This window comes from Streptomyces sp. NPDC093085, assembly GCF_040683935.1.
Taxonomy (GTDB): Bacteria; Actinomycetota; Actinomycetes; order Streptomycetales; family Streptomycetaceae; genus Streptomyces.
Genome location: NZ_JBFBFB010000012.1, coordinates 1 through 115,343 on the forward strand (window position 1 = coordinate 1; position 115,343 = coordinate 115,343).

Sequence of the window (115,343 nt, forward strand, 5' to 3'; positions counted from 1 at the left end):
GTGGGGGAGCGGCGGCGGGGGCGGCGGCCGCCGCCCCCGCCGCCGCTCCCCCACCCGCCCGCGACAGCACCAGCAGCAGCCCCCAGGTGATCAGCAGGCTCAGCAGCGACACCGCCACCGACATCCGCGCCTCGGCGCCCGAGACGAAGACGATCCAGACCGCGAAAGGCCGGAAGCCGAGCAGCGCGGCGATGGTGTACTCCCCCAGCACCAGCGCCAGGGTCAGAAAAGACGCGCCGGCCAGCGACGAGCGCAGGTTGGGCAGGATGACATGCCAGAGCACGTACGGCCGGCTCGCACCGCAGTTCCGCGCGGCCTCCACCAGCGTGGTGACATCGACGGCGCGCAGCCCCGCGTCGAGCGAGCGGTAGACGAACGGCAGCGCCAGCACGGTGTACGCGAGGACGAGCACCAGCGGGAACGACTCGTTCTGCACCGCCAGGAACGTCTGGTACAGCGGGGTACGGGAGAGATGGTCCGGCCCCCAGCGCAGCACCGTCGTGACCCCGGTGACCAGCGCGATCGGCGGCACCACCAGCGGCAGCATGCAGACCGTCTCGACGACCGGACGGAGCCGGGGCGCCCCGAGCCGTACCGCCACCAGCGCGGGCACCACCAGCAGCAGGGCCAGCGCGATGGTCGCGGCGGCGAGCCCGAGCGAGAGCAGCAGGCTCTGGACGAAGCCGTCGGCGGCGAGGATCCCGGTGTACGCGGCGAAGGTGACGCCGTGCCCGGGGACCTGGACGGTGAAGACGAACGAGGAGAGCAGCGGGACGAGGAAGTAGCAGCCGGCCAGGGCGAGGACGGCGCCCCGCCACACCCGCGGGCGGCGCCGTCGGTCCCGTACCGCGCCACCGTCCCGGCGGGGGTGCGGCGCGGCCGGCTCCCGGGCGGGGGTGGCCGTGGGGGTCAGTGCAGCCATCGGGTGCTCCGTCGCTGGAGGGGCAGGTAGACCGCCATCACCGCACCGGCGATCACGATCATGTCGAGGCTCAGCGCCAGCGCCACGTTCTCCTGGCCGACCAGCACGTTCCCGGAGAGCGCGTCCGCGATCTTCAGGGTGACCAGCGGTACGGAGCCGCCGACCAGGGCGGCGGCGGTGGCGTGCGCGGCGAAGGCGCTGCCGAAGAGCAGCACGAACCCGCCGAGCAGCGAGGGCGCCAGCACCGGCACCCCGACATGGCGCCAGAACTGCCAGGTGGTGGCGCCCGCGTTCTGCGCGGCCTCGCGCCACTGCGGGCGCAGCCCGTCGAGCGCGGGGACGATGACGAGCACCATCAGCGGGACGAGGAAGTAGAGGTAGATGACGGCGAGTCCGGTGAAGGAGTAGAGGTTCCAGCCGAGCCGGTCGAGCGAGCCGGCCCGGGTCACCACGCCGGACATGCCGAGCGTGGCGACGAAGGCGAAGGCGAGCGGGATGCCGCCGAAGTTGGCGAGCACCCCGGACGCGGTGAGGACGGCGCTCCGCAGGGCGCCGCCGCGCGAGGTGACCACGGCCTGCGCTACCAGGACCCCGAGGAGGGTGCCGATCAGGGCGGTCAGCGCGGAGAGTTCGACGCTGCCGGTGAGCGAGGTGAGGTACGGGCCCTGGAGCGAGCGCTGAAGGTGCTCGCCGGTCAGGGCGGTGGCGCCGGTCTCCGCTTCGGTGCGCGTGACGGCCCCGTACAGGAGGGCGCCGACGGGCAGTCCGAAGGCGAGCGCGGCGAAGACGAGGAGCGGGAGCGCCCCGAGCCAGGCGCGCGACCTGACACGCGATCCGGCGCGCGATCCGGCGCGCGAGGCACCCCGCGGTGCGGCGGCTGTCATCAGGAGACAGCCTTGTCCCAGTTCTCGGCGAGGGTGCTGTTGGCCTTGTCCAGCTCTTCGGAGCTGGGGAAGGCCGGGACACCCGCGACCTGGGGCAGCTTGGTGACGAAGGTCTTGTCGACGGTGCCTTCGGTGGTCATCGTGGGCAGCAGTACGGGACGGGCGTACCCCTTGAGCCAGAGGTTCTGCCCCTCGGCGCTGTACAGGAACTCCATCCACAGCCGGGCGGCGGCCGGGTGCGGCGCGTCCTTGTTGATCGCCTGCGAGTAGTACTGCGCGTAGACGCCGTCGCTCGGCACGGCGACCTTCCAGTCGACGCCCTTGCCCTTGAACTGGTCGGCGTAACCGGCGTTGAGATAGTCCCAGTCGATGCTGATCGGGGTCTCGCCCTTCTCGACCGTGGCCGGGGTGGACTCGACGGGGATGAAGTTGCCGTTCTTCTTCAGCTTGCCGAAGAAGTCGATCCCGGGCTGGATGTCGCCGAAGGACCCCTTGTTGGCGAGGGCCGCGGCGAAGACCCCGCCGAACGCGGCGCCGGCCTTGGTGGGGTTGCCGTTGAGGGCGACCTTCCCCTTGTACTCGGGCTTGAGGAGATCGGCGAAGGTGGTGGGGCAGTTCTTGATCCGGGCGGCGTCGCAGCCGATGGAGACATACCCGCCGTAGTCGTTGAACCAGTGGCCGTCCTTCTCCTTCTGCGCGTCGGGGATCTTCTCCCACGCCTCGACCTTGTACGGCGCGAAGAGCTTCTCGGCGGCGCCGCTGCGGGCGAAGGAGATACCGAGGTCGACGACGTCGGGGGCGCGCTTCTGGCCCTTGCGCGACTTGACGGCGGAGATCTCGTCGGAGCTGGAGGCGTCCGGGTTCTCGTTGTTGATCTTGATCTTGTACTTGGCTTCGAACGCCTTGATGACCTCGCCGTAGTTGGCCCAGTCCGGCGGCAGCGCGATGGTGTTGAGTGCGCCTTCCTTCTCCGCGGCGGCGACGAGCTCCTTCATGGAGCCGAAGTCGGCGACGGAGGTGGCGGTGGCCGCCTGGTCGGAGGCGCCGTTGTCCGGCGCGGCGCCACAGGCGGAGAGCGCGGTGAGGGCCGCGGTGGTGAGGGCCAGGGCAGAGACGAGCCGGCGGGTGGGGACGCGGAGGTCGGATCTGGTCACGCGGGTCTCCCGGGGGTGGAGGCGACGGAACGACTTGTTCATACAAGCTGGCATCAGTTCGCCCGGCCCAAGTATCCGGGGAGTGAACGTGCGGTGTCCATGAGCACACAACGGGAGGAAGACGAAAGCCCTGACAAAACGAGGGGAGTTGACGGGACCGCCTGCGGAGCGGGGTCCGGCCGGGCCGCTCCCGCGGATGGTTAGAGTGAGAGGGCGGGCGCCGCCAAGTGGCGCACCTGTACACAGCGGGGCTCGGATGAAGGGGGCCGGAATGGGCGGTTCACGCGCGGGCGGTTCACGGTACGCGGAGATCGCGGAGGCGCTGCGCCAGTCGATCCTGAGCGGCGCGTACCCGGTCGGCGCGCACCTTCCCTCGGAGAGCGATCTGGCGGCCCGGTGGTCGGTCTCGCGCGGCACCGTACGGCAGGCGGTGGGCCTGCTCGCCTCCGAGGGGCTGATCGGCTCCCGGCAGGGGGCGCGCCGGGTCGTGCTGCGCCAGGAGCGCCGGCACAGCTTCGCGCAGCTCAACAGCTTCGCGCAGTGGGCGCGGGCGATGGGCGTCGAGGTCTCCAGCACCATCCTCAGCCGCACGGAGCGCCCCGGCACGGCGGAGGAGACGGCCCGGCTCGGCGCGGAACCGGGCACTCCGGTGGTGTACGTGGTCCGGCTGCGGCGGATCGACGGCGAGCCGGCGATGCTGGAGCGCACGGCGTACGCGCGCTGGGTCGCCCCGGTGGTGCTGGCGCTCCCCGTCGACTGTGTGTCGATCATGGACAGCCTCGCGGAGCGGGCGGGCGTGGTGGCGCACTACGGCGACCACCTCATCGACGCGGTCGCCGCGGGCAGCGAGGACGCGCGGGTGCTCCAGGTACGGCGCGGCAGCCCGCTGCTGCGCCAGCGCCATCTGACGAACACGGCGGCGGGCCGGGCCATCGAGTGGACCGACGACCGCTATCTGCCGGGCAGCGTGGCGTTCAGCGTCAGCAACTCGGCGGCGGCGACCCCCCTGGAACGCCACGCGGGCCCGGATGTCGCGGACCGCCCGGGACGCGCCTGACCGGGGCGGACCGCACGGAGGGGGCCCGGGGCACCTCGTACGCCCGTACGGGTACGAGCGCGCCCCCGCGCCGCGCCGCGCCCCCACCCCGCGCACCCCGGACGCCTCACCCCCCGGACGTGTCCAGCTCCGCGTCCGCGCCGAGCCCCGCGCAGTCGTACGGGTCCTTCAGCCAGCCGTCCGGGAGCACCACCCGGTTGTTCCCCGAGGTGCGCCCGCGCGGCCCGTCCGCGCCCTCCGGCCAGGGCTGGTCCAGGTCGAGCCCGGCCATCAGCTCGTCCAGCTCGGCGAGGGAGGAGGTGACGGCGAGGGACTTGCGGAGCTGCGAGCCGACCGAGAAGCCCTTCAGGTACCAGGCCACATGCTTGCGGAAGTCGATCACCCCGCGCGCCTCGTCGCCGATCCACTCCCCCAGCAGCTCGGCGTGGCGCCGCATCACCGCGCCCACCTCGCGCAGGGTCGGCGCGGCGACCTCCCCGGTCCCCTCGAACGCGGCCACCAGGTCGCCGAAGAGCCAGGGCCGCCCCAGGCAGCCGCGCCCCACGACCACCCCGTCGCAGCCGGTCTCGCGGACCATGCGGAGCGCGTCCCCGGCGGACCAGATGTCGCCGTTGCCGAGCACCGGTATCTCCGGGACATGCTCCTTGAGCCGGGCGATCGCCTCCCAGTCGGCGGTGCCTCCGTAGTGCTGCGCCGCCGTCCTGCCGTGCAGCGCGATCGCCGTCACGCCCTCCTGCACCGCGATCCGCCCGGCGTCCAGATAGGTGATGTGGTCGTCGTCGATGCCCTTGCGCATCTTCATGGTGACCGGAAGCGCGCCCGCGTTGGTGACGGCCTCATGGAGGATCGCACGGAGCAGGGGCCGCTTGTACGGGAGCGCGGAGCCGCCGCCCCTGCGGGTCACCTTGGGCACCGGGCAGCCGAAGTTGAGGTCGATGTGGTCGGCGAGGTCCTCGTCCACGATCATGCGGACGGCCTTGCCGACGGTGACCGGGTCCACCCCGTAGAGCTGGATCGAGCGCGGTGTCTCGGTCGCGTCGAAGTGGATGAGCTGCATGGTCTTCTCGTTGCGCTCGACCAGGGCGCGGGTGGTGATCATCTCACTGACGAAGAGCCCTTTCCCTCCGCTGAACTCCCTGCAGAGCGTGCGGAAGGGGGCGTTGGTGATCCCGGCCATGGGAGCGAGGACGACCGGCGGGGTCACGGTGTGCGGGCCGACGGTGAGGGGAGCGGTCATCCGGCCATTGTCGCGCATGTACGGCACTCGGAGGCATTCATTAGTTAGCCACACTAGGCAGTCGTACCATCAGAGATATGCCCGATGTGAGCCCCCGGCGAAAAGCGCTGATCCTGGCGATCTGCTGCCTCAGTCTGTTGATCGTCAGCCTGGACAACACGATCCTGAATGTCGCCCTGCCGTCCATGCAGCGCGATCTGCACGCCACGGTCTCCGGGATGCAGTGGACGATCGACGCGTACACCCTGGTCCTCGCCTCGCTGCTGATGCTCGCCGGCTCGACCGCCGACCGGATCGGCCGCCGCCGCGTCTTCCAGACCGGCCTGGTGCTCTTCACGGTCGGCTCGGCCCTCTGCTCCGTCGCGCCGAACCTCACCTCGCTCGTGGCGTTCCGCATGATTCAGGCCATCGGCGGCTCCATGCTCAACCCCGTCGCGATGTCGATCATCACCAATACGTTTACCGGACCGCGCGAGCGCGCCCGCGCCATCGGCGTCTGGGGCGCAGTGGTGGGCATCTCCATGGCGGCGGGCCCGCTGGTCGGCGGCCTCCTGGTGGACTCGGTCGGCTGGCGGTCGATCTTCTGGATCAACCTGCCGATCGGGGTGGGGGCGTATCTGCTCACCCGGCGGTACGTCCCGGAGTCCCGCGCGCCCCGGCCGCGCCGCCCCGACCCGGTGGGGCAGCTCCTGGTGATCGGGGTGCTCGGGGCGCTGACGTACGCGATCATCGAGGCGCCCGCCGAGGGCATCACCTCGCCGCTGATCCTGTCGTTCGCCGGATTCTCCGCGCTCTGCCTGGCGGGGCTGCTGCTGTACGAGCCGAGGCGCGCCGAACCCCTGATCGACCTGCGGTTCTTCCGGAGCGCGCCGTTCAGCGGGGCGACCGTGGTCGCGGTGTCCGCCTTCGCCGCGCTGGGCGGCTTCCTCTTCCTGAACACGCTCTACCTCCAGAACGTGCTCGGCTACTCCGCGCTCCACGCCGGCCTGTACATGCTGCCCATGGCGGCCCTGACCTTCCTCTGCGCCCCGCTCTCGGGCCGGCTGGTCGGCAGCCGGGGCCCGCGCCTCTCGCTGCTGATCGCGGGGACGGCGATGACGGCGAGCGGGGTGCTCTTCGCGGCGCTGGACGCGCAGGGGACGACGGTGCTGCTCTTCACCGGGTACGTGCTCTTCGGGATCGGCTTCGGCGTGGTGAACGCCCCCATCACCAATACCGCCGTCGCCGGGATGCCGCGCGCCCAGGCGGGCGTGGCGGCGGCCGTCGCCTCCACCAGCCGCCAGATCGGCCAGACGCTGGGCGTCGCGGTGATCGGCGCGGTGCTGGCCGGCGGGCTGGCCACCGGGGCGGGCGCCGGGCCGGGGACGGCCGCGTACCGCGCCGGGTTCGACGCGGTGAGCGGCGCCGCCTGGTGGATCATCACGGCGTGCGGGCTCTCGGTGCTGGTGGTGGGGGCGCTGACGAGCGGGAAGTGGGCGCGGCGCACGGCGTCCCGGACGGCGGAGCTGCTGGCGGCGGAACCGCCCGTACCGGCCGCCGGGAGCGCCATGGCCGCCACGCGGGCGACTCCGGCGGCGCGAGCGCCCCAGGGGCCTCAGGCGTCCCACGCGCCCCAGGGGCCTCACGGGTCCCGGAGGGGGAGTCAGACGCCGGAGGGCACCCCGGTGGAGGCGCGTTCGGAGGCCCGCTCGGAGGCCCGTTCCGAGACCTGGGCGGACACCCGGTCGGAGTGGCCCGACTCCTGATCCTTCCGCTCCCTGAGCCGCCGCAGCTTCTCCAGCTTGCGCCGGGACTCCTCGTCCAGGGGGACGTAGGTGACGAGCCGGGGCCCCGAGGAGGGGCCGAGCCAGAGATCGGTGTGGACCAGGTCGAGATGGCCGACGCAGCCGTTCACGAAGTGCTTGGTGCGGCTGCCGGTCGGGGCCACCACCTCGTGGCGCTCCCAGATCTCCCGGAACTCGGGCGACGCCGCGCGCAGCCGCGCCAGCAGCGTCTTCCACGGCGGCTCCGCGAGATGCTCGGCCATGGCCGCCCGGAGCTTGCCCGCCAGGATCCGGCGGGTCTCCCCGGCGTCGCCGAGCGCGGCGCTCCACTCCTCGTTGGTGAAGGCGAGCAGCACGCAGTTGCGGTCCTCGGGCGGCACGGCGTCCAGGTCGCACATGAGCCCGCTGTAGGCGCGGTTGTACGCGAGGATGTCGTACCGGCTGTTCTGCACACACGCCGGAAACGGGTCGAGCCGCGCCAGCATGTCGCGCAGCGCCGGGGTGACGGTGGCGCACGGCGTCCCGGGCGCCGGGTCGGCCACGCCGGCCAGCGCGAAGAGATGGCTCCGCTCGCTCGGGTCGAGGAGCAGGGCGCGGGCGAGGGCGTCGAGGACCTGTGCGGAGACCTGGATGGGCCTGGCCTGTTCGAGCCACGTGTACCACGTGACGCCGACAGCGGAGAGCTGGGCGACCTCCTCACGGCGGAGTCCGGGGGTACGGCGCCGGGCGCCCCGGTCGAGTCCGACCTGCTCGGGCGTGATGCGCTCGCGGCGGCTGCGCAGGAACCCGGCGAGTTCATGGCGCCGGATCCCGTCCGCCCTGCCGTCGGCTCCGACAGCCTCCACCGCTTGCGCGGTCCGCACCGTGATAGTCATATGTCCAGAATGCCGCAGCGCCGAAACGGTTGCCAGGTACTGTCGGTACCAGGATAAAGAGACTCTGGTACCAGGCTCGGATGCGGTGCAACCTCGATGGAGTGAACAGAACCTCCGCGTCACCCCTCCACCGGTCCACACCCCGCGGAACCGATCCCTCCGGGCCCACGGCCCCCGCCCCCACCGGGGCGCGCGGCCTCGTCGTACACGACCACGGCCCGGTCCTCGGCGCCCTCGGGCTGTTCACCGTGCTGCTGGGCGCGGCGCTTCCCCTGATCGATTTCTTCATCGTCAACGTGGCCCTGCCGACCATCGACCGCGACCTGTCGGCGGGCCCCGCGCTGCTGGAGCTGGTCGTCGCCGGGTACGGGCTCTCGTACGCCGTCCTCCTGGTCCTCGGCGGCCGGCTCGGCGACATGTTCGGCAGACGCAGACTCTTCCTGGCCGGCATGGCCGCCTTCGGCGTCGCCTCGCTGGCCTGCGGACTCGCGCCGACGGCCTGGGCCCTGGTCGGGGCGCGGGTGGTGCAGGGCGCGGCGGCGGCGCTGATGCTGCCGCAGGTGCTCGCCACGATCCAGGCGGCGACCGGCGGGCAGCGCCGCGCCCGGGCGCTCAGCCTGTACGGGGCGACGGCCGGCCTCTCGATGGTCGTGGGCCAGATCCTCGGCGGCGTTCTCGTCGCCGCCGACCTGGCGGGCACCGGCTGGCGGGCGATCTTCCTGGTGAATGTGCCGGTCGCGCTGGTGGGCCTGGTGCTGGCGTTCCGTACGGTGCCGGAGACCCGCTCGCAGCGGCCCGCGCCCGTGGACGTGCCGGGGACGGTCCTGCTGGCGGCCTCCCTGCTCTCGCTGCTGGCCCCGCTCACGGAGGGCAGGGCGGCCGGCTGGCCGCTCTGGACCTGGGTGTCGCTGGCCGCGTTCCCGGTGCTGGGCTATGTCTTCCTCCGGGTGGAGCGGCGGGCGGACCGGCTGGGGCGCATGCCCCTGGTGCCGCCGAGCCTCTTCGCTCTGGTGTCGCTGCGGCGCGGGCTGGCGCTGGTCCTGCCGTTCTCGATCGGCTTCGGCGGCTTCATGTTCGTGATCGCCATCGCGCTCCAGCAGGGGCTGGGGATGGGGGCGGTGGCGGCCGGGGTGGCGCTGGTGCCGATGGCGGTGGCGTTCTTCGCGGCGTCGCTGGCGGGGCCCCGGCTGATCACCCGGTACGGCAGCCTCGTCGTCACGGCCGGCGCGGTGCTCCAGGGGCTCGGTGTGGCGCTGCTGGTGCTGACGGTGTGGCACGACTGGCCGGGCGTCACCACGCTCGACCTGCTGCCGGGCGTCGCGCTCGCCGGTCTGGGCCAGGGGCTCCAGCTCCCGGTGCTCATCCGGATCGTGCTCTCGGACGTGCCGGGCGAGCGCGCGGGGGTGGGCAGCGGGGTGCTGGTGACGACGCAGCAGTCGGCGCTGGCGCTGGGCGTGGCGACGCTGGGCTCGCTCTTCCTGACGCTGGCGTCCCCGCTGGGGATGCGGGACGCGCTGGCCGTGACGCTGCTGGTGCAGCTCGGCGCGGTGGTCCTGACGGCGCTGCTGAGCCTGCGGCTGCCGCGCGCGATCGGCTGAGGCGCCGAGCTGCCGGGCGCTCCGCCCGTACGGCAGGGACGCAGGTGGGCCCGGATCAGCTCCTGATCCGGGCCCGCAGCACACTCACGCGCTGCACGCTCTGCGCCTTGCTCCCGCCTGCACCTTGCCCCCTCCTGCCCGCTTTCGCCGTTACGCGTCGCCGGAGCGGCCCTCGGCGGCCTCGGTCGCCTCCGCTCCCTCCGCCGCCTCCGCGCCGTCCGCGGCCCCGGCGGCCTTGGTCTCGGCGCGCTCGCGCATCTTGCGCAGCAGTTCCTGCTTCTGGTCGGCGGCGGCCTTGCGGTTGGCGTTACGGGCCGGGCCGCCGGAGTGCGGGTCCGTGCGGTGGGGCTTGGAGCGCTGTCCGCCCACGCCGAGAAGGTTGTTGCGGCTTTTTGCCACGGGGTTCTCCCGAAGGTGATGAGAAGTGATCTGCGGAATCGTCGATGGAGAGGCGGGGCCGTGCCCGCCGCGCTCTCACTCGTAGATCTGGAAGAACATGCCGGTGACGCTACCACCGGCCACGATCCGTACGCACCGCGTTTTCCCGCGCCGCCGCCCCCGCGCTCCCTGACATTTCCGACACCCGAACGGATGACAGATATTGAATTCTGTCATCTGCCGTGCCACCGTTGATGGTGTCCGGATCCCCGGACGTCCGCACGGCCCGGCCTCCGCATCCCGGAGCACCGTCTTCAGAGGAGCACCACCATGACCACGCCTGCCTTCCCCACCCACCGCCTCGGCACCACGGGCCCCGAGGTCTCCGCCCTCGGCCTCGGCTGCATGGGCATGTCCGGGGCGTACGGGGAGTCGGACCGCGCCGAGTCCATCGCCACCGTGCACGCCGCGCTCGACGCGGGGGTCACCCTGCTCGACACGGGCGACTTCTACGGGATGGGCCACAACGAGCTGCTGATCGCCGAGGCGCTGCGCACCGCGTCCCTGGCGGCCCGCGAACGGGCCCTCACCAGCGTCAAGTTCGGGGCCCTGCGCGGCCCGGCCAACGAGTGGGGCGGGGTGGACGGACGCCCGGCCGCCGTGAAGAACTTCGCGGCGTACTCGCTCCAGCGTCTGGGCACCGGCCATATCGACGTCTACCGGATCGCCCGGCTCGACCCGAACGTGCCGATCGAGGAGACGGTCGGCGCCATCGCCGAGCTGGTCGAGGCGGGGTACGTACGCCGCATCGGCCTCTCGGAGGTCGGCAGCGAGACCATCCGGCGGGCCGCGTCCGTCGCCCCGATCGTGGACCTCCAGATCGAGTACTCGCTGGTCTCGCGCTCCGTCGAGGCCGACATCCTGCCGACCCTCCGTGAGCTGGGCATCGGTGTCACGGCGTACGGGGTGCTCTCGCGCGGCCTGATCGGCGGGCACCTCGACCGGGACCAGCGGTTCGGCCCGGGCGACTTCCGGGCGGCGAGCCCACGCTTCCAGAGCGGGAACCTGGACCGGAACCTGGCGCTGGTGGACACCCTGCGCGAGATCGCCGGGCGGAAGGGGGCCACGGTCGCGCAGACCGCCTTCGCCTGGGTGCTCGCCCAGGGCCGGGACATCGTCCCGCTGGTCGGCGCCCGCACCCGGGAGCGGCTGGCCGAGGCGCTCGGCTCACTGGAGGTCACGCTCGACGCTGCCGACCTGGACGCGCTCGGAAAGGCGTTCCCTCCGGGGGTCGCCGCGGGCGAGCGGTACCCGACCGCGATGATGGCCCACCTGGACAGCGAACGCTGAGCACGGCGCGGCAGGACCGCGCCCAGGACGCCCGGGAACCGGGCCCGGCCGCCGGCCCACCCGGCTCCCGCCGGGGACCCGTTCCTGCCAGGTACTGTCGTCTGTCGGGCCGGACCGCCTCCTCCGCCGCACCGTACGAGTCCTGAAAGGCCGGGTCCCCATGACCGCCGAGACGCTGACCGCCGAACGCATCCTCGAAGCCACCGAGGAGGTGCTGCGCCGTTACGGTCCGGCGAAGGCGACCGTGGTGGACGTGGCGCGGCTGCTCGGGGTCAGCCATGGCAGCGTCTACCGGCACTTCCGGACCAAGACGGCGCTGCGCGAGGCGGTCACGACGCGCTGGCTGACCCGCACGGAGCGGGCGCTCCAGGAGATCGTCGAGGGGGCCGACGAGCCGGGCCCGGAGAAGCTGCGGGGGTGGCTGGCGACCCTGTTCGAGGCCAAGCGGCAGAAGGCGGGGGGCGATCCGGAGCTGTTCGCCACGTACTCGGTGCTGCTCGACGGCAGCAGCGATGTGGTGGACGCGCATCTGACGGAGCTGACCGGGCAGCTCCGGCGGATTGTCGAAGAGGGCGTCCGGGCGGGCGAGTTCGTCGCCCCGGACCCGGCCTCCACCGCCGGCGCCCTCTTCGCGGCGACCGCCCGCTTCCACGACCCGGGGTATGCCGCGGAGTGGCGGAAGCCCACGATCGACACCGAGTTCAACGCCGTGACCAACCTCCTCCTGCGCGGCCTGGAACCCTGACAGGCCCCCGGCTCCGCGGGGGAGTCGGGGGCCTGTCGGTGGCTCGGGGAGGGGCGGCCTCCGGCCGAGCGGGCGGCAGCCGGGAAAGGGTCAGCAGCCGAGGAGGTGCTCGCCCAGGTAGCTCTGGATGCGGTCCAGGGAGACGCGCTCCTGCTTCATGGTGTCGCGCTCGCGCACGGTCACCGCGTTGTCGTCCAGGGTGTCGAAGTCGACGGTGACACAGAACGGCGTGCCGATCTCGTCCTGGCGGCGGTAGCGGCGACCGATGGCGCCCGCGTCGTCGAACTCGATGTTCCAGTTGCGCCGCAGGTCCGTCGCGAGGCCCTTCGCCTTCGGCGAGAGCTGCGGGTTGCGGGAGAGCGGCAGCACCGCGACCTTGACCGGCGCGAGGCGCGGGTCGAGGCGCATCACGGCGCGCTTCTCCATGACGCCCTTCGCGTTGGGCGCCTCGTCCTCGCTGTACGCGTCGAGGAGGAAGGCGAGCATCGCGCGGCCGACACCGGCGGCGGGCTCGATGACATACGGGGTCCAGCGCTCGCCGGCCTCCTGGTCGAAGTACGACAGGTCGTGGCCGGACGCCTTGGAGTGGGCGGAGAGGTCGTAGTCCGTACGGTTGGCGACGCCCTCCAGCTCGCCCCACTCGCTGCCGCCGAACTGGAAGCGGTACTCGATGTCGGCGGTGCGCTTGGAGTAGTGCGAGAGCTTCTCGGCCGGGTGCTCGTACCAGCGCATGTTCTCCTCACGGAGACCCAGGTCGCGGTACCAGTTCCAGCGCTGCTCCATCCAGTACTCCTGCCACTCCTCGTCCTCGCCCGGCTTGACGAAGAACTCCATCTCCATCTGCTCGAACTCGCGCGTGCGGAAGATGAAGTTGCCCGGAGTGATCTCGTTCCGGAAGGACTTGCCCATCTGCGCGATGCCGAACGGCGGCTTCTTGCGCGAGGTCTGCTGCACCTGGGCGAAGTTGGTGAAGATGCCCTGCGCGGTCTCGGGGCGCAGGTACGCGACCGAGCCGGAGTCCTGCGTCGGGCCGAGGTGGGTGGAGAGCAGGCCGGAGAACTGCTTGGGCTCGGTGAAGGTGCCCTTGTTGCCGCAGTTCGGGCAGTTCAGGTCGGAGAGGCCGTTCTCGGGCGCCTTGCCGTGCTTCGCCTCGTACGCCTCCTCCAGGTGGTCGGCGCGGAAACGCTTGTGACAGGAGGTGCACTCGGTGAGCGGGTCGGTGAAGGTCGCGACGTGGCCGGACGCCTCCCAGACCTCCGTGGCGAGGATCACCGAGGAGTCGATCCCGACAACGTCCTCGCGCGAGGTGACCATGTAACGCCACCACTGGCGCTTGAGGTTTTCCTTCAGCTCGACTCCGAGCGGCCCGTAGTCCCAGGCGGCCCGCTGACCACCGTAGATCTCACTGCACGGGTAGACGAAGCCACGGCGCTTGCTCAGGTTGACGATGCTGTCGATCTTGTCGGCGGCCACGGGTCTCTCTTCATTACGACGACGACGAACGGCGAATGCTTCAGATTAGCGGCGGGCGCACCCCTTCGATCAAATCGGTGCGCGAGAAGCGGCATTCCAGGCCGTTACCCAACGCTTGTTGACAATCGTTTCCACTTTTGTTGAAAATGACTGTCATGAACGTACGACGACGCCTCATACCCACCGCCTTCCTCGCCGGAGCGGTCTCGCTCGGACTGGTCGGCCTCTCCGCCTGCTCCTCATCCTCCGCCTCCGACGGCGACCGCGGGAAGAGCGACGGCAAGCTCGCGGTGACCGCGTCGTTCTACCCCATGCAGTACCTGGCGCTGATGATCGGCGGCGACCACGTCGACATCACCACCCTCACCAAGCCCGGCGTGGAGCCGCACGACCTGGAGCTGAAGCCCCGGGAGGCCGCCCAGCTCGGCGAGTCCGACGTCATCGTCTACCTCAAGGGCATCCAGCCCGCCGTGGACAAGGCGATCGAGCAGTCCGGAGCGAAGACGATCGTCGACGCCGCGACCCTCACCACCCTGGAGAAGCACGGCACCGAGGCCGGCGCCGGGCACGCGCACGGCGACGGCGACGGCGACGACCACGACGACGCGGAGCACGAGCACGAGGAGACCACCGCGGACGGCAGCGACCCGCACATCTGGCTCGACCCGGTCCGTTACGCCGAGGTCGCCCGAGGCGTCGGCAAGGCCCTGGAGAAGGCCGACCCGGCACACGCCGCCGACTACAAGGAGAACACCGGCAAGCTGGTCGAGAAGCTGAACGGCTTGAACACGGATTTCGAGAAGGGCCTCAAGGACACCCCCACCAAGACCTTCATCACCACCCACGCCGCCTTCGGCTACCTCGCGGAACGGTACGGTCTGAAGCAGGAGGCCATCTCCGGCATCGACCCCGAGTCGGAGCCGAGCCCCGCCCGGGTCAAGGAACTGGCGGCCATCGCGAAGCGGGACAAGGTCACCACCGTATTCTTCGAGACGCTCGCCAGCGACAAGACCGCCAAGACGGTGGCCGGGGACTCCGGACTCAAGACGGATGTCCTCGACCCGATCGAGGGCATCACGGACGCGACCAAGGGCCGTGACTACATCGAGGTCATGCACTCCAACCTGGACGCCCTGCGGAAGGCGCTCGGGGCGGAATAGGGCACGGAACGAACAACGGAACGAGCACGGCACGGAACACGGCAACGTACCGCGAAGCGGGCGAAACGATTCGCCCGGCTCGTCCCCGGCTCCACCGGCTCCCCCGGCGGCGCCGGGGAGAGCGACAGCGGTACGGCGGCCGTGGCGGCGACGCGGCGACAGCGACGAGACGACGAAGAGTGACGGAGGCACCCGACATGGCGACGGTGGAGAGCGACCACGCCGAGGCGGCGGAGCGTGCCGCCACCGCCCCGGAGCCGGGCCCCGGCGGCGGCCCGCCCCCCGGCCCGCCCGGGTCCCCCGCGCCCACCCCGCCCCCCGTCATCACCGTGCGCGGCGCCACCGCCACCCTCGGCTCCCGGCCCGTGCTCCGCGGTATCGACCTCACCGTGCGCCCCGGTGAGGTCGTCGCCCTGCTCGGCGCCAACGGCTCCGGCAAGTCCACCGCCGTACGGTCGGTGATCGGCCAGATACCCCTCGGCGACGGCGAGATAACCCTCTTCGGCACCCCCCTGCGGCGCTTCCGCGACTGGCGGCGCGTCGGCTACGTACCGCAGCGCACCACCGCCGCGAGCGGCGTCCCCGCGACCGTCCGCGAGGTGGTCGCATCGGGGCGGCTCTCCCGTACCAGCAGGGCGCGGCTGGGATGGCCCACCAAGGCCGACCGGGCGGCCGTTCAGCGGGCCATCGAGCTGGTGGGCCTCGGGGACCGTGCCAAGGACTCCGTGGGCGCTCTCTCCGGCGGCCAGCACCAGCGCGTCCTGATCGCCCGCGCGCTCGTCTCCGAGCCCGAACTGCTGATCATGGACGAGCCGATGGCCGGCGTCGACCTCGCCAGCCAGGAGATCCTCGCGGCGACCCTCCGCGAGCAGGTGGCGGCCGGCACCACCGTCCTGCTCGTCCTCCACGAACTCGGCCCGCTGGAGCCGCTGATCGACCGCGCCGTGGTGCTCCGCGACGGCCGTGTCCTGCGCGACGGGCCGCCGCCGGGGAACGCCGAAGGACACCGCAGACCGGGCCACGAACCCGCCCCCGACGCCCTGGACCACCCGAGCTGCCACCCCCATACGGCCGGCGAGCCGCTCCCCACAGGACTGCTGACCTGACCATGGAAATCCTTGAGACCGCCTTCATGCAGCGGGCGCTGATCGCCGCCGTCCTGGTCGGCGTCACCGCGCCCGCCGTCGGCATCTACCTGGTCCAGCGCCGCCAGGCGCTGATGGGCGACGGCATCGGCCATGTGGCGATGACCGGCGTCGGACTGGGCTTCCTGCTCTCCACCAGCCCGGTGTGGATGGCCACGCTCGTCGCGGTGCTCGGCGCCGTCACGATGGAGCTGATCCGGGCGTACGGCCGCACCCGGGGCGACATCGCGCTCGCGATGCTCTTCTACGGCGGGATGGCGGGCGGGGTGCTGCTGATCAACCTGGCCCCCAACGGCTCCAACGCCAACCTCAGTTCGTACCTCTTCGGCTCCCTCTCGACCGTCTCCCCCGCCGACGTCACCACCATCTCGCTGCTCGCCGGATTCGTGGTGCTGGTCACGGTCGGGCTGCGGCGTCAGCTCTTCGCCGTCAGCCAGGACGAGGAGTTCGCCCGGGTCACCGGGCTGCCCGTACGCGCCCTCAATCTGCTGATCGCGGTCACCGCCGCGGTGACGGTGACCGTCGCCATGCGCGTGGTGGGACTGCTGCTCGTCAGCGCGTTGATGGTGGTGCCGGTGGCGGCGGCGCAGCAGGTGACGCGCTCGTTCGTGGTCACGTTCGTGCTCTCCGTGGTGATCGGCACGTCGGTGACCCTGGCGGGCACGGTCGCCTCGTACTACCAGGACGTTCCGCCCGGCGCGACGATCGTGCTGATCGCGATCGGCGTCTTCGTCCTGCTCACCGCGGTCGCCACGCCGCTGGCCCGGGCCCGCGCGCGGGCCTCGCGGGAGGCCGGGGAGGCCCCCGTACCGGCGGCCGGAAGCGTTCCGGAGCCGGCGGCCGGCGGGGAGGTCCCGGGCGCGCGGCGGCCCCGCGAGGACGCGACGGCGTGACCGGCGGCCCTCCCCGGACTGGCAGAATGGGACCGTAGGGAAGCGGGCAGATGCCCGAGGGACACGGGCAGAGGGCAGCGAAGGCAAGGAGGCACCTGTGACGACTGCGTCCAGCGGTGGACCGGGCGCGGCCCCGGTGCGTGGCCGGTCGACCCGTCAGCGTGCCGCGGTGGCGGCCGCGCTCGACGAGGTCGACGAGTTCCGCAGCGCCCAGGATCTCCACGACATGCTGAAGCACCGCGGCGACTCGGTCGGGCTGACCACGGTGTACCGCACGCTCCAGTCGCTCGCCGACGCCGGCGAGGTCGACGTGTTGCGGACGACCGACGGCGAGTCGGTCTACCGGCGCTGCTCGACCGGCGACCACCACCACCATCTCGTCTGCCGGGTCTGCGGCAAGGCGGTCGAGGTCGAGGGACCGGCCGTCGAGCAGTGGGCGGAGACGGTGGCCGCGCAGCACGGATTCGTGAGCGTGGCCCACACGGTGGAGATCTTCGGGACGTGCGCCGCGTGCGCGGAGGCGGCCACGAAGAACTGACGAGGGGCGGCGACGGCCCGGCGCCGCATCGGCCGGGCCCGCGCCTCCTGAGTCCTCCGCTACGCTCCGCTCCCGCTCCCCCCGGCCGCCTTCTCCGCGTCCTGCGCGACCTGGTTGGGCAGGGCGCCGCCGAACCGGCGGTCCCGGGCCGCGTACTCCAGGCAGGCCCGCCACAGGTCGCGGCGGTCGAAGTCCGGCCACAGCACGTCCTGGAAGACCATCTCGGCGTAACTGCTCTGCCAGATCAGGTAGTTGGACGTACGCATCTCACCGCTCGGCCGCAGGAAGAGATCGACGTCCGGCATGTCGGGGTAGTAGAGGTACTTGGCGAAGGTCTTCTCGTTCACCTTGGCCGGGTCCAGCTTGCCGGCCGCCACGTCCCGCGCGAGCGCCTGCGCCGCGTCCGCGACCTCGGCGCGCCCGCCGTAGTTGACGCAGAAGTAGAGCGTCATGGCGTCGTTGTCCTTGGTCTGCTCCTGGGCGACCTGGAGCTCCTGGACGACCGACTTCCACATCTTGGGCATCCGGCCGACCCAACGGATCCGGATGCCCAGCTCGTCCATCTCGTCGCGGCGGCGCCGGATGACATCGCGGTTGAAGTTCATCAGGAAGCGCACCTCGTCGGGGGTGCGCTTCCAGTTCTCGGTCGAGAAGGCGTACAGGGAGAGGTTCTTGACGCCCATCTCCAGGCATCCCTTGAGCACGTCGAGCACGACGCCCTCGCCCACCTTGTGGCCCTCGGTGCGCGGCAGCCCGCGCTCCTTGGCCCAGCGGCCGTTGCCGTCCATGACACAGGCCACGTGCTTGGGCACCAGCTCACCGGGGATCTTCGGCGGCACCGCGCCCGAGGGGTGCGGCTCCGGTGTCCGGTACTCGCGGCGGGAGCGTCCCAGGATTCCGCGTCGTGCCATGCGCTTATCGTCTCCTAGTTCTTTTCTACATACCTGAGTGAGCGCAGGCCGCGCTCCAAATGCCAGTGCAGATAAGCGGAGACCAGCCCGCTGCCCTCCCTGACATGACGTGCCTCGCACGCGTCGGCCGTCGCCCAGTCCCCCGTCAGCAGCGCGCTGAGCAGGCCGACGGCCTCAGCAGAGGGTACGACGCTGCCGGGCACCCGGCAGTCGCCGCAGATGATGCCGCCGGCGGCGACGGAGAAGAACCGGTTGGGCCCGGGCAGCCCGCACCGCGCGCAGTCGTCGAAGCTCGGCGCGTACCCGTTGACGGCGAGGGAGCGGAGCAGGAACGCGTCGAGCACGAGATGGGGCGCGTGCTCCCCCCTGGCCAGGGTCCGCAGCCCGCCGACGAGCAGCAGATACTGCTGGACGGCGGGCTCGCCCTCGTGGTCGGTGAAGCGCTCGGCCGTCTCCAGCATGGCCGTCCCCGCGGTGTACCGCGCGTAGTCGGCGACGATCCCGCCCCCGTACGGCGCGATGGTCTCGCTCTGGGTGCAGAGCGGCAGCCCGCGCCCGATCAGCTCGCTGCCGCGCGCGAAGAACTGCACGTCGACATGGGAGAACGGCTCCAGCCGCGCCCCGAACTTCGACTTGGTCCGCCGCACCCCTCGCGCGACGGCACGGACCCGGCCGTGCCCACGGGTCAGCAGCGTGATGATCCGGTCGGCCTCGCCGAGTTTCTGGGTGCGCAGCACGACGCCGTCGTCCCGGAACAGACTCATGCCGCCCATTCTCCCGCATGCGCGGAGGCCGGGACGCCCCCCTGTGCGCCCCCTGTGCGGCTCCTACGGCAGGGTCGCCGAGGCGGCCAGGAGAAGGCGGGCGGTGTCGTCGGGGCAGAGCTGGAGGGCGCCGCCCACGATGCTGAGGACTTCGCGCTCGGCGGGGCTGTAGGCGCCGTCGGCGAGGGCGATACGGGCGCCCTGGAGGAGGATCGACTCGCGGCCCGCGGGGGCGAGATGGGGGGCGAGGGGTTCCAGGGACTCGTGGAGTTCGATGGCGAGGGCGGCGCCGAAGGGGCCCGCGTCGATGAGGAAGCGGCCGGTGTCGGCGGCGAGCGCCTCGACCAGGTCTGTCAGCCGTTCCTCGGTGCACTCCTCGAAGCCGGCCGCGCGGACCGTGTGGACGGCGGTCTCCCGGACCGTACGGGAGGAGGTGCCGCCCGCGGCGAGGACCGCGAGGGCCACCGTGTGGACGGCGTCGCGGAGCATCGCGGAGAAGCGGATGGTGGTGGGGTGGTCCAGGATGTCCGTACCGAAGTGGGCGTGGCAGGCGGCGCACTCGACGACGGGTCCCGCGGTGCCCCGGGCGAGGAGCGGGATGCCGAGGACGGTGAAGCGGCGGCGCCCGGTGCGGCGCCGGTAGTTGCGGTCGCCCCCGCAGTCGGGGCAGAAGAACTCGCCGTCGCCGACCGTGGTCCAGGACGTACGCACGCCGCAGAGGCGCGGTTTTCGGCCGCGTGGTCCTTGGGCTGGCAGCACGTCGCGCACCTCCGTCACGCTCCGGCGACGCTTCTTTGCGCCGCACGCCGCAGCTCCGCCGTGTCCCTCCCCGTCCCTGGGATTCCGGACCCGGCGCAGCCGCGTTGACGTGATGTTAGCCACATCCGTGAGGCGGCGTCAGCACCGCGTAAACGATTCGCCGTGACATGGCCGAACCCCGCCGGTCACGTACGGTGGCGGGGTTCGGAAAAGCTCAGGTCAGCGCCGGGGGCCCGGCGGCGGGGCGGTGACTCAGCGGCTCGCGCGGTTCACGGCGGAAATGACCGCCTTGAGTGAAGCGCGGGTGGTGTTGGCGTCGATGCCGATGCCCCAGAGGACCTTTCCGTCCATGGCGCACTCGATGTACGAGGCGGCCTTGGCGCTCGCGCCCTCGCTCATGGTGTGCTCCTGGTAGTCCAGCAGCCGGGCGTCCACCCCGATCTGGGCCAGGGCCTCGAAGAAGGCGGAGATCGGACCGTTCCCGGTGCCGGTCAGGACCGTCTCCGTACCGTCCACGACGGCCTGGACGGTGAGGGTGTCCCGGCCGTCCGTGTCGATGGTGGACTGGCCGGAGCGGAGCTGGATACGGCCCCACGGGTTCTCCGGGTTGGGCAGGTACTCGTCGCGGAAGACCGACCAGATCTGGCCGGGGGTGACCTCGCCGCCCTCGGCGTCGGTCTTGGCCTGGATGATCCGGGAGAACTCGATCTGCATCCGGCGCGGCAGGTCCAGCTTGTGGTCGTTGTTCAGGACGTACGCGATACCGCCCTTGCCGGACTGCGAGTTGACGCGGATGACCGCCTCGTAGGAGCGGCCCACGTCCTTCGGGTCGACCGGCAGGTACGGGACGGCCCACTCGATCTCGTCGACCGGCCTGCCCTGCGCGGCGGCGTCGGCCTCGCGGGCGTCGAAGCCCTTCTTGATGGCGTCCTGGTGGGAGCCGGAGAAGGCGGTGTAGACGAGGTCGCCCGCGTACGGGTGGCGCGGGTGGATCTCCATCTGGTTGCAGTACTCGCTGGTACGGCGGATCTCGTCGATGCGGGAGAAGTCGATCTGCGGGTCGACACCCTGCGAGAACAGGTTCATGCCCAGCGTCACCAGGTCGACGTTGCCGGTCCGCTCGCCCTGTCCGAAGAGGCATCCCTCGATCCGGTCGGCGCCGGCCATCAGCGCCAGCTCGGCGGCGGCGACGGCGGTGCCCCGGTCGTTGTGCGGGTGCACGGAGAGGCAGATGTGCTCGCGGCGGGAGAGGTTGCGGGACATCCACTCGAAGCGGTCCGCGTGGGTGGAGGGCGTGGAGCGCTCGACGGTGGCGGGCAGATTGAGGATGATCTCGCGGCCGGCCTCGGGCTGCCAGACGTCCATGACGCCCTCGCAGACCTCCAGCGCGAAGTCCAGCTCGGTGTCGGTGAAGATCTCGGGGCTGTACTGGTAGCCGAAGACGGTCTCGGGGCCGAGGATCTTCTCCGCGTACTCCCGTACCAGCCGGGTGCCGTCCACGGCGATCTGCTTGACCTGCTCCTTCGTGCCGCGGAAGACGACACGGCGGAAGGTGGGGGCGGTGGCGTTGTAGAGGTGCACGGTGGCGTGGTGGGCGCCGCGCAGCGACTCGACGGTGCGCTCGATCAGCTCCTCGCGCGCCTGGGTCAGGACGGAGATCGTCACGTCCTCGGGGATCGCGTCCTCTTCGATGATCGACCGTACGAACGCGAAGTCGGTCTCGCCGGAGGAGGGGAAGCCGACCTCGATCTCCTTGTAACCCATGCGGACCAGCAGGTCGAACATCTCGCGCTTGCGCGCCGGGGACATCGGGTCGATCAGGGCCTGGTTGCCGTCGCGCAGGTCGGTGGAGAGCCAGCGGGGGGCGACGGTGATCCGGTTGTCGGGCCAGGTGCGGTCGGGGATGTCGACGGCGTCGTACGGGCGGTACTTGTGGACCGGCATGCCGGAAGCGCGCTGGGTGTGGGTCGCGGTGGTGATCGGCGTCGGACGGCCGACAGGGGATGCGGTCATGGCGAGGGCTCCTGGCTCCTGGAGTATCTGGAGTGTCCTGTGGGACTGAGGGACGGCCGACGGGACGTGGTCACCGCAACGCCAGACTCCGCGGGGAGGGGGTCGGCCTGTCGACTACAGACCCTCGCCGCGGCAGCTAAGGAGAAGCAGCCCGAAACGCATGATGCTCAGCACCTTAACCGAGGCGGGGTGCGCGTGCCGTTCCGTATCACTATGCGGAATCGGAAGGCGGAACCAGCGGGATCAGATGATGACCTTACCGGCAGGGATCACTCTTTTTCAGTAAAGACTGTCACAACCAGCGACAGAGTCATAACGGGCTGCCACATTGCTGCCATGGACCCCAACGCATCCGCCGCCACCTCCGCCGGAACCCCCGCGCGACCCCCTGCCGGACCCCTCACCGCCGCCCCGGTCTTCTGCGCCATCGTGCCGCCGCACATCCTCGACAAGCTCGCGCAGTCCGAGGACCTCGCGCTCTCCGGCCCCGCGCGCCGCACCCTGGAGGCCGACTCCACGCAGCGCACCCGCCGCCGGCTGACCGCCCTGGCGCCGCGCCTCACCCCCACCACGCGGGAGGCGACGGGCACACCGCACCGCACCATCCACGACTGCCGGCACGGCACGGCGCTGCCGGGCACGAAGGTACGGGAGGAGGGCTCCGAGCCGAGCGGGGACGCCACCGTCAACCGCGCGTACAGCGGCCTCGGCGCCACGTTCGAGCTGCTGCTCTCGGCGTACGGCAGGGACTCGCTGGACGGCGCCGGGCTGCCGCTGGCCGCCAGCGTGCACTACGACCGGGAGTACGCGAACGCCTTCTGGGACGGCGAGCAGATGGTCTTCGGGGACGGTGACGGGGAGGTCTTCCTCGACTTCACCCTCCCGGTGGATGTGATCGGCCACGAGCTGACGCACGGCCTCACCCAGTACACGGCGAACCTCGCGTACTACGGCCAGTCGGGCGCCCTCAACGAGTCCCTCTCGGACGTCTTCGGCACGCTGGTCAAGCAGCACGCCCTCGACCGGACGGCCGACCAGGCGGACTGGCTGATCGGCGAGGGACTGCTCGGGCCGCGCGTCCACGGGGTGGCCCTGCGCTCCATGAAGGCCCCGGGCACGGCGTACGACGACCCGGCCCTCGGCAAGGACCCGCAGCCGGCCACCATGGACGACTACGTACGGACCAGCAAGGACAACGGCGGGGTGCACATCAACTCGGGCATCCCGAACCACGCGTTCTACCTGCTGGCCACGGAGCTCGGCGGCAAGGCGTGGGAGCGGGCCGGGCAGATCTGGTTCGACGTGCTGACCGGCGGGGAGCTGGAGGTGGACGCGGAGTTCACGGACTTCGCCCGTCTGACGGTCGCGGCGGCGCGGGCCCGCTACGGGGACGCGGCGGAGCTCGAAGCGACGGTCAAGGCCTGGTCCCAGGTGGGCGTCCCGGCCACCTGACGCGGGCCGGCACGATTCACCCCCGGTACGGGCGGCCGGGCCTACCGTCGCCGCCCGTACCCGTACTAGACAGGACCCATGCGTATCCAAGTACGGCGTACGGGCGGCTTCGCCGGCATCGAGCGGACCGCGGAGGTCGACACGGCCGACCACCCCGACGCCCCCCACTGGCAGGCCCTGGCCCACCGAGCCCTCACCGGCGGCACCCCCGCCCCGCGCACCGGGGTCCCGGACGGCTTCGCGTACACGATCACCGTGGACGGCCGCACGGTCCACTGCGCGGACCCGCACCTGACGGACGCGCAGCGGGAACTGATCTCGCGGGTGCTGAAGGAAGGGGCGTGAAAAGGGGCGTGAATCCGGACGCCGAAGCGGCGTGCGTCGCTCTCAGAACCCCAGCTTGCGAAGCTGCTTGGGGTCCCGCTGCCAGTCCTTGGCGACCTTGACGTGCAGGTCGAGGAAGACCGGGGTACCGAGCAGGGCCTCGATGTGTTTGCGGGACTTCGTCCCGACCTCCTTGAGGCGCTTGCCCTTCGGGCCGATGATGATGCCCTTCTGGCTCGGGCGCTCGATGTACACGTTCGCGTGGATGTCCAGCAGCGGCTTGTCCGCGGGGCGGTCCTCGCGGGGCAGCATCTCCTCGACGACCACCGCGATCGAGTGCGGCAGCTCGTCCCGTACGCCCTCCAGCGCCGCCTCGCGGATCAGCTCGGCCACCATGACCTGCTCGGGCTCGTCGGTCAGGTCGCCCTCCGGGTAGAGCGGCGGGCTCTCCGGGAGCAGCGGAACGAGGAGGTCCGCCAGCAGGCCGACCTGCCGGTCGCCGACGGCCGAGACGGGGACGATCTCCGCCCACTCCAGGCCGAGTTCGCGGCCGAGCTGGTCGATCGCGATGAGCTGCTCGGCGAGTGTCTGGGAGTCGACCAGGTCGGTCTTGGTGACGACGGCGACCTTCGGGGTCTTCTTGATACCGGCCAGTTCCTTGGCGATGAAGCGGTCGCCCGGTCCCAGCTTCTCGTTGGCGGGCAGGCAGAAGCCGATGACGTCGACCTCGGCCCAGGTCGTCCGTACGACGTCGTTGAGGCGCTCCCCGAGCAGGGTGCGCGGCTTGTGCAGCCCCGGGGTGTCCACCAGGATGAGCTGCGCCTCCGGCCGGTGGACGATGCCGCGCACGGTGTGCCGGGTGGTCTGCGGCCGGTTGGAGGTGATGGCCACCTTCTGGCCGACCAGAGCGTTCGTGAGGGTGGACTTGCCCGCGTTGGGGCGGCCGACGAAGCAGGCGAAGCCGGCCCGGTGCGGGGCCTCGGCCGGCCCGGGGGAAGTCTCGGGAGAGGAGGTACGAGCGCTCATGGCGCCCATTCTCCCCGATCCTTCACCCCGCGCCGACCAGCCGCCCCCGTGAACACCCGGTCGGCGCGCCGCGTACCGCCGTCAACCGGCGGTGACGGTGGCCCGCACCACGCCGTCCGCCCCCGCGACCAGCACGGGCGTCGCGGGCCCGCCGAGGTCCCGTACCGCGGCCCGGTCCTCGTCGGACGCGCTCGCCGCTTCGGTGACGACCGCCGCGGCCTCCAGCGAGGTCGCCCCGCTGGCCACGGCCATCGCGACAGCGGTACGCAACGCGCTCAGCTTGAGCGAGTCCAGCTCCACACTCCCGGCGACATACGTACGCCCCGTCTCGTCCCGCACAGCCGCCCCCTCCGCCACCCCGTTCCGGGCCCGCGCGGAGCGGGCCAGCGTAATGATCTTCCGATCCTCAGGACCGATCCCGGCGCCATCAACGCTGCTCTGTGTCATGCCCCGAGCATAGGCAACCCGATCACTCCCCGAAGCGGGCGTCCACGCCAAGGCATCCAGCGTCCGGCATCCGGCATCCGCGCTAGGCGTCGAAGTCGTACTCCAGCACATACGACGCGGAGTCGAGCACCATCTCGTTCACCTCGACGGCCCGCTCCCCCTCGGCGAACGCCGTACGGCAGACGAGCACGACGGGCGTCCCGGCGGAGAGGCTCAGCAGCTCCGTCTCCTCCTGGGACGGCATCCGGGACCGGATCTCCTCCCTGAAGCGCACCGGCCCCGCACCGAGTTCCCCGAGCCGCGCGTAGATCCCGCCGGGCCCGGTGTCCTCCCGGGTGACGGCGGACCCGGCGACCAGGGCGGAGGGCAGGAAACTGGTGGCCAGGAGCACGGGCTTCCCGTCCAGCACGAACCTCCGCTCCCGTACGCAGACGGCGCCACCCGCCTCGATCCCCAGAACCCGTGCGATCCGCTCCGGCGCGACCTCCTCACCCACCCGGACCCGGTCCACGACGAGCTCCCGGTCCCCGGCATCCACCGCCCACACGGACCGGCCGCCGCCCCACACCTCTCCGGAGAGCCGCTGCACACCACGGCGCCGCACCGGGCGGAACGACCGGACGAACACCCCGGCCCCCTTGCGGGACTCCGCGATCCCCTCGCTCTGCAACACCCCGAGCGCCTGACGCGCCGTCATCCGGGCCACCCCATGAGCGGCCATAAGGTCGTTCTCCCCCGGCAGCCGCGCCCCGGGGCCGTACTCGCCCGCCCTGATCGCCTCCCGAAGGGTGTCGGCGATACGCCGGTACTTCGGCTGACGACCGCCGCCCGTTGTCGACATACGCAGGACCTCCCTCTTCTCCAGGCACCCTGGAGCACAGGGGTACGCACGCATCGGCATGGAGCCGTGAGCCGACCCCGGCGCTCCCGTCGTGAAGGGCCGGGGCATCGCCTACGCGGACGAACGACCGTACGGCCGGGACTTCGCCCCGGTCGGCGTGCGGGGTGCGCTCTATCGGCCGGGGTTCTCGTCTCCGGTGCCGGTGGATGTCGCGGGGGTGGCCTTCGACGATCCCCGTGTGCGGTGGGTCCGGGCCGGTCAGCTCGTGATGCGGCTGCGGGCGTTCACCGTGGTCGGGCTGGAAGCCCCGCGGACGGTGGGGCGTTGAACGCCCGCAGGGCGGTCATCTCCCTATGGCCGGTCCAGGCGGAGGCGTTCTGTTCTGGGGAGGCCCGCGACGACCAGGTCGTACGAGTCCTCGATCAGCTCGCGGACCATGCGGGGCGGGAGTTCCGGGGCCGTGATCGTGTTCCAGTGGCGTTTGTTGAGGTGCCGGCCGGGGGTGATCGCGTCGTGGGCCGCTCTCAGGCGGAGGGCCTCTTCCGGGTCGCATTTGAGGGAGAGTTTCAGGGGGGTCTCCGCCAGGGCGCAGAAGGCGAAGATCCTGCCGCCGACCTTGAAGACGGTCAGGTCGGGGTTGCGGGGGAACGGGGTGTCCTCGTAGGAGCCGTTCAGGCCGAGGCAGTACGCGCGTACCGCCTCGGCCGTCAGGGCGGGCTCGGTCATCGGGTGGGCTCGGTCATGGGGTGGGGGCCTCTGTGTGGAGGGGCTGGACCAGGACCGTGACGATCTTGTTGCGGCGGCCTGCCGGGGACTCCGCCGTGAGGCGGAGGGTGCGCCCGTCGGGGAGGTCCACCGTGGCCGTCGCGCCCGCGATGGGGACGCGGCCCAGGGCCTTCGCGAGGAGGCCGCCGACCGTCTCCACGTCCTCGTCGTCGTACTCGTCGAGCCCGAACAGCTCCCCGAGGTCGCCGATGTCGAGCCGGGCCGTCACCCGGTACGAGCCGTCGCCCAGCTCCGCTACCGGGGGCAGTTCGCGGTCGTACTCGTCGGTGATCTCGCCGACGATCTCCTCCAGGATGTCCTCGATGGTGACGATCCCGGCCGTCCCGCCGTACTCGTCGATCACGACCGCGACATGGCTCCGCTCCTGCTGCATCTCGCGCAGCAGGTCCCCCGCGTTCTTCGTGTCGGGCACGAACGCCGCCGGGCGCATCGCCGTGGAGACCAGGTCCGCCTCCGCGTCCCGGTTGATGTGGGTCTTCCTGACGAGGTCCTTGAGGTAGACGATGCCGACGATGTCGTCCTCGTTCTCCCCGGTCACCGGGATCCGGGAGAAGCCCGAGCGCAGCGCCAGCGTGAGCGCCTGACGGACCGTCTTGTACCGCTCGATGCAGACCAGGTCCGTGCGCGGCACCATCACCTCGCGGACCAGGGTGTCCCCGAGTTCGAAGACCGAGTGGACCATTCTGCGCTCGTCGTCCTCGATCAGGGACTCCGCCTCCGCCAGGTCGACCATGGCGCGCAGCTCGGCCTCGCTGGCGAACGGGCCCTTGCGGAAGCCCTTTCCGGGCGTCAGCGCGTTGCCCAGGAGGATCAGGAGCTGCGGGACCGGGCCCATGATCCTGGCCAGCGGCAGCAGGACGTACGCGGAGGCCGTCGCCGTGTTCAGCGGGTGCTGGCGGCCGATCGTACGGGGCGAGACGCCGACCGCGACGTACGAGACGAGGACCATCACCCCGATCGCGACGACCAGCGCCGCCCAGGTCTCCCGGAAGCTCTCCAGGCAGACGTAGGTGACGAGCACCCCGGCCGCCATCTCGCAGGCGACCCGTACCAGCAGCGCCACATTGAGATAGCGCGTGGGGTCGGCGGCGACCTGCGCCAGCTTCGCCGCGCCGCGCCGCCCGGACCGTACCGCCTCGTCCGCGCGGAAGCTGGAGACCCGCGCGATGCCCGCCTCGGCGGAGGCCGCGAGCCACGCCACGACGACCAGCGCGACGGCGCCGGCGATCAGTTGCGCGGTCATGTCAGCGTGGGCGCGGGCGACGGGCCGGTGAGCCCCCGCTCGGCGCGCCAGCCGTCGATGATGGCCGCCTGGAGACCGAACATCTCGGCCTTCTCCTCCGGCACTTCATGGTCGTACCCGAGGAGGTGCAGCACCCCGTGGACCGTCAGGAGCTGGAGCTCCTCGTCCATCGAGTGCCGCGTCGGCGCCTCCTCGCCTTGCCGCTCGGCGACCTCGGGGCAGAGCACGATGTCACCGAGGAGCCCCTGCGGGGGCTCCTCGTCGTCCTTGACCGGCGGACGCAACTCGTCCATCGGGAAGGACATGACATCCGTCGGCCCGGGCAGGTCCATCCACTGGATGTGGAGCTGCTCCATCGCGGCGTCGTCCACCACGATCACCGACAGCTCGGAGAGCGGGTGGATCCGCATCCGGGTGAGCGCGTAGCGGGCGACGTCGAGGATCGCCTGCTCGTCGACCTCGGTGCCTGACTCGTTGTTGACGTCGATCGACATGGTGCGCTGTGTTCTACTTCCCGTTTCGGCTGTCGTACTGCTCGTACGCGTCGACGATACGGCCGACGAGCTTGTGCCGTACGACATCCTGCGAGGTGAGGCGGGAGAAGTGCACGTCGTCCACGCCCTCCAGGATCTCCTGGACCTGGCGCAGACCGCTCTTCGTGGAGCCCGGGAGGTCGACCTGGGTGATGTCGCCCGTGATGACGATCTTCGAGTCGAAGCCGAGGCGGGTCAGGAACATCTTCATCTGCTCGGGGCTGGTGTTCTGCGCCTCGTCCAGGATGATGAACGCGTCATTGAGCGTGTTGTGCGTCAGCAGATAGTCCTCGGTCACATAAAGCGAGTCGGCCGCGGCAACCTGGATGCACACGGCTTCCTCACGGCCCGCCGGTTCGATGCTGTCGATGTGGCGCATGGGACGTCCACCGCCACCGGCGGCCAGGTAGGTGTCCCTCTTGCGCGCCAGCCGGAAGGGCTCGATGCCCTCGGGGAGCCGGATGTCGATGACGTGCGCGTCATGGCGGTGAATCACTTCCCGGCCACGGGCCTTCCCCGGCACACGCCCCGCTGCCACCCGGCGACGGCTGTAGGCCACACCACCCAGCGACCGCACGAGAGCGATGACATCGTCACGAAGGAGAATCGATGTCGTGCTGTACTGAATCCGGCACGTCCGGCCGGTCTGGGCCACCGGTCCCCCGTCGGCGTCCAGCAGCCCTTGCAGCAGCGCCAGACGGACCTCGGCGCTGTTGTGCAGGTACTCGTCCGGAACGAACTTCGATTGGGACCCGGTTCCGAACAGCTCCAGCGCCCGGAGAGTCCTGGTGACGGGGTTTTCCACAGTGATGACGTCACCCGGCGACTTCACTCGGTTCAGGACGTAATCCACACCCCCTTTCCACCGCACGCTGACGCCCGGAAGCGCACTCTCCAGAGCGGAAGCGAGTTCCGGATCGTTCGTGGCGAAGGAAGGTGTGGTGCGGCCGGTCAGGCAGCCGTCTCCCAGCAGCAGACCAAGTGCGTAGGCGTCCATCGGAATCTCGCGCTCCGGGAAGCACACCGGTGCGGTCAGCATCGGCAGTTCGTACCGGCGAGCGTGTGCGGCCCGGAGATTGCCGATCATCTCTTTGGTCTCAAGAACGCGCCACGGCTTGCCACGACGACGGTCGGATGCCGTCCGGACCGTCCACAGATGTTCGTCACAGCAGAGCGTCGAGGAACCGTCCTGGGCGCTGACGCGGTAGATGTCCTTCTCGCCTTGCGGATACACGCCGAGAACCGGGGTCGGCTCTCCGTTGGATCCGATGACCAGATCGCCTACCCGAAGGTCGCCCATGGGGCGCCAGCCATCCGGGGTCAGCACCTTCGTGAAGACCGGCTGAGCACGCCCGCGCATGTACGCCAGCGGCGCGACCTCGATCGTGCCCGCCGCCATCAGACGCGGGATCGAGTCGGGGTCGAGCATGTCGTGCAGCGCGTCGTAGAGCGGGCGCAGATACGGGTCGATCTTCTCGTAGAGCGTGCCGGGCAGGAAGCCGAGCCGCTCGCCCGCCTCGACGGCGGGCCGGGTCAGGATGATCCGGGTGACCTGCTTGGCCTGGAGCGCCTGTACGGCCTTGGCCATGGCCAGATACGTCTTGCCCGTACCGGCGGGCCCGATGCCGAAGACGATCGTGTGCCGGTCGATCGCGTCGACGTACCGCTTCTGGTTGAGCGTCTTGGGCCGGATCGTGCGGCCCCGGTTGGAGAGAATGTTCTGGGTGAGCACATCGGCGGGCGTCTCGGGTCCGTCCGCGCCGCCGTTCTCGCTCGCCCTGAGCATGGCGATCGAACGTTCCACTGCGTCCTCCGTCATCGGCTGACCGGTGCGGAGCACCAGCATCATCTCGTCGAACAGGCGCTGGATGAGCGCGACGTCCGCCGCGCTGCCGCTCGCGCTGATCTCGTTTCCCCGGACATGGATGTCGGCGGCCGGGAACGCCTTCTCGATCACTCGCAGGAGGGAGTCCCCTGAGCCCAGGACCGTGACCATGGGGTGCTGGGCGGGGACGGTCCACCGGGCACGTGCCGGTGGAGGCGTGGCGGCCGCGTCGGACGCCGGGGTCTGGACCGTGGTGGGTGTCTGAGTCATGGGCCGGCCGGGTGGCCTGCGCATACCTCCCGTTGCAGGGTTCTCGCCGCTCGACAACCTCTGGAGTACCAGCGTACGACCCCGCACTGACAAGGCCCTAGGGCTTTTCCCCCGCACCTCCGCCACCGTGGGTGGGGGCTTCCCCCGCCACGGGCGGCGGGCTCTCCCGCCTGTGGCGGGTGCCTCCCGCGCCACGGGCGGGAGGGGGTGCGGCGGGGGCAGGCGGCGGGGGCGGCGGACCCGGGGCGCCACGGACCGCCACTCCCCCGCCACGCCCCGCTCAGGCCGAGCGGCCGAAGCCGATCGTCGGTACGGCCCTCCGCAGCGGCCACGGCCTCGGCGGCGCGGGCAGCAGCTCGGCGAGGAACGCGTACCGCCGCAGCGCCGCCGGGTCCTGCTCCGGGGAGCCCTGGACATAGCTCCACCAGGCCGCGACCTCCGCCCACCCGGGCGCGGAGAGCGAGCCGCCGAACTCCTGGACCGAGAGCGCCGCGGTGAGCCCGGCGAAGGCGAGCCGGTCGGCGAGCGGCCAGCCGGCCAGGGTGCCGGTGACGAACCCGGCGACGAAGACATCGCCCGCGCCCGTCGGGTCGAGGGCGGCCACCTCGATCGCCGGGACCTCCGCGGTCTCGCCGGTCGCCCCGTCCACGGCGTACGCGCCCTCCGCGCCCAGGGTGACGACGGCCAGCGGCACCCGGTCGGCGAGCTTCCGTGCGGCGGCCCTGGGGCACTCCGTACGGGTGTACCGCATGGCCTCCTCGGCGTTGGGCAGGAACGCCTCGCAGTGCGCCAGGTCGGCCAGGCCCGCCAGGTCCCAGCGGCCGGTGTCGTCCCAGCCGACGTCGGCGAAGATCCGGGTGCCGTGGCGCGCGCTGTGGGCGATCCACTCGTCGCACCGGCCCGGCGCGAGCGCGGCGACGGCGGCCCGCGCGCGGGGCGGGCACTCGGGGAGCGCGGCCTCCGGGGGCGGTGCCTCGTGGCCGTGCGAGACCATGGTGCGCTCGCCCTCGTACGCCATGGAGACGGTCACCGGGGAGTGCCAGCCGGGCACGGTGCGCGACCGGGAGAGGTCGATGCCCTCGCCCTGCTCCAGCGCGTCCCAGCAGTACTCCCCGTAGTGGTCGTCCCCGAAGGCGGCGCAGAGCGAGGTACGCAGCCCGAGGCGGGCGAGCGCGGAGGCCATGTTGGCGATGCCGCCGGGGCTGGACCCCATGCCCCTGGCCCAGGACTCGGTGCCCCGTACGGGGGCGCTGTCCAGGCCGGTGAAGATGATGTCGAGGAAGACCGTGCCGGTCAGGTATACGTCGCACTCGGGGTCGTCCGGGGCGCGCAGCGGGCCGAGCGGGTCGACATCGGCGGTGTGGTCCAGTGCGGAGTGCCCCCGGGCGGTGTGCGCGGTGTGCCCCAGGGCTGGCTGCTCCGGGCCGGAGCCGGCCGGGGCGTCGGGGGCCGGGGCGTCGGGGGCCGGGGCCGACCGCTCCGGGGCCGTGCGTTCCCGAGCCGTACGTTCCGCTCCCCTACCGTCCCCACCCGTACGGGATCCCCCCGTACGGGATCCGGATCCCCCCGTAAGGGATCCCCCCGTACCGCCGCCGCCCGTATGGTCCGGGGCGGCGTGGGCCGGGTCCGTGTTCTCTGTGTGGTCCAGCGGGTCTCCATGGGGTGTGATCACGGCGGGCTCCCGATCGCGTGCGGATCCGGACAGTCTGCCCGATCCCCGGGCCCCTCCTGACCGGCCGGCGGGAGGCCGCCCCCGGAGGCCGCCGTCAGCGCTTCGGCAGCGGTACCCGTACGAGGTCGGCGGCGACCGTCAGTTCGCCCGCGAACCCCGCCGCGCGCGCCTGCCGCTCGAACTCCCCGGGGTCGCCGTAACGCTGCGAGAAGTGCGTCAGCACGAGATGGCGTACGCCGGACTCCGCCGCCACCCGCCCCGCCTGACCCGCGGTGAGATGACCGTACGTATCGGCGAGGAGTTCGTCCTCGTCCAGGAACGTCGACTCGATGGCCAGCAGATCGCACCCCTCGGCGAGCGCGAACACCCCGTCGCAGAGCCGGGTGTCCATGACGAACGCGAAGCGCTGCCCCCGCCGCACCTCGCTGACCTCGTCGAGCGTGACGCCCCTGAGCACCCCCGCGCGCTGGAGCCGCCCGATGTCGGGCCCGGCGATCCCGTGGGCGGCGAGCCGCACGGGGTCCATCCGGCGCCCGTCGGGCTCGGTGAGGCGGTAGCCGTACGCCTCGACGGGGTGCGAGAGCTTCCGCGCCTCCAGGGTGTACGCGGGGGTGTCGGCCAGCACCCCCGCCGCCGCGACGGGCGCCTCGGTGAGCGGGACCGTCTCGCGGTAGGCCGTGGCGTACCGGAGCCGGTCGAAGAAGCGCTGTCCGCTCGCCGGGTAGTGCGCGGTGATCTCGTGCGGCACCTGGTCCAGGTTGATGCGCTGGATGACCCCGGCCAGGCCGAGCGAGTGGTCGCCGTGGAAGTGCGTGACGCAGATCCGGTTGATGTCGTGCGCGGCGACGCCGGCGCGCACCATCTGGCGCTGGGTGCCCTCGCCCGGGTCGAAGAGCAGGCCCTCGCCGTCCCAGCGGAGCAGATAGCCGTTGTGGTTGCGGTGGCGGGTGGGCACCTGGCTCGCGGTGCCCAGCACGACCAGTTCCCGTACGGACACGGCGGTTATCCCGGGGGCCATTCGAGGCCGCGTCCGCCCAGGACATGGGCGTGCGCGTGGAAGACGGTCTGGCCTGCGCCGGCGCCCGTGTTGAACACGATGCGGTAGCCGGTGGCGTCCACCTGGTCACCGGCGGCCACGGCGGCGGCCTCGCGCAGTATGTCGGCGGCGACGGCCGGCTCGGCGGCGGCGAGGGAGGCGGCGTCCGGGTAGTGGGCGCGCGGGATGACCAGGACGTGCGTCGGGGCTTTGGGGTTGATGTCCCGGAAGGCGACGGTGGTCTCGCTCTCGCGCACGACGGTCGCCGGTACCTCCCCCGAGACGATCTTGCAGAACAGGCAATCCGCCTGTGGTTCTCCGGCCATGGCCCCGGCCTCCTGGGTGATGGTGCGGGCTGGTGATGGTGCGGGTGTGCGCTGGTGCGGTGGCTGGCGGCTGCCGCCGAGTGATCAGCCGCGGCCGCACCGCATGCTATCCGTACGGCCGGGAGCGGCGCCCAGGACCGGCGGTCAGGAGCGGCGTCGTACGGCCAGGACCGGCGGCCGTACGCACGGTGCGGGACCGGCGGCCGTACGGTCAGGACCAGCGTCCCGTGCGCCCCAGGAGCAGTGCCGCGGCCGCCGTACCCGCCGTGGAGGTGCGGAGCACGGTGGGGCCCAGCCGGTACGGGCGCCCGCCCGCCTCGGCGAACACCGCCAACTCCTCGGGCGACACGCCGCCTTCCGGCCCGACGACCAGCACGATCGAACCGGCGGCGGGGAGTTCGGCGGTGGCCAGCGCCTCGCTGTCGGCCTCCCGGTCCTCGTGCAGGACGGCCGCGAGGTCGGCGGTGGCGAGCAGGGCGGCGACCTGCTTCGTGGTCATGGCGTCCGCGACCTCGGGGAACCGCACCCGGCGCGACTGCTTGCCCGCCTCCCGCGCGGTGGCCCGCCACTTGGCGAGCGCCTTCGCGCCCCGGTCGCCGCGCCACTGGGTGACGCAGCGTGCGGCGGCCCAGGGGACGATGGCGTCGACGCCGGTCTCCGTCATGGTCTCGACGGCGAGTTCGCCCCGGTCGCCCTTGGGGAGGGCCTGGACGACGGTGATGTGCGGGGACTCCGGCGGCTCCTCGGCGATCGCGTCGAGCTGGACGACCAGCCGGTCCTTGCCCTCGGCCGCCAGCACCACGCAGTCGGCCCACCGGCCGGCGCCGTCGGTCAGGACGACGTCCTCGCCGGGCCGCATGCGCTTCACCGATACGGCGTGCCGCCCCTCGGGCCCGTCCAGGACGAACCGGTGGCCGTCCCGGGGGCCGAAGTCGTCCACGACGAAGACGGGAGCCGTCACGGGGCGCTGCCGAGGCCGGGGAGGAACGAGGCGCGGGTGGCGGCGAGTTCGCCCGCCAGGATCTCGACGAGCTTCCCGGCGGGCAGTTCGCGCGCCATCCGGTGGCCCTGGCCCGCCCAGAGCGCCATGCCCTGCGCGTCGCCCGCCTTGGCCGCGGCCTTGCGGAGCCCGGAGGTGAGGTGGTGGACCTCGGGGTACGCGGGCGGGGCGTACGGGCCGTGCTCGCGCATGAAGCGGTTGACGAGGCCGCGCGCGGGGCGTCCCGAGAAGGCGCGGGTCAGTTCGGTGCGGACGAAGAGCGGGTTGGTCATGGCCTGCTTGTGCAGGGCGTTGGCGCCGGACTCGGGGCAGACCAGGAACGCGGTGCCGAGCTGGGCGGCGTCGGCGCCCGCCGCGAGGACGGCGGCGATCTGGCCGCCGCGCATGAGGCCGCCCGTGGCGATGACGGGGAGCTGGACGGCGTCCTTGACCTGCGCGATCAGCGAGAGCAGCCCGATACCGGCGCCGTCCGTGGCCGGGTCGTCACGGTGGGTGCCCTGGTGGCCGCCGGCCTCGATGCCCTGGACGCAGACGGCGTCGGCGCCGGACCACTGGGCGGTCTGGGCCTCCTCGGGCGTGGTGACGGTGACCACGGTGTACGTACCGGCTTTGGCGAAGGCGTCGAGGGTGGCCCGGTTCGGGCAGCCGAAGGTGAACGAGACGACCGGCACGGGGTCGTCGAGCAGGATCGCGGTCTTGGCCTCGAACGCGTCGTCCCACCCGGTCGTGGGGTCACCGAGCGGGGTCTGGTACCAGGCGGCCTCACCGGCGAGCTGCTCGCTGTAGACCTCGACGGCCGCGTGGTCGGCGTAGCGCGGCTGCGGCATGAAGAGGTTGACGCCGAAGGGGCGGCCGGTGAGGCCCCGGAGCTGCTTGATCTCCTCGTACATGCCGTCGACCGTCTTGTAACCGGCGGCGAGGAATCCCAGTCCCCCGGCCTCGGAGACGGCCGAGGCGAGCTTCGGGCAGGAGGCGCCGCCCGCCATGGGGGCCTGCACGATCGGATACCGGCAGAGATCGGTCAGTGCGGTGGACATGCACGCATGGTGCCATGCCCACGACGGCACCTCCGAATCGGCCTCTTCCGGCCACGGGCCCGGGGCCCCTTACGGGCAACTCCCGGGCCCTCGGCCGGTGTACGGAGGGACACGGTCCCCAGCGGCCGGGGCCGCCGGGCCTACCGCCCGTTGAACGCGTCCTTCAACCGCGAGAACAGCCCCTGCTGCCCTGGCTGGAACTGGCCCGTGGGCCGTTCCTCGCCACGGAGCTGGGCCAGTTCGCGGAGGAGGCGTTCCTGTTCCGGGTCGAGCTTGGTCGGGGTGATCACCTCGACGTGGACGATCAGGTCGCCCCGGCCGCCGCCGCGCAGGTGGGTGATGCCCCGGCCGTGCAGCGGGATCGACTGGCCGGACTGGGTGCCGGGCCGTACGTCGATCTCCTCCATGCCGTCCAGCGTGTCCAGCGGGCACTTCGTGCCGAGCGCCGCCGCCGTCATCGGGATGGTCACCGTGCAGTGCAGGTCGTCGCCGCGCCGCTGGAACGTCGTGTGCGGGACCTCGTGGATCTCCACGTACAGGTCCCCGGCGGGGCCGCCGCCCGGGCCGACCTCGCCCTCGCCCGCGAGCTGGATCCGGGTGCCGTTGTCGACGCCCGCGGGGATCTTGACGGTGAGCGTACGGCGCGAGCGGATCCGTCCGTCGCCGGCGCACTCGGGGCACGGGGTCGGGACGACCGTCCCGAAGCCCTGGCACTGCGGGCACGGCCGCGAGGTCATGACCTGGCCCAGGAAGGAGCGGGTGACCTGGGAGACCTCGCCCCGGCCGCGGCACATGTCGCAGGTCTGGGCGGCGGTGCCGGGGGCCGCGCCCTCGCCGGAGCAGGTGGTGCAGACGACCGCGGTGTCGACCTGGATGTCCTTGGTCGTGCCGAAGGCCGCCTCGTTGAGGTCGATCTCCAGCCGGATCATCGCGTCCTGGCCGCGCCGGGTCCGCGAGCGCGGGCCGCGCTGGGACGCGGTCCCGAAGAACGCGTCCATGATGTCCGAGAAGTTGCCGAAGCCGCCGGCGCCGAAGCCGCCCGCGCCGCCACCGCCGCCCGCCGAGAGCGGGTCGCCGCCGAGGTCGTAGACCTGCTTCTTCTGCGGGTCCGACAGCACCTCGTAGGCGGCGTTGATCTCCTTGAACCGCTCCTGCGTCTTGGGATCGGGGTTGACATCCGGGTGCAGCTCGCGCGCGAGCCTGCGGAATGCCTTCTTGATCTCGTCCTGAGATGCGTCGCGGCGTACGCCGAGTACGGCGTAGTAGTCCGTGGCCACTTACGACTCCGCCAGGATCTGTCCGACGTAACGTGCCACTGCGCGTACCGCTCCCATCGTTCCGGGGTAGTCCATGCGGGTCGGTCCGACCACGCCGAGTTTGGCGACTGCCTCGTCGCCCGAACCGTAGCCGACCGCGACGACGGACGTGGAGTTGAGGCCCTCGTGGGCGTTCTCGTGCCCGATACGTACGGTCATGCCGGGGTCCGCGGCCTCGCCGAGCAGCTTGAGGAGCACCACATGCTCCTCCAGCGCCTCCAGCACCGGCCGGATGGTCAGGGGGAAATCGTGTCCGAAGCGGGTGATGTTGGCGGTTCCGCCGATCATCAGCCGCTCCTCGGTCTCCTCGACCAGGGTTTCCAGCAGGGTCGCGAGGACCGCCGAGACGGTGCCCCGGTCCTCCTGCTCGAAGGAGTCGGGCAGGTCCTGCACGAGCCTCGGGACATCCGTGAAGCGGCGTCCGACGATCCGGCTGTTGAGCCGGGCCCGCAGATCCGCGAGGGAGGTCTCGCCGAACGGTGCCGCGCAGTCGACCATGCGCTGCTCGACCCGTCCGGTGTCCGTGATCAGGACGAGCATCAGCCGGGCGGGCGCGAGGGCCAGCAGCTCCACATGCCGCACCGTCGAGCGGGTCAGCGAGGGGTACTGGACGACGGCCACCTGCCGGGTGAGCTGCGCGAGCAGCCGTACCGTACGGGCCACGACGTCGTCGAGGTCGACGGCGCCGTCGAGCAGGTTCTGGATGGCGCGGCGCTCCGGCAGGGAGAGGGGCTTGACCCCGGCCAGCCGGTCGACGAAGAGCCGGTAGCCCTTGTCGGTCGGGATGCGCCCGGCGCTGGTGTGCGGCTGGGCGATGAAGCCCTCGTCCTCCAGCACCGCCATGTCGTTGCGCACGGTCGCCGGTGAGACACCGAGCTTGTGCCGCTCGGTGAGGGCCTTGGAGCCGACGGGCTCCTCCGTGCCGACGTAGTCCTGGACGATCGCCCGCAGCACCTCGAGCCTGCGTTCGCTGAGCATGGCGCACACCTCCCGATGTCGTCCGTCTCGTCCGTCGTCCCGTGCCCGCCGGGGCGTTCGCACTGCCCGCCCCGCCGGTCGTCCGGCCGGCCGCCTTGGCACTCGCTTCCGGCGAGTGCCAGCGCCCACCGGTTCAGTGTACGGCCGTGAGGTGCGCCCCGAGCAAGGTCGGCCGACCACGGTACCCGGCGGATCCGGCGCCGATTGTCAGTGGTCTCCCGTAGCGTCCCGGTATGGACGTCCGTTGGGAAGAGCACGGGTGGGAGCGGCTGGCTCCCGGAGTGGGCCGCAGAAGGCTGCCGGGGTGGGACGCGACGGTCGGTCTGGTGTGCGGGGAGGGGGGTGCGCTGCTGTACGACACGGGGTCTTCCCCGGCGGAGGGGGTCGAACTCGCGGTGCCGGTACGGGCGCTGCTGGGCGGGCGGCGGGTGACCCATGTCGCACTGAGCCATCCGCACTTCGATCATGTGCTCGGGACGGTGGCGTTCCCGGGGGCGGCGGTGTACGGGGCGGCGGGGATGGCGGAGCTGCTGGCGGGGGCGGGCGCGGAGGAGCTCTGTGCGGAGGCGGTACGGGAGGGCGTGCCGGAGGCGGCGGCGCGGGCGGCGGTGGCCCGCCTGGTGCTCCCCGGGCACGAGGTCGGGGCCGGGGACGGGGAGGAGGTGACGGTGGACCTGGGCGGCGGGCAGCGGGTGGTGCTGGTGAACGCGGGCCCCGGGCACACGGCGCACGACCTGGCGGCGCTGGTCCCGGGCGCGGGGCCGGTGGCCTCGGGCGCGCGGCCGGGGCTCCCGGGGGCGTCGCCGGTGGTCTTCTGCGGCGACCTGGTGGAGGAGTCGGGCGCCCCGCAGGCGGGCCGGGACGCGGTCCCGGAGGCGTGGCCGGCCGCCCTGGACCGGCTGCTGGCGCTGGGCGGCGAGGGGGCGGTGTACGTGCCGGGGCACGGGGCGGTGGTCGACGCGGCGTTCGTACGGGCGCAACGCGCGGCGCTGGCCGAACAGTTCGGCGGGTCGGGGGCGCCGTCGTAGCCCCGGCCGCTTACGCCCGCATATCGTCGGGCCCATGCGCAGCTACAGCCCCGATCTGACGCCCCCGTGGAAGAAGTCCACCCCCGCGCCGGAGGTCCCCGCCGAGCCGGATCTGGTGGTCGAGGAGGTGACCACGGGGTTCTGCGGCGCGGTGATCCGGTGCGAGAAGAGCGCGGAGGGGCCGACGGTCACCCTGGAGGACCGTTTCGGCAAGCACCGCGTCTTCCCGATGGTGGCGCGCGGCTTCCTGCTGGAGGGCCGCCCGGTGACCCTGGTCCGCCCGCGCCCGGCGCGCGGGGGCGCTTCCGGGGGCGGTCCGGCCCGTACCGCCTCCGGCTCGGTCGCGGTCCCCGGCGCCCGCGCCCGGGTGGCGAGGGCGGGCCGGATCTATGTGGAGGGCCGGCACGACGCGGAGCTGGTCGAGAAGGTCTGGGGCGACGACCTGCGCATCGAGGGCGTGGTCGTGGAGTACCTGGGCGGCATCGACGATCTTCCGTCCGTGGTCGCCGAGTTCGCCCCGGCCCCCGACGCCCGCCTGGGCGTCCTGGTCGACCATCTCGTCCCCGGCTCGAAGGAGTCCCGTATCGCCGCGTCGGTCACCGGCCCCGATGTCCTGGTCGTGGGCCACCCGTACATCGACGTCTGGGAGGCCGTGAAACCGTCCTCGCTCGCCATCGACGCCTGGCCGAAGGTCCCGAGGGGCGAGGACTGGAAGACGGGCGTCTGCCGCGCCCTGCACTGGCCGGAGAACACCGGCGCGGCCTGGCAGCACATCCTCTCCCGGGTCCACACCTACCGGGACCTGGAGCCCGCGCTGCTGGGCCGGGTGGAGGAGCTGATCGACTTCGTCACGGTCGGCGGTGCGTCCTGATCGGCGGAAGCGTCCCGAACCTGGTGGTGTCCAAGTTGATCCCGAGCATGTCGAGGGGCAGTGGTTCTCCGAACTTGGAGGTCCGCTCCACCTGGTAGTCCGCCTCCTCCCCGCTGCCCCTGGGCTGGGTGAGCAGGACACAGTGCGCCGCCATCGGATCGATGATCAGGTAAACGGGAATACGGCCTGCCGCGTAGATCGAACGCTTGACGCCGTAGTCGCGGTCGATGCTGCTCTTGGAGACCACCTCAAGCACCAGAGTGACGGCCGGAGCAGGGACAAGATGACCGGGGCCGTCAAAGGCGCCGTGCTCCACCACGACGAGGTCCGGCTGCGGCTGGGTCGACTCGCCGGGGATCGAGAGGTCCTGAGTCTGGACCGGGTACCAGTTGTCGAGCGGAATCTGTCGCTCTACGAACAGAACGATCAAGTTATGGACCCAGTCGGGCCCGGCCATCATCACGATTTCGCCCCTGAGGAGTTCCGCCTTGACCGCCTTGGAAACCTCAAGCCGCGCGAAGTCGGTTTCGAGGCTCTGGCGCCGTTCGGCGGCGGTGTCGGTGATCGGTCGCTCATCCACAGCGGTCATCTCCGTGAACCTCCACATTCCGCCGCTTCTGTTAGCGGCAGGGTAGGAAACCAGCGTAAGCAGCCGCCCCCCGATCCGCCGGGATTCACCCCAGGGAGTGATCAGTCCACCAGGTCCCTGACGACGGCGTCGGCCAGGAGGCGGCCCTTCAGGGTGAGGACGGCGCGGCCCGCCGCGTACGGCCCGGGGGCGAGGAGGCCGTCGGCACGGGCGCGGGCGGCGGCGGTCAGGCCGGCCGGGCGGAGGAGGGACAGGGGGCAGCCGTCGGCGAGGCGGAGCTCCAGCAGGATGCGCTCCACCCTGCGGTCCTCCTCGGTGAGGAGTTCGCGGCCCGCGCCCGGGGAGCGGCCCTCCGCGAGCGCCTGGGCGTACGCGCCGGGGTGTTTCACGTTCCACCACCGCACGCCCCCGACATGGCTGTGCGCGCCGGGGCCCGCGCCCCACCAGTCCGCGCCGCGCCAGTACAACTCGTTGTGCAGACAACGGGCTGCCTCGGTGGTGGCCCAGTTGGAGACCTCGTACCAGGTGAAGCCCGCCTCGGCGAGGAGCTGGTCCGCGATGAGGTAGCGGTCCGCGTGCTCGTCGTCGTCGGTCATGGGGACCTCGCCGCGCCGGATCCGGCGGGCGAGCCCGGTGCCCTCCTCGACGATCAGCGCGTACGCCGAGATGTGGTCGGGGCCGGCGCCCACCGCCGCCGCGAGCGTCTCGCGCCAGTCGCGGTCGCTCTCCCCCGGCGTGCCGTAGATCAGGTCGAGGTTGACGTGGTCGAACCCGGCGGCGCGGGCCTCCGCGACACACGCCTCGGGGCGCCCCGGGGTGTGCGTACGGTCCAGGACCTTCAGGACGTGCGGCTTGGCGCTCTGCATTCCGAAGGAGATCCGGTTGAAGCCGCCTTGGCGGAGGGCGGCGAGGTACGCCGGGTCCACGGACTCCGGGTTCGCCTCCGTGGTGATCTCCGCGTCGTCCGCGAGGCCGAACTCGTCGCGGACGGCCCCCAGCATCCGTACGAGGTCGTCGGCGGCGAGCAGGGTCGGGGTGCCGCCGCCGACGAAGACCGTACGGACCTGCCTCGGGTCGTCCCCGAGGACCTTCCTGGCCAGCCTGATCTCGTCGGCGAGGGTGTCGGCGTAGTTGTCGCGGGAGGCCAGCACCCCGCCGGAGCCGCGCAGCTCGGTCGCGGTGTAGGTGTTGAAGTCGCAGTAGCCGCAGCGGGTCGCGCAGTACGGAACGTGCAGATAGAAGCCGAGCGGCCGGTCCGCCGCCCCCGCCAGGGCGGTCCGGGGCAGCGCTCCGGTCTCGGGCATGGGGTCACCGTCGGGCAGTGCGGAAGGCATGCCCCCAGTGTCCCGTATGCGTGGGGCGAGGCGGACCGGCGGATGCGACGGGCGGGGTACGCCGGCGGGCGGAGCGGGGTGGGGTGGGGTCTTACGGAGCGGTCGTACGGGGGCGGTCGTACAGGCACGCGTAAGGGGCGGTCGTACGGGCCCACCGCGCTCCGGCCCTGGCCCCGCCTCCCTGGCCCCGCCTCCCTCCCCCGGGCCGCGCTCCGCCCCGTACGCCCCGTACGCCCGTCCCCGCTCACTCCGCCTGGAGCACCAGCAGCGCCAGGTCGTCCCGTGGGGGCGTGTCGGCGAAGGCGTGGACCGCGTGGCGTATTCGTTCCGCCACTCCGTGCGCCGGCAGCCCCACGCACCCCTCCAGCACCCGCGCGAGCCCGTCGCCGTCGTCCAGCATGCGGCGGCCCGAGCGGCGCTCCGTGACCCCGTCGGTGACGCAGAGCAGCGTGTCCCCGGGCTCCAGGGTGAAGGTGGTGCTCTCGTACGCGACGGACTCCATCACCCCGAGCAGCACCTGTGGCTCGGCGGCGGTCCGCACGGTGCCGTCCGGGCGGAGCAGCAGCGGCAGCGGGTGCCCGGCGCTGGCGAGGGTGCACCGTACCCCCTGGCCTTCCGGCAGCGGCACCAGCTCGCCGTAGAGCAGCGACAGGAAGCGCGCCTGGCGGGCCTCCGGCGGCCCGGCGGGGCCGGCGAGCGCGTCGGGCGGCGCCTCGGGCCCGCCCGCCGCCACGACGGCCATCAGGGACGCCGCCTCGGACGCCTCGGTCGCGTCGTCCAGCAGCAGCCGGTTGAGCCGGTCGAGGACCGCGCCGACCCCGTGCTCGCGGGCGAGCAGCCGCAGCCAGGGGCGGGCGAGGCCGGTGACGACGGCGGCCTCGGGGCCGCTGCCCTGGACGTCGCCGAGCATGAAGCACCAGCGGTCGCCGGGCGGGCAGGGGAAGACGTCGTAGAAGTCGCCGCCGGCCAGTCCCTCGCCGCTCGGCTCGTAGACGAGGGAGCTGGCGATGCCCGGTATCCGCGCCACCTGGGTGGGGAGCAGCCCGCGCTGGAGGACCCGGCTGATGGTGACCTGGCGGGTGTAGCGGCGCGCCGCGTCCACGGCGAGGGCGACCCGCCGGGCGAAGTCCTCGACCAGGGAGACCACCTCGCCCGGGACCGCGTCCTCCCCGACGCGGCCGAGCAGGAGCGTCCCGAGGGCGCGCCCGTTCGCGACGAGCCGGCACGCGAGCGCCGCCCCCTCCGCCCCCTCCGCCACGACGGGGCGGCCACCCCCGACGGGGCCACGGTCGGGACCGTCCATCGGGACCGGGTCACCCACCCCGGCCGGGCCGCCGCCCTCGACGGGGGTTCCACCCCCGATGGGTCCCTCCGAGCCCGGCCACGCCACCCGTAACGGCGTGCCCCGTACCTCCGTCGGGAGCGTCGGGGGCTCCTTCTCCAGCACCGTGCGCAGCGGCTCGATCCGGGACTCGTCGGCGTGCCAGACGCGGGCGAGCCGTGAGGGGCCCGCCGGGCCCGCGCCGTCGGGTTGGACGTACAGCCAGACCGCGCACCAGTCGGCCAGCCGTGGCACCAGGAGCTGCCCGGCCAGGGCCGCCACCAGGTCCTCGTCGAGCTGCCCAGCGAGGAGTTCGGAGGACTCCGCGAGGAAGGAGAGCGCGCCCTGCCCGTCCCACGCGGGGTCGTCGCGGACCGTACGCCGGACCGCAGGAAGCGGGTGCGGGGACGGCGGCTCGGCGCCGTACGGGCCGCCGTACGGGTCGCCGTACGGGTCGCCGTACGGGTCGCCGTACGGGTCGCTGCCCCGGGGAGTCCCCGCGCCGTCCCCGGGCTCGGCGGCTCGCCCGTGGTCCGGCTCGGCGGGGTCCCGTAAGCCGGGTTCCGGTTCCGCGCTCTCCGGCTCCGCCGCGCCGCGCTCCGGCTCCCTGCCGTCCAGCGGGAGCCGGGCCCAGACGGTCTTGCGGCCGGCGCGGTAGGTGATGCCCCAGCGTTCGGCGAGCGCGGAGACGAGCTGGAGCCCGCGCCCGTACTCGGGGACCCCGGCCGGCGGCGGCCCGTACGGCTCCCCCTGGACGGCCCGCGCGGGGTGGCGGTCGGAGACTTCGAGGACCAGCGCGGGCGTCTCGCCGGACACCTCCTCGCCCGGGTCCTCGGACCCGGACTCCCCTGGCATGTCACCGGCGATCTCGTCGATGCCCTCGTCGACGATCTCGTGGGTGGGGTCGTCCGAGGGGAGTTCGAGCCGGAAGAACAGGTCGACGGTGGTACCGGCGTGGACGACCGCGTTGGTGACGAGTTCGTCGACGATGAGGACGGTGTCGTCCGCGAGGAGATCGGTGCTGTGCCGGCCGGGCGGACAGCGGTCCCCCGGGTCGTCCCCCCGGGCGTCCCCCCGGCCCTGGCAGAACGTACAGGTGGTGAGCAGGCCGAGAGCGGCCCACTCCGCGAGCACCCCGCGCGTGTAACGGCGGGCGGCGGACGGGGCGAGCGAGTCGCCGGGAAGGCTGGTACGGGAGATGGACCGCGTGTCCCTCCGTAACGGCACCTTGGGTGCCGGACGGTGACGGGATGCACGCGGGATCGGAATGGGCCCCACTGCGGCTCCTGATCCGGGTTCTGGCGTTGTGCCGCTTACGATCCCGACAGAGTGACAGACGGCGGCCAATCCTACGCACCGAGTCAGGGAAGTCAGCGGAGTTCGCCCCCGGGTCTTGACAGCGGGATGTGCCCGTGCGGAGGGCCTGTACGGGAGGGGTGGCGCGGTGGGTGGCGCGGACGGCGGAGCAAAGAAGCGGAACCGCCTGCGAAACCCCTCGGGACCGAGCATTCTTGCCTGGCTGGCCGAAAGACGTAGGCCGAACGCGGAGCAAGAAGGATGATCGGCACATGAACGGCAGTGTGGTCAGCACGGAGCGCGCGGGGATCCTGCTCGTGGACGACATGGAGGACAACCTCATCGCGCTCGAAGCGGTCCTGGCCTCGCTGGACGAACCGCTGGTACGGGCGCGTTCGGGCGAGGAGGCGCTGGCCGCGCTGGCGGACCGGCCGTTCGCGCTGGTGCTGCTGGACGTGCGGATGCCGGGCATGGACGGTTTCGAGACCGCGTACCGGATCAAGCGGATCGACCGGGCCAAGGACATTCCGATCATCTTTCTGAACGGCCCCGGTTCGGACAGCGGTTATGCCTACCGGGGGTACGCGACCGGCGCGGCGGACTTCCTGACCAAGCCCTTCGACCCGTGGATGCTGCGGGCCAAGGTCAGCGTCTTCCTGGATCTGCACCGCAAGAACCGCCAGTTGGAGCGGGCGCTGGCGCGGGAGCAGGAGCAGTTGGAGGAGGTCGCGGGACGGCTGACGAAGATCGAGGACGCGCTGCGCGGCGACGCGCCGGAGCATCTGACGGATCTGACGGATGTACGGGGTCACTTGGCCCGTATCGAGGAGTCCCTGGGCGAACTGCGCCGCCGCTCGGCCACCTAGACCGCCGGCCGCCTGCCCCTGCCCCCCGGCCCCCCGGGGGCGACAGCGCCCGGCCGACAGGGTCTGGGGACAGGGCCCGGCCCGGCCCCGGAGGGCCCCAGGGCGGCGAGGACGGCACTCCCGGCGCCCCGTACGAGGCCGCCGGCGGGGCGGGCGAGACCGATGGGGCAGCGAACTCTGCCCCTGCGGCCCCGCCCGATCGGGCAGTTGTCGCGCCCGTACCTCCCTGCGACCGACCGGTAACCGGGCAGCGGCCCCCGGCCCACGCGGCCGGATCGCACGGCGGGGGCGCGCGACCGTGGGTGCGCGAGCGGGGTGGCACGGCCGCCGCACGACGGGATCACGCGACCGGGATGCACGACCAGGCCGCACCGCAAGGCGCCCGCCCCCACGCCGTACGCGTGAACGCCGCCCCACGCCGTACGCGTTGCGCCGCCCCCACGCCGTACCGCGAGACTCCGCCCCGCCCCGTACCGCGAGGGCTCCGCCCCCCGCCCCGTGCCGTCAGGCCTCGCGCGTGCCCTCGTACATCTCCTCGATCAGGTCCCGGTACGCCCGCTCCACGACCGGCCGCTTGAGCTTGAGGCTGGGCGTCAGCTCGCCGTGCTCGATGTCGAGGTCGCGCGGGAGCAGCCGGAACTTCTTGATGGTCTGCCAGCGCTGGAGCCCCTCGTTGAGCCGCCGTACATACCCCTCGACGAGCCGCACGGTCTGCGGCGAGGCGACGACATCGGCGTACGCCTTGCCCGCCATGCCGTTCTCCGCGGCCCAGTCGAGCAGGGTCGGCTCGTCCAGCGAGATCAGCGCCGTGCAGAAGTTCCGGTCGGCGCCGTGCACGAGGATGTGCGAGACGAACGGGCAGACCGCCTTGAACTTCCCCTCCACCTCGGCCGGGGCGATGTACTTCCCGCCCGAGGTCTTGATCAGGTCCTTCTTGCGGTCGGTGATCCGCAGATAGCCGTCCGGGGAGAGCTCGCCGATGTCCCCGGTGTGCAGCCAGCCGTCCGGCTCCAGCACCTCGGCGGTCAGCTCGGGCAGCCCGTGATATCCGGCCATCACCCCGGGGCTCCGCAGCAGGATCTCGCCGTCGTCGGCGATCCGTACCTCCGTGCCGGGCAGCGGCTTGCCGACCGTGCCGGTACGGTACGCCTCGCCCGGGTTGACGAAGCTGGCCGCGCTGCTCTCGGTCAGCCCGTACCCCTCCAGGATGTGGACCCCCGCGCCGGAGAAGAAGTAGCCGATCTCGGGCGCGAGCGCGGCGGAGCCGGAGATGGCGGCGCGGAGCCGGCCGCCGAACGCCTCGCGGAGCTTGCCGTAGACGAGCGCGTCGGCGACCTTGTGGCGGGCGCCGAGGGCGAGCGGAACGGAGCGGGTGCCGGTACGGCGGAAGGTGTCCTGCGCGGTCCTGGCGTGCTCGCGGGCGACACCGGCCGCCCACTGGAAGATCTTGTACTTGGCGGGTCCGCCGGCCCGCGCCCTGGCCGCGACACCGTTGTAGACCTTCTCGAAGACGCGGGGCACGGCCGCCATATAGGTCGGCTGGACCACCGGCAGATTCTCGATGATCTTGTCGACGCGGCCGTCCACCGCGGTGACATGGCCGACCTGGATCTGCCCGGAGGTCAGCGTCTTGCCGAAGACGTGCGCGAGCGGCAGCCAGAGGTACTGGACGTCCTCCGCGCCGATCAGGCCGGTGGCGGCCTGCGCGCGGGCCATGTACGACCAGGCGTCGTGCAGGAGCCGCACCCCCTTGGGGCGGCCGGTGGTGCCCGAGGTGTAGATGAGCGTCGCGAGCTGGTCCGCGGTGATCGCCGAGATGCGCTCCCGGACCGCGTCGGGCCGCTCCGCCAGCAGCGCGGCGCCGCGCTTCTCCAGCTCGGCGAGGGAGAGCACCCAGCCGTCCGGGTCGCCATCGGCGGGCACGGCGTCGGCCGCCTCGATCACGACGACATGGGCGAGGCCGGGGAGTTCGGCGCGGCGCTCGCGGGCCTTGGCGAGCTGGGCGGCGTCCTCGGCGACCAGGATCCGGCTCTCCGAGTCGGAGAGGATGTACGCGGACTCCTCGGCGTTGGTCGAGGGGTAGACGGTGGTGGTCGCGGCGCCCGCGCACATCACCCCGAGGTCGGTGAGGATCCACTCGACACGGGTGGCACAGGCCAGCGCGACCCGCTCCTCGGCCCGTACCCCGAGCGCGATCAGCCCGGCCGCCACCGTGTACACCCGCTCCGCCGCCTCGGCCCAACTCAGCGAGCGCCACTCGTCGGGGCCTGGGCGGGCGGCCGGCACGGGGTAGCGGTAGGCCTCCGCGTCCGGCGTGGCCGCCACGCGCTCCAGGAAGAGGGCCGCCACGGAGGGCGGCCGGTTCTCGATCACGTACTGGGTGTCGCTCACGGCATCCTCCGGGCCCGCGGCTGCGCTGCCGACGTGCCTGCTGAATTGAGACTGGCGAGTAACTGACCGACGAGTAACCAGGGAATTCTGGGGCTCAGGGTAAAGGGCGCCCGCCCCGTTTGTAAGGGGATGTCGGCAGGCAGTTGACCTCGGACACGGCTACGGGCCCCCAGCGCGCGGCATGGGGGCCCGTGAGCGAGGAACCCGTACGGGAGGGCCGTACCCGTACGGGAGGGCCGTAAGGGAGGCCGTACGGAAGGGCCGTAAGGGAGGGCCGTAAGGGAGGCGGCAGCAGAGAAGTTACTTCTGGCCGTAAGAGAGGAGGCGGCAGAGGGGTTACTTCTTCTTGCCTCCGGAGTCGTCGCTGGAGAGCACGGCGATGAACGCCTCCTGGGGGACCTCCACGCTGCCGACCATCTTCATGCGCTTCTTGCCCTCCTTCTGCTTCTCCAGCAGCTTCCGCTTCCGGGAGATGTCACCGCCGTAGCACTTGGCGAGGACGTCCTTGCGGATGGCCCGGATGGTCTCGCGGGCGATCACCCGGGAGCCGATGGCCGCCTGGATCGGCACCTCGAACGCCTGGCGCGGGATCAGCTCGCGGAGCTTGGCGACCAGCCGCACCCCGTACGCGTACGCCTGGTCCCGGTGGGTGATCGCCGAGAAGGCGTCCACCTTGTCGCCGTGGAGGAGGATGTCGACCTTGACCAGGTTGGCGGTCTGCTCGCCGGTGGGCTCGTAGTCGAGCGAGGCGTAGCCGCGGGTCTTCGACTTGAGCTGGTCGAAGAAGTCGAAGACGATCTCGGCGAGCGGCAGCGTGTAGCGGATCTCGACGCGGTCCTCGGAGAGGTAGTCCATGCCGAGCAGCGTGCCGCGCCGGCTCTGGCACAGCTCCATGATCGAGCCGATGAACTCGCTCGGGGCGAGGATCGTGGCCCGTACGACCGGCTCGTGCACCGCGTCGATCTTGCCCTCGGGGAACTCGCTCGGGTTGGTGACCGTGTGCTCGCCGCCGTCCTCCATCACGACGCGGTAGACCACGTTGGGGGCGGTGGCGATCAGGTCGAGACCGAACTCGCGCTCCAGCCGCTCCCGGATCACATCGAGGTGGAGCAGGCCGAGGAAGCCGACCCGGAAGCCGAAGCCGAGGGCGGCGGAGGTCTCCGGCTCGTAGACCAGGGCGGCGTCGTTGAGCTGGAGCTTGTCGAGCGCGTCGCGCAGCTCGGGGTAGTCGGAGCCGTCCAGCGGGTAGAGGCCGGAGAAGACCATCGGCTTGGGGTCCTTGTAGCCGCCGAGCGGCTCGGTCGCCCCCTGGCTGAGGGTGGTGATGGTGTCACCGACCTTGGACTGCCGTACGTCCTTCACACCGGTGATGATGTAGCCCACCTCGCCGACGCCGATCCCGTCGGCCGGGGTCATCTCGGGCGAGGAGACCCCGATCTCCAGCAGCTCGTGGGTGGCGCCGGTGGACATCATCCGGATCCGCTCGCGCTTGCTGAGCTGGCCGTCGACGACTCGTACGTACGTGACGACGCCCCGGTACGAGTCGTACACCGAGTCGAAGATCATCGCGCGGGCCGGGGCGTCCGCGACGCCGACCGGCGGCGGGACCTCCTTGACGACCTTGTCGAGCAGCGCGTCGACGCCGACCCCGGTCTTCGCCGAGACACGGAGGACGTCCTCGGGCTGACAGCCGATGAGGTTGGCCAGCTCCTCGGAGAACTTCTCCGGCTGGGCGGCCGGCAGGTCGATCTTGTTGAGCACCGGGACGATGGTGAGGTCGTTCTCCATCGCCAGATAGAGGTTGGCGAGCGTCTGCGCCTCGATGCCCTGGGCGGCGTCCACCAGGAGGATGGTGCCCTCGCAGGCCGCGAGGGAGCGGGAGACCTCGTACGTGAAGTCCACGTGCCCCGGCGTGTCGATCATGTTGAGGACATGCGTGGTGCCCTGGCCCTCCCCCGTGGTGGGCGCCCAGGGCAGCCGGACCGCCTGGGACTTGATCGTGATGCCGCGCTCGCGCTCGATGTCCATCCGGTCGAGGTACTGGGCGCGCATCTGCCGCTGGTCGACCACACCGGTGAGCTGGAGCATCCGGTCGGCCAGGGTCGACTTGCCGTGGTCGATGTGGGCGATGATGCAGAAGTTGCGGAGCAGCGCCGGGTCCGTACGGCTCGGCTCGGGCACATGGAGAGGGGTCGCGGGCACGCAGGGTCCTGATTCTTGAGACGCGCGGCGTCTCGTCTCGGGTGGACTCGGATCGATACGTAGGCTCCATGGTCCCACGGGTACGGGACTGCGCCCGGTTTGGGCCGGTCGGGGGGTCGCTGCTAGCCTGACTCGCTGGGTTCGGCTCCGTACCGCTCCGACCAGGCGCGGACGGAACGGCCAGGCCCACACCTTCACCAAAGAGATTCACCGAAGCGATTCACCAAAGCTGAGAAGGCTCATAACGTGGCGAACATCAAGTCCCAGATCAAGCGGAACAAGACCAACGAGAAGGCGCGCCTGCGCAACAAGGCCGTCAAGTCGTCGCTCAAGACCGCGATCCGCAAGGCCCGCGAGGCTGCCGCCGCCGGTGACGTCGAGAAGGCCACCGCGGCTTCTCGCGAGGCGTCCCGTCAGCTCGACAAGGCCGTCTCGAAGGGTGTCATCCACAAGAACGCCGCCGCCAACAAGAAGTCGGCGCTGGCCGCCAAGGTCGCCACCCTCCAGGGCTGAGCCCCGGTTCCTACTTGTCGTACTTGATCGACGCCGGAAGGGACCCAGCGGGCCCTCTCTACCGCTCCTGACCGGCGAACCCCGAACTCGCACGCGACTGCGTTCGCCACGCGGGTGCGAGTTCAGCAGCTTCATGAGCTTCACAGCTTGAGCCGAAGGCCCCGGCCCCCCGCCCGCCCAGGACGGAGGGACCGGGGCCTTCGGCGTGCCGACAGAACGGGAGATGCCGGGGACTTCCGCGTACGGGCAGAACGGGAGGACCGGGGCCTTCGGCATACGGGCAGAACGGGAGGGCCAGGGCCTTCGGCGTACGGGCCCGGGGCCTTCGGCGTACGGGCCGAGAGGAGGCGGCCTGTGGCCGGGCAGCAGGAAACTCGGCGGTTCGTCGCCCCGGCCGCAGGACGGGCTCACGGCCGACATCCCGGGCTCCGGCGGCCCGGGGCCTCGGCGGCCCGGGGCCGGACGGGCCATGACCGGCCTGGTATCGGGTCCCGGCATGCTCTCGACGTCGCCCAGGGGGCCGGGCGCGCCCGGCTGCGCCGGCCGGGCGGCTGACAGCCGGGTGGTCGGGCCGGACGGCCCGGGGGCCGGCAGCTCCCGAGCCCCCGGTTTACGGTCGGCAGCCCGGCGGCTGCTGTCGGACCGCGCCAGAGATTTCAGTGCATGAGGCTCTGACCTGGGCATTGAAATCTTTCATGCGGTGATCTACGCCACACCTACCGCGCGATAGATTTCAGTACCCGCCGCCCAGAGCCGTCAGGGGCCCGAGGGGTTGTTCACTCAGCGTGACTGCGGACAGCAAGTGAGGGGCGCATCCAGAAGGCTCAGGTCTCCACGCATCCCACGCCTCGCCTCCAGAGGCACGTCAGGGGCGAGACCGTCCATCACCACGCGCCTGACAGCCTCGCAACCTTGCCGTCTCCAGACCACAGTCACCGGGAGGAGCAGCCGCGTCGGCGCATTTCGTACGCAACTCGCTATGAAACCCGGCAGGATGTTGAGCGGATTACCGCAGCCAACACCAAAAACAAGGAGATCTTGTGGAACTTGATGAGGTACGTCGGGGTTTGCTTCTCTCGCGCGACAGCATCAGAACCCCAATCGACTACTTCACTTTCCAAAAAAAGCTAGCACAAGAGATTCGCAACATTGAGAAACGAAAGGACAAGGACGCCAAGACCCACAAGCATCTACTGCGCCTCATTGGCGACTCGCTGGCCTGGGAACTTCTAGACAGTCACGTAATTCGAGAGTTGGCGCGGGACCGGCTGCGCCCTGCAAACCTGAGCAGCCAAGGAGAGGATTTTGACTTCGTCCTCAGCGTGGCCGAGGGGATAGCCAAACTTGGCGGCATTCCCATTGTGGCCGACGTTACACACCTGGTCGCCATAGGAGACATAGTCACCGTAACCCCCAACGGAATTCACATCGCAGAATGTAAGAATAGACCCACACCGAAGCGTCCACCCACGGGAAGGATCGCCCGACAAGAGCAGCGGGGGGCCAGGGCATCCGATTACTTGACTCATGGCTTTTTCTCGGAATCGAATGAAAAGCAGGCGATTGCGGTCGAAGTCGCCGCCGCGCAACCCGCGCATGACACCCTACGGCAGTGCATCGAGGATGCATCAGCTAGTGACTCGGGGGCCGCTGTCGCACGACTGGGTGACAGAGACCTGCTGCTCGCAGCGTGGGCCAGAGGGAACGACCCCGGAGCGGCCCTGGAAGGCTTGACGGAATCGCTCGATGGTCGAGATTGGGAAATCCCTGCAATGGGGGGGTTTATGGATGCAGTAATGAACCCCTCCCCTTTTGCAGCGAACCCTTACGCACTCCCCATCCCCGTAGACCAAAGGTTGGCACTGGCCGAAGGTGAGCTAGTCCTCATTCGGTTTACCGATCTGACTGGGCTTCAATTCACAACAAATACGTCCACTGGCGAAGAACTGCGAATGGACGTCCGCAAGGCGGGTGGCAACCCCCAGTTGATTATGAATCTTGCGGGCGCAGAGCGTGAAGTTTCAAGACGCTTCATCGACAGCATCCTGTGGGGCTTCCTGCCGATTTCCGGAGTCAGAGAAAATCTGATCCAATTCGCGGAAATCGTGAACGAATCCCTGAAAAATCCAAGTGTCGACTCAACTCCTGCCCCATCCCCTTCGATTGACACATATTCAAGCTTCGTCTACCGAGGCTCGGAGAACGCCTCGAATGCAGTTGTAGCCAGCAGTCTGGCTCAGCTCGCCAGGCAGGGAGTCCGCATTCCTTGGGAAGATCTTGCGGAACACGGTGACGATGACTCCCATTCAGTCATCCCCATGATAATTTTCAACGATGGCGGAAGGTTGACGGCAAGGATCGCCACCGAACATGAGGTCGAGCATTTCGATTTCCCGGACATCTAGCGAAGGCCATCGGCACATGAGAGTTACTGGATTTTGATTGTGATGCTGGTTAGCCGTCCGTGATCAGGCCGGCGTCGGCCCGGACACCCGTCGGCCAGGTCCGAGCTGGATCTGCTTGAGTCCCCGACGAGCCTGGTTCGCCCGGCCCGGTCTCGCCGGGGGTCACTCATTCCGGTGGTTCTCTAGCCGGCTGCGGCCTCACCGCCCTCTTCTTCGGGCTTGTCTTTCTGTTCGGGTGCGGGCGGCTGGGGGTCCTCCCGCCAGAACGTCTCGTAGGTGCTCTGTGCGTGTTCGTTGATCACGATGCTGTCGAGGAGTTTCCGGTCGATCTGTTCCGTACCGGTGAGCATCGCGTCGGCCGCGGCTTCGCGGATGAGTTCCGCGAGGGAGCTGATGTTCCCTCCGGTGCGGCGGTGCAGGTACTTCCATAGTCCGGCGAGGGTCCCGGGCTGGTGCTTGTAGAGGACGAGGGCTTCCTCCATGGCGCTGATGACAGAGACCCAGTCGGATTTCTCTTCCTTGGTCTTGATGGCGTACGGGGTCATGTGGAGGAGGGTGTTGCGGCCTGCGGTCTGGGTGACGCGGGTGGCGCCGGTGCCTTCGAGGAAGAGGCCGGAGTGCTTGAGGTCGACGCCTGTGTAGATGAAGGTCGCCGCGGTGTGGTTGGCGATGTACTTCAGGTGGTCGTTGACGACCTTGCCCTCCTTGAGGGAGAGGTCCATGAAGTGGGCGTCGTCGATGATCACGAGTTCGACGCCGACGAGGCGCATCTTCTCCAGGACGAGCCGGGTGATGTCGGTCTTGGTCGCGCCCGAGCGGTAGCTCTGGCCGAGGTATTCGGCGAGGGCGATGGACAGGTCCTTGGGTGTGGCCTGCGAGGGGATGTTGACGTAGACGACGGGTGTGTAGTCGATCAGGTGGTCGTCAACCATGTACTGCAAGGTGAAGCGCTCGGGGTGGTCGCGCCGCAGCGCGTGCTCGAAGTCGTAGGCGAAGGTCTTGACCAGGGTGGATTTGCCGAGGGTGGCGGGGCCGTCGAGGACGATGCCGCGTCGGGCTCCGGCGGGCTGGTGCGCGTTGGTCATCATCCGTCGGCGGATCTGGTGGTGGATCGTGTGCATCTGGCTGGTGCGGACGATGACGAGGGCGCTGTGGTGGGCGGCGCGGGCCTGGTTGTGCCGGCGGCGTTCTTCGGGGCTGAGCTTCTCGTAGGTCTCGTTGTCCAGCAGCAGCGGCCGGGGAGGGAGGCGGTAGTCGAGGTACTCGCGCCATTCCTCTTTGGTGCGCGGCTCGGAGAGGCCCGGGTGTCTGAAGTCGCCAGGGCCGTAGGAGGGGCTGCTGCTTTCGCCGTCGGAGGGGGGTGTGGTCGGCATGGTGGTCAGCCCTCCTGGCTGGTGGGGGAGTTCCAGACCTCGGCGGGCTGGACGGTGAAGGGGTCGAAGTCGTCGTCGGCCGGGTCGGGGACGGCGTGGAGGGACGCGATGGCCGGTTTCACGCTGCCGGGGGGTACGAGCGACGGGGCGGTGATGGCGGGGGTGGAGCGCGCTTCGTCCTGGGCCTGTGCCTGGGCGCGGTGGCGGTCCCGGGTGTGCCGTTTGCGGTCGGCCTTGGTCCAGGTCTCGGGGGCGTCGGTGCGGTTTTGCAGGTCCCACAGGGCCTGCGCGATCTTCTCCTGGTAGTCGTTGTCCTTCGGGTCTCCGCCGCGGAGTTCGACCAGGCGCTTGGCCTCTCGCAGGGTGATGTCGGTGAAGGGCTGGAGATCGCTGAGTGCCTTGGTCCAGTCGAGGACGTACCACTCGTTGTCGCGGGGGTTGTGGAAGTAGGTATGCAGGAGGTTCCGGGGGTCGTACCGGATGGGCCAGCGCTCGCCGTTGTACGGGGATTTGGCCCGCCGGAACCCGTAGAGCACCGGCGCGTTGTAGACGAGGTAGTTGAGTTCGACCCCGTAGGTGTTGATGGTGCGTCCGGCGTCGGCGATGGGCAGCAGTTCGTAGTACATGGCGGGGTCGCGCGGGCAGTCGACGAAGCCGGCGGCGCCGAGTGCCATGGCGTACGCCTCGTTGGGCGAGACGTTCAGGTTGGGGAAGCCGTGCAGGTGCAGCCCGGTGTGGTGCTTGTTCTGGTAGACCGCGACGACGTATTCGGCGAAGAACTCGGCGATCTCGTCCAGGGTCCAGCGGGCCTGTTGTTCGGGGTTCTTGCCGCGGTGGGCGACGTTGAAGCCCTTGTATCCGGCGACGTGCATGGAGAACTGTTCGCGGATGGTGCCGAAGAGGCGTTCGACGTGGGGCTTGTCGGTGGGCTGGAGCTTTCGGGCGTCCTGCATGTCGATCTTCCATTTGCGGCAGGCGCGTCGGACGACATCCGATTTGTAGGGTTTGCCGTGGTCGTAGAGGAGGGTCTCGGGGTAGATGACGGGGCGGGCTGCGGCTTCGGCGAGGCGTTCGTCCAGGCTGAGGTGGCGCTGGTAGGGGACGCGGAGCATCTGGTAGCGCAGGGCGGCGGCCCAGGCTGGGCGCATGGGTTCGGGGGTCATGACGTCGGCGAGGAGCAGGCCGATGTCGATGGCTTTGGTGCCGAGCGGGGTCAGGCGCCAGGCGAGGATGGAGCGGGTGGCGATGTCGAGGGCGATGGTGAGTTCGACGTTGTAGGTGTCGTTCATCACGGGGTCGTAGGCGAAGACGTCCAGCGGGGTGGTGTCGAGCATGACGACCTGGCCGGGCCGGTGGGCGATGACGTTGCCGAAGGTGCGGTCGGGCTGGTTGGCGTCCGAGATCCGCTGGTAGGCGGGGTCGGAGGGGCTTCGGTGGAGCAGGATCTTGACGACGCGCCGGAAGGTGTCTTCCTTGGGCAGGGGGACCGTGCCGGGTCCGTAGTCGGCGTCCAGCCGGTTCTGGGTGCGGCGGCGGAAGCGGGTGGAGACGCTGGAGGAGCTGTCGAAGCGTTCGGCAGCAGCCTGTTCCCGGATCGCGGAGATCACTCGGTCGTCGATGTTGCGCAGCGGGTTCTTGAGGCGGGCCTTGCGCCGGTCGACCAGGGCCCACAGTCCGTTCTCCTCCCACTCGTCGAGGAGTTGCCAGATCCGGCGTGGGGTGAGGCCGAGTTCGGCCGCTTTCGATTCGACACGGGTGCTGAGCGGGAGGTCGGGGTGGTACTCGGGGCGGGGTTCGCCGGGCTGGGCGGCGAGGGAGTCTCCTGAGAGGTAACCGGTGGTGGCCTCTTTGAGGTGTTCTTCCAGTTTGAGGGCGTTGTCGCGGACTTCCTTGGGCAGCAGCGCCAGGACCCCGCCGGGGTCGAGGCCTGCGGCGGTGTCGGCGGCTTCGGGCGGCGGTACGGTCCGGGCTCGGAAGGAGGGGTCAGTCAGCAGGACGCTGAGCATGATGGTCTGGTGGTGTCCGGAAGCCGAGCGGAGCCTGATCAGGGCGCCGGTGATGCCAGTGACTTGGTGCTGTTCCTCCTCGAACTCGATCCAGTCGGTGGTGGCGATGCGGTGGCGCTGGTCCATCAGGTGTGCTCCAGTTCAGGCGCGGTCCATACCGGGGTGTGGTCGCGCAGGGGCTGGGTGAGGTCGAACAGCAGGTGTTGACACCACATGAGGTGGTAGGTGACGGCGCGTTCGACCTGGGGGTCGGGCCACAGGGACAGCAGTTCGGCGATGCTGACGGGGTTCTGGGCCCGGAAGAGGAGAACGTGGGCGACGGAGGCCGCGGCGTTCAGGGGGCGGCGGTAGCCGGCGAGCCATTCGACGGTGGCCCACAGCTGGGGGTCCGGTTCGCCGACCATCTGGTAGTCCCAGCTGAGTGTCCGGCAGGCTGCTGCGGTGCGGCGGGCCTGGTGCTGGATCTTGGGCTTGTCGATCTGTTCGGGGTTCTTCACGTCCAGCAGCAGCACGGTGCCGTCGGTGCGGCGGATGAAGAGGTCGGGGTAGTGGGTCCAGGCGCCGTCGGCGTCGACGCCCTCGAAGATGAACGGCTGGGCGGTGAAGCAGGCGACTTTGGAGTCGAAGTCGAGGAGTTTCATCCAGCGGGCTTCCAGGAAGCTCTCGTACTCCACGACGGTGTCGCTGCTGGCCGCCCAGTAGAAGCCGGGGGTGTGCTTCTGCCCGGCGTAGGAGGGGATGTCCCGGGCGGGCATGCACGTTTCGAAGGGCACCTCGGCGGCCTGATTGGCGGGCATGAGCCGCTCGATGCCGCCCGCGTCGTAGAAGCGAATGAACAGCTGGTGGTCCGCGTGCCGTATCGGGGTCAGAGTGCGGGTTCTCTTCGGGCTCATGTCCCTCCTGGCGTGTCGGGGTAAAGGAGGTCGTGTCCGTAAGCGGTCAGATGGGCGGCGACCGTCTCGGGGACCCAGACGGCGAAGCGGCGCCATCCTTCCCGGACGGACTCCGTGCTGGCCGAAGGCCACAGCCGGGGGTCGTAGGCGGGTGCTTCGCGGACGTCACCGCCGGTGAAGTGCTGCCAGACCCAGGCCGCAGCGTGCCGGCGCCGCTGGAGGGTGACGTCGTGGTCCAGGGGGCGGCACACCTGATACAGCACCGCGTGGGGGACGGCGGTCAGCGTGGCCAGGGCCCGGCGGCGGGCCCCGTAGTCGACGAGGCCGCGGCGGTGGTGCCGCCGGGCGAGCCGTTCGGCGCTGTCCCAGAACGCGTCGGGGTCGGTGATGCGCTGGACCAGGGTGTTGGCCGCGCGGGCGGCCTTGAGCGGGTCCATGGCCAGGTCGCCGGCAGCCTGTTGCCAGCTCGGGGCGCCCGCGAGGCGGGCCAGGCACAGGGCGGCGAGGCGGCGCCCGCTGGCCGGGGCCGTGCCCGGCAGGTGGGGTGCCAGCAGGTCGGTGTAGTCGTCGGCGTCCACGAGGTGGGGCAGATGGTCTGCGGTGAAGGCGACCACGGGGGCGGGGCGGGCCGCGAGGGCTCCGGCGACGCGGGTGGCCGGCGGGGCGGCGGCCGCACCAGTGGTTCCAGGCAGGCTGGGCGGGGCACGGCCCGCAGCGGATCGCCCTTGCCCGGGGTGCGGCGCCGGGTGACGGCCCGGCCGATCCACTCGCTGAGCAGGTCCGAGCCTGACCGTCGGCCGGGGCCGAGGAGCACGGGCTCGGTCAGGGCGAGGGCGGCTGCGGCGTTGGCTGCGGCGGACGGGACGGCCCCCATCTGGGTGCCCGCGCCGCCTCGGGTAGCCCGCTGCCGCGCGTGCTGTTCGGCGGTGAACGCCTCGGCCGCCTCATCGGGCAGGAAGGAGCACGCGGCGAGGTCGTCGTCGGTGGCCACCAGCCGGGCCACTGCGGTGGTGAACCGCAGCGCGGCGAAGAACTCCGCGGCGGGCACCGTACGTCCGGCGACACGCGGCTCGGTCTGGCCGTCCGCGATGTCCAGGACCCGCTGCTGTAAGGCGGCGAGCGCGGCCGGGACCGGTGTGGCGGGCAGAGCGGCCAGCTTCTGGTCGCACAGCCCGGCCTTGCGCTGCCTGCCCGCCGGACGGCGGTTGTTGCAACGGCTCAGGTCCATCTCAGGGCGGCGGGAGGGGAGCCCCCGGGGATGACCGTTGTAGCCCTGGCCCAGTCTCGTCCGGCAGCGGCGGCAGACATCCACCAGCAGGACGTGGTGCACCGGGCAGCACACCGCCGCGATCCCCAGGCGCCACCAGAGCGGCCACACCGGACGCTCCGCCAGGCATTTCGGACATGCCCGGCTGGCGGTGAACAGGGCCCACTCCTGGTGGCCGAGCACGGCGAGCGACGGTTCCGAGGCCGGGCGGTCCAGTCCGGCGAGTTCCAGAGCCGTCCCCGCGTACCGGGCCAGCTGCATCGCACGCAGGTCCCGTGCTCCGAGCCCGGTGGCGGCCCCGGCCCGCCGAAGGCTCCGTCTGGAGAGCGTGACGCCGAACAGCAGCGGACGCACCACGACCCCCGGCCGGCATTCCAGCCCTAGAGCCAGCGCGGCCTCCCCCGGAGCCAGCTGCCAGTCGGCCGCCGCCCGGCTGAGCCATGAGGCGAACGACTCCCCCTCCACGGGGACCAGCACCGCCGGAAGCCATCGCGGGACAGAGCTCTCCCCCATCACCACACCCCCGAAACGATCTTGTAGGAAATCTCCTACAAATGTGGGACTGTACTACGGTTACCGGCTGTGGCGAACAGTGATTCCAATGCCGAGGTCCCGGCCCAGCGGCTGGCCTTCGGCCGACGGCTGCGTGCTCTGCGTACGCGGGCGGGGCTGACCCAGACCGCCGTGGCTGCGGCGGCCGGGATGGACCGGTCCTTCTACGCCGAGGTCGAAGCGGCTGTTCACAGCGTTTCCGTCGACCGCATCCCCGCACTCGCCCAAGCCCTGGGGGTCAAGCCGGTCGACCTCTTCCAGGACACCGAGCCGGGCGACCTCTAACCGGTAAAGTCGAGGCCCCGTCTCAGCGTGCGAGCTGATGGCCCAATCACCCTGCTGGAGCACACGGTTTGGCCGACTACGACTTCCGCACCCTCTCGCCCAGCGACTTCGAGATACTGATTCGTGACCTCCTCGCAGCCGAGTACCACTGGCGCTTGGAGGCATTCGGACGTGGCCGCGACGGAGGCATCGACCTACGGGCGAAAGCACCAGAGGGGAAGGTCGTCGTCCAGTGCAAGCACTACCTCGGCTCGTCGTTCAAAGATCTCCGCGCGTCGGCACGCCGCGAAGTCCCAAAGATGAACAAAGAGAAACCCGACCGCTATCTCTTCGTCACATCCCAAAACCTGAGCAGGACCCAGAAGGACACCCTTGCAGAGGATCTCGGTCCATGGCTCTCCGACACCGCTGACCTACTGTCCCAAACCGACATCAATGACCTGATCACGCGACACCCGAGGGTGGAGCAGCAACATTTCAAGCTCTGGCTCGCCTCGACAACAATCCTGGAACGCATTGTTCAAAGCGGCATCTGGGAGCGAAGCGAGGCACTGCTTGAGGACATCAGAGACCGAGTCAAGCTGTATGTCCATACCGACAACTTCAACGCAGCGCACAAACTGCTCGACGAGAAGCACGTCGTCGTCCTGACGGGTTCACCCGGAGTCGGCAAGAGCATGCTTGCCGAAATGCTTGCCCTGAGGCACTGGCACGAGGAATGGCAAATCGTTTCAGTGGCAACCGACGTTGACGACGCATGGAGTGCATACAAGTCCGGCCGCAAACAGGTTTTCCTGTATGACGATTTCCTCGGACAGACGGACATCAGCGAAAGACGCGCGAAGGACAGTTGGATAATTCGCCTGATGGACCGTGTTGCACGGAGCCCAGACAAGCGGCTCATCATGACAACGAGATCGCAGATCCTTCAACAAACTCGGCTCATCAGCGAACCCATCGCTCAAGCCGACTTTCGAGTCGTCGAGTGCGTAATAAATATCGCCGACTACGGCCCGGTCCAGCGGGCGCGCATGCTGTACAACCATATCTACTTCTCCACTCTCTCGCGAGAAGTTGTCAGAGAGTACGCAGAAAATTCATCCTACTGGGCAGTCGTAAACCACAAGAACTTCTCTCCGCGGATCCTTGAGCTAGTCATCAAGCGGGCTCACTCTTCGGCGGATGAATTCGCGCGCACCCTTAACCACACACTTGACCACCCGTTGGATCTTTGGAGGATTGTCTTCAACAATGGACTTTCTGACCTTGGCCAATGGATAACGCTTACACTTGCCTCATTCCCCGTCCATGGCGTCAGTTCCAGCAACCTCAAGACTTTGGTTCAAAAAGGGGCGAAGCCGACGGAATACAGCGGCGCACTTCGAGTATTGGAAGGCACCTTCGTCCGCGTAGAGAAAAATAACGAGGTCACGACGATCGCCTACGCAAACCCGAGCGTACGCGACTTCACTCTCGCCTTCCTTGACGAAGAACCGGACTACCTGGTGACCATCATCGAGGACGCGATACACCTGGCCCAGGTGAGCACCCTTCTGGAGTATGCAGTATCCGAGCTTGGCGGAAAGCTTCGATTCCAGAACTTCGCCAATACCGTGACCCTTCACTCAACCTCCATTGTCAGGAAAATGATGGAGTTGATTGCCGGAGAGAGAGAATCCGGCAGATCCGATCCACGCGAACCTTTTGGGACGCACGCGCGAACAATCAGACCTCTCCTCAAGTCGCTAGAGCCGACACGCCAGCTGATGAGTAAATCATTCGACGAGCTCCTCGCGGTGGCGATCGAGCTACTTAAGAGCACGTCTTCCCGGTACATGGAGCCTGACGATTGGGGAATCTTCAACACAGTACTGATGATGCGTTACGCAGAGGATCCAGATCATGTCCAAGGAGAGTTGAAATGGGCATTTGAGGGCTGGGGCGAATCGATGTACACCAAAGATGACGTGATCGCATTCGAAGAGTTCTATGAACTATACGCTCCAGCCCTAATGCGGCACTTCAACCCTGCGGAAAAATTTCACGAGAGCGCCTGCTCCGGGCTGCGACAGGATCTAGAGAACCTGTCCGGCAATGAACAGGGTCGCGATTCCGATCACCAATGGGTCAGTGAAGTTGAAGATGTGGCGACCAGAGTCGGCGTAATCGACGACATGAGATCGGAAATCGAGTCTGCCCGAGACTCGATCGAAGATTATTACGCAGAACGCGGATTCTCCTACCGTCAGTATGATTCTGAGGGGGGCTACGGATTCTCCAGATCCTCCACATCGGCTTCCGAACGCGTTACGATCGACGGCATGTTTCGCGAGCTTTCATAGCCTCAGAATCCAGCTGCCTGCGGGCGCATTACTCTCAGGGGCCCAGATGAGAGGACCAGTCGGGTACAGCTGCCTCGGCGAGTAGGTCTGCTGCCAGGACGACTTGCCGTACCGGCGGGCGACAGGTAAACCCTTGACCTTCCATAGGTGCCTGGCCGCTCGATACGACAGACCGCAACGCTCTACCTCGCCGGACTCCACATCATCGACATCTTCCTTATGGTCAGCACGGTGACCCAAACGAAATGCTCTAGGCGCACTCGGCATGCTGGCCCAGGTTCCTGACTCGCTCCGGCTGCGGCCCGGGGCTCCCCGACGGCTTCCTGCGGTTCCCGTTCCGGGCAGGCGGGAGTCACTGCCGAGCTGGATGAACCGGCTCTGTCTCGCCTACGAGGTACGTGGCCCGGACATCATCCCCGCCCTCGGACTCAGCACCCGGGGGGAGATGCGCCCGACCACGGCGGGGCTGGCCCTGTCCACGCCCTCTATCGAGGCACTCGGTGCGGCGACCGGCTTCTCCGAACGAGCCATCGGCAAGATGCTGCTGTCGCGGTTCACTGCCACCGCGCTGCCCAACCTTCCCCGCCCGCCGTACGGGCGTCCGGGAGCGCTGATGTCCTGGGCCGCCGGGGCGTGGGCTCTGCGCCGCCATTCGAACTTCTGCCCCCGGTGTCTGGCCCGGGACGGCCGCTGGCGGCTGGAGTGGAAGCTGCCCTGGAGCTTCGCCTGCCTGGAGCATGTGATCTACCTGTGCAACCGCTGTCCTAGGTGCGGGAGGGTGCAGAGCGGCCTGTGCTGGGGGCGGGACAGCCGTGAGTGCCGCCTGACGCGGCCCGCGTCCGATGCCGCCGCCTCGCTCCGGGACGGTCTCCCGCTGCGGAACGGGCCGAACGCCGTCTGCCGCGGGCGTCTGGACGAGGCCGCCGTGGTCCCGGTCACCGATGCCCGCGCCGTCGAGGGGCAGGAACGGCTGATGCGCTGGCTGTACGGAGCGGCGGACGAGTCCGCGCGGGAGGAGGAGTTCGGCCCGTTGACCGCCCTCGCCGCCCAGTGCCTGTCCCCCGAGATGCTACGAAGGGCTCAGCCGGAGCTCCGTCCCGTGCTCCCCCTGGACGGCGATGCCTGGCCCCGGACCCAGCCCGAGCTGTCCCCGCTGTGGACCGACCCGCTGTGGATGGCCGCTGCCGCCCATGTGGCCCAGAGGCTCTCGGCGACGCGCTACCGTCCGGAGCGGTCAGTGCTATGGCTGAACCTCCGCCAGCCGTGCCCCGCGCACCCGTGGAAGCGTCTTTATTGGCGCAATCCCGCCCTACACGGGACCGCCTTGGTGTTCGGCGCGTTCCATCACGACACCGAGCACATGCGCGAGGCCCTACGGACGGGCCTTGTGGCACTTCCCTATCAGGGGCCCGCCTACATCAACACCCTCTCGCCCTACCGTGTGCACCCCGCGGCCGGGTCCAAGGTGCTGCCCTATCCCCAGAGGTCCGAGTGAACCCGCAACACGCCAGCGGCGATACGCCGAAGCCGCCCACGGCTTCCGGGACCACAGCGGCTCTTCCCCTGAGCCGACAACGCGACGCAGCCGGGCCCGCTCCGACCGGGCCACCGCAGCGGCGTCTGCCCGCCGTGCCGGTGCCGTTGTCCGGCGAATCCCTGTTCAGCTGGGTCGATCACCTCGCTCTCTCCTACGAGGTGGATCGCACGCAGATCATGAACCGGCTCGGTCTGGAACCGAAGACCGCTCACGCGTTTCGTCTCGCACGCCACACCGCTGAACTGACGGTTACCGCCGCCATGTCGCTGCACGCCGGAACGGGACTGAGCCCGGACACCCTGCGCGACATGACGCTGTTCGGCTTCGTCAAGGAGAGCGAAGGCCGGCTCAGGCGTCACCCCGAGTACGACTGGGCTCCGGAAGAAACCTGGTCCTTCTGCCCACCCTGCCTCGAACCCCCCGCCAGATGGCCGTTGCGGTGGTATCAGTCGTGGGCGGTGATGTGTCCCGACCACGGGCGCTATATGGCGTCCCACTGCCCCGGCTGCGGCTCTCCGTTCTCTCCGTCGATCCTGCGCTCGGACGCGCCGGGACGGTGCCCGGGGTTCCTCGACCGCGACGATGAACCGTCCAGGATCCCGTCGAACGCCAAACGCCGTTCCAAGCGCAAGCGCTGCGGCCGGCCCCTGTGGGAGATGGATACGCCGCCGGTCACCGACCCCGTGGTGCAGCGCACCCATCAGCGGCTGACCCGGCTCATCGCTCCCGGCTCACCCACTGACGAGGACGAGCAGTGGTACACCGACCTGCGGGCCCTGCGGACGCTCCTCGAAGACCCGAACGCTCTGCGGGTCCGGGCCTTCACCAGCCCGGACCCGGCCCTTCAGGAGCGCTTCCCCACCCCCGGAGAGGACTCCCCGCCCCGGGAGTGGGGTGAGACCGGCCCCGTTGTCACCTGGCAGCCGTCCGGGTCGGGATTCCTCGCCCCCATGCGGCGCACGATGTCCAATCCAAGGATCGGAACCGTCTGGGAGGGGCAGCGTGATCCGGTGACTCAGGCGGCCAAGCTCCATGTGATCGGCACGGTCCTGGAGAATCAGGATGTGGCCGCTGCCGTGCAGGAGGTCTTCTCCGTGGTCAGCCAGGCGCGCCTTCGGGACTTCGGCGAGCGTGTGCCGTCGTACCTGGGCAAGGCCAGCCCTCAGCTGCACGAACTCATCGACCGGGCACTTGCCCCGGACGCGCTGGCCCGGCTCCACGGCACCCAGCCGGACGGTCACGACGGTGACTGATGCGGGCTCTCCCTCTGACGGATACCGAGGAGTGCTGCGGCGAGGGCGTCTGCCTCCGGATCTCTGATCCGGCATGTTCCCCCTCCCCCCGATATGCCTGGCCACGACGTAGAGCTACGCGACCATCACCAAGGCATATGACCAGTACGTCGTCCACGAGGAGACCACATAGCAAGAAGTTCAGCGCACCGGGCACACGCGACCCGAGCCAAGGCACTGCGATCTACGTCGCCGCTGTGACAGATCGGGCTTAGAGGGCATCTGATCGATGTTCAGGTTACTCTGCCCGATTCATCCGTTTCGATTCGCCAGGTTGATGTGGATTCTCCGTTGATTTCACGGCTAGTTGGTGCTTCGACTTTTCCGCCAGAGAGACCAGCGCGTACCTCATCAGGATTCGCTCTCGATACCAGGAGTTTCGATGTCGTCCTCGACGAAGCGGAGTGCTTCTTCCGCGCGTTCGATCAGATCCAAGTAGGTGAGCACCTGAACTCGACTCTGGTCCGTATTGAAAGAACGGATGGTACGGGCGACCATCTGCTGAGTGACTCCAGGTACATCCACATGATCAGGATTCCCGATCACAACAGTTCCCCGTGCACGAAGGTAATCGTAGTCAAGGTCAAGTGTGTTGCGGTGGATTGTTTCCAGTGTCGGTCCCGCGTCATCCATTTTCTGAACGTAGTTCCTGCATTGACTCACCGCCTCGTGCACCTCGTTCGACACGATCAGGCCGTTGCGGTGCCACCTGACAAGTGAGGCGCCGGGCTTCTTGAGTTCCACGACTTGAACGCTGCGGTCAGGTCGCACGAGAAGAACGTCGTGCTGGTCGAGGGGCAACAGGTCACGTCGTTCCGAGGCTTCTGTGTACTCACTCCCGAAGATCCAGTGGTTGCGTCCGATTATCCGTTGAACTGCGGCTTCCGGCGAACTCCTGTTGCTGACGACCTCTCGAAGCTTCTGCAGCAGTTCGCGGCGTTGCCTGATGACCTTTAGCTCGGCCGATCGGTGGTCCTTCTCGGTCGAGTCCAACGCGGGAACGAGGCTCCCGTCCTTGCGGTAAGTGGCGACCTGAATCCGTACATGTTCTTCGGCGCCCGAATCAGGGGGTCCGAATTCTTCGTCGGGTCTCGCCGTCGTAATTACGTCATAGTGACCGCCCCCTATCCAGTTCACTTCATGTGTGATTCCGTCTGAGTCGTTACCGCTGATCACTTTGTCCAGACGGTCACGGACGACGTGCGACTCGCTGTCGACAGCGAGCCAGTGGCGGCCAGTTTTGTGCGCGACCGCAGCGGCCGTGCCTGAGTCGCCGAAGTAATCGAACACGAGGTCACCGGGATTGGTCGCGATCGTGAGAATGTGTTGCAGCAGTTGTTCCGGCGGTGGAGCCGGCTGGTGCACGTCATCGAGCAGTCCGCGCAGGTGCTGGCCCGCTTGGAAACTTGTCCCCACGTCGGCCGGGCTCCATACCGTGGTGGGCGGTTTGTCAGGGGCCTCCGATAGATAGAGCTTCAGCGTCGGACGGCCGCCGGGCGACCATGCGATACGTCCGTCGCGATCGAGTTCCTCGAAACGCTGCTGAGTGAATCGCCAAGAACGGCGGGCAGGTGGCTGTATGACCGCGCCGAGCGGATCTACCACTTCGTAGCGCAGGTTCTCACGAAGAACGGGGGAGGACAGGTCGGCTGCTCGCCACGGCCCGCGGGGATCGTTGTCGGGGTTGCGGAAATTCGGCTCTGATTCGGCTGTACGAGGGAGGGGATTCGGCTGCCATGTCGAGGCATTTTTCGCGAAGACAAGTAGGTAGTCGTGGCTGACCGTGAAGTGACGGGAGCCATTCAGTGCAGGCTTCTGAACGACGACTGTAGATACGAAGTTCGATTGGCCGTAGACCTTGTTCATGAGCACACGGCAGTCAGCGGACTGCTGGTCGTCGACGTGCACCCACACAGAGCCGTCAGGGGCGAGCAGGTCGCGTACCAGACGCAGATGTACCTGCATCATGCCGAGCCAGGAGGCGCGGCCAGGAGCCTCGTGGTGCTCGAACCCCCATCGCGTGTCCCACGGCGGTCGCAGATATGCCGACTTGACCCTGCCTCGATACTGGCCGGTGTCCTTCAGGGTACGAAGTGCGTTCTCGTTGCCGCCATGGATGAGCAGGTTATCCGCCATCTGATCAGCTTAGAGGGCAACTGATCTGGTTTGCAGGTGATTTGGGGTGTTGGAAGTGGCTGCGGCGATGGTTGGTCGTTGCACGTCCTGTGCAGCAACACCTGCCCTGCCTCCTCGGGTAAGACCTAGCTCGACCGGCGACCTGATGACCCCGCCGGACAAACCGCAGACGCCGTATGCCTCCTCCGCGACGAGATCGAGCAGCGCGTCCACACCCTCATCAGAGACCGCAGCGTCGCGGCACCGCCACGGACGCCAACGCCAGACCTACTTCAGACTGATTACAGCAGGTCACGGCACTGAAATCTTTTGTTCGGCACTGAAGAACCCACTGAAATGAATCGTGCGCTACTGAAATCTTCAGGGCTACCCGACAGCTGCCTGGGGTGGAGTGGCCGGGGGCTCGGCTCGGTGGGTTATGCGCGGCGGCCGGTGCGGGCTGCGCGGGCGATCGTGACGACGGCCTTCTCCAGCGCGTACTCCGGATCGTCTCCGCCGCCCTTGACGCCCGCGTCGGCCTCGGCGACGGCCCGCAGGGCGATCGCCACCCCGTCCGGGGTCCAGCCGCGCATCTGCTGGCGCACCCGGTCGATCTTCCACGGCGGCATCCCCAGCTCCCGCGCCAGATCGGCGGGGCGCCCGCCACGCGCCGACGAGAGCTTGCCGATGGCCCGTACGCCCTGGGCGAGCGCGCTGGTGATCAGGACGGGCGCGACCCCGGTCGAGAGCGACCAGCGCAGCGCCTCCAGCGCCTCAGCCGCCCGGCCCTCCACCGCCCGGTCGGCGACATTGAAGCTGGACGCCTCGGCGCGGCCCGTGTAGTAGCGGCCGACGACGGCCTCGTCGATCGTCCCCTCGATGTCCGCGACGAGCTGGGAGACGGCGCTCGCCAGCTCCCGCAGATCGCTGCCGATCGCGTCGACGAGCGCCTGGCACGCCTCGGGCGTGGCCGAGCGGCCCAGCGCGCGGAACTCGGAGCGTACGAAGGTCAGCCGCTCCGCCGGTTTGGTCGTCTTCGGGCAGGCGACCTCCCGGGCCCCCGTCTTGCGCGCGGCGTCCAGCAGCCCCTTGCCCTTGGCACCCCCGGCGTGCAGCAGGACAAGGGTGATCTCCTCGGCGGGCGCGCCCAGATACGCCTTGACGTCCTTGATCGTGTCGGCGGAGAGGTCCTGCGCGTTCCGTACGACCACGACCTTGCGCTCGGCGAAGAGCGAGGGGCTGGTCAACTCGGCCAGGGTGCCGGGCTGGAGCTGGTCGGCGGCGAGATCGCGGACATCGGTGTCGGCGTCGGCGGCCCGGGCCGCGTCGATCACCTGCCGCACGGCGCGGTCGAGCAGCAGGTCCTCCTGGCCCACGGCGAGGGTGACCGGGGCGAGCAGGTCGTCGGGGGAAGCTTTTCTGGTGGCCATCGTGGTCCACGATCTCACGCCCCACCGACAGCGAACGGCGGACAGCGGACGGCGGCGGCGACGGCGACGGACGGGGACAGCAGCGGGGACGGCGGCCTCGGCGGCTGGAACAGCGGCGGCGGTGGCCTACCCGGTACGGGCGCCCCGCGGCCCCGGCGTCACGCCGCCGCTACGGGGCCTCGCGCCAGCCCTCCCAGTCGGCCACGAACGCGTCGAGCTCCGCCGGGTCCAGCGCGCCCCCGGGGTCCTCCACGACCACCAGCCACTGGGCGTCCTCGGCGTCGTCCTCACCGGCCAGGGCGTCCCGTACGAGCTGGGGCTCCTCGGTCACCGGGAAGCGCTCCCCGAGCGACGCGGCCACCTCCTCCGCGGCATCGCGGTCGGGCAGCACCAGAACATGTCTCAGATCGCTCACGGCCGTATTCTCCCAGCCGACCGGATCCTCCCGGCCGTCCGCATCCTTCCCGGGCCGGGTCAGCCCTTGGGGACGATCTGGATATCCATCTCGATCTTGATGCTGGAGCCGACGACCGCGATGCCCCGCGCCAGCATGGACTGCCAGTTGACGGTGTAGTCCTCGCGGTGGAGTTCGGTGGTGGCGCGGACGGCGGCGCGGGTCTCGCCCTCCATGCCGTTGCCCAGGCCCAGGTAGTGCGCGTCGAGGGTGACCGTACGGGTGACGCCGTGCAGGGTGAGCGCGCCGGTGATCGCCCAGTTGTTGCCGCCGCGGTGGGTGAAGCGGTCGCTGTAGAACTCCAGTGTCGGGTAGTTGTCGACGTCGAGGAAGTCCGCGGAGCGCAGATGGTCGTCGCGCATCCGCACACTGGTGTCGATCGACGCGGCACCGATGACGACATGCATCGCCGACTGCTCCATCGTCTCGCCGATCCGGATCGCCCCGGCGAAGTTGCCGAACCGGCCGTGGACCCGGGCGAGTCCGATATGACGGGCGATGAACCCGATGCGGGAGTGGGCCGGTTCTATCTCCCAGTCGCCGGGCGCCGGCAGCGGCAGCGACGGGGCCACCTGGAGCGCGATATCGCCCAGGCCGGTGGCCCCCGGGGAGTCACCGACCGTCACATTGCCGCGGTAGGGGGTGAAGCTGTCGGCGGAGACGGCCAGCCGGTACTCCCCGAACGGGACCATCGCCACCACCGTGCCGAACGGGTCCGTCTCACCCCGGACGACCTTGCGGCCGTTGCTGTCGCTCACCAGGAACTCGGCCTGCGCGACCGGCTCGTCGACCGGGTCGACGACCCGGCAGGTGAGCACCCCCGCTCCGGCCGGCACGGAGAGTCCGGCGAACGGATCGGGCTGGGTGCGGGCGGCCTGCCGTCGGCCGAGAAGGCGGCTGATCATGGTGTGCGTACCCCTGTACGGTCGGGCCCCCGTGCGGTCGGGCTCTGCCGGGCCGGGCTCCGGTGGGTGGAGTCCCTCCGGGACGACGGCCCATGACGAAGAGACATTCGATCACTCTTGCCCTGTTCGGGGCAAACGTACCGGCAGGTAGAGAACCCAAGCTTTACGGACCCCCGCCCTCACCACGGGCCACGGCACGCAGCTCCTTCCCCGCCCCCACCACGGCGATCGCCCCGTCCCGGTCGGTGCGGAGCACCCTAGCTCCCCCGGCCCGCAGCGCCGCGACGGTGGGCGGCGCGGGGTGCCCGTACGGGTTCTCCCGGCCCACGGATATCAGCGCGAGCCGGGGCCGGACGCCCCTGAGGAGCCCGGGGTGCTGGTGGCGCGAGCCGTGGTGGGCCACCTTGAGCACATCCACCGGCCCCAGTTCCGGATGGGCCCGCATCAGGCCACGCTGGGCCGGGGGTTCGAGATCGCCCAGGAGCAGCAGCGTCGGGCCCCGGGCCACCGTGACGAAGAGGGCGACGCTGGTGTCGTTGGCCCCCGTCGCCTCCCGCGCCGCGTCGGCGGGCGGCCAGAGCACCCGCCAGTCGAGCGGCCCCGTCGAACGCCGCTCACCCGCGAAGGACCGGACCAGCGGCACCCCGGCGGCACCGGCGGTACGCCGTACGAACGCCGCCTGCTCCGGCGGGTCGTCGACCGCCGTCGTCTGGATCGCCCCGACCGCCCTGCCGCGCAGTACCCCGGGCAGCCCGGCCACATGGTCGGCGTGGAAGTGGGTGAGGAGGAGCAGCGGGACGCGGGTGACGCCGAGGTCCCGCAGGCACCGGTCGGCGGGCCCGGGGTCGGGTCCGGTGTCGACCACCACGGCGGCGCCGTCCCCGGCGGCCAGCACGGTGGCGTCCCCCTGGCCCACGTCGCACATCGCGTATGTCCAGCCGGGCGGCGGCCAGCCGGTGACGATCCGGGCGAGCGGCGGTGGCCGTACGACCGCGAGGAGCAGGAGGACGGCGCAGCCGGCGGCCGTCCCGGGGTGGCGCGGGATCCGCCGGGCCGCGACCACGGCGAGGACGGTGAGGGCGGCGAGCAGCGCCCCGCCCCACCAGCCGCCGGGCCACTCGCTCTGGGCGCCGGGCAGCGCGGCGCCACCGCGTGCGACGGAGGCGATCCACCCGGCCGGCCACCCCGCGCACCGGGCCAGCAGCTCGGCGGCGGGCAGCGCCACCGGGGCCAGCGCGAGCGCGGCGAAGCCGAACACGGTCGCCGGGGCCACCGCGGGCCCGGCGAGCAGATTGCACGGTACGGCGACCAGCCCGACCCGGGCCGCGAACACGGCCACCACCGGCGCGCAGACCGCCTGGGCCGCCGCGGTGGCGGCCAGCGCCTCGGCGAGCCTGGGCGGCACCCCGCGCCGGATCAGCGCCGCGCTCCAGCCGGGTCCGATGGTGAGCAGGGCACCGGTGGCCAGCACGGAGAGGAGGAAGCCGTAACTGCGGGTCAGCCAGGGGTCGAGCAGGACGAGCAGCAGCACGGCGGCGGCCAGCGCGGGCAGCAGCGTCCTGCGCCGCCCGGTGCCGATGGCGAGCAGGGTGATCAGCCCGCAGGCGGCGGCCCGCAGCACGCTGGGGTCGGGGCGGCAGACGACCACGAACCCGAGGGTGAGCGCCCCGCCGAGCAGTGCGGTGGTCCGCAGCCCGATCCCCAGGAGCGGCGCCAGCCCGCGCCGTTCGGACCGGACGGCGAGCCCCGGCGGCCCGATCAGCAGCATGAGGACGATCGTGAGGTTGGAACCGGAGACGGCCATCAGGTGCAGCAGATCGGTGGCGGCGAAGGCGTCGTGCAGTTCGGGCGTGATCAGGGTGGTGTCCCCGACGACCAGCCCCGGCAGCAGGGCACGGGCGTCGGCCGGCAGCCCGTCGCTCGCCGCGCGCAGCCCGGCCCGGAGCGCCCCCGCCGCGCTCTGGACCCGGCTGGGCGGGGCGACGACCGCGGGCGGCCCCTCGCCGGTGACCCGCAGGGCCGCCGCGTACCGGTCCTCCGCGTAGAGCGGCGGCTCCAGCCGTCCGGTCAGCCGCAGTCCCGTGGAGGGCAGCAGCCGCTCCCAGCGCTCGCCCTGCCCACCGGGCGGGACGATCACCAGAACCGGGGTACGGACGGCGGCACCCCCGCCCCGGGCCGTCTCCACCCGGGTGAGTTCGGCATCGAGTACGAAGCCGCCCGCGCCCTTCGGGTCGCCCCGGCTCCCGGACCGGGTGCGCCGGGGGTCGGAGGTGACCGTCAGCTCGGCGGTGACCGGGGCGTACCGCTCGGCGAGCCCGGGCACGGGCCCCCGCCGGACATCCGCGCCGTGCAGCCCGGCGGAGGCGGCCCCGGCGGCGGCGCAGAGCAGGAGGCCCGCGACGGCCACCCCGGCAGGCCGAGGCCCCCGTACGGCACCCGACCACACCAGGAGCCCCCCACAGGCCACCAGCAGGACCAGCACCCCGAGCACCGTCCACCCACCGGGGGCGCCCAGCGCCAGTGCCGCCGCGCCCCAGGCCGCCAGCGCGGGCGGCAGAAGCCGCAGATCGGCCGGCCCCTCCTCCCCCGGCCCGCCCTGACGCACCCCCTCCTGAGGCGGCCCCTCCCGCCCCGGCCCCGGACCGCCCGGCGGGTGGCCCACCCCCTGATGGGCCTCGGGGCGGGTCACGGCCGCACCAGATTCTGAAGGTCGGCGAACTTGCGGTCGCCGATGCCCTTGACCTCACGGAGTTCCTCGACGGAACGGAACCCGCCGTGCCGGGTCCGGTAGTCGATGATGGCGCCGGCGAGTACGGGGCCCACCCCAGGCAGGGTGTCGAGCTGGTCGATCGTGGCGGTGTTGAGGCTGAAGGGCGCGGCAGCCACCCCGCCCGTTCCCGGTCCGCCCGGCCAACCCACCACCGGCGCTCCCCCGCCGAACGGGGCCGCGCCCGGGGGCATTCCCGGCGGGGCGGGGCCGTCGACCACCACCTGTTCGCCGTCCATCAGCGGCCTGGCCCGGTTGAGCCCGGTGAGGTCCGCGCCCGGCCTGACCCCGCCGGCGGCCTTCAGCGCGTCGGCGACCCGCGCCCCGGCGGGCAGCCGCAGGACGCCCGGCCGCCGTACCTTCCCGGCCACGTCCACCACGATCCTGGCGCCCTCCGGCGCGGGCGCCGGCTTCGGCTCCACGGGCTTCGGCAGCGGGTCCGCCGCCCCGCCGTCCGCCCTGTCCGCGGCACCCGCGTCGACCAGTTCGGGGGCGCGGACAGGCTGCGGGCGCCCGGTCCAGAAGTGGTGGGCCGCGAGTCCGGCCGTCACCACCAGCACCACCGCCAGGGCGCCCACCGCCCGGGGTTCCATCCCGCAGCGGAGCCGCACCCACAGCGGCACCCGATCCCGCACCGCCGCCAGCGCCCCGCCCCACACCCGCCCCCGCCGCTCCCCCTCGGCCGAAGGCAGCGCCCTCGGCGCGACCACCGGGGCCGGGCGAACAGCGCGAGCACCCGCGAAGAGCGCATCCGCCCGGAAACGCGGCCCACCCGGAACCCCGGCCGGGACCGGCACGGAAGCAGGAGCAGAAGCCGGGGTCGGAGCCGGAGGCACCCGCGGGGAGAGAAGCTCGGGCGCGGGCGGGCGCGCAAGGCCCGGCCGGGCGCCGGCGCGGGCCGGTGTCCCGGCGCGGAGGAACACCCGGCGGCCGGGGCGGAGGCGGCGGGCCCGCGCATGGCGGGCGCGGCTGTCGGAGCCCGGCCCACGGCCCGGACCACTGGTTACTGTGCGTGTGCGGAGAGTCATGCCTCAGACGGTAGGCACGGATCGCCGATCTCGCCGAGCGCCCCGAATTTCGGTGGAAAACCAAGCAGTTGTGAATAACTCGGCCACCCGAACGAGGGAAAAGAAGGGAAAATCGAGGAGAGCCGCCAGCCCGATGAGCCGCCTCCGCCCGGCCTCGGCCCCGGTCTCCACGCTGCCTCCGCCCCGGCCACCGCCCGGCCTCGGCACCGGCCTCCGCCCGGCCGTCAGCGCGGCGAGATCACCACACCCAGCAGCCCCGGCCCGGTGTGCGCCCCGATCACCGCGCCGACCTCGCTGACATGCAGGTCCACCAGCCCCGGCAGCCGCTCCCGCAGCCGCTCCGCGAGCGTCGCGGCCCGCTCGGGCGCCGCCAGATGATGGACCGCGATATCGACCTCGCCGGCCCCGGCCCGGTCGGCGACAAGCTCCTCCAGCCGGGCGATCGCCTTCGACGCCGTCCGTACCTTCTCCAGCGGTTCGATATGTCCGCTGTCGAGCCGGAGCAGCGGCTTCACGGCGAGCGCGGAGCCGAACAGCGCCTGGGCGGCGCCGATCCGGCCGCCCCGGCGGAGATAGTCGAGCGTGTCGACATAGAAATACGCCGAGGTGGCCGCGGCCCGCTTGTCGGCGGCGGCCACCGCCTCGTCGAGGGTGCCGCCGCCCTCCGCCGCCTCGGCCGCCGCCAGCGCGCAGAATCCGAGCGCCATCGCCACCATGCCGGTGTCGACCACGCGTACGGGGACGGGCGCGTCCTTGGCGGCGAGCACGGCCGCGTCGTAGGTGCCGGAGATCTCGGCCGACAGATGGAGGGAGACGATGCCGTCCGCCCCCGCCTCCGCCGCCGCCCGGTAGGCGGCGGCGAAGACCTCGGGGCTCGGCCGCGAGGTGGTCACCGGATGGCGCTTCTGGAGCGCCTCGGCCACCGAACGGGCCGAGATCTCCGTGCCCTCCTCCAGCGCGCGGTCGCCCAGCACGACGGTGAGCGGCACCGCGGTGATGCCGTGCCGTTCCATCGTCTGCGGCGGCAGGTAGGCCGTGGAATCAGTGACGATCGCGACATGGCAGGACATGAGCCGGAGGTTACCCGTAGTACCCCCGCCACGGCAGCCCGGGCCCCGTCCCGAGGCGGGGATCCGGCCTGGTGACAGGGTCAGTTCGAGGTCTCGGGCCGGGCCTGCTTCTGCCAGGGGTACGTGGGCCTGCCCAGCCGGTCGGCGGGCCCCAGGGCCTCCTGACGGGCCCCTGAGGCGGACGACGGCGCGGCCGGGCCACGCGTCCCTGAGGCGCCCGAGGCCCCGGAGACCCCCGACGCCCCCGGTGCGGCCATGGGGTCCGCCGGTTCGGTCGTCCAGTGCCGCAGCGCGCCGGCCTCCATGTCGATCTCGGCGCTCAGCGAGGACAGGTCGTCCTCGGCGAACTTACGCGCCCGGTCCCGTACGGCCCAGCGCAGCGAGTCCGCGGAGTGGGTGATCCGCTCGGTGCGGTCGCGGACCTCCTGGAGCCGCTGCGCGACCCTGGCCCGGTCCGGGTCCCGCTCCAAGTTGCGCAGTTGGTCGTCGAGTTCGCGGCCGTGCGTGCTCAGCCGCTCGAACAGCTCGACGGACTCCTTCAGCGAGGCGTCCTCCGCCACGCCCGCGTGGAGGGCGTCCTGTGTGGCCCGCATCGAGGTGCGCAGTCTCAGCCGCAACTGGGCCAGCTCGGCGGCGGCCGTCCCCGGCTGCCCCAGGCTCTTGGCGCGCAGCGCGGTGTCCTCGACCGTGCGGCGGGCCTGGGAGATCGTCCGGTCGACGCTCCGCCGGGCGGCGCCGACCGCCTTCACGCCCGCGTACACGCCCAGCGCGACGAAGGCGATGAAGAGCACCGCAATGATCGTGATCGCGATCTCCATGAGCGCGCCCCTTCAACGTCGTCCGCCGTCGTCCGCCTCGTTCCTGCCTTCCTCCACGGTAAACGCAACGGGCAGGTTGTGGGCTCCACCGGAACCCCCAACCTGCCCGTAGGGGAAACCCCTAGGCCCGCGATGCCTGCGGCCACCGCCCGGTCACGCCGGGACGATGTTCACCAGCTTCGGCGCCCGCACGATCACCTTGCGGATCCCGGCGCCGCCCAGCGCCGCGACCACGCCCGGATCCCCGAGCGCCAGCTTCTCCAGCTCCTCGTCCGAGATCGACGGGGAGACCTCCAGCCGCGCCTTGACCTTGCCCTTGATCTGGACGACGCAGGTCACGGCCTCGTCCACGACGTACGCGGGGTCGGCGACCGGGAAGTCCCGGTGGACGACGGAGTCGGTGTGCCCCAGCCGCTGCCACAGTTCCTCGGCGATGTGCGGGGCCAGCGGCGCGATCAGCAGCACCAGCGGCTCGGCGACCGCGCGCGGTACCGGGGTGCCGGTCCTGGTCAGGTGGTTGTTCAGCTCGGTGATCTTGGCGATGGCCGTGTTGAAGCGCAGCCCGGCCATGTCCTGGGCGACCCCGTCGATCGCCTTGTGCAGCGCGCGCAGCGTCTCCAGGTCGGGGTCGGTGTCCACGACGGTGACCTCGCCGGTCGCCTCGTCGATCACATTGCGCCACACCCGCTGGAGCAGCCGGAACTGGCCGACCACCGCGCGGGTGTCCCACGGGCGCGAGACGTCCAGCGGGCCCATGGCCATCTCGTACAGCCGCAGTGTGTCCGCCCCGTACTCGGCGAAGATCTCGTCCGGGGTGACCGCGTTCTTCAGGGACTTGCCCATCTTGCCCAGGACCCGGCTCACCTTCTCGCCCTGGTACCAGAAGCCGCCGTCGCGCTCCTCGACCTCGGCGGCCGGCACCGCGATGCCCCGGCCGTCCCGGTAGACGTACGCCTGGATCATGCCCTGGTTGTAGAGCTTGTGGAACGGCTCGGCCGAGGAGATGTGCCCCAGGTCGAAGAGGACCTTGGACCAGAACCGCGCGTACAGCAGGTGGAGTACGGCGTGCTCGGCGCCGCCCACATAGAGGTCGACACCGCCGTGCGGCTGCCCTTCGCGCGGGCCCATCCAGTACTGCTCGACGGCCGGGTCGACCAGCTTCTCCGCGTTGTGCGGGTCCAGGTAGCGCAGTTCGTACCAGCAGGAACCGGCCCAGTTCGGCATGGTGTTGGTCTCGCGTCGATACCGCTTGACGCCATCGCCCCGCCCCAGGTCCAGCTCCACGTCGACCCAGGCGGCGTTCCGCGAGAGCGGCGTCTCCGGCTGCGTGTCGGCGTCGTCCGGGTCGAAGGTGCGCGGCGCGTAGTCGTCGACCTCGGGCAGCTCCAGCGGCAGCATCGACTCGGGGAGCGCGTGCGCGGTGCCCTCCTCGTCGTAGACGATGGGGAAGGGCTCGCCCCAGTACCGCTGGCGGCTGAAGAGCCAGTCACGCAGCCGGAAGTTGACGGTTCCCTCGCCGATGCCGCGTTCGGTCAGCCACGCGGTGATGCGCGCCTTGGCCTCGGCCACCGGCAGCCCGTCCAGGGTGATGTCGGCGTGCGCGGAGTTGACGAGGGGCGCGTCGTACGAGGAGAACGCGTCCTCCCAGGTCGCCGGGTCCGTGCCCCGGCCGTCCGTGGGCTCGACGACACAGCGCATCGGCAGTTCGAAGGCGCGCGCGAACGCGAAGTCGCGGCTGTCGTGGGCCGGGACGGCCATGATCGCGCCGGTTCCGTACCCCATCAGCACATAGTCGGCGATGAAGACGGGGACCCGTTCGCCGCTGACCGGGTTGGTGGCGTACGCGCCGGTGAAGACGCCGGTCTTCTCCTTCGCCTCGGCCTGGCGCTCCACGTCGGACTTGGCCGCGGCCTGCTTGCGGTACGCGTCCACGGCCTCCGCGGGGGTGGCGTGGCCGCCCGTCCACACGTCGTGGGTGGTGTCGGGCCAGGCGGCCGGGACGATCTTCTCGACCAGGTCGTGTTCGGGTGCCAGCACCATGTAGGTGGCGCCGAAGAGGGTGTCCTGGCGGGTGGTGAAGACCGTGATCCCGCCCGTCCCGCCGTCCGGCAGGGCGACCGGGAAGTCGACTCGGGCGCCCTCGCTGCGGCCGATCCAGTTGCGCTGCTGGAGCTTGATCGCCTCGGGCCAGTCCAGCTCGTCCAGGTCGCTCAGCAGCCGGTCGGCGTAGGCGGTGATGCGCATGTTCCACTGGCGCAGCTTCGCCTTGAAGACCGGGAAGTTGCCGCGCTCGGAGCGGCCGTCGGCGGTGACCTCCTCGTTGGCCAGCACCGTGCCCAGGCCGGGGCACCAGTTGACGGGCGCGTCGGAGGCGTACGCCAGCCGGTGGCCGCTCAGCACGTCGGCCCGCTCAGGGGCGCTCAGCGCGCTCCAGGGGCGCCCGTCGGGGGTGGCGCGCCGGCCGCTCTCGAACTGCTCCACCAGCGTCTCGACGGGGCGGGCGCGGCCGGCCTCCGGGTCGTACCAGGAGTTGAAGATCTGGACGAAGATCCACTGGGTCCACTTGTAGTAGTCCGGGTCGATCGTCGCGAAGGAGCGCCTCGGGTCGTGGCCCAGGCCCAGCCTGCGGAGCTGGCCCCGCATGTTCTCCATGTTGGCCTCGGTGGAGGCCCGGGGGTGGGTGCCGGTCTGGACCGCGTACTGCTCGGCGGGCAGGCCGAACGCGTCGAAGCCCAGGGTGTGCAGGACGTTGTGGCCGGTCATCCGCTGGTGGCGGGCGAAGACGTCGGTGGCGATGTACCCCAGGGGGTGGCCGACGTGGAGTCCGCTGCCGGAGGGGTAGGGGAACATGTCCATGACGAACTTCTTGGGCTTGGCGACCAGCTCGGGGTCGCCGGCCAGCTCCCCGGCCGGGTTCGGCACCTCGTACGTGCCCCGGGCCTCCCAGAGGTCCTGCCAGCGTGCCTCGATGTCCGCGGCCAGGGCCGCGGTGTAGCGGTGCGGGGCCGCCGTCTCGGGGGCGGGGGCGGCGGAAGACGCGGCCGCGGAATTCGTCTCGCTCATGGTGTCCTGAAGCTCCATCGATCGTCTCTGCCGGCGGGTCCTGCCGTACGGGCGGGACGGCGCGGGACGCACCGGTCCGCCCGTCGGCGAAAGAAAAATGCCCCTCGCACAGGAGGGGCCGCCGCGCTGACTCCGACCGGATCGGTCATCGGCCGGGACTGGTCAGCGCGGCCCGCTAAGCAGAAGGCGTACGGCACGCATGGCGCCAGGGTACAGCAGAGCCCGTTCCGGACGCACGGAAGATCTTCCCCGAGGAACGGCGGAGAGGCAAGCGCCGATCCTCAACACCCCGCCTTACTCCGCGTATCGGACCTATCAGGTCAACAACAGAGTCGGATAACTCACCTTCACCTGGCTAAACCTTGAAACCGGGTACTGCCCGGTATGGCTCCACTTAGCATGCGGCAGCGGGACCGCTTTCCCGAGCCCTTCGGAGTTGCCCCCTATGAACCTCAAAAGCATGTCCGGCGCGTCGCCCAACCCGGAGTCCGGCAACAGCCGGGCGATCCAGGGCATCGCGACCGCCGCAGCACTGATACTGGTACCACTACTCGCCGTCGTAGGAGGCGACGCTTTCCAAGCCTTCATCGACTTCGGCGCGGGCGTGCTGTCACTGCTGTCGCTGTCCGGGGCCGTCGTATGGGGTCTGATAGCCACCGACCGGCTATTGCTCGCGCCGCGCCAGCGGCTCGTCGCCCAGGCGATCCATCGCGCGACGGCCGTCGCCGCCATCGGATTCCTGCTGCTCCATGTCTCCATCAAGATCACCCTCGGCAAGGTGGCCCTGATCGGCGCCCTGCTCCCCTTCGGCCTGGGCATCACCGGGACGAACGGGCTCATCGGCTTCGGCTCGCTCGCCGGGCTGCTGATGATCGTGGCCGGCACCACCGGCGCCCTGCGCAGCGTCTTCGCCCTTCCCGGCAAGTACGCGTACAAATGGCGCGCCATCCACATGGTCGCCTATCCGTCGTGGTGTTTCGCCCTGATTCACGGACTCTTCACAGGACGTCCCGCAGCCACCTACGTCACGGTGATGTACTCCCTGACCGTTCTCGGGGTGGCCGGTGTCGTGGCCCTGCGGCTGCTGCCCAGGCAGGCGCAGCAGCGCGCCGCCGAGGCGATCGTCTCCATGACGGGCGCCGTCGTGGAGCGCGCGGACAGCGAGAACAAGCTCCGCGACCTTGTCTCCTCGCCGCTTCCCGGCGGCGGGGTGCCGCCGCAGCGCGAGTACCAGCCGCGCAAGCAGGACCCGATCGCCACCGCGTCGTTCTCCGCCCCGCTCTCCAGCGGCCGGGCGACGCCCCGGCTCGAAGCCCCGTCGCCGCCGCTGTACGAGGCCACACCGGCCGCTGACCCGCTCGCGGCGGGAAACCCCGCCGCGGAGGCGTTCAACGGCTCACGGGGCGCTGACGGCCCTTCAGGGGCCGGTTCCGACCGGGGCCAGGAGTCCGGTACCGGGCTCTCCGCCGGCTACCGGGCCATGTCCATGGACGCGACCGCCCGGATGCCCGCGCAGTCCGCCGGTTCCCCCGCCCCCGGCGGCCAGGGCGGGGAGATCCCGCTCGCCGAGCGCATCCCCATGACCGAGGAGCTCCCGGTCATCACCGATGACCTCTCCGGGCCTCCGGGTTCCTGGCCCGCCCCGTCGCCGCCCCGGCCCCCGCAGGCGTTCAGCCAGCCGCCCGCGACGCCGTACGACACCGGGGCCACCCCGGTCTACGGCGGCGGCCAGAACCCGGGGCAGCCGGGCGGACAGGGCCAGCAGCCGTACGACACGGGAGCCGTCCCCCAGTACAACCCCGGGGCGGCCCCCCAGGGCCAGCAGCCCCAGCCCTACGACACCGGCGCCACCCCGGTCTACGGCGGCCAGAACCCGGGGCAGCCGGGCGGACAGGGCCAGCAGCCGTACGACACAGGGGCCGTCCCCCAGTACAACCCCGGGGCGGCCCCCCAGGGCCAGCAGCCCCAGCCGTACGACACCGGCGCCACCCCCCGGTTCGAGCCGGGCACCGCCGGCGGGTACGGCGGCGGTGCCCCCTACGGGCCCGACGGCGCCTCCCCGTACGGCAACGGCCCGGCCCCGACGTACGACACCGGTTCCCTCCCCACGTACGACACGGGCTCGCTCCCGGCGTACGGCACGGGCGCCGTGCCCCCGTACGACACCGGCGCCAACCCCGTCTACGGCGGCGGCCAGAACCCGGGGCAGCAGCCCGGCGCCCCCTATGACGGGGCGGACCGAGGCCCCGTCTATCCGCCCCCGGCCGGGGAACCCTGGAACGCACCCGCAGGAGACCGACCGTGAACGAACCCCTCCCCGATGTCCCCGAGGTCCGCGTCGTCGGCCTCCCCCAGCTCACTCAGGGTTTCGACCTGGTCGAGCGCCTCGATCTGCCCATGCACCTCAAGGTGCACGGGCCGCTGGAGGCGATGAACGGCGAGCGGCTGGCGCAGTTGGCCGAGAACATATCCCTGACCGGGCGCGGCGGCGCGGGCTTCCCCTTCCACCGAAAGCTGCGGGCCGTCGCCAAGTCGGCGATCAGCAGGGGGATCCGCCCCGTCGTCGTGGTCAACGGCAGTGAGGGCGAACCGCCCTGCCGCAAGGACACCGTGATGCTCAACCGGGCGCCGCACCTGATCCTCGACGGCGCGCTGCTGGCCGCCGAGGCGCTGGGCGCCCGCACCCTGGTCATCGCCGTGACCAGGAACTCCACCGAGGTCTCGATCCGGGCGGCGCTCGCCGAGCGCGGGCTCTCCGACCGGCGCGGCCAGCAACTGCGGGCCAAGGTCGTCCGTACCCCGGAGCGCATGGTCTCCGGGGAGGCGTCCTCCGTGATCCGGGCCATCAACGGCGGCCCCGCCAAGCCGCCGGGGCGCCGCGAGCGCGCCGCCGAGTCCGGTGTCGGCGGCCTGCCGACGCTGCTGTCGAACGCGGAGACCTTCGCCCAACTCGCCATCGCCGCCCGGATCGGCGCCCGCCGCTACTGCAACACGGGGCTGGAGTCCGAGCCCGGCACGGTCATGCTGACGCTCTCCGGCGCGGTGGCCAGGCCGATGGTCATCGAGGCGCCTTCGGGGGTGCCGCTCCGCTACATCCTGCAAATGGCGGGCGCCCCGCCGATGCCGCAGGGCGTGCTGACCGGTGGCTACCACGGCAACTGGATGGACGCCATCGCCGCCCATGAGGCGGTGATCTCCAAGGAGTCCTTCAAGTCGTTCGGCGGGGCGCTGGGCGCCGGCGCGATCCTGCCGATCGGGCCCGAGACCTGCCCGCTGGGCGAGGCGCTGGCCGTCGCCAACTGGCTCGCCGCCGAGACCGCGGGACAGTGCGGCCCCTGCCGGCTCGGGCTGCCCGCGGCGGCGGGCGGACTCGCCGATGTGATCAACGGTGGTGGCCAGGCGGCTCTGGAGGCGCTGCGGGCGGTCACCCAGTCGGTCAAGAAGCGCGGCGCCTGCCAGCACCCGGACGGCTCCGCGCGCTTCTTCTCCTCGACCCTGTCGGCGTTCACCGACGACCTCGCCGCCCATGTGCTCAACGGCGGCTGCGGGCGCGAGACGACCGGGGTGCTGCCGCTGCCCCCGGCCGGCTACCAGACCGAGGTCGAGTCGATCCCCAGTGGCGGCATGCTGGCCATCGACTGGACGCTCTGCCAGGGCCACGGCCTCTGCGCCGACATCCTCCCTGAGCTGTTCCGGATGACCCCGGACGGCTTCCCCACCCCGGCGAAGACGGATGTCCCCGTGCACCTCCAGGGCGCCGCTCAGCGCGCCGTACGGCGGTGTCCGGCGCTGGCGCTCCGGCTGGAGCAGAAGGCTCCCCCGGCGCCGCCGCGCAAGGAGTCCCCGTCCCGTGCCGAGCTGCCGCCGGGCGGTGGCGGGCGCAAGGCCCTCGGCCGGGGCCGCGGCTGACCGAGCGCGCCGGCGGGCCCCGTACCGGGGCCCGCCGGGCGTACGGCGCCGTACCGGGGGCGTACAGCGGGGCCGAGAGCGGAGAGCGGACATACGAGAAGCGGGTCGTCCTGACCGGACGACCCGCTTCTCGTGATCTTCACTGCTTCTGTGGAGCTAAGGAGAATTGAACTCCTGACCTCCTGCATGCCATGCAGGCGCTCTACCAACTGAGCTATAGCCCCGTGTTGTCCACCGCTTCCGGGTTTCCCCCTCGGCGGCATGGCCAACATTAACGGTCCCTGTGCCCCACCGCCAAATCGATTCCCACCGGAGGTCACGGGCGCCCTCGCCGGCCGCCCCGTGGACGGCGTCACGGGGCCTCAGGCGGTCGGCCGGGTCCTCAGGCGGTCGCGAAGGAGTAGAAGCGCTTGAGGGTGCAGTGTTCCTCCAGGAGACGGCCGTAGATCGGCTCGCCCTCCAACTCCCGGTAGGTCTCGATGGGGTCGCCTTTGATGATCAGCGCCCGCGCGCACTCCTCGCACCAGTACTGGTACTCGGGGTTGACCGGGTCCATGTCCCGGACGATCGGCGTACCGCTGCCGCACCAGTCGCACTTACGCCTGTGCGCACCCATCGATCAGCTCCAGAGGTGGCCGCGACAGGCCGTGCACACGTAGGGAATTCCGCCATTGACACCGCGATTTCGAGCCACCGAAGACGCCTCGTACGAGGGACTGCCGACTCTGCTGGCGGACATCGTGCGCTCCCTCCCGATCCGGTCCCTGGGCCCCCGTCCGGTCGTCCGATTCTGCCACGCCGAAGAGTGCTGGTCAGCCCGAAATGGCGGGCGTACAGCAGAAATCCCGCCCCCTTGGGAGGGGACGGGATCCGTTTCGTGACGCTTATTGTGGAGCTAAGGAGAATTGAACTCCTGACCTCCTGCATGCCATGCAGGCGCTCTACCAACTGAGCTATAGCCCCAGGTGTTCCCCGCGCCGTGCGCCGCGAACAAGAAGAACTTTAGCCTGCGACCTGCCGGAAAGCGAAATCCGGTGGCCCGGCCCCGGGCGGGCGGGCGGCGGGCCGCTCAGTCGTCGTCCCCGAGGACCGGCTCCGGGAGGGTGCCCGCGTTGTGTTCGAGGAGGCGCCAGCCGCGCGCGCCCTCGCCGAGAACGGACCAGCAGCAGTTGGAGAGCCCGCCGAGCCCTTCCCAGTGGTGCGCCTCCAGGCCCAGCAGCCGGCCTATGGTGGTCCGGATGGTCCCGCCGTGGCTGACGACGACCAGGGTGCCGCCGTCGGGCAGCTTCTCGGCGTGCCGGAGCACCACGGGCGCGGCCCGGTCGGCCACCTCGGTCTCCAGTTCGCCCCCGCCGCGCCGGACGGGCTCACCGCGTTTCCAGGCCGCGTACTGGTCGCCGTACCGCTCGACGATCTCCTCATGGGTCAGCCCCTGCCAGGCGCCCGCGTAGGTCTCCCGGAGCGCGGCGTCGTGGGTGATGTCGAGGCCGGTGACGGCGGTCAGCTCCCGGGCCGTGGCGACGGCCCGCCGCAGGTCGGAGGCGATGATCGCGTCCGGCTTGAGCGAGGCGAGCAGCCGGGCGGCTCTGCGGGCCTGCCCGACGCCGGTCCCGGTCAGCTCGATGTCCGTGGAGCCCTGGAAGCGGCGTTCCAGGTTCCACGCCGTCTGGCCGTGCCGCCAGAGGACGATACGGCGGCCCCGGCCGCGCTGCGCGCCGCTCAGCTCAGCTCACCCCCGGGTCACCGGCGGTCCCGGTGGGCTCGCCGACCGCCGCCGCGTGCTCCCGGCCCTTGCCGCGCGTCTTGACGGCGTCCTCGGGCAGCGCCAGCTCGGGGCAGTCCTTCCAGAGCCGCTCCAGCGCGTAGAAGACGCGCTCCTCGCTGTGCTGCACATGGATCACGATGTCGACGTAGTCGAGCAGGATCCAGCGGGCGTCGCGGTCGCCCTCGCGGCGCACCGGCTTGGCGCCCAGCTCCTTCTGGAGCCGCTCCTCGATCTCGTCGACGATCGACTTCACCTGACGGTCGTTGGGCGCCGAGGCGAGCAGGAAGGCGTCGGTGATGGAGAGCACATCGCTCACGTCGTACGCGATGACGTCGTGGGCGAGCCGGTCGGCGGCGGCCTGGGCCGCGGTGTTGACGAGGGCGATGGAACGATCAGTTGCGGTCACTGGCAGGCTTTCGTCGGCGGTCGGTGGAGATGTCCAGGGTCTCACGGACCACTGACACCGGGCACAACCGTTTCTCCCGGCGGCCCCGGGGGCCTCGGGGGGGGAGGACCCCGCCGGGCGCCTTCCGGCACGCGGTGGGGTCCCTTCGGCCCGCTCCGGTCGACCTGGCGAACCTGACCCACCTGCTCGGCCCGGCGGACCTAGTCGACCTTGTAGTCCTGCCCGAGGACGACGGAGACGTCCGCGTTCGGTGCCGCCTTGCCCTGGGTGACCGCGCCGGCCGGGAGGCCGAGCGTCTTGGCGACCTCTTCCGCCTGTTCCTTCTGCTTGTCGTCACCGTAGGTGACGGTGGAGGCCGTCACGGCGTCGGCCGTACCGGCGTCCACGAAGCCGTAGCCGCCGTTGACCAGGGCGATCCGCGCGGACTCGGCCGCGTCCTGGTCGCCGCTCGCGTTCTTCACGCCGACACGTACCGCCGCGCCCTCCTCGGGGGCGGTCACGGAGCCGCCCAGGATGTCCTTGACGACGCTCTCCGCGGCCTGGTCGCTGAGCCTGCCGTTGGCCTGCACGGGCAGCAGCGTCGTCTTGTAGTCGCCCACCTTGGCGTGCCCGGCGAGCTTGGCGAGGGCCGCGCCCAGGTCCTTCTCGGTGAGCGAGGGGTCCAGGATCTGCGCCAGGGTCTCGACGGTGACCGTCGCGTTCTTCGGATCGTCCGAGATCTTCCGCAGGACGCCCTGGAGCACCTGGCCGAACCGGTCGAGCTGCTTGGCCTCGTCCTCGCCGGGCGCGCGGTAGGTGGCGTAGCCGACGGCGGCCCGTCCGTTGAGGGTCTCCTTCTCGCCCTTGGGGACGAGCGGGTCGTCGCCCTCCTTGGCGGCGGGCACCTCGACATCGGTGGTCACCTCGATGCCGCCGACCAGTTCGACCAGGTTCTCCAGATACGGCGTGTCCAGCCGCCAGGTGCCGGAGATCTTGGTGCCGAGCAGCGTGCCGATGCCGTTGCGGGTGCCGTCGGAGCCGTCCTCGTCGACGGACTTGCCCAGAGTGGTGGAGATCCCCTCGTCGTCCGCGATGGAGAGGATGTTGGGCAGCAGCACCGTGGTGCCCTGCCCCGTCGTCGCGTTGTTGACGAGAAGGGCCGTCGAGGTGCCCTTCTGCTTGGTGTTGTGCAGGTGTACGACGATCACATCGCGCTTCTGCGGGCCCGACGAGGTGGTCGCGGCCGTGTCCGAAGCGGACATGCCGGGCAGCTTCCCCGCGTACCAGAGGTAGCCGACGCCCCCGGTGAGCGCCAGGGCGAGCACGACGACGAGGGCGACGACGCGGCTGCGGCCCCGGCGCTTGGCCTCCTCGCGCCGCTCGGAGCGGCTCTCGGTGAACTTGAGCCAGTCGATGACGTCCTCGGAGTCCTCGCTGGGCTCCTCGATGAACGAGAACTGCTCGGTCTTGTAGTCGCGTTCCTCGCCCTCGGGACGCCGCTGCCCCGGTACGGCGGGCTGCTCGGCCCCGGCAGCGGCGTCCGCGCCCGGGCCGGGGCGGGCGTCCTGGCGGGCCTCCGGGCGGGCGTCGGATCCCGGGGCCGCGCCCGGCTCGGGGACGGCCCCGGAGCCCGCGTCCCGGCCTGCGGCCGGCTCCGTGCCGACGTCGGTGGCGGTACGGGCCCGGGGGGCGGCGGCCTGCCGCCGACCCGCGGCGTCCCCCACCGGGTTCATCGGGGCCGTCGGGTCCGCCACCGGCTCCTGGACCGGCTGCTGTTGGCCCGTGTCGTACCCGTAGGGGTCGTAGCCGTATCCCTGTTGGGGCTGCTGCTGAACCTGCTGCCCGTACGGGTCGTACTGCTGCGGGATCTGCTGATGCTGCTGCCCGTAGGGGTCGTAGCCGTACCCCTGTTGCTGCTGCCCCTGTTGCTGCTGCCCCTGGGGGTGACCCTGCTGCGCCGAGTCCTGCTGGTGGAAGTGCTGTTGCTGGTGCTGTTGCGGCACGGGCTGCCCGTAGGCGTCGTACTGCTGTTGCTGCGGGGCCTGCTGGTACACCGGCTGCCCGTACTCGTCGTAACCGACGATCTGGGGCTGCCCGTAGTAGGGGCCGTACGGGTCGTACGGCTGCTGCTGGTCGTTCACCGGTGCCCCTCTCCGTGGCTCAGGCGCCGCGGTACAACTGCCGCTTGTCGATGTAGCGCACGACGCCGTCCGGCACCAGGTACCAGACGGGATCGCCCTTCGCGACCCTCCCACGGCAGTCGGTCGAGGAGATGGCCAGTGCCGGAACCTCCACCAAGGACACACCGCCCTTGGGCAGCCCGTCGGCCGTCAGGTCATGGCCCGGCCGGGTGACCCCGATGAAATGGGCGAGGGAGAACAGCTCCTCGTGGTCCCGCCAGCTCAGGATCTGCGAGAGCGCGTCGGCCCCCGTGATGAAGAAGAGGTCGGCGTCGGGGTTGAGGGAGCGCAGGTCCCGCAGTGTGTCGATGGTGTACGTGGCGCCCCCGCGGTCGATGTCGATCCGGCTCACCGAGAACTGCGGGTTGGACGCGGTCGCGATGACCGTCATCAAGTAGCGGTCCTCGGCCGGTGACACGGCGCGCTGGCTCTTCTGCCAGGGCTCGCCGGTCGGCACGAACACCACCTCGTCGAGGTGGAACAGCGCGGCGACCTCACTGGCCGCCACGAGGTGTCCGTGGTGGATCGGGTCGAAGGTGCCGCCCATGACGCCGAGTCGGCGCCTGGCCCCCTCGCTCCCAAGCCCGGCTCCGGGCCCGGCTCCGGGCCCGGAGCCCTCTTCCGGTCTGCCCGCCTCGGCCGGTCCGTGACCGCTGGACGCTTGCTGGTCTCCCATACGCCCAGAGCCTACTGGCACACGCGTACGGCCCGGGCTCAGCGGTCGCGGTTGAAGCGGGTGGTGATCCACAGCAGCAGGAGCAGCGCGAAGAGGGCGCCGCCACCCACGAGAACCGGGTTGAGGCTTTCGTGATTGCCGCCGCGCTCGGCGCCCTCGGCAAGGGTGACCAGGTGGGCGGCGGTACCGGTGAGGCTCATCTTCTACGGGCCCTTTTCCTCGGGGGGTCGGGATCCTCCGGAGAGGTGGATTCTCCTGAGGTCTGCGGAGACTTCGCGCACATCGTATGCGGGGCCTTCGGGCACGCTCACGCCGACTCAGTCGTTGGGGTCGTTGTCGCGGTATCCGCGCAGCAGGAACCAGGCGAGCAGGGCGGCTCCCACGAGGGAGGCGACCAGCACGATCCGCAGGGTGTCGCCCGGTCCCTGCTGATCGGAGACGGCGGCGAGCAGGGTGGTGGTATCCGGCATGGCGGTGGTGCTCCTCGGTTCTGTTCCGGCCGGGATCCGGCACTGTTCGCCGGAGCCCCATCCACAGGCCCCCGCACACGGTAGACCCACCGCCTAGTCTGGGATCTGTCAGGGGGGACGAGCCTTGGACAGTGGACTCGTACGAACAGGGGAATTCCATGACCGATGACCGCAACGACGCGACGGGCAGCGAGAACGTGCCCAGCCGGCAGCGCAAACGCTTCCCGGGGATCTCCTCCCGGGCGTACGAACACCCGGCGGACCGCTCGGCGCTGGTCGCCCTGCGCAAGCTCAGCGGCTTCGACACGGTGTTCAAGGCACTCAGCGCCCTGCTGCCCGAGCGAAGCCTGCGGCTGCTCTTCCTCTCCGACTCGGTGCGGGTGAGCGACGCCCAGTTCGCGCATCTGCACGTCATGCTGCGGGACGCCTGTTACATCCTGGACCTGGAGAAGGTCCCGGCGATGTATGTCACGCAGGACCCGAAGCCCAACGCGATGTGCATCGGTCTCGACGAGCCGATCATCGTGGTCACCACCGGTCTCGTGGAGCTGCTCGACGAGGAGGAGATGCGGGCGGTCGTGGGCCACGAGGTGGGTCACGCGCTCTCCGGGCACGCGGTGTACCGGACGATCCTGCTCTTCCTCACCAGCCTCGCGGTCAAGGTCGCCTGGATCCCGCTCGGCAATGTCGCCATCATGGCGATCGTGACGGCGCTGCGGGAGTGGTTCCGCAAGTCGGAGCTGTCGGCGGACCGGGCCGGGCTGCTGGTCGGCCAGGACCCGAAGGCGTCGATGCGCGGCCTGATGAAGATCGCGGGTGGCAACCATCTGCACGAGATGAACGTGGACGCGTTCCTGGCACAGGCCAAGGAGTACGAGGAGGGCGGCGACCTTCGGGACTCCGTCCTGAAGATCCTCAATGTGCTGCCCCGTACGCACCCCTTCACGACGGTACGGGCCGCCGAGCTGAAGCAGTGGTCCGAGAGCCGGGACTTCCAGCGGATCATGGACGGCCACTATCCGCGCCGTTCGGAGGACAAGGACACCTCCGTGACGGACTCGTTCCGCGAGTCGGCCGCGCACTACGCGGACACGGTCCGCAGCAGCAAGGACCCGCTGATGAAGCTGGTCGGCGATATCGCGGGCGGCGCGGGCGACCTCGGCGGCAAGCTCCGCGACAAGTTCACGGGCGGCGGCAGCGGCGGCGGTAAGAACACCGGAGGCGGTACGCCCACGGACCGGTCCCCCGGCTCCGGCTCCGCCGAAGGCACCAACGGCGACACCGAAGGCGGCGCCAACGGCGGCGGTGAGGGCACCGACGGCGACGGAACGGGCGGCAAGGGCCCGGCCGGCGCCTGACGCACCCCCGGCCGGTCAGCGCCTGACACACCCCGGTCGGCCGGGGCGGCTCCGCCCCGGCCGACCGCCCGGGCCGACCGACCGCCCGGCCCGGCAGCCCGAGGCCCCGTACGCGGCCGGTCTCAGGGCGCCGGGCTCGGTTGCGCCGAGCGGGCAAGGGCGCCGCAGAGCGCGGAGTGGGCCGGGCCGGTCGCGTACGGGTCGGTCGCGGCCGGTTCGTGCGGCTGGGCGCGCTCGCCCGCGAGCAGCGGGCGGAGCGTCCTGGGCGGCGCCGCCGAGCAGGACTGCGGCCCGGCCTGGACCTCGCTGGTCACCACCTGCGTCTGGTGCCGGGGCAGGTCCTCGGGGCTGAAGCGGAAGCGCATCTCGCGCCGTACGGTGAAGAGCGAGGCGTCCCGTACGGGATTTCCCTGGGCAGAGGCGGGGCGCAGCGCGTAGACGAAGACATGGTCCGTGGTGACCTCCAGCGTCGCGGGGTCGGTCGCCTCGTACCGCAGGGTGCCGTGGACCCGTACCGGATCGCCGGTGCGGGCCACCTTCGCCGGGTCGAAGCGGATCAGCCAGCCGGTCGGGTCGTGCAGCCCGTCGTCGGCCGGCGCGCTGAAGCTGCGGTCGAACTGGCCGAACTGTTCGGGGTCGAGCAGGATCCGGACGGGTCTGAGGGAGCGCCCCATGAGGACGTCGGGGTCGAGCGAGGACGCCACCAGATAGTCCTTGACGATGGTCAGCGCGGCCGTCACCTGGCCCTCCGCGAAGTCCCCGGCGTCCCGGGCGGGCGGCAGGGTGATCCCGGCCGCCCCGGTCCGGTACGCGGCGGCGGGGCTGCGGGCGAGGAGCTCGGCGGGCACGCCGCCCGGCACCGGCCCGTCGGGGGCGAGCGGGATCACCGATATCCGCGCCTGTTCGACGGCGCGGATGGCGGGCGGGCGGTACGGATTGCGGAGCCCCAGATAGATCGCGGTGCCGAAGGCGACCACCAGGATCAGCAGGAGCAGCAGGAACTGGCGCGGACCGTTGCCGAAGCTCCGCCGGCGCCCCGGCTCCGGCGGCGGTACGGGCGGGATCCTGCGGACGGCGTGGGCGTGCTCGCCCATGCGCTCCCGCGCGGAGTACTCCTGGAGCCGGGCCGCCCGGATGAACGACTCGTCGAAGACGACCGAGCGGTACTCGTCGTCCTCGCCTCCGGGGAGCCCTTCCGGATGTTCTCCTTCGGGGGGGTCTCCACGCCCTGCCATACCTTGAGGGTAGGTCTGGAGAGGCGAACGTAAACGCCGGGAGGACGGTCAAGTTCCGCTCCCCGCCCGTTCGGCCGTTCGGGTCAACCGGCCGCTCACCGCGGCGGCCGCGGCCCCGGCCTGGCCCGCACACGGTCCTCGTCAGGGCGTGCGCGGCACCGCCGAGACGGCCGGTTCGCTCCGGTTGACGGAGGCCGAGGGGCCGACCACCCCGGGCTTGTCGATCCCGGACGTGGCGGGCTGCGGCACCTGGTCCTGGCGGTTGCCCGCGGCGCCCCGGTAGACGGCGGAGAAGGCGAGCGCGACCATCCCGACGCCCATCAGCAGCGCGAGCAGCCAGGCCACCGGACGGTGCCAGCGCGCGGTCGACCGGTACGGCCGCAGACTGCCGCCGTGTTTGCCGTACGGGGTGTACGCGTCCGGGTCGTCCGGGTCGGGCTCCCCGTACCCGGGGTCGGGTCCGTACGCGCCGTCCCGGGCGGCCAGTTCCTCGTACAGTTCGTCCTCGGGCGCTCCCCCGCCGGAGCGGGCGCGGGCCGCCTCGGCCTCCGCGCGTGCCTGGGCGGCCGAGAGCAGCCGCTCGACGGCGGAGGGTTCGTGGATGGTGGCTGCCTTGACGAAGTCCTCGTCGAAGACCACGGAGGCGAAGTCCTGGTCCGCGCCACCGCGGTCGTCGTCGGGCTCCCAGCCGTCCGGGAACGGCCTGCCCCCCACGTCGTCCGGCACGTCTTCAGAGTAGACCTGGGACGGAGTTTTGGGCAGGCGGAGTCCGAACTATCCGGCTTCGGAATTCGTCACACGTACGACGTACGTACGGACGGTCACCCCCGGCCCGTCACGCGCCGTACCGCCCGTCACGCGCCGTACCGCCGGTCACGGACCGTCAGGGAGCGTCAGCGCGTATGGCCGTCCCCGGTGACGATGTACTTCGTGGAGGTCAGCTCCGGCAGCCCCATCGGCCCCCGCGCGTGCAACTTCTGCGTCGAGATCCCGATCTCCGCGCCGAAGCCGAACTGGCCCCCGTCGGTGAAGCGGGTCGAGGCGTTCACGGCGACCGTCGTGGAATCGACCAACTGGGTGAATCTGCGGGCGGCGGCCTGCGAGGTGGTGACGATGGCCTCGGTGTGCCCGGACGACCAGAGCCGGATGTGGGCGACGGCCGCGTCCAGCGAGTCCACCACCGCGGCGGCGATGTCGTACGACAGGTACTCGGTCTCCCAGTCGTCCTCGGTGGCCGGTACGACGGTGGCCTTGGACCCCGCCGCGTACGCCTGCACCCGTTCGTCGCCGTGGACGGTGACCCCGGCCTCGGCCAGCGCGTCCAGCGCGCGCGGCAGGAAGGCGGCGGCGATGTCCTGGTGGACGAGGAGGGTCTCGGCGGCGTTGCAGACGCTGGGGCGCTGCGCCTTGGAGTTGACGAGGATGTCGACGGCCATGTCGAGATCGGTGTCGGCGTCCACGTAGACATGGCAGTTGCCGGTTCCGGTCTCGATGACGGGGACGGTGGAGCCCTCGACGACGGTCCGGATCAGGGAGGCGCCGCCGCGCGGGATCAGCACGTCGACCAGGCCGCGTGCCCGCATCAGCTCCTGTACGGCGGCGCGCCCCTCACCGGGGACGAGCTGCACGGCGTCGGCGGGCAGCCCGGCGCCGCCCACCGCGTCGCGGAGCACCCGGACGAGCGCGGTGTTGGAGGCGTACGCGGAGGAGGAGCCGCGGAGCAGGACGGCGTTGCCGGACTTCAGGCAGAGCGCGGCGGCGTCGACGGTGACGTTGGGGCGGGCCTCGTAGATGATCCCGACGACGCCGAGCGGGACCCGTACCTGGCGCAGGTCGATGCCGTTGGGAAGGGTCGAGCCGCGCACGACCTCACCGACCGGGTCGGGCAGCGCGGCCACGTCCCGTACGTCGGCGGCGATGGCCCGGATCCGCTCCGGGGTCAGCGTCAGCCGGTCGATGACCGACTCGGGGGTGCCCGCCTCCCGGGCCCGCGCGACATCCTCGGCGTTGGCCGTGACGATCTCGTGGGTACGGACCTCCAGGGCGTCCGCGATCGCCAGCAGCGCGTCGTCCTTGGCCGCGCGCGGCAGTGGCGCGATATCGGCGGCGGCGGAGCGGGAGCGGTAGGCGGCCCTGACGACCGGGGTGAGGTTGTCGTACGGCGAGAGCGAGGTCATGCCCGCAGGGTAATGCGGACGCCGCGGGCGCTCCGCACATATCCCGCAGTACGAGACACCACGGGGCTTGGCCCGGACGCCGGGCGGGCGGACGCCGGGGCGGGCGGGCGCTCGGCGCGCGGGCGGCCGGGACGCGCCCCGGCGCATCGGGCGGCACGACGGCGTACCGGCGGACCGGCGCACCGCCCTGCACGGCGCGCACGGCGCTCAGAAGGGGTGGACGCCCACCGGGGCCGCCGGTGGCGGGCCGTACCCCTCCGCGATGCGCTGGTGGTACGTCTCCCGGTCGATGACCTCCAGGCCGACGATCACCCACGGCGGGAGCTGGGCGCTCGACCGGTGCTCGCCCCAGAGCCGCAGCGCCACGGCGGCGGCGTCGTGCAGGTCCCTGGCCTCCTCCCAGTAGCGGATCTCGGCATGGTCGGTGGCGTATCTGCTGGTCAGCAGGAAGGGATGGTCGTGGGCGAGCTGTTCGAGGCCGCGCCTGACCTCGGGCAGCGGGGCCCGGGGCCCGGAGACGCTGAGCGTGACATGCCAGAGCTTGGAGACCTGGCCGCCCTCTCCGCGCGGGTCCGGCGCCGGGGCCTCGCGACGCCCGGCGCCGGCCGGGCTCCCACCGCCGGCCGCCGCCGGCCCCGTACCGGCACCCCGTGCGACGGGCTCCGTACCGACACCACCGACACCACCGGCGTCACCGGCGGCGCTCTCGGCGCCTCCTGCCGCGTCCCCCGTGTCGACGCTGGTCAGGGTTCTTCGGGCGTCCGTGGCCCGCCGGGCCTGGGCGCCTCCCCCGGTCCCTCGGGGCGCCGCCCCCGGGCGCGCTCGTCTCACCAGCGGCCTCCTGTTTGCTGCGTCATCGTCCCGTACCCCGTCGTAACCCCGTCATACCCCTGACAAAGTTGACCAGTCCCAGGCGGAAGATGGGGCGGTTTTGGTAAAGGTCCCTGTTCAAAGGCCCGCGTTTCAGCCGTTTCAGGGGCGCCTCGGGGAGATCTCCGGGGCGCCTCCGGGTCCCTACAGGGTGACGCCCGGTTGTCTCAGGGATGTCCCAGGGGCGTCTACGGGGCGTCTCAGGGCCCTCTCCCGGCCCCCGAACCACCCGAGGCCTCCGAGGGGCGCCGCGGACCCCGCGAGGGGTCTCTCAGGAGTGCAGGACGACCAGATCGTCCCGGTGGACGACCTCGCGCTCGTAGGCGGGGCCCAGCTCGCGGGCGAGGTCGCGGGTGGAGCGGCCGAGGAGCTGGGGGATCTCCTTGGCGTCGAAGTTGACCAGCCCCCGGGCGACCGCCCGCCCCTCCGGGTCCCTCAGCTCCACCGGGTCCCCCGCGCTGAACTCGCCCTCGACGGCGGCGATCCCGGCCGGCAGCAGCGAGGTACGGCGCTCCACGACGGCCCGTACGGCGCCCTCGTCCAGGGTGAGCGCGCCCCGGGGGGTGGAGGCGTGCGCGAGCCAGAGGAGCCGGTCGGCGGAGCGGCGTCCGGTGCGGTGGAAGTACGTGCCGGTGTCCCGCCCCGCGAGCGCGTCGGCGGCACGGCTGGCCGAGGTCAGCACGACGGGGATACCGGCCGCCGCGGCGATCCTGGCGGCCTCCACCTTGGTGACCATGCCGCCGGTGCCGACCCCGGCCCGCCCCGCGCTGCCGATGGAGACCCCCGCCAGGTCGGCGGGGCCGCGCACCTCGGCGATCCGGGCGGTGCCGGGGGTGCTCGGGTCCCCGTCGTAGAGCCCGTCGACATCGGAGAGGAGGACGAGCAGGTCGGCCCGGACGAGATGGGCGACGAGCGCGGCGAGCCGGTCGTTGTCGCCGAAGCGGATCTCGTCGGTGGCGACGGTGTCGTTCTCGTTGACGACGGGGAGCGCGCCCATGCCGAGGAGCTGGTCGAGGGTGCGGTAGGCGTTCCGGTACGAGGAGCGCCTGCTGGTGTCGTCCGTCGTGAGGAGCACCTGGCCGACGCGGACCCCGTACCGGGCGAAGGAGGCGGTGTAGCGGGCGACCAGCAGCCCCTGGCCGACGCTGGCGGCGGCCTGCTGCCGGGCGAGGTCCCGGGGGCGCCGGTCGAGGCCGAGCGGCGCGAGCCCGGCGGCGATGGCGCCGCTGGAGACCAGCACGATCTCCCGGCCGCCCGTCTCCCGGCCGCCCGCGCCGTCGCCCTCCCGGTCGCCGCCGCCGCGTACTCCGGCGAGCACGTCGACCAGCGCGTCGACCCGGTCGGCGTCGAGCCCGCCGGTGGCGGTGGTGAGCGAGGAGGAGCCGACCTTGACGACGATCCTGCGGGCCTGCCCGACGGCGTCCGGCCGCGCCGTCTCCTGCCGTGCCCCCGCCCGCGCCGTCTGCGCCGTGCGCCCCGTGCGCTGCCCCGTCTTCCCCGTCTGCCGCGCCGCCGCCTGCTGCCGTGCCGCTGCCACGTGCCTCTGCCTCTGCTCTCGCCACCGGTTGCCCGTACCGGCCACCGGTGTATGTCCCGGCGGGCCAGCCTACGCGCGGGCCACCGGAGGCGCCGCGCCATTTCAGTGGCTGGGACACCCACTCTGACCAGGGTGACGGCGAATACCCGCCATCGGCACAACCGGAAGGGCATGACAACGGTCTGTCAGGTGTAAGAACGACCGGGAAACGCTGTGGGTCATCACGGGGATAGGCTGGCGGTCTGGCGTCCCCACCCCGCACTGGACGCGACCTCCACGTGCTGCGCGACCCCGATCAGCGCCCCTGGCGCACCGACCACAGAGATGGGCCTTGAAGTAATGCCAGTAAAAGTGAGCGTCGTCATTCCGGTGTACAACCCGGGTAAGTACATCGACCCGTGCATCGATTCACTGCTCGCCCAGACACTGCCGGCCGCCGACTTCGAGGTGCTCTTCGTCAACGACGGATCCACCGACGACACCCCTGCCCGGCTCGACGCGCTGGCCGTCGAGCATCCGCACTTCCGGGTGATTCACATCCCGAACTCCGGCTGGCCGGGCAAGCCCAGGAACATCGGGGTGGCGGAGGCGAAGGGCGAGTACGTCCAGTTCGTCGACCAGGACGACCACATGGCCTCCGACGCGCTGCGCCGCCTCTACGAGATGGGCCACCGCAACGGCTCCGACATCGTGATCGGCAAGGTCGCCTCGAATTTCCGCGGTGTCCCGCACGGCGTCTTCAAGACCAACCGTGAGAAGTGCGATCTGTCCACGGCGCCGCTGTACGACAGTCTCACCCCGCACAAGATGTTCCGCACGGAATTCCTCCGCGAGAACAAGATCGCGTACCCCGAGGGCAAGCGGCGCCTCGAAGACCAGCTCTACATGATGCAGACGTATTTCCCGGCGAAGGTCGTCTCCATCCTCGGGACGTACACCTGCTACTACTACTCGAAGCGGGACGACGGCCAGAACGCCGGGTCCGCCAAGCTCGTGCCCTCCGGTTACTACGGCAACCTCCGCGAGGTGCTCGACGTCGTCGTCGCCAACACCGAGCCGGGCGAGTTCCGCGACCGTCTGCTGCGCCGCTTCTACCGGGTCGAGATGCTCGGCCGGCTCAGCGAGCCCTCCGTCCTCAAGTACGAGCCCGCGTACCTGGACGAGATGGTCGACGCGATCCAGCCGCTGGTGAAGGACTTCATCAACGACGGCGTGCACGACGGGCTCGGCGCGCTGATCCGGCTCCGCTCCACACTGCTGCGGAACGACGACCGGCAGGGGCTGGTGAAGCTCGCCCGGTTCGCCAAGTCGGTGAAGGCCGCCGCGCGCCTGGAGGAGTTCGACTGGCAGCCGGACGGCCGGATCGCGCTCTCCGTGACCGGCCGCCTGGTGCACGGCGAGGACCAGCGGCCGCTGAGCCTGGTCCGGCGCGGCAAGCGGTACTTCGTCCACCCGGAGATCACCGAGGGGCTGCTGCCCGAAGGTGAACTCCTGGATGTCACCGACGAGATGGACACCTTCAAGGGCGAGTTCTCGCTGCGCAACCGGGAGACCGCCGTCGAGTGGCCCTGCCCGGCCGAGTTCACCGCGAAGATCGAGAAGATCGCCGCCCCCGAGGGCCGGGAAGCGGCGGAGGAGGCCGAGGAGACGTACGAGGTCGTCCTGTACGGCACCGGTACGGTCACCAGCGAGGCGGTCAAGGGGCGCGGCCGGGTCTCCCGGGGGTTCTGGGACATCTGGATCCCGATGCGCGGCCTCGGCCTCGTCCGCAAGGCCCGGCTCGGCGCCGACCGCGCGCCCGGCGTGGACGCCAAGTGCCTCCCTGCGGTGCTCGGTTCGCCCGCGCGGCCGGTCATCCCGTACTTCACGGACCCGCACGGCAACCTGACGCTGGATGTCGCGGGCCGCGCCAAGAAGATGGCGACATACCTCGCGGAGCGCCCCGTGCTCCGCATGCCCGGCTCCCGCTCCGAGCTGCGGTTCGAGATCTTCACCGGGACGAACTCCGCCTCGCTCGCCTGCGAGCTGGTGCTCACCACCGCCGAGGGGACGAAGCTCACCCACCCCGCGACGCTCCGCCCGGACCATGGCAGGGCCCATCTGGAGGTGCCGGCGCGCGTCGCGGACCTGCCGGCGGGCCCGGCGCGGCTCTCCGTCAAGCTGGACGGCCCCAAGGGGCCCGAGCTGGACATCTGCGAGGTGCCGGTGGCGGCGGGCGGCCGGATCCGGCTCGACGAGAGCGGTCTCGCCGTGGTCGATCCGCTGCTGGTGCGCGTGGTGACGGTGAAGCGCCGCAGGGCGACGCTCCGGAAGGTGCTGCGCTCGGCGGGCGGTCCGCTCGTGCGCAGGCTGCCCGCGTCGGCCCGCAAGAAGGTACGCCGCCTCGCGGCCCGTATCTGACGGAGCAACCCGTTCAGGACATTTTGTTCGGCACGGCCCGTACGGCCGGCCGGTCCAGCCAGACAGTCAGAACAGCAAGGACGTGATCACATGCGGCAGCTCTCCGTCGAAGGCGCCTGGGTGCATGAACCGAAGGTCTTCCCGGACAGCCGTGGCTCCTTCCACGAGTGGTTCAAGGCCCCCGACTTCGCCGAGGCCGCGGGCCACTCGCTGAACCTCGCGCAGGCCAACTGCTCGGTCTCCAAGCGGGGCACGCTGCGCGGGATCCACTTCGCCGATGTGCCGCCCAGCCAGGCCAAGTACGTGAAGTGCGTACGGGGCGCGGTGCTCGACGTCATCGTGGACATCCGGGTGGGCTCGCCCACGTACCGCGCCTGGGAGGCCGTCCGGCTGGACGACGTGGACCACCACTCGGTCTATCTCTCCGAGGGCCTGGGCCACGCCTTCATGGCGCTGACGGACGACGCCACGGTGGTCTACCTCTGCTCCGAGGGGTACGCCCCGGGCCGTGAGCACGGGCTCAACCCGCTCGACCCGGAGCTGGCCATCGAGTGGCCGGAGTCGATCACGCCGCTGCTCTCCGAGAAGGACGCGGCGGCGCCGACGCTCGCCGAGGCGGAGGCCCAGGGCCTGCTGCCGTCGTACGAGGCGTGCAAGGCGTACTACGCGGAGCTGAACAAGTAACCCTGTAGAAGCAACCTGTAGCAACGCGGGGGAGCCCGCGCAGGGCGCCCACAGGGCATACGGAAGGGGCCGGAGCGACAGCGCTCCGGCCCCTTCCCCTTGGTCCTCGGGTACGGGACGGCTCAGCGGACGGCGGCCTCGATCTGCCGGCGCAGCGGCGCGAACGCGGTGCGCGGGCGGCGCAGGTTACGGGCCCGGTTGAGCGCGGGCCAGAAGGCGCCGCCGAGCAGCGCCTCGGGGCGTACGGCGTTCTTGCGGACCAGGATCTCGTCCGGGACGTCCTGCGGGTCCGGGACGACGTACTCCTCGATGATCTTCTCGTACTCCTGGTCGAGCACGGTGTTCCCGGGGTCGGCGCCGAAGATCGCCACGACGCCGGTCGGCTCGGTGTCGATGTCGAGGACGAGCAGGTCGGGGCGGTACCGCCGGAGCACTGTGGCGACCTTGTAGACGTCGCCGGCCCAGAACTTCGTGTGCCGGTCGCGGGCCGCCTCGTCGATGTCCCGGGGCAGCATGTCGTCCAGGACGATCACGCTGGACCAGCGGGAGTGCTTCTCGACGTTCATGAAGTCGCGGAGCGCGAACTCGAAGAGGTGCATGCCGTCGATGAACGACAGCTCCAGCTTCGGGTCGCCGCCGAGCAGGTTGACCGGGTCGCGGCGGGCCAGCGCGCGGAACGGGTTGCGGCCGTTGCGCAGATGGATCAGCGGGTCCTTGCGGGCGAAGAAGTCGTCGCTGGTGGCGCGCACCAGGTGGACGTCGCAGCTCAGGTCCGTGACCACCTTGAAGGCCGGGTCGACGGCGACGGACGGGACTCTGGAGAGCGCCAGGCTCCTGCCGTCGTTGACCCCGATCTCCAGATAGGTGCGGGGTTTGTACACACGGTGCAGTTGCCGGAGGAATCCGTGGCGATCCACGCGAGGCGCCCTTCACTGAGAATCAAAGAACCAGAGGCTTGATTCTCAGCGAACATAGTGGGCCCCTCCGGCACCCGCAAACGCTTACCGGCCAGTAACGCCCGTTTGGCGCTCAGCCTTCAGCACCGAAGGGAACGCTTCGGCGAGCGCTTCACTCCAGTCGCGAATGGGTTCGATTCCGGCCGATTTCCACCGGTCGTGTCCGAGGATGCTGTAAGCGGGCCGGGGGGCCGGCCGTACGAACGCCTCGCTGGTCGTCGGACGGACCCGGGCCGGGTCCGCGCCGAGCAGCCGGAAGATCTCCTGGGTGAACCCGAACCAGCTCGTCCCGCCGCCGCTGGTGCCGTGGTAGACCCCGGCGGGCGCGGTGCCGTCGAGGGCGGCGGCGCCGAGCCGTACCAGCCGGTCGGCGAGGTCGCCGGTCCAGGTGGGCTGCCCGCGCTGGTCGTCCACGACGTCCAGGGTCTCCTTGACCCCCTCCAGCTTGATCATCGTACGGACGAAGTTGGGGCCGCCCGCGCCGTACAGCCACGCCGTACGGACCACGTAGCCGCGCTCCGGGAGGGTGTCGAGCACGGCCCGCTCCCCCGCCAGCTTCGTCCGCCCGTAGGCGCTGCGCGGGGCCGTCGGGGCGTCCTCCGGGTACGGGCTCTCCGCGTCGCCCGCGAAGACGTAGTCCGTGGAGACCTGGAGCAGGACGGCGCCGGAGGCCCGGCACTCCTCGGCGAGGACCCGGGGGCCCGTGCCGTTGACGGCGAGCGCGTCGTCCTCCTTGGCCTCCGCGTCGTCCACGGCGGTCCAGGCGGCACAGTTGACCACGACCGCCGGCGCGTGCGCCGTGAAGGCGGCGCGCACCGCGGCGGGGTCGGTGATGTCGAGCGCGGCGCGGTCGAGGCCGACGGCGGTACGGCCGGCGGCGGCGAGCCGGGCCAGCAGGTCCTGGCCGAGCATGCCGCCCGCGCCGGTGACCAGCCAGGTGCCCGCGGTACCGGAGGCGGGGGTGCCGGTGCTCACAGGGCGGCACGCTCCTTCAGCGGCTCCCACCAGGAGCGGTTCTCGCGGTACCACGCCACGGTCTCGGCGAGGCCGGTGGCGAAGTCCTTGCGGGGCTCGTACCCCAGCTCCTCGCGGATCTTGGCGCAGTCGACCGAGTAGCGGCGGTCGTGGCCCTTGCGGTCGGTGACGTACTCGACGCTGCTCTCCCACTCCGCGCCGCACGCCTCCAGCAGCAGCCCGGTCAGCTCCTTGTTGGAGAGCTCCGTGCCGCCGCCGATGTTGTAGACCTCGCCCGCGCGGCCCTTCGTACGGACCAGCTCGATGCCCTGGACATGGTCGTCGATGTGCAGCCAGTCCCGGATGTTGCCGCCGTCGCCGTAGAGCGGCACCTTCTTGCCGTCGAGCAGGTTGGTGATGAAGAGCGGGATGACCTTCTCGGGGAAGTGGTGGTGCCCGTAGTTGTTGGAGCAACGGGTCACGCGCACGTCGAGGCCGTGGGTGCGGTGGTACGAGAGCGCGATCAGGTCGCTGGAGGCCTTCGCCGAGGAGTAGGGCGAGTTGGGCTCCAGCGGGTGCGTCTCGGGCCAGGAACCCTCGTCGATCGAGCCGTAGACCTCATCGGTGGAGATGTGCACGAAGGTCTTGATCCCGGCGCGGTGCGCGGCGTCGATCAGCGTGTGGGTGCCCACGACGTTCGTACGGACGAACTCGGCGCCCCCGTCGATGGAGCGGTCCACATGCGACTCGGCGGCGAAGTGCACCACCTGGTCGTGCTCGGCCATCAACTTGCCGACCAGCTCGGGGTCGCAGATGTCGCCCTGCACGAAGCGGAATCCGGGGTGCTCGCGGACCGGGTCGAGATTGGCCGGATTTCCCGCGTAGGTGAGCTTGTCGAGGACGGTGATCTCGACATCGCCGGGGCCCTGCGGACCGAGCACCGTACGGACGTAGTGCGAGCCGATGAAGCCGGCGCCGCCGGTCACGAGAATCCTGTGCGTCATGAGGAGATCTGCACCTTGCTGTGGTCACCGAGGACGAGTCGGTGGGCGGACGGGTTACGGGGGGCGGGGGTGATCTCGACGTCGCGGCCGATCAGCGAGGCCTCCACGCGGCGCACACCGGTGAGCGAGGAGCCGCGCAGCACGATGGAGTACTCGATCTCGCTGTCCGCGATCACACACCCCTCGGAGACCGAGGTGAACGGGCCGATGTACGCGTCGCTGATCACGGTGTCCGCGCCGATGATCGCGGGGCCGAGGATCCGGCTGCCGGTGATCCGGGCGCCCTTCTCGATCCTCACCCGCCCTATGATCTCGCTGCTCTCGTCGACGGTGCCCTCGTTGGACTCCTCGACGGTCTCCAGCACCGAGCGGTTGACCTCCAGCATGTCGGTGACGTTGCCGGTGTCCTTCCAGTACCCGGAGATGGTGGTGGAGCGGACGTCGCGGTCCTGGTCGATCAGCCACTGGATGGCGTGGGTGATCTCCAGCTCGCCGCGCCAGGACGGCTCGATGGCGCGTACGGCCTCGTGGACGGCCGGGGTGAAGAGGTAGACGCCGACGAGGGCGAGGTCGCTCTTGGGCTCCTTGGGCTTCTCCTCCAGGGCCACCACCCGCCCCGCTCCGTCCAGTTCGGCGACGCCGAAGGAGGTCGGGTTGGGGACCCTGGTGAGCAGGATCTGCGCGTCGGGGCGCTCCGCGCGGAAGCCGTCCACCAGGCCGCTGATGCCGCCGACGATGAAGTTGTCGCCGAGGTACATGACGAAGTCGTCGTCGCCGAGGAACTCCCGGGCGATGAGCACGGCGTGCGCGAGTCCGAGGGGCGCGTCCTGCTGGAGGTACGTCACCTTGATGCCGAACTGGGAGCCGTCGCCGACCGCCGCGCGGATCTCGTCCGCGGTGTCGCCGACGATGACGCCGACTTCGGTGATGCCCGCCTCCGCGATGGCCTCAAGTCCGTAGAAGAGCACGGGCTTGTTGGCCACGGGAACGAGCTGCTTGGCCGATGTGTGAGTGATGGGACGCAGACGAGTGCCCGCCCCGCCGGACAGTACGAGAGCCTTCACTGTTCCTGATTTCCCCTGCATGTGTCTGTGATGCTGTCCGGGGGTCGCCCGACAGTCCGATTTTACCTACGCTTTCCCGCACCGTCCGCTCCGAGACACCACGGACGGGTGAACAAGCACCCCGTACGTCAACTCCCTCATCGGGGCAGACATATTGTTCACCGAAATTCAAGACAGATGACGTCGAACGTTGGTTGCCGCCACTGATCATCAGTCCGCGTGACCTCGGACACAGCCACATGACGGCACAGACGGCACAGGACGGAAGGGGCCGGTGGCCGCTCCTGAGAGCGTGCCACCGGCCCCTTCCCCGGTGATACGGATTCCGCCGGTTCAGCCCCCCACGGGCGAATCCAGTGCGGTGCGCTGTTCCACTCCGGTGTTGCGCGCCAGCGACTTGGCGGACAGCGCCTCCGTCGCGGCCTCGAACTGCTCCATGGAGGTGGGCTCGTCGGGGCCGAGCAGATAGCGCTTCAGCTCCCGCCGCTCCTCCGCCAGCCGGTCGGACGCCGGGTCGGCGACCGCGGCGAGCAGCTCGTCCAGTTCGCGTGCGCTGTTGGTGAGGATCACGGCGGCCCGTACGGCGGTGTTCTGCCGCTTGAACTCCTCCTCGCCCAGCTCGGCGGAGTCAGTGACCGCGTACGGCTTGCCGCTCGCGATGAAGTCGGAGACCACGCTGGAGATGTCGGAGACCATGGCGTCCGACTCGTTGAAGCAGTCGTAGAGCGCGGGCTCGGCGCCGCTCACGACCCGGTGCTCCCACCAGCCGAAGGAGCGCCAGTAGGCGTCGTTCCACTCGCGCCTAAGCCGGGTCAGCTCCTCCTGCCGGGCGGGGTCGGCCTGCGCGTCGCGGGACTGCTCGGCCTCGTCGCGCCCGCTCTCCCCGGCGCCCGTCAGCGCGTCGAGGCGGGCCGAGATCCGCGCCAGCTCCGCCTGGGCGGCGGTGCGGTCGGCGGCCAGGGCGGCGGTCTCGTCGGCCCAGCGGGGGTCGGTGGCGCGCCCGGCGGCGGCCTTCTCGACCAGGGCGACGACGCGGCCGTGCACGGCCTTCGCCTTGGCGCTGCGGGTCCCGGTGAAGGGGTGCGGCTTGTAGATCACCCGGACCGGCGGGTCGGCCGCGAGGAGCCGCTTGACGATGTTCTCGCCGGCCGTCAGCAGCGAGGTGTTGCCGGGGTTGTCGTCCCAGCCCTCCCAGGTCGGCGCGTACAGCACGGTCGGCACGGGGTGGCCGGGGGCGCCCCCGGCGGTCCTGATCGGGGCGAGCTGCGGGCGGCCCACCTCCACGATGTCCTCGTCGCGCACCCCGACGTCGGCGAGCGCGTACCGGTCGCGCCCGGCCTTGCCCGCCGTCCACACCTCGTCGTACGCCTTGCTGTACGGGTTGACGCTGGCCAGCTTGTCGCTGTCGCCGTGGCCGATGAAGACGTGCTTCATGGTGGGCACACGGAGCATGTGGATGTTCTTGCCGACGTTCGCCGCGTAGAGCGCGACCCGGACGGTCGAGAGGTCCAGGTTCATCAGGTGGACGCCGCCGGGCACGCAGAGCACCGGCACCCCGGTCGGGTTGAGCTGCTGGGCGATGACCCGCTCGCGGAGCACGATCAGCGGCCGGCCCGCCATGCGGTCCATGGTGTCGAGCCACATGTTGACCTGGTACGCGGACTCCTTGGAGCCGGAGAAGTACAGCATCACGGTGGGCCGGTACTCGGCGAGCCAGGTGTCCACGGCGGCGAGGACCTTGTCCGCGTTGGGCACGAGCCGGCTCGGCCGCAGGTACGGCAGGAGCGCGGCGATGTAGCCGACGGCGAGGACCAGGCTGAGGCCGAGGCCGGTGAAGCCGTAGATGTTGTCGCGGACCTGGAGCGTGATGATCACGCCGACCATGGCGAAGACATCGAGGTGGAGCATCTTCTCGGCGGGGCGGTCGAGCAGCCACCTCGGCGGCGCGTCCGGGATCCGGATGGCGGCCAGGTCGATGTTCTTGGTGACCACGGGGAGCTTGCGGCGGAGCCGGAGCAGGGTGACGATCGCGCCGTGCGGCGCCTGGAGCCCGTAGAACAGCAGCACCATGACGACGGTCACATAGAAGATCCGGTCCTCACCGAGGCCGGACCTGGCGACCAGGAGCACCAGCAGCATCTGCCGGATCAGGAACCGGATCGAGAGCCCGGCACGCACCTTGGCGAGCCGGTTCACCAGGTAGCTGCCGCGCTGGTGGAGATAGGTGTCCGCGAGATAGGTCACGGCTGCGGCCGCCGCGAAGAACCAGAGGTTGGGGATTATCGCGGCGAGCATGACGCACGGGAAGCTGATTCCCAGAAGAAGTGCGGCTGCCAGCTCTGATCCGCTGCCCACACGGGCCAGGCGGATAGCTGTCGAAATCACGGAAAACCTGCTCCAGACCGTGCCGGCTGTGGACCTTGCGAGAGACGCGTGAAGGGCGTGGCTTCACGCGATGGTTCACGAGATGGGGCCTCCGTGGTGCGTACATACGCGACCACAGAGGCCCTGTCAAAGATTGTCAAGAATTATTACACATCTTCCTGACGATCCAGTACGGCGGCGAGCGCCGCCTCGAACGAGGAGGTCTCCGAGGCGCCCCGGGTCGGGTCCTGCTGCCGTACGTCGATCACATGGCCGGTCAGCTCGGAGAGGAGCACGTCCAGGGAGGTCTTGGCGACCGCCTCGGAGGAGAGCAGCGAGCCCTCGGGCTCCTGGCCGAAGGCCTTGGTCCGCATCGGGGTGGCGGTCCGCTCGGGGTTGACGCAGTTGACGCGGATGCCCTCGCCCGCCCACTCGTCGGAGAGCGCCTGGGTCAGGTTGACCATGGCGGCCTTGGTGGACGAGTACAGGCTGTACTCGGCGCGCCCCCGGGTGTAACTGCTGGAGGTGTAGAGCATGAGCTGCCCCTTGGTCTCCGCCAGGTACTTGTACGAGGCGCGCGCGATCTGCACCGGCGCCAGGTAGTTGACGTTCAGCGCCTCCTGGATGGTGGTGTTGTCCGTCTCGGCCAGCTTGCCGATGCGCAGCACGCCCGCGGTGTTGATCACGTAGTCGATCCGGCCGGTCTCGCCGTAGGCGCGGGAGAGCGCGTCGTCCACGTGCTCCGGGTTCTCGACATGCGTCCCGGTGGTGGAGCGGCCCAGCGCGTACACCGTCGCCCCGTACGACTCGGCGAGCTTGGCGATGTCGGCGCCGATGCCGTACGAACCGCCGAAGACCACCAGGGTCTTCCGGGTGAGCAGTTCGCGGTACGAGTCCTCGGAGGGCTGCTCGGGGGCGGTCGCGGAGGCGAGCTGGAAGAGCTTGTCGGCGATGAAGACGTCGACGGGCTGTGTCACCTTCATGTTGTACTCGTCGCCCGCGACGACGTAGATCGGCGTGTCCGGCAGGTACTTGAGGACGACGGAGCAGTCGTCGGTGGCCTGGAAGTTCGGGTCGCCCGCGGCGATCTCGTACGCCTTGCGGACGGTGGAGAGCTTGAACGCCTGCGGGGTCTGGCCACGGCGCAGCCGGGAGCGGTCGGGGACGTCGGTGATGAACTCGCCGTCGCCGCCGTGGGTGCGGGTCACGATGATCGTGTCGGCGGACGGGATGGCGACGTCCACCGCCTCGTACCGCTCCAGCGCGTCCACGCAGTCCTTGATCACGCGCTGCGAGAGCAGCGGGCGCACCGCGTCGTGGAAGAGGACATTGCGGTCCTCGCCCGGCGCCAGGCCCTCGCTCAGCGCGGCGATGGCGCGCTCGGTGGTCTCGTTGCGCGTCGTGCCGCCCTCGATGACCCGGGTGACCTTGGCGAGGCCCGCCTTCTTGACGATCTTCTCCACGTCGGCCACATAGCCGGGGGCCATCAGCACGATGACGTCGTCGATCGAGTCGCTCTGCTCGAAGATCCAGAGGGTGTGCTCGATGACCGCCTTCCCCGCGATCTTCAGCAACTGCTTCGGGATCGACAGGCCCACCCGCTGACCGGTACCGCCCGCCAGGACGACGGCGGTGGTGCGGGGCTTCGCGGGCGACGCGGACGTTGCAGACACAGGAAGGACCTACCTTGCGGGCTCAGAGGATGGAGCGATGGTCCCACCCGCGGCAATCGTCGTGCAAGGTGGACCACAGCCGTACGCCACCACCCGGCAACCCATGATTCACCTGGGAAGACAGGTGAGTCCGTGGCGTGCGACCGGAAGGTGTACGTGAAGGAGACCACAAAAGATTCACGTCGGAGCACGGTGGGTCACAGATGAGAGCCGCCCCGGGAGGCCCGGAGCCGGCCGGCCCGGCTCCCCCGCCCCGAGAACGCCCGCGCCCCGCCGCGCGGGGGCGGCGGGGCACGGTTTCCCCGTACGGCGCCCGGGGGCGCGCAGGGGGCGGACATACGGGGCGTACGGCGCCCGGTCCGTACGGTGTCCACGGTGCGCGGCGTACGGGGGCGTGGACCGCACCCCGTACGGGCGCGTGACGCGTGGCTCAGAAGGGCCGGAAGCCCTCGAACTCGCGCTGGGCCTCGTCGCGCTCGGCTTCGCGGTCGCGGCGGCGCTGCGCCGCAGGGCGCGGCTCCTCCAGCCGGTGGTCCTCGCCGCGCCGGCCGAGCATCTCCGCGCCGGCCATCACCGTGGGCTCCCAGTCGAAGACGACCGCGTTGTCCTCGTCGCCGATCGCGACGCCGTCGCCGGCCCGTGCGCCCGCCTTCATCAGCTCGTCCTCGACCCCGAGCCGGTTGAGCCGGTCCGCGAGGTAGCCGACGGCCTCGTCGTTGTTGAAGTCGGTCTGGCGGACCCAGCGTTCGGGCTTGTCGCCGCGGACCCGGTAGATGCCGTCCTCCTCCAGGACGACGGTGAACCCGGCGTCGTCCACGGCCTTCGGGCGGATGACGATCCGGGTCGCCTCCTCCTTCGGCCGCTCCGCGCGCGCCGTCGCGATGATCTCGGCGAGCGCGAACGAGAGTTCCTTCAGGCCGAGATGGGCGACGGCCGACACCTCGAAGACACGGTAGCCGCGCGCTTCGAGATCGGGCCTGATCATCTCGGCGAGGTCCCGGCCGTCCGGGATGTCGACCTTGTTGAGGACGACGACGCGCGGCCGGTCGTCGAGGCCGCCGTACTGCGTCAGCTCCGCCTCGATGACGTCGAGGTCGGTGACCGGGTCGCGCTCCGACTCCAGCGTCGCCGTGTCCAGGACATGGACGAGGACGGAGCAGCGCTCGACATGGCGCAGGAACTCCAGGCCGAGACCGCGCCCCTGACTGGCGCCGGGGATCAGCCCGGGGACGTCGGCGATGGTGTAGACGGTCGAACCGGCCGTCACCACACCGAGGTTGGGGACGAGCGTCGTGAACGGGTAGTCCGCGATCTTCGGCTTGGCGGCGGAGAGCACGGAGATCAGCGAGGACTTGCCGGCGCTCGGGTAGCCGACGAGCGCGACATCCGCGACCGTCTTCAGCTCCAGCACGATGTCGCCGCTGTCCCCGGGCTCGCCGAGCAGCGCGAAGCCGGGCGCCTTGCGGCGGGCCGAGGCCAGCGCCGCGTTGCCGAGGCCGCCGCGCCCGCCCTCGGCGGCGACGAAGGTGGTGCCCTCGCCGATCAGGTCGGCCAGGACATTGCCGCGCCCGTCGAGCACGACGGTGCCCTCGGGGACCGGCAGGACCAGGTCCTGGCCGTCCTTCCCGGAGCGGTTGCCGCCCTCGCCGGGCCGGCCGTTGGTGGCCTTGCGGTGCGGCGAGTGGTGGTAGTCGAGGAGCGTCGTCACCGACTGGTCGACGACGAGGATCACATCGCCGCCCCGGCCGCCGTTGCCGCCGTCGGGGCCGCCGAGCGGCTTGAACTTCTCACGGTGCACGGAGGCGCAGCCGTGGCCTCCGTTACCCGCGGCGACATGCAGCTCGACGCGGTCCACGAAGGTGGTCATGGGGTTGCCTCCAGTACATCCGTTACCTCGGGTACCTACGGACTCACGTACCCGTGGAAGTGTCTTCTTCTCAACGCGCGAAAGGCGGACCCGCTTCCCGTCTCCGGGAAGTGAGGTCCGCCCTCGCGAAGAACCGCTCTACAGACGCCGGTCCGCCCACCGGTACCCGCAGGGGGTACCCGGAAGGGGGTGACTAGGCGACGGGAACGATGTTGACGACCTTGCGGCCACGGCTGGTGCCGAACTCCACCGCGCCCGGGTTCAGCGCGAACAGCGTGTCGTCGCCGCCACGGCCGACGCCGGTGCCCGGGTGGAAGTGCGTGCCGCGCTGGCGGACCAGGATCTCACCGGCGCTGACGACCTGACCGCCGAAGCGCTTCACGCCGAGCCGCTGAGCATTGGAGTCGCGCCCGTTCCGGGTGGACGATGCGCCCTTCTTGTGTGCCATGTCTCCTCAGTCCCTTACTTCGCGGCGGCGGGGATGCCGGTGACCTTGATCGCCGTGTACTGCTGGCGGTGACCCTGGCGGCGGCGGTAACCCGTCTTGTTCTTGTAGCGAAGGATGTCGATCTTCGCGCCCTTGTGGTGGTCCACGATCTCGGCCTGGACCTTGATGCCGTCCAGCACCCACGGGTCGCTGGTGACCGCGTCACCGTCGACCACGAGCAGCGTCTTGAGTTCGACGGTGTCGCCGACCTTGCCGGTGGAAATCTTGTCAACCTCAACGATGTCGCCGACAGCAACCTTGTGCTGGCGACCACCGCTGCGCACGATGGCGTACACGCGGAACTCACTCTCGCTCGGAACGGAACCTCTGATGCCAGCCGCTCGCACGGGCCCGGGGCCCGTGACGGTCCTGACAGGACGAGCGGCCTCCCCCGGAGATCCGGGAGGTGGGTGCTCAGAGGTGGGCGCGTATTGGAACACACCGAAGGTTTAGATTACGGGGCCGCTGTCCAGAGGGTCAAACCGGCCCCTGCGGGGTGTGGACAACGGCATACGTACGTACGCCCTTGTCCACACCCCGGGGCGGATCCGCCGAGGTCACTCCCCGGTGGAGGCCGTGACGCCGGCGGGCGCCGGCTGCTCGGCCGCCGCGGTCTTCTTCGCGGTCTTGGCGGTCTTGGCCGTCTTGGTGGCCTTGGTCGCCGTCTTCTTCGCCGTCGTCGTCTTCTTCGCCGCGGCCTTCTTGGTGGCCGTCTTCTTCGCGGCCGCCTTCTTGGCGGGGGCCTTCTTGGCGGCCGTCTTACGGACCGTCTTCTTCGCCGGGGCGGCCTCCTCGGCCTCGGGAGCCTCCGGGGCCTCGGCGGCCCCGGGGACATCCGTGGCGGTGTCCGCGGGCGCCTCGGCGGTCGCCGCTGCCTCCACGACGACGACGGCCGCCTCCTGCGCGCCCGAGGGCGAGCCGGCCGGGGCGGTGACCTTGCGGGTCACCCGGCGGCGCGCACGCGGCGGAGCGGCGACGGGCGCCTCCTCCGCCACCGGCTCCTCGGCCGCCGGCGCGGGCTCCGCGACGGCGCCGGCGGCGGCGACGGGCTCGGCCACCGGCTCCGGGGTCACGGGGAGCACGACCTCGGCCACCGCGTCCGCGTCGGCCGCCTTCGGCGACCCGGCCGGAGCCGACGCCTTACGGGTGGCCCGGCGGCGCGTACGCCCCTGGGGCGCCGCCTCGGCGACGGGCGCCTCGGCGGCCTCCGGAGCGGCGGCCTCCTGCGCGGCGGGCGCCACGGGGGCCTCCGCCGTCGCGGCAGCCGCCGGAGCCTCGGACGCCACAGCGGCCTCCGGCGCCCCGGTGACCTCAGCAGGCGCCTCCGCACCCTCCGTCACCCGGGTCTCGGAGTCCGCCGCCTTGGGCGACCCCGCGGGGGCGGACGCCTTCCGCGAGGCGCGGCGCCGCGAGCGGCCCCGTACGGCGGCCTCGGCCTCCGCGACGCTGCTGTACAGCTCCTCGTCCGGGACGAAGTCGGGCGCGGGCAGGGCGACCGGGGCGGCCACCTCCGCCGCCACCTCGGCCTCGGACTCCGCCTCGGCCTCCGCAGGGGCCGCCACCTCGTGGTCGTGCTCGTGGTCCGCGCCGGCGCCGCCCCGGCCGCGCTTCTTGGCGCGCTTGCCGGTACCACCGCCGCCGGACGCCACCGGCTGCTCCATGTGGACGATGACGCCGCGCCCGTTGCAGTGGACACAGGTCTCGGAGAAGGACTCCAGCAGCCCCTGGCCGACCCGCTTGCGGGTCATCTGCACCAGGCCCAGCGAGGTGACCTCGGCGACCTGGTGCTTCGTACGGTCCCGGCCCAGGCACTCCAGCAGGCGCCGCAGCACCAGGTCCCGGTTGGACTCCAGCACCATGTCGATGAAGTCGATGACGACGATGCCGCCCAGGTCGCGCAGGCGGAGCTGGCGCACGATCTCCTCGGCCGCCTCCAGGTTGTTCCTGGTGACGGTCTCCTCCAGGTTGCCGCCCTGGCCGGTGAACTTCCCGGTGTTGACGTCGACCACGACCATGGCCTCGGTCTTGTCGATGACCAGGGAACCGCCGCTGGGCAGCCAGACCTTGCGGTCCAGCGCCTTCATGAGCTGCTCGTCGATGCGGTACGTCGCGAAGACGTCCACCTCGCTGGTCCACCGCGAGAGCCGGTCGGAGAGGTCGGGCGCGACCTGGCCGACGTACCCGCTGATCGTCTGCCAGGCGTCCGTGCCGCTGACGATGACCTTCGAGAAGTCCTCGTTGAAGATGTCGCGGACGACCCGGACGGTCATGTCCGGCTCGCCGTAGAGCAGCGTCGGCGCGTTGCCGCTCTTCGCCTTCTTCCTGATGTCCTCCCACTGGCCCTGGAGACGCTCGACATCGCGGCGCAGCTCGTCCTCGCTGGCGCCCTCGGCTGCGGTACGGACGATGACGCCCGCGTCCTCGGGGACGATCTTCTTGAGGATGGTCTTCAGCCGCGCGCGCTCGGTGTCAGGGAGCTTGCGGCTGATGCCGGTCATCGACCCCTCGGGCACATACACGAGGTACCGGCCCGGCAGCGAGACCTGGCTGGTCAGTCGGGCGCCCTTGTGGCCGATCGGGTCCTTCGTCACCTGGACGAGCACCGACTGGCCGGACTTGAGGGCGGTCTCGATACGGCGCGGGCCGTTGGCCATGCCCAGCGCCTCGAAGTTGACCTCACCGGCGTACAGGACGGCGTTGCGCCCCTTGCCGATGTCGACGAACGCGGCCTCCATGGAGGGCAGGACGTTCTGCACCTTGCCCAGGTAGACGTTGCCGACGTAGCTGGTCGCCTGCTCCTTGTTGACGTAGTGCTCGACCAGGACGTTGTCCTCAAGGACGCCGATCTGGGTGCGCTCGCCGTGCTGGCGTACGACCATCACGCGCTCGACGGCCTCACGGCGGGCGAGGAACTCCGCCTCCGTGATGATCGGCACCCGCCGGCGGCCCTGCTCGCGCCCCTCGCGGCGGCGCTGCTTCTTGGCCTCCAGACGGGTCGAGCCCTTGATGGACTGGACCTCGTCGGCGCCGGTGCCCGGCTCGCTCTCCTTGGCGCGGCGCTCGCGCGGCTCGCGGACCTTGACGACCGTACGCTCCGGGTCGTCGCCCCCGGCGGAACCCTCGGTGTCGGCGGAACCCTCGGCGCTGCGACGGCGCCGGCGACGCCGTCGACGGCTGCTGGAGGAGGAGGAGCCCGACGAGCCCTCGTGGTCGTCGTGGTCGTGTTCGTCGTCCTCCTCGGCGGAGGCGGCGGAGGCGGGGGTGTCGGCGATCGAGTCCTCCCGCTCCTGTCCCGCCTCGCCCGGGTGCCCGTCGGCGGCCTCTCCGTGCTGCTCGTCGGCGGTCTCCTCGGCCTCGGCGGCCTCGCCGCGACGGCGGCGCCGGCCGCCCCTGCGGCGGCGCCGGGAGGGCCGGTCGCCGTACTCGTCGGTCTCCTCGGCGGCGTCGGCCTCCTCGTCGACGGCGGCGGCCTCCGGCTCCTCGTCGGTGCCGTGCGCGGGCTCCTCGGCGGGGGCGCGCGTCTCCTCGGCGGTACGGGCGGCCTCGGCGGCCTCGCCCCGGCGGCGGCGCCTGCTGCGGCGGCCCGAGGGCTCGGGGGCGGCCTGCTCGGCGGCGGTGTCCTCGTCGTCGTACGGGTCGTACGCGTCCTCGGCGCCGGAGCCCGCCCCGGCGGCGGCCATCGCGGCGGCGGTCTCCGGGGTCTGGAACATCGGTTCGGTGAAGACGGGCGCCTGGAAGACGGCGACGGCGGGCCGTACGGTACGGCGCCGGGTGCCCCGCTCGGACTCGCGCTGCGCGGGCTGGGCGGCCTGGACGGGCTTCTGGGTGGCGACCCGCTCGACGGGCTCGGCGGCCCGCTGGACGGGCTTCTCCCGCGCCTCCTCGGCGGCGGGGCCCACGGGCGCGGCGGCGGCCTCGGGCGCGGTGGCCGGGGCGGTGGCCCTGCGGCGGGCACGGCCCCGGGTGGCGGCCTTCTCGGCGGCCTGGACCTCCGCCCCGTCGGCGGCGATGCGCGCGGCGTCGCCCTGCGGCAGGCTCTCCCCGCCGGACGCCCCGTTCCCGGTCTTCTCCACGGTCGCGCTCTCGGCGGCGGCCTGGTCCTTCCCGGCCTCCGGCGGCCCGGCGGGCGCGGTGGCCCGGCGGGAGGCGCGGCGGCGGGGGCGCGCGGCGGGCGCGGCCTCCTCGGCAGGGGCCTCCTCGGCCGGGGCCTGGGCAGCGGCCTCGGCCACGACGGCGGCGGGCGCCTCGGTGACGCTCTCGGCCTCGACCGGCCCGGTGACGGTCGTCTCGGGCGCCGAGACCTTACGGGTGGCACGGCGGCGGGCCCGGGGCGGCGCCGCAGGCTCCTCGGCGGGCGTCTCCACGGCCTCCGCGGTCTCGGCGGCGGCCAGGGCCACCACGGTCTCGGCGGCGGCCTCGGCGGCCGGAGCGGGGGCCGCGGTCTTCCGCGTGGCACGGCGGCGCGGCCGGGCCGGCGCGGCCGGCTCCTCGGCGGCGGCCTCCGCACCCTCCGCGACCACGGCCTCGGCGGCCGGGGCGGGCGCGGCGGTCTTCCGCGTGGCACGGCGGCGCGGACGCGCCGGCGCCGGGGCCTCCTCGGCGGGCGTCTCCACGGCCTCGGCGGCCTGCGTGACCTGCGCGGTCGCCGCACTCTCCGCGCCGTCCGCCGCCACGGACCCGGCCGCGGCTTCGGCGACGGCTGCGGATGCGGCGGGCGCCGTGGGCGGTCCGGCCGGGCGGGACGCGGCGCGGCGCCTGCGGCGCGGCGGCAGCGTATCGCTGGGTGAGGTGTTCTCTTCGTTGTCGGTGGGTTCCCCGGGGGTACCGGGTTCGGTGGACTCGAGCATGCGGGCGGTTCTCCCGTCACGCTCCCGGGCGCCACGCCTGATTCCGGTCCGGCCACGGCCCGCGCTGTGCGCGGCTGCCGCCGTCCGGGGCGCGGGCGCCGCACGGGAGCTGTTTATGTCTGGGTCGCCGGTTCCGTGCGCGATGTACGCACGGCCTGGCGAAAGTCTTCTGGTCAGTGCGCCTCCCGACCCAGGTGGCTCCCGAGTCACAGGGCTGCGCTACAACGACCGCCTTACGCGGAACCTGCCCCTTCGAGCGCCGTCGCGGCGGCGGGTCCGGCGGCCTTGGATGGGGCAGGCCGGGCTGCCTCGCGGTCGGGCGCGAGCGGGTCGGTCACCGTGCCGGACTCCTCGTCGAAGAGCCCCTGCGCCAGCCTCGTCACCGCTGCGGGAACGGGCGGCGCCAGGTCGGCCACAGCGCGGAGACCGGACAGGACGTCGTCGGGCCGTACGGCGGGTGTCGCATGCCGCACAACCAGCCGCAGTATCGCACAGGGCCCGTCGCCCGGCCTATCGGCCTGTGGACGGACCACCTCCAGGGCGGCCACGGCGGCCCGTGCGTCGAAGGTCCGCAGACCGTTCTTCGCACGGCGTTCCACCTCGACGGTCCCGGCGGCGAGGAAGAGCGACACGGCGCGTTCCGCCGCCTCCTCCGTGACGCCGTCCAGCCGCAGCTCCCATACGGAAGCGGTGAGCCGGTCGGCGAGCCCGGAGGTGTGGGCCTCGACGGCGTCGATGACGTCGAGCCCGGCCGGCAGCGAGGCGTCGAGCAGCGCGCGCAGCGTCTCCGGGTCACGGGTCGCCACCAGGGAGATCTCCAGATACTCGGCCTCGCTGCCGGTGCCGGTGGGTGCGGCATTGGCGTACGACACCTTCGGGTGCGGGGTGAACCCCGCCGAGTACGCCATGGGCACCTCGGCGCGGCGCAGGGCCCGCTCGAAAGCGCGCTGGAAGTCACGGTGGCTGGTGAACCGGAGGCGGCCTCGCTTGGTGTAGCGCAATCTGATGCGCTGCACCGCCGGTGCGGGCGGCGGGCCTTCGGGCTGTCGCTTGCCCAGGGGTTCTTCTCCTCGGTGCGGGCGGTACGCGGTGACGCGCCGCCCTTGAACGAAACTACGGCCGGGACCGCCCCGGGCTTCCGGCCCTGCCCCACGGGATGCGGGGAGGTCCCGGATGCGGGCGCCGCGCCGGGGACGATCGTTGTACTACCCAGAGTACGCGCACGCCGCTCCGGCGGTTCCCCAGGCTGTGGAGAACGCGCGCGCCGCGCCGACGGGGCGGCCTGCGGCCACGGCTCCGGCGCCGGAACGGAACCGGGGCGCTCAGCCGTCCGTACGGATCCAGTACCGCAGCTTCCCGCCGCGTTCGTCCTCCAGTTTCCCGCCCGCCGCCTCGATCACCCGGCGCGAGGCGGTGTTGGTGGTGTCGCAGGTGACGAGCGCGGACTCGATGCCGAGCCCCCGCGCGACCGGCAGCGCGGCGCGCAGCATGGCGGTCGCGTGCCCCCGGCGGCGGGCGGTGGGACGGACGGCGTACCCGATGTGGCCGCCGAGTTCCCGCAGGAAGGGGTTGAGCCGGTGGCGGATGTTGAGGCGGCCCAGAAAGGTGTCGCCGTCGACGTACCAGAGCGTGGTGCTGGGCACCCAGCCGGCGATGCGCGGGGTCTCCTCCAGCGGCTCGGCGTTGAGGTGCGCGCAGTACTCCGCGAAGACCTCGGGCCGGTGCCAGACCTCCGCGTACTCCTCCATCTCGTGCAGGAGCAGGGAGCGTTCACCGGCCCCCTCCTCGACGAACTCGTCGATCGCTTCGAGAAACGAGGCGTGGACGCGGGTGGCGGGCGCGATGAACTGCGGCATCGTCCCATTCTGCCGCCGCCCCCCGCGCCCGGCTCCGGCCACCGTCACAGGAAGGGTCACTTGACGACCGTGAGCGGCAGCAGCTTCTTCCCCGTGGGTCCGATCTGAATGGAGGTGTCCATCTGCGGGCAGACACCGCAGTCGAAGCAGGGCGTCCAGCGGCAGTCCTCGACCTCGGTCTCGTCCAGCGCGTCCTGCCAGTCCTCCCAGAGCCAGTCCTTGTCGAGACCGGAGTCCAGGTGGTCCCAGGGCAGGACCTCCTCATAGGTGCGTTCCCGTGTGGTGTACCAGTCGACGTCCACACCGAAGGCGGGGAGCGTCTTCTCCGCGCAGGTGATCCAGCGGTCGTACGAGAAGTGCTCGCGCCAGCCGTCGAACCGGCCGCCGTCCTCGTACACCGCCCGGATGACCGCGCCGACCCGCCGGTCGCCGCGCGAGAGGAGGCCCTCGATGATGCCGGGCTTGCCGTCGTGGTAGCGGAAGCCGATGGAGCGGCCGTACTTCTTGTCGCCGCGGATCTTGTCGCGGAGCTTCGCCAGCCGCGCGTCGGTCTCCTCCGCGCCGAGCTGCGGCGCCCACTGGAAGGGGGTGTGCGGCTTGGGGACGAAGCCGCCGATGGAGACGGTGCAGCGGATGTCGTTCTGGCCGGAGACCCGGCGCCCCTCGGCGATGACGTTGACGGCCATGTCGCCGATCTGGAGGACGTCCTCGTCGGTCTCGGTGGGCAGCCCGCACATGAAGTACAGCTTCACCTGGCGCCAGCCGTTGCCGTACGCCGTGGAGACCGTACGGATCAGGTCCTCCTCCGAGACCATCTTGTTGATGACCTTGCGCATCCGCTCGGAGCCGCCCTCGGGCGCGAAGGTCAGCCCGGACCTGCG

95 protein-coding genes, 2 tRNA genes and 1 pseudogene (1 of these 98 running past the window's edge) are annotated in these 115,343 nt (G+C 71.1%); 27 read left to right on the forward strand and 71 right to left on the reverse strand.

Annotated features, from left to right (window positions below; translation table 11 throughout):
• From AB0O07_RS27055 to AB0O07_RS27065, 3 genes are all read right to left on the reverse strand, one after another.
• The coding region (locus AB0O07_RS27055) for an ABC transporter permease subunit (protein ID WP_365637862.1) at positions 1 to 922 on the reverse strand (922 nt) is incomplete at its 3' end.
• Positions 910 to 1,806 (reverse strand): ABC transporter permease subunit, encoded by an 897-nt coding sequence (locus tag AB0O07_RS27060; RefSeq protein ID WP_365637864.1) that lies wholly within the window; start codon positions 1,804 to 1,806, stop codon positions 910 to 912. The genes AB0O07_RS27055 and AB0O07_RS27060, both read right to left, overlap by 13 nt.
• Positions 1,806 to 2,912, reverse strand: coding sequence for an extracellular solute-binding protein (locus AB0O07_RS27065; RefSeq protein ID WP_365638241.1), 1,107 nt, complete (start codon positions 2,910 to 2,912; stop codon positions 1,806 to 1,808). Before AB0O07_RS27065 ends, AB0O07_RS27060 begins: the two co-directional genes overlap by 1 nt.
• A 319-nt stretch (positions 2,913 to 3,231) precedes the next feature.
• Here AB0O07_RS27065 and AB0O07_RS27070 point away from each other — a divergent pair, with 319 nt between their 5' ends.
• Positions 3,232 to 4,017 (forward strand): GntR family transcriptional regulator, encoded by a 786-nt coding sequence (locus tag AB0O07_RS27070; protein WP_365637866.1) that lies wholly within the window; start codon positions 3,232 to 3,234, stop codon positions 4,015 to 4,017.
• 106 nt (positions 4,018 to 4,123) lie between these two features.
• Here AB0O07_RS27070 and dusB read toward each other — a convergent pair whose 3' ends face one another.
• The gene (dusB, locus tag AB0O07_RS27075; RefSeq protein ID WP_365637869.1) at positions 4,124 to 5,254 is read right to left on the reverse strand and encodes a tRNA dihydrouridine synthase DusB; all 1,131 of its coding nucleotides are present in this window, start codon (positions 5,252 to 5,254) and stop codon (positions 4,124 to 4,126) included.
• Between the two features lie 77 nt (positions 5,255 to 5,331).
• Between dusB and AB0O07_RS27080 the strand changes: the two genes are divergently transcribed.
• On the forward strand, positions 5,332 to 6,999 hold the full coding sequence (locus AB0O07_RS27080; protein ID WP_365637871.1) for an MFS transporter: 1,668 nt from the start codon (positions 5,332 to 5,334) through the stop codon (positions 6,997 to 6,999).
• On the opposite strand, the gene AB0O07_RS27085 is transcribed toward AB0O07_RS27080, so the two are convergent.
• Positions 6,897 to 7,892 carry a helix-turn-helix domain-containing protein gene (locus AB0O07_RS27085; RefSeq protein WP_365637874.1) on the reverse strand — a complete coding sequence of 332 codons (996 nt, stop codon included), beginning with the start codon at positions 7,890 to 7,892 and terminating at the stop codon, positions 6,897 to 6,899. The genes AB0O07_RS27080 and AB0O07_RS27085 overlap by 103 nt on opposite strands.
• 80 nt (positions 7,893 to 7,972) lie before the next feature.
• On the opposite strand from AB0O07_RS27085, the gene AB0O07_RS27090 reads away from it, so the two are divergent.
• Positions 7,973 to 9,490 carry an MFS transporter gene (locus AB0O07_RS27090; RefSeq protein ID WP_365637876.1) on the forward strand — a complete coding sequence of 506 codons (1,518 nt, stop codon included), beginning with the start codon at positions 7,973 to 7,975 and terminating at the stop codon, positions 9,488 to 9,490.
• Between the two features lie 150 nt (positions 9,491 to 9,640).
• Here the strand turns inward: AB0O07_RS27090 and AB0O07_RS27095 are convergent, their stop codons facing one another.
• Positions 9,641 to 9,889, reverse strand: coding sequence for a DUF6243 family protein (locus tag AB0O07_RS27095; RefSeq protein ID WP_365637878.1), 249 nt, complete (start codon positions 9,887 to 9,889; stop codon positions 9,641 to 9,643).
• A 309-nt stretch (positions 9,890 to 10,198) separates the two neighbouring features.
• On the opposite strand from AB0O07_RS27095, the gene AB0O07_RS27100 reads away from it, so the two are divergent.
• Together AB0O07_RS27100 and AB0O07_RS27105 are read left to right on the forward strand one after the other, a co-directional pair.
• Positions 10,199 to 11,218: an aldo/keto reductase gene (locus AB0O07_RS27100; RefSeq protein ID WP_365637881.1), complete on the forward strand. Its 1,020-nt coding sequence runs from the start codon at positions 10,199 to 10,201 to the stop codon at positions 11,216 to 11,218.
• Positions 11,219 to 11,378: 160 nt separating this feature from the next.
• Positions 11,379 to 11,963 (forward strand): TetR family transcriptional regulator, encoded by a 585-nt coding sequence (locus AB0O07_RS27105; protein ID WP_365637882.1) that lies wholly within the window; start codon positions 11,379 to 11,381, stop codon positions 11,961 to 11,963.
• 90 nt (positions 11,964 to 12,053) lie between these two features.
• Here AB0O07_RS27105 and AB0O07_RS27110 read toward each other — a convergent pair whose 3' ends face one another.
• Positions 12,054 to 13,436 carry a glycine--tRNA ligase gene (locus tag AB0O07_RS27110; protein WP_365637884.1) on the reverse strand — a complete coding sequence of 461 codons (1,383 nt, stop codon included), beginning with the start codon at positions 13,434 to 13,436 and terminating at the stop codon, positions 12,054 to 12,056.
• Positions 13,437 to 13,591: 155 nt separating this feature from the next.
• On the opposite strand from AB0O07_RS27110, the gene AB0O07_RS27115 reads away from it, so the two are divergent.
• The 4 genes from AB0O07_RS27115 (at position 13,592) to AB0O07_RS27130 (ending at position 17,172) form a co-directional block, all read left to right on the forward strand.
• On the forward strand, positions 13,592 to 14,596 hold the full coding sequence (locus AB0O07_RS27115) for a metal ABC transporter substrate-binding protein (protein ID WP_365637886.1): 1,005 nt from the start codon (positions 13,592 to 13,594) through the stop codon (positions 14,594 to 14,596).
• A gap of 197 nt (positions 14,597 to 14,793) precedes the next feature.
• Positions 14,794 to 15,702, forward strand: coding sequence for a metal ABC transporter ATP-binding protein (locus AB0O07_RS27120; protein WP_365637888.1), 909 nt, complete (start codon positions 14,794 to 14,796; stop codon positions 15,700 to 15,702).
• 2 nt (positions 15,703 to 15,704) lie between these two features.
• Positions 15,705 to 16,634, forward strand: a complete 930-nt coding sequence (locus tag AB0O07_RS27125; protein WP_365637891.1) for a metal ABC transporter permease — start codon at positions 15,705 to 15,707, stop codon at positions 16,632 to 16,634.
• A gap of 97 nt (positions 16,635 to 16,731) precedes the next feature.
• Positions 16,732 to 17,172: a transcriptional repressor gene (locus AB0O07_RS27130; protein WP_365637894.1), complete on the forward strand. Its 441-nt coding sequence runs from the start codon at positions 16,732 to 16,734 to the stop codon at positions 17,170 to 17,172.
• 59 nt (positions 17,173 to 17,231) lie between these two features.
• Here the strand turns inward: AB0O07_RS27130 and AB0O07_RS27135 are convergent, their stop codons facing one another.
• From AB0O07_RS27135 to leuA, 4 genes are all read right to left on the reverse strand, one after another.
• Positions 17,232 to 18,083, reverse strand: coding sequence for an isoprenyl transferase (locus tag AB0O07_RS27135; protein ID WP_365637896.1), 852 nt, complete (start codon positions 18,081 to 18,083; stop codon positions 17,232 to 17,234).
• A 14-nt stretch (positions 18,084 to 18,097) separates the two neighbouring features.
• On the reverse strand, positions 18,098 to 18,847 hold the full coding sequence (gene recO, locus AB0O07_RS27140; protein ID WP_365637899.1) for a DNA repair protein RecO: 750 nt from the start codon (positions 18,845 to 18,847) through the stop codon (positions 18,098 to 18,100).
• A 63-nt stretch (positions 18,848 to 18,910) separates the two neighbouring features.
• Positions 18,911 to 19,606, reverse strand: coding sequence for a TerB family tellurite resistance protein (locus AB0O07_RS27145; RefSeq protein ID WP_365637901.1), 696 nt, complete (start codon positions 19,604 to 19,606; stop codon positions 18,911 to 18,913).
• Between the two features lie 252 nt (positions 19,607 to 19,858).
• Entirely contained in the window at positions 19,859 to 21,619 is a 1,761-nt protein-coding gene (gene leuA / locus AB0O07_RS27150; RefSeq protein WP_365637903.1) for a 2-isopropylmalate synthase, read from the reverse strand.
• Positions 21,620 to 21,955: 336 nt separating this feature from the next.
• On the opposite strand from leuA, the gene AB0O07_RS27155 reads away from it, so the two are divergent.
• On the forward strand, positions 21,956 to 23,071 hold the full coding sequence (locus AB0O07_RS27155) for a M4 family metallopeptidase (RefSeq protein WP_365637905.1): 1,116 nt from the start codon (positions 21,956 to 21,958) through the stop codon (positions 23,069 to 23,071).
• Positions 23,072 to 23,149: 78 nt separating this feature from the next.
• Positions 23,150 to 23,416, forward strand: a complete 267-nt coding sequence (locus AB0O07_RS27160) for a protealysin inhibitor emfourin (RefSeq protein WP_365637906.1) — start codon at positions 23,150 to 23,152, stop codon at positions 23,414 to 23,416.
• A 42-nt stretch (positions 23,417 to 23,458) separates the two neighbouring features.
• On the opposite strand, the gene era is transcribed toward AB0O07_RS27160, so the two are convergent.
• The 3 genes from era to AB0O07_RS27175 all read right to left on the reverse strand — a co-directional run bounded on the left by era (position 23,459) and on the right by AB0O07_RS27175 (position 25,709).
• Positions 23,459 to 24,430, reverse strand: a complete 972-nt coding sequence (gene era, locus AB0O07_RS27165) for a GTPase Era (RefSeq protein ID WP_365637908.1) — start codon at positions 24,428 to 24,430, stop codon at positions 23,459 to 23,461.
• A gap of 72 nt (positions 24,431 to 24,502) precedes the next feature.
• Positions 24,503 to 24,868 carry a cytidine deaminase gene (locus tag AB0O07_RS27170; RefSeq protein WP_365637910.1) on the reverse strand — a complete coding sequence of 122 codons (366 nt, stop codon included), beginning with the start codon at positions 24,866 to 24,868 and terminating at the stop codon, positions 24,503 to 24,505.
• A gap of 82 nt (positions 24,869 to 24,950) precedes the next feature.
• The gene (locus tag AB0O07_RS27175) at positions 24,951 to 25,709 is read right to left on the reverse strand and encodes a GntR family transcriptional regulator (protein WP_365637912.1); all 759 of its coding nucleotides are present in this window, start codon (positions 25,707 to 25,709) and stop codon (positions 24,951 to 24,953) included.
• A gap of 91 nt (positions 25,710 to 25,800) precedes the next feature.
• Between AB0O07_RS27175 and AB0O07_RS27180 the strand changes: the two genes are divergently transcribed.
• On the forward strand, positions 25,801 to 26,037 hold the full coding sequence (locus AB0O07_RS27180; protein ID WP_365637914.1) for a hypothetical protein: 237 nt from the start codon (positions 25,801 to 25,803) through the stop codon (positions 26,035 to 26,037).
• 23 nt (positions 26,038 to 26,060) lie between these two features.
• On the opposite strand, the gene AB0O07_RS27185 is transcribed toward AB0O07_RS27180, so the two are convergent.
• From AB0O07_RS27185 to hrcA, 11 genes are all read right to left on the reverse strand, one after another.
• Positions 26,061 to 26,435, reverse strand: a complete 375-nt coding sequence (locus AB0O07_RS27185) for an MmcQ/YjbR family DNA-binding protein (protein ID WP_365637916.1) — start codon at positions 26,433 to 26,435, stop codon at positions 26,061 to 26,063.
• Positions 26,436 to 26,448: 13 nt separating this feature from the next.
• The gene (locus AB0O07_RS27190) at positions 26,449 to 27,738 is read right to left on the reverse strand and encodes a hemolysin family protein (RefSeq protein ID WP_365637918.1); all 1,290 of its coding nucleotides are present in this window, start codon (positions 27,736 to 27,738) and stop codon (positions 26,449 to 26,451) included.
• Positions 27,735 to 28,232 (reverse strand): rRNA maturation RNase YbeY, encoded by a 498-nt coding sequence (ybeY, locus tag AB0O07_RS27195; protein ID WP_365637920.1) that lies wholly within the window; start codon positions 28,230 to 28,232, stop codon positions 27,735 to 27,737. The genes AB0O07_RS27190 and ybeY overlap by 4 nt, the downstream gene beginning before the upstream one ends.
• 13 nt (positions 28,233 to 28,245) lie before the next feature.
• Positions 28,246 to 30,366: a PhoH family protein gene (locus AB0O07_RS27200; protein WP_365637923.1), complete on the reverse strand. Its 2,121-nt coding sequence runs from the start codon at positions 30,364 to 30,366 to the stop codon at positions 28,246 to 28,248.
• Between the two features lie 280 nt (positions 30,367 to 30,646).
• The gene (locus AB0O07_RS27205) at positions 30,647 to 31,735 is read right to left on the reverse strand and encodes a PfkB family carbohydrate kinase (protein ID WP_365638243.1); all 1,089 of its coding nucleotides are present in this window, start codon (positions 31,733 to 31,735) and stop codon (positions 30,647 to 30,649) included.
• A gap of 397 nt (positions 31,736 to 32,132) precedes the next feature.
• The gene (locus AB0O07_RS27210) at positions 32,133 to 33,035 is read right to left on the reverse strand and encodes a ribonuclease Z (RefSeq protein ID WP_365637925.1); all 903 of its coding nucleotides are present in this window, start codon (positions 33,033 to 33,035) and stop codon (positions 32,133 to 32,135) included.
• 5 nt (positions 33,036 to 33,040) lie between these two features.
• Positions 33,041 to 33,400: a histidine triad nucleotide-binding protein gene (locus AB0O07_RS27215; protein WP_365637928.1), complete on the reverse strand. Its 360-nt coding sequence runs from the start codon at positions 33,398 to 33,400 to the stop codon at positions 33,041 to 33,043.
• Between the two features lie 211 nt (positions 33,401 to 33,611).
• On the reverse strand, positions 33,612 to 34,361 hold the full coding sequence (locus AB0O07_RS27220; RefSeq protein ID WP_365637929.1) for a 16S rRNA (uracil(1498)-N(3))-methyltransferase: 750 nt from the start codon (positions 34,359 to 34,361) through the stop codon (positions 33,612 to 33,614).
• On the reverse strand, positions 34,358 to 35,437 hold the full coding sequence (locus AB0O07_RS27225; RefSeq protein WP_365637931.1) for a nitronate monooxygenase: 1,080 nt from the start codon (positions 35,435 to 35,437) through the stop codon (positions 34,358 to 34,360). The genes AB0O07_RS27220 and AB0O07_RS27225 overlap by 4 nt, the downstream gene beginning before the upstream one ends.
• A gap of 140 nt (positions 35,438 to 35,577) precedes the next feature.
• On the reverse strand, positions 35,578 to 36,714 hold the full coding sequence (gene dnaJ, locus AB0O07_RS27230; protein WP_365637934.1) for a molecular chaperone DnaJ: 1,137 nt from the start codon (positions 36,712 to 36,714) through the stop codon (positions 35,578 to 35,580).
• Positions 36,715 to 37,731, reverse strand: coding sequence for a heat-inducible transcriptional repressor HrcA (gene hrcA / locus AB0O07_RS27235; protein WP_365637935.1), 1,017 nt, complete (start codon positions 37,729 to 37,731; stop codon positions 36,715 to 36,717).
• A gap of 233 nt (positions 37,732 to 37,964) precedes the next feature.
• Between hrcA and AB0O07_RS27240 the strand changes: the two genes are divergently transcribed.
• Both AB0O07_RS27240 and AB0O07_RS27245 read left to right on the forward strand, forming a co-directional pair.
• Positions 37,965 to 38,759 (forward strand): MBL fold metallo-hydrolase, encoded by a 795-nt coding sequence (locus AB0O07_RS27240; protein WP_365637937.1) that lies wholly within the window; start codon positions 37,965 to 37,967, stop codon positions 38,757 to 38,759.
• A 34-nt stretch (positions 38,760 to 38,793) separates the two neighbouring features.
• Entirely contained in the window at positions 38,794 to 39,630 is an 837-nt protein-coding gene (locus AB0O07_RS27245; protein ID WP_365637939.1) for a DUF3097 domain-containing protein, read from the forward strand.
• Here the strand turns inward: AB0O07_RS27245 and AB0O07_RS27250 are convergent.
• The 3 genes from AB0O07_RS27250 to AB0O07_RS27260 all read right to left on the reverse strand — a co-directional run bounded on the left by AB0O07_RS27250 (position 39,608) and on the right by AB0O07_RS27260 (position 43,729).
• A complete protein-coding gene (locus AB0O07_RS27250; protein ID WP_365637942.1) occupies positions 39,608 to 40,219 on the reverse strand; it encodes a Uma2 family endonuclease in 612 nt (203 codons plus the stop codon). The genes AB0O07_RS27245 and AB0O07_RS27250 overlap by 23 nt on opposite strands.
• A 101-nt stretch (positions 40,220 to 40,320) precedes the next feature.
• Positions 40,321 to 41,553: a radical SAM family heme chaperone HemW gene (gene hemW, locus AB0O07_RS27255; protein ID WP_365637945.1), complete on the reverse strand. Its 1,233-nt coding sequence runs from the start codon at positions 41,551 to 41,553 to the stop codon at positions 40,321 to 40,323.
• 244 nt (positions 41,554 to 41,797) lie between these two features.
• Positions 41,798 to 43,729 (reverse strand): ATP-binding SpoIIE family protein phosphatase, encoded by a 1,932-nt coding sequence (locus AB0O07_RS27260; protein WP_365638244.1) that lies wholly within the window; start codon positions 43,727 to 43,729, stop codon positions 41,798 to 41,800.
• A gap of 713 nt (positions 43,730 to 44,442) precedes the next feature.
• On the opposite strand from AB0O07_RS27260, the gene AB0O07_RS27265 reads away from it, so the two are divergent.
• Positions 44,443 to 45,036 carry a response regulator gene (locus AB0O07_RS27265; protein WP_365637947.1) on the forward strand — a complete coding sequence of 198 codons (594 nt, stop codon included), beginning with the start codon at positions 44,443 to 44,445 and terminating at the stop codon, positions 45,034 to 45,036.
• Between the two features lie 504 nt (positions 45,037 to 45,540).
• Here AB0O07_RS27265 and AB0O07_RS27270 read toward each other — a convergent pair.
• Complete coding sequence (locus AB0O07_RS27270) at positions 45,541 to 47,427, reverse strand: long-chain fatty acid--CoA ligase (RefSeq protein ID WP_365637949.1); 1,887 nt, start codon at positions 47,425 to 47,427, stop codon at positions 45,541 to 45,543.
• A gap of 336 nt (positions 47,428 to 47,763) precedes the next feature.
• Positions 47,764 to 49,629 carry a translation elongation factor 4 gene (gene lepA / locus AB0O07_RS27275; RefSeq protein WP_365637951.1) on the reverse strand — a complete coding sequence of 622 codons (1,866 nt, stop codon included), beginning with the start codon at positions 49,627 to 49,629 and terminating at the stop codon, positions 47,764 to 47,766.
• Between the two features lie 246 nt (positions 49,630 to 49,875).
• Here lepA and rpsT point away from each other — a divergent pair, with 246 nt between their 5' ends.
• Together rpsT and AB0O07_RS27285 are read left to right on the forward strand one after the other, a co-directional pair.
• Entirely contained in the window at positions 49,876 to 50,142 is a 267-nt protein-coding gene (gene rpsT / locus AB0O07_RS27280; RefSeq protein ID WP_365637954.1) for a 30S ribosomal protein S20, read from the forward strand.
• Between the two features lie 1,040 nt (positions 50,143 to 51,182).
• Complete coding sequence (locus tag AB0O07_RS27285; RefSeq protein WP_365637956.1) at positions 51,183 to 52,547, forward strand: hypothetical protein; 1,365 nt, start codon at positions 51,183 to 51,185, stop codon at positions 52,545 to 52,547.
• Positions 52,548 to 52,729: 182 nt separating this feature from the next.
• Here AB0O07_RS27285 and AB0O07_RS27290 read toward each other — a convergent pair whose 3' ends face one another.
• From AB0O07_RS27290 to AB0O07_RS27305, 4 genes are read right to left on the reverse strand one after another with little or no spacing between them, the layout of a single operon-like run.
• Positions 52,730 to 53,920, reverse strand: coding sequence for a TniB family NTP-binding protein (locus AB0O07_RS27290; RefSeq protein WP_365637958.1), 1,191 nt, complete (start codon positions 53,918 to 53,920; stop codon positions 52,730 to 52,732).
• 5 nt (positions 53,921 to 53,925) lie between these two features.
• Entirely contained in the window at positions 53,926 to 56,052 is a 2,127-nt protein-coding gene (locus tag AB0O07_RS27295) for a Mu transposase C-terminal domain-containing protein (RefSeq protein WP_365637960.1), read from the reverse strand.
• On the reverse strand, positions 56,052 to 56,819 hold the full coding sequence (locus tag AB0O07_RS27300) for a TnsA-like heteromeric transposase endonuclease subunit (protein ID WP_365637962.1): 768 nt from the start codon (positions 56,817 to 56,819) through the stop codon (positions 56,052 to 56,054). Before AB0O07_RS27300 ends, AB0O07_RS27295 begins: the two co-directional genes overlap by 1 nt.
• On the reverse strand, positions 56,816 to 57,433 hold the full coding sequence (locus AB0O07_RS27305; protein ID WP_365638285.1) for a hypothetical protein: 618 nt from the start codon (positions 57,431 to 57,433) through the stop codon (positions 56,816 to 56,818). The genes AB0O07_RS27300 and AB0O07_RS27305 overlap by 4 nt, the downstream gene beginning before the upstream one ends.
• 299 nt (positions 57,434 to 57,732) lie before the next feature.
• Between AB0O07_RS27305 and AB0O07_RS27310 the strand changes: the two genes are divergently transcribed.
• A complete protein-coding gene (locus AB0O07_RS27310; RefSeq protein WP_365638287.1) occupies positions 57,733 to 57,930 on the forward strand; it encodes a hypothetical protein in 198 nt (65 codons plus the stop codon).
• 213 nt (positions 57,931 to 58,143) lie between these two features.
• Here the strand turns inward: AB0O07_RS27310 and AB0O07_RS27315 are convergent.
• Positions 58,144 to 58,599 (reverse strand): annotated as a pseudogene (locus AB0O07_RS27315) (TniQ family protein); the annotation flags it as partial.
• Positions 58,600 to 58,668: 69 nt separating this feature from the next.
• On the opposite strand from AB0O07_RS27315, the gene AB0O07_RS27320 reads away from it, so the two are divergent.
• The 4 genes from AB0O07_RS27320 to AB0O07_RS27335 all read left to right on the forward strand — a co-directional run bounded on the left by AB0O07_RS27320 (position 58,669) and on the right by AB0O07_RS27335 (position 64,055).
• Entirely contained in the window at positions 58,669 to 58,923 is a 255-nt protein-coding gene (locus AB0O07_RS27320; RefSeq protein WP_365637963.1) for a helix-turn-helix transcriptional regulator, read from the forward strand.
• A gap of 68 nt (positions 58,924 to 58,991) precedes the next feature.
• Positions 58,992 to 61,265 carry a restriction endonuclease gene (locus tag AB0O07_RS27325; RefSeq protein WP_365637966.1) on the forward strand — a complete coding sequence of 758 codons (2,274 nt, stop codon included), beginning with the start codon at positions 58,992 to 58,994 and terminating at the stop codon, positions 61,263 to 61,265.
• 265 nt (positions 61,266 to 61,530) lie between these two features.
• Positions 61,531 to 62,760 carry a TniQ family protein gene (locus AB0O07_RS27330; RefSeq protein ID WP_365637969.1) on the forward strand — a complete coding sequence of 410 codons (1,230 nt, stop codon included), beginning with the start codon at positions 61,531 to 61,533 and terminating at the stop codon, positions 62,758 to 62,760.
• 134 nt (positions 62,761 to 62,894) lie between these two features.
• Complete coding sequence (locus AB0O07_RS27335) at positions 62,895 to 64,055, forward strand: TniQ family protein (RefSeq protein WP_365637972.1); 1,161 nt, start codon at positions 62,895 to 62,897, stop codon at positions 64,053 to 64,055.
• 390 nt (positions 64,056 to 64,445) lie between these two features.
• Here AB0O07_RS27335 and AB0O07_RS27340 read toward each other — a convergent pair whose 3' ends face one another.
• The 9 genes from AB0O07_RS27340 to leuS all read right to left on the reverse strand — a co-directional run bounded on the left by AB0O07_RS27340 (position 64,446) and on the right by leuS (position 77,744).
• Entirely contained in the window at positions 64,446 to 66,230 is a 1,785-nt protein-coding gene (locus tag AB0O07_RS27340) for a Shedu anti-phage system protein SduA domain-containing protein (protein ID WP_365637975.1), read from the reverse strand.
• A gap of 416 nt (positions 66,231 to 66,646) precedes the next feature.
• Positions 66,647 to 67,639: a DNA polymerase III subunit delta gene (gene holA / locus AB0O07_RS27345; protein WP_365637977.1), complete on the reverse strand. Its 993-nt coding sequence runs from the start codon at positions 67,637 to 67,639 to the stop codon at positions 66,647 to 66,649.
• Between the two features lie 169 nt (positions 67,640 to 67,808).
• On the reverse strand, positions 67,809 to 68,054 hold the full coding sequence (locus tag AB0O07_RS27350; RefSeq protein WP_365637979.1) for a hypothetical protein: 246 nt from the start codon (positions 68,052 to 68,054) through the stop codon (positions 67,809 to 67,811).
• Between the two features lie 59 nt (positions 68,055 to 68,113).
• A complete protein-coding gene (locus AB0O07_RS27355) occupies positions 68,114 to 68,998 on the reverse strand; it encodes a YceI family protein (RefSeq protein ID WP_365637982.1) in 885 nt (294 codons plus the stop codon).
• Between the two features lie 163 nt (positions 68,999 to 69,161).
• Positions 69,162 to 71,603 (reverse strand): ComEC/Rec2 family competence protein, encoded by a 2,442-nt coding sequence (locus AB0O07_RS27360; RefSeq protein ID WP_365638246.1) that lies wholly within the window; start codon positions 71,601 to 71,603, stop codon positions 69,162 to 69,164.
• An 80-nt stretch (positions 71,604 to 71,683) separates the two neighbouring features.
• Complete coding sequence (locus AB0O07_RS27365; RefSeq protein WP_365637984.1) at positions 71,684 to 72,475, reverse strand: ComEA family DNA-binding protein; 792 nt, start codon at positions 72,473 to 72,475, stop codon at positions 71,684 to 71,686.
• A 542-nt stretch (positions 72,476 to 73,017) separates the two neighbouring features.
• The gene (locus AB0O07_RS27370) at positions 73,018 to 73,863 is read right to left on the reverse strand and encodes a DegV family protein (RefSeq protein ID WP_365637986.1); all 846 of its coding nucleotides are present in this window, start codon (positions 73,861 to 73,863) and stop codon (positions 73,018 to 73,020) included.
• Positions 73,864 to 73,943: 80 nt separating this feature from the next.
• On the reverse strand, positions 73,944 to 74,681 hold the full coding sequence (locus AB0O07_RS27375) for a hypothetical protein (protein ID WP_365637987.1): 738 nt from the start codon (positions 74,679 to 74,681) through the stop codon (positions 73,944 to 73,946).
• A gap of 153 nt (positions 74,682 to 74,834) precedes the next feature.
• Positions 74,835 to 77,744, reverse strand: coding sequence for a leucine--tRNA ligase (leuS, locus tag AB0O07_RS27380; protein WP_365637988.1), 2,910 nt, complete (start codon positions 77,742 to 77,744; stop codon positions 74,835 to 74,837).
• 460 nt (positions 77,745 to 78,204) lie between these two features.
• On the opposite strand from leuS, the gene AB0O07_RS27385 reads away from it, so the two are divergent.
• Together AB0O07_RS27385 and AB0O07_RS27390 are read left to right on the forward strand one after the other, a co-directional pair.
• Positions 78,205 to 80,049, forward strand: a complete 1,845-nt coding sequence (locus AB0O07_RS27385; RefSeq protein ID WP_365637990.1) for a hypothetical protein — start codon at positions 78,205 to 78,207, stop codon at positions 80,047 to 80,049.
• Positions 80,046 to 81,653 (forward strand): NADH-ubiquinone oxidoreductase-F iron-sulfur binding region domain-containing protein, encoded by a 1,608-nt coding sequence (locus AB0O07_RS27390; RefSeq protein ID WP_365637992.1) that lies wholly within the window; start codon positions 80,046 to 80,048, stop codon positions 81,651 to 81,653. Before AB0O07_RS27385 ends, AB0O07_RS27390 begins: the two co-directional genes overlap by 4 nt.
• Before the next feature lie 151 nt (positions 81,654 to 81,804).
• Here AB0O07_RS27390 and AB0O07_RS27395 read toward each other — a convergent pair.
• From AB0O07_RS27395 to AB0O07_RS27435, 9 genes are all read right to left on the reverse strand, one after another.
• Positions 81,805 to 81,877, reverse strand: a tRNA-Ala gene (locus AB0O07_RS27395).
• Between the two features lie 158 nt (positions 81,878 to 82,035).
• Complete coding sequence (locus AB0O07_RS27400; protein ID WP_073216832.1) at positions 82,036 to 82,269, reverse strand: hypothetical protein; 234 nt, start codon at positions 82,267 to 82,269, stop codon at positions 82,036 to 82,038.
• Positions 82,270 to 82,543: 274 nt separating this feature from the next.
• A tRNA-Ala gene (locus tag AB0O07_RS27405) sits at positions 82,544 to 82,616 on the reverse strand.
• Positions 82,617 to 82,722: 106 nt separating this feature from the next.
• Positions 82,723 to 83,376 carry a histidine phosphatase family protein gene (locus AB0O07_RS27410; RefSeq protein WP_365638248.1) on the reverse strand — a complete coding sequence of 218 codons (654 nt, stop codon included), beginning with the start codon at positions 83,374 to 83,376 and terminating at the stop codon, positions 82,723 to 82,725.
• Position 83,377: 1 nt separating this feature from the next.
• Positions 83,378 to 83,824 carry a ribosome silencing factor gene (gene rsfS, locus AB0O07_RS27415; RefSeq protein WP_365637995.1) on the reverse strand — a complete coding sequence of 149 codons (447 nt, stop codon included), beginning with the start codon at positions 83,822 to 83,824 and terminating at the stop codon, positions 83,378 to 83,380.
• Between the two features lie 200 nt (positions 83,825 to 84,024).
• Positions 84,025 to 85,944, reverse strand: a complete 1,920-nt coding sequence (locus AB0O07_RS27420; protein ID WP_365637998.1) for an LCP family protein — start codon at positions 85,942 to 85,944, stop codon at positions 84,025 to 84,027.
• Between the two features lie 19 nt (positions 85,945 to 85,963).
• Positions 85,964 to 86,659, reverse strand: coding sequence for a nicotinate-nucleotide adenylyltransferase (gene nadD, locus AB0O07_RS27425; RefSeq protein ID WP_365638000.1), 696 nt, complete (start codon positions 86,657 to 86,659; stop codon positions 85,964 to 85,966).
• A gap of 38 nt (positions 86,660 to 86,697) precedes the next feature.
• Positions 86,698 to 86,859, reverse strand: coding sequence for a hypothetical protein (locus AB0O07_RS27430; protein WP_365638003.1), 162 nt, complete (start codon positions 86,857 to 86,859; stop codon positions 86,698 to 86,700).
• A 117-nt stretch (positions 86,860 to 86,976) separates the two neighbouring features.
• The gene (locus tag AB0O07_RS27435) at positions 86,977 to 87,129 is read right to left on the reverse strand and encodes a hypothetical protein (RefSeq protein WP_365638005.1); all 153 of its coding nucleotides are present in this window, start codon (positions 87,127 to 87,129) and stop codon (positions 86,977 to 86,979) included.
• Positions 87,130 to 87,287: 158 nt separating this feature from the next.
• On the opposite strand from AB0O07_RS27435, the gene AB0O07_RS27440 reads away from it, so the two are divergent.
• Positions 87,288 to 88,487, forward strand: coding sequence for a M48 family metallopeptidase (locus AB0O07_RS27440; RefSeq protein ID WP_365638007.1), 1,200 nt, complete (start codon positions 87,288 to 87,290; stop codon positions 88,485 to 88,487).
• 122 nt (positions 88,488 to 88,609) lie between these two features.
• On the opposite strand, the gene AB0O07_RS27445 is transcribed toward AB0O07_RS27440, so the two are convergent.
• The 5 genes from AB0O07_RS27445 to proB all read right to left on the reverse strand — a co-directional run bounded on the left by AB0O07_RS27445 (position 88,610) and on the right by proB (position 94,168).
• Positions 88,610 to 89,722, reverse strand: a complete 1,113-nt coding sequence (locus tag AB0O07_RS27445; RefSeq protein ID WP_365638010.1) for a hypothetical protein — start codon at positions 89,720 to 89,722, stop codon at positions 88,610 to 88,612.
• 141 nt (positions 89,723 to 89,863) lie between these two features.
• A complete protein-coding gene (locus AB0O07_RS27450) occupies positions 89,864 to 90,448 on the reverse strand; it encodes a hypothetical protein (RefSeq protein WP_365638011.1) in 585 nt (194 codons plus the stop codon).
• A 167-nt stretch (positions 90,449 to 90,615) separates the two neighbouring features.
• Positions 90,616 to 91,899 carry a glutamate-5-semialdehyde dehydrogenase gene (locus AB0O07_RS27455; protein ID WP_365638013.1) on the reverse strand — a complete coding sequence of 428 codons (1,284 nt, stop codon included), beginning with the start codon at positions 91,897 to 91,899 and terminating at the stop codon, positions 90,616 to 90,618.
• Positions 91,900 to 92,106: 207 nt separating this feature from the next.
• Entirely contained in the window at positions 92,107 to 92,646 is a 540-nt protein-coding gene (locus AB0O07_RS27460) for a hypothetical protein (RefSeq protein ID WP_365638250.1), read from the reverse strand.
• A gap of 394 nt (positions 92,647 to 93,040) precedes the next feature.
• A complete protein-coding gene (gene proB, locus AB0O07_RS27465) occupies positions 93,041 to 94,168 on the reverse strand; it encodes a glutamate 5-kinase (protein WP_365638253.1) in 1,128 nt (375 codons plus the stop codon).
• A gap of 489 nt (positions 94,169 to 94,657) precedes the next feature.
• Here proB and AB0O07_RS27470 point away from each other — a divergent pair, with 489 nt between their 5' ends.
• Positions 94,658 to 96,706 carry a glycosyltransferase family 2 protein gene (locus AB0O07_RS27470; protein WP_365638015.1) on the forward strand — a complete coding sequence of 683 codons (2,049 nt, stop codon included), beginning with the start codon at positions 94,658 to 94,660 and terminating at the stop codon, positions 96,704 to 96,706.
• A 90-nt stretch (positions 96,707 to 96,796) separates the two neighbouring features.
• On the forward strand, positions 96,797 to 97,390 hold the full coding sequence (rfbC, locus tag AB0O07_RS27475) for a dTDP-4-dehydrorhamnose 3,5-epimerase (RefSeq protein ID WP_365638017.1): 594 nt from the start codon (positions 96,797 to 96,799) through the stop codon (positions 97,388 to 97,390).
• Between the two features lie 122 nt (positions 97,391 to 97,512).
• Here the strand turns inward: rfbC and AB0O07_RS27480 are convergent, their stop codons facing one another.
• From AB0O07_RS27480 to AB0O07_RS27540, 13 genes are all read right to left on the reverse strand, one after another.
• Positions 97,513 to 98,307 (reverse strand): class I SAM-dependent methyltransferase, encoded by a 795-nt coding sequence (locus AB0O07_RS27480; RefSeq protein WP_365638018.1) that lies wholly within the window; start codon positions 98,305 to 98,307, stop codon positions 97,513 to 97,515.
• Between the two features lie 84 nt (positions 98,308 to 98,391).
• On the reverse strand, positions 98,392 to 99,321 hold the full coding sequence (gene rfbD / locus AB0O07_RS27485) for a dTDP-4-dehydrorhamnose reductase (RefSeq protein ID WP_365638020.1): 930 nt from the start codon (positions 99,319 to 99,321) through the stop codon (positions 98,392 to 98,394).
• On the reverse strand, positions 99,318 to 100,304 hold the full coding sequence (gene rfbB, locus AB0O07_RS27490) for a dTDP-glucose 4,6-dehydratase (protein ID WP_365638023.1): 987 nt from the start codon (positions 100,302 to 100,304) through the stop codon (positions 99,318 to 99,320). The genes rfbD and rfbB overlap by 4 nt, the downstream gene beginning before the upstream one ends.
• On the reverse strand, positions 100,301 to 101,368 hold the full coding sequence (locus tag AB0O07_RS27495) for a glucose-1-phosphate thymidylyltransferase (protein WP_365638025.1): 1,068 nt from the start codon (positions 101,366 to 101,368) through the stop codon (positions 100,301 to 100,303). The genes rfbB and AB0O07_RS27495 overlap by 4 nt, the downstream gene beginning before the upstream one ends.
• A gap of 333 nt (positions 101,369 to 101,701) precedes the next feature.
• Positions 101,702 to 103,753, reverse strand: coding sequence for a hypothetical protein (locus tag AB0O07_RS27500; RefSeq protein WP_365638027.1), 2,052 nt, complete (start codon positions 103,751 to 103,753; stop codon positions 101,702 to 101,704).
• Positions 103,754 to 103,899: 146 nt separating this feature from the next.
• A complete protein-coding gene (locus AB0O07_RS27505; RefSeq protein WP_365638029.1) occupies positions 103,900 to 105,405 on the reverse strand; it encodes a bifunctional cytidylyltransferase/SDR family oxidoreductase in 1,506 nt (501 codons plus the stop codon).
• Between the two features lie 430 nt (positions 105,406 to 105,835).
• The gene (gene obgE, locus AB0O07_RS27510) at positions 105,836 to 107,272 is read right to left on the reverse strand and encodes a GTPase ObgE (RefSeq protein ID WP_365638031.1); all 1,437 of its coding nucleotides are present in this window, start codon (positions 107,270 to 107,272) and stop codon (positions 105,836 to 105,838) included.
• 193 nt (positions 107,273 to 107,465) lie between these two features.
• A complete protein-coding gene (gene rpmA / locus AB0O07_RS27515) occupies positions 107,466 to 107,720 on the reverse strand; it encodes a 50S ribosomal protein L27 (RefSeq protein WP_365638033.1) in 255 nt (84 codons plus the stop codon).
• 14 nt (positions 107,721 to 107,734) lie between these two features.
• The gene (rplU, locus tag AB0O07_RS27520) at positions 107,735 to 108,055 is read right to left on the reverse strand and encodes a 50S ribosomal protein L21 (protein WP_329827115.1); all 321 of its coding nucleotides are present in this window, start codon (positions 108,053 to 108,055) and stop codon (positions 107,735 to 107,737) included.
• A gap of 261 nt (positions 108,056 to 108,316) precedes the next feature.
• Positions 108,317 to 112,606 carry an Rne/Rng family ribonuclease gene (locus AB0O07_RS27525; RefSeq protein ID WP_365638037.1) on the reverse strand — a complete coding sequence of 1,430 codons (4,290 nt, stop codon included), beginning with the start codon at positions 112,604 to 112,606 and terminating at the stop codon, positions 108,317 to 108,319.
• Positions 112,607 to 112,839: 233 nt separating this feature from the next.
• The gene (locus AB0O07_RS27530) at positions 112,840 to 113,622 is read right to left on the reverse strand and encodes a TIGR03936 family radical SAM-associated protein (protein ID WP_365638040.1); all 783 of its coding nucleotides are present in this window, start codon (positions 113,620 to 113,622) and stop codon (positions 112,840 to 112,842) included.
• A gap of 306 nt (positions 113,623 to 113,928) precedes the next feature.
• Positions 113,929 to 114,462, reverse strand: a complete 534-nt coding sequence (locus AB0O07_RS27535) for a GNAT family N-acetyltransferase (RefSeq protein WP_365638041.1) — start codon at positions 114,460 to 114,462, stop codon at positions 113,929 to 113,931.
• 56 nt (positions 114,463 to 114,518) lie between these two features.
• Positions 114,519 to 115,343 carry the 3' end of a TIGR03960 family B12-binding radical SAM protein gene (locus AB0O07_RS27540; RefSeq protein WP_365638044.1) on the reverse strand. It continues 1,101 nt past the right edge of the window, so the window shows 825 of its 1,926 coding nt (coding positions 1,102-1,926); its start codon lies beyond the right edge, outside the window — the gene reads right to left on this strand; it ends in the stop codon at positions 114,519 to 114,521.

Excerpts from the sequence above, each read along its gene's own strand:
- rpmA (WP_365638033.1), bottom strand. The coding sequence starts at position 107,720 with ATGGCACACAAGAAGGGCGCATCGTCCACCCGGAACGGGCGCGACTCC.
- AB0O07_RS27440 (WP_365638007.1), top strand. The coding sequence starts at position 87,288 with ATGACCGATGACCGCAACGACGCGACGGGCAGCGAGAACGTGCCCAGC.
- nadD (WP_365638000.1), bottom strand. The coding sequence starts at position 86,659 with ATGGGAGACCAGCAAGCGTCCAGCGGTCACGGACCGGCCGAGGCGGGC.
- AB0O07_RS27295 (WP_365637960.1), bottom strand. The coding sequence starts at position 56,052 with ATGGACCAGCGCCACCGCATCGCCACCACCGACTGGATCGAGTTCGAG.
- ybeY (WP_365637920.1), bottom strand. The coding sequence starts at position 28,232 with ATGTCGATCGACGTCAACAACGAGTCAGGCACCGAGGTCGACGAGCAG.
- AB0O07_RS27435 (WP_365638005.1), bottom strand. The coding sequence starts at position 87,129 with ATGCCGGATACCACCACCCTGCTCGCCGCCGTCTCCGATCAGCAGGGA.
- AB0O07_RS27355 (WP_365637982.1), bottom strand. The coding sequence starts at position 68,998 with ATGATCAGCCGCCTTCTCGGCCGACGGCAGGCCGCCCGCACCCAGCCC.
- AB0O07_RS27120 (WP_365637888.1), top strand. The coding sequence starts at position 14,794 with ATGGCGACGGTGGAGAGCGACCACGCCGAGGCGGCGGAGCGTGCCGCC.
- AB0O07_RS27185 (WP_365637916.1), bottom strand. The coding sequence starts at position 26,435 with ATGACCGAGCCCGCCCTGACGGCCGAGGCGGTACGCGCGTACTGCCTC.
- AB0O07_RS27245 (WP_365637939.1), top strand. The coding sequence starts at position 38,794 with ATGCGCAGCTACAGCCCCGATCTGACGCCCCCGTGGAAGAAGTCCACC.
- AB0O07_RS27215 (WP_365637928.1), bottom strand. The coding sequence starts at position 33,400 with ATGGCCGGAGAACCACAGGCGGATTGCCTGTTCTGCAAGATCGTCTCG.
- holA (WP_365637977.1), bottom strand. The coding sequence starts at position 67,639 with ATGGCCACCAGAAAAGCTTCCCCCGACGACCTGCTCGCCCCGGTCACC.
- AB0O07_RS27330 (WP_365637969.1), top strand. The coding sequence starts at position 61,531 with ATGCTGGCCCAGGTTCCTGACTCGCTCCGGCTGCGGCCCGGGGCTCCC.
- leuS (WP_365637988.1), bottom strand. The coding sequence starts at position 77,744 with ATGAGCGAGACGAATTCCGCGGCCGCGTCTTCCGCCGCCCCCGCCCCC.
- AB0O07_RS27085 (WP_365637874.1), bottom strand. The coding sequence starts at position 7,892 with ATGACTATCACGGTGCGGACCGCGCAAGCGGTGGAGGCTGTCGGAGCC.
- AB0O07_RS27090 (WP_365637876.1), top strand. The coding sequence starts at position 7,973 with ATGCGGTGCAACCTCGATGGAGTGAACAGAACCTCCGCGTCACCCCTC.
- AB0O07_RS27225 (WP_365637931.1), bottom strand. The coding sequence starts at position 35,437 with ATGTCCACCGCACTGACCGATCTCTGCCGGTATCCGATCGTGCAGGCC.
- obgE (WP_365638031.1), bottom strand. The coding sequence starts at position 107,272 with ATGACCACCTTCGTGGACCGCGTCGAGCTGCATGTCGCCGCGGGTAAC.
- AB0O07_RS27300 (WP_365637962.1), bottom strand. The coding sequence starts at position 56,819 with ATGAGCCCGAAGAGAACCCGCACTCTGACCCCGATACGGCACGCGGAC.
- AB0O07_RS27115 (WP_365637886.1), top strand. The coding sequence starts at position 13,592 with ATGAACGTACGACGACGCCTCATACCCACCGCCTTCCTCGCCGGAGCG.
- rfbC (WP_365638017.1), top strand. The coding sequence starts at position 96,797 with ATGCGGCAGCTCTCCGTCGAAGGCGCCTGGGTGCATGAACCGAAGGTC.
- AB0O07_RS27175 (WP_365637912.1), bottom strand. The coding sequence starts at position 25,709 with ATGTCGACAACGGGCGGCGGTCGTCAGCCGAAGTACCGGCGTATCGCC.
- AB0O07_RS27385 (WP_365637990.1), top strand. The coding sequence starts at position 78,205 with ATGTCCGGCGCGTCGCCCAACCCGGAGTCCGGCAACAGCCGGGCGATC.
- AB0O07_RS27260 (WP_365638244.1), bottom strand. The coding sequence starts at position 43,729 with ATGCCAGGGGAGTCCGGGTCCGAGGACCCGGGCGAGGAGGTGTCCGGC.
- AB0O07_RS27445 (WP_365638010.1), bottom strand. The coding sequence starts at position 89,722 with ATGGCAGGGCGTGGAGACCCCCCCGAAGGAGAACATCCGGAAGGGCTC.
- hrcA (WP_365637935.1), bottom strand. The coding sequence starts at position 37,731 with ATGCTCAGCGAACGCAGGCTCGAGGTGCTGCGGGCGATCGTCCAGGAC.
- AB0O07_RS27160 (WP_365637906.1), top strand. The coding sequence starts at position 23,150 with ATGCGTATCCAAGTACGGCGTACGGGCGGCTTCGCCGGCATCGAGCGG.
- recO (WP_365637899.1), bottom strand. The coding sequence starts at position 18,847 with ATGAGTCTGTTCCGGGACGACGGCGTCGTGCTGCGCACCCAGAAACTC.
- AB0O07_RS27240 (WP_365637937.1), top strand. The coding sequence starts at position 37,965 with ATGGACGTCCGTTGGGAAGAGCACGGGTGGGAGCGGCTGGCTCCCGGA.
- AB0O07_RS27535 (WP_365638041.1), bottom strand. The coding sequence starts at position 114,462 with ATGCCGCAGTTCATCGCGCCCGCCACCCGCGTCCACGCCTCGTTTCTC.
- AB0O07_RS27455 (WP_365638013.1), bottom strand. The coding sequence starts at position 91,899 with ATGACCTCGCTCTCGCCGTACGACAACCTCACCCCGGTCGTCAGGGCC.
- AB0O07_RS27525 (WP_365638037.1), bottom strand. The coding sequence starts at position 112,606 with ATGCTCGAGTCCACCGAACCCGGTACCCCCGGGGAACCCACCGACAAC.
- AB0O07_RS27100 (WP_365637881.1), top strand. The coding sequence starts at position 10,199 with ATGACCACGCCTGCCTTCCCCACCCACCGCCTCGGCACCACGGGCCCC.
- AB0O07_RS27430 (WP_365638003.1), bottom strand. The coding sequence starts at position 86,859 with ATGAGCCTCACCGGTACCGCCGCCCACCTGGTCACCCTTGCCGAGGGC.
- AB0O07_RS27190 (WP_365637918.1), bottom strand. The coding sequence starts at position 27,738 with ATGACCGCGCAACTGATCGCCGGCGCCGTCGCGCTGGTCGTCGTGGCG.
- AB0O07_RS27250 (WP_365637942.1), bottom strand. The coding sequence starts at position 40,219 with ATGACCGCTGTGGATGAGCGACCGATCACCGACACCGCCGCCGAACGG.
- AB0O07_RS27370 (WP_365637986.1), bottom strand. The coding sequence starts at position 73,863 with ATGTCCTGCCATGTCGCGATCGTCACTGATTCCACGGCCTACCTGCCG.
- leuA (WP_365637903.1), bottom strand. The coding sequence starts at position 21,619 with ATGACCGCATCCCCTGTCGGCCGTCCGACGCCGATCACCACCGCGACC.
- AB0O07_RS27155 (WP_365637905.1), top strand. The coding sequence starts at position 21,956 with ATGGACCCCAACGCATCCGCCGCCACCTCCGCCGGAACCCCCGCGCGA.
- hemW (WP_365637945.1), bottom strand. The coding sequence starts at position 41,553 with ATGCCTTCCGCACTGCCCGACGGTGACCCCATGCCCGAGACCGGAGCG.
- AB0O07_RS27265 (WP_365637947.1), top strand. The coding sequence starts at position 44,443 with ATGAACGGCAGTGTGGTCAGCACGGAGCGCGCGGGGATCCTGCTCGTG.
- AB0O07_RS27125 (WP_365637891.1), top strand. The coding sequence starts at position 15,705 with ATGGAAATCCTTGAGACCGCCTTCATGCAGCGGGCGCTGATCGCCGCC.
- AB0O07_RS27340 (WP_365637975.1), bottom strand. The coding sequence starts at position 66,230 with ATGGCGGATAACCTGCTCATCCATGGCGGCAACGAGAACGCACTTCGT.
- AB0O07_RS27170 (WP_365637910.1), bottom strand. The coding sequence starts at position 24,868 with ATGACACAGAGCAGCGTTGATGGCGCCGGGATCGGTCCTGAGGATCGG.
- AB0O07_RS27135 (WP_365637896.1), bottom strand. The coding sequence starts at position 18,083 with ATGGCACGACGCGGAATCCTGGGACGCTCCCGCCGCGAGTACCGGACA.
- AB0O07_RS27375 (WP_365637987.1), bottom strand. The coding sequence starts at position 74,681 with ATGGAGATCGCGATCACGATCATTGCGGTGCTCTTCATCGCCTTCGTC.
- AB0O07_RS27105 (WP_365637882.1), top strand. The coding sequence starts at position 11,379 with ATGACCGCCGAGACGCTGACCGCCGAACGCATCCTCGAAGCCACCGAG.
- AB0O07_RS27070 (WP_365637866.1), top strand. The coding sequence starts at position 3,232 with ATGGGCGGTTCACGCGCGGGCGGTTCACGGTACGCGGAGATCGCGGAG.
- rfbB (WP_365638023.1), bottom strand. The coding sequence starts at position 100,304 with ATGACGCACAGGATTCTCGTGACCGGCGGCGCCGGCTTCATCGGCTCG.
- AB0O07_RS27290 (WP_365637958.1), bottom strand. The coding sequence starts at position 53,920 with ATGCCGACCACACCCCCCTCCGACGGCGAAAGCAGCAGCCCCTCCTAC.
- AB0O07_RS27400 (WP_073216832.1), bottom strand. The coding sequence starts at position 82,269 with ATGGGTGCGCACAGGCGTAAGTGCGACTGGTGCGGCAGCGGTACGCCG.
- era (WP_365637908.1), bottom strand. The coding sequence starts at position 24,430 with ATGGGCGCCATGAGCGCTCGTACCTCCTCTCCCGAGACTTCCCCCGGG.
- dusB (WP_365637869.1), bottom strand. The coding sequence starts at position 5,254 with ATGACCGCTCCCCTCACCGTCGGCCCGCACACCGTGACCCCGCCGGTC.
- AB0O07_RS27060 (WP_365637864.1), bottom strand. The coding sequence starts at position 1,806 with ATGACAGCCGCCGCACCGCGGGGTGCCTCGCGCGCCGGATCGCGCGCC.
- AB0O07_RS27080 (WP_365637871.1), top strand. The coding sequence starts at position 5,332 with ATGCCCGATGTGAGCCCCCGGCGAAAAGCGCTGATCCTGGCGATCTGC.
- AB0O07_RS27200 (WP_365637923.1), bottom strand. The coding sequence starts at position 30,366 with ATGACTCAGACACCCACCACGGTCCAGACCCCGGCGTCCGACGCGGCC.